The 104,075-nt window shown below is 73.2% G+C and carries 80 protein-coding genes, 1 tRNA gene and 3 pseudogenes (1 of these 84 running past the window's edge); 38 read left to right on the top strand and 46 right to left on the bottom strand.

Features of this window, described 5'->3' with window-relative positions; genetic code table 11:
- From K7787_RS06280 to uvrC, 10 genes are all read right to left on the bottom strand, one after another.
- Window positions 1-1,087: MFS transporter (locus K7787_RS06280; protein ID WP_223000718.1), on the bottom strand; the 1,087-nt coding region annotated here is incomplete at its 3' end.
- A 134-nt stretch (window positions 1,088-1,221) separates the two neighbouring features.
- Window positions 1,222-1,509, bottom strand: coding sequence for an RNA polymerase-binding protein RbpA (locus K7787_RS06275; protein WP_019984039.1), 288 nt, complete (start codon window positions 1,507-1,509; stop codon window positions 1,222-1,224).
- Between the two features lie 307 nt (window positions 1,510-1,816).
- Complete coding sequence (gene secG / locus K7787_RS06270; RefSeq protein ID WP_019984040.1) at window positions 1,817-2,047, bottom strand: preprotein translocase subunit SecG; 231 nt, start codon at window positions 2,045-2,047, stop codon at window positions 1,817-1,819.
- A 168-nt stretch (window positions 2,048-2,215) separates the two neighbouring features.
- Entirely contained in the window at window positions 2,216-2,992 is a 777-nt protein-coding gene (gene tpiA / locus K7787_RS06265; RefSeq protein WP_009187989.1) for a triose-phosphate isomerase, read from the bottom strand.
- A gap of 6 nt (window positions 2,993-2,998) precedes the next feature.
- On the bottom strand, window positions 2,999-4,210 hold the full coding sequence (locus K7787_RS06260; protein WP_019984042.1) for a phosphoglycerate kinase: 1,212 nt from the start codon (window positions 4,208-4,210) through the stop codon (window positions 2,999-3,001).
- A 233-nt stretch (window positions 4,211-4,443) separates the two neighbouring features.
- Window positions 4,444-5,451 (bottom strand): type I glyceraldehyde-3-phosphate dehydrogenase, encoded by a 1,008-nt coding sequence (gap, locus tag K7787_RS06255; RefSeq protein WP_009187991.1) that lies wholly within the window; start codon window positions 5,449-5,451, stop codon window positions 4,444-4,446.
- 957 nt (window positions 5,452-6,408) lie between these two features.
- A complete protein-coding gene (whiA, locus tag K7787_RS06250; protein WP_019984044.1) occupies window positions 6,409-7,398 on the bottom strand; it encodes a DNA-binding protein WhiA in 990 nt (329 codons plus the stop codon).
- Window positions 7,389-8,483, bottom strand: a complete 1,095-nt coding sequence (locus K7787_RS06245) for a gluconeogenesis factor YvcK family protein (RefSeq protein ID WP_043260664.1) — start codon at window positions 8,481-8,483, stop codon at window positions 7,389-7,391. Before K7787_RS06245 ends, whiA begins: the two co-directional genes overlap by 10 nt.
- Window positions 8,480-9,481: an RNase adapter RapZ gene (gene rapZ / locus K7787_RS06240; RefSeq protein WP_009187994.1), complete on the bottom strand. Its 1,002-nt coding sequence runs from the start codon at window positions 9,479-9,481 to the stop codon at window positions 8,480-8,482. The genes K7787_RS06245 and rapZ overlap by 4 nt, the downstream gene beginning before the upstream one ends.
- A 12-nt stretch (window positions 9,482-9,493) precedes the next feature.
- On the bottom strand, window positions 9,494-11,587 hold the full coding sequence (gene uvrC / locus K7787_RS06235; RefSeq protein ID WP_164389072.1) for an excinuclease ABC subunit UvrC: 2,094 nt from the start codon (window positions 11,585-11,587) through the stop codon (window positions 9,494-9,496).
- A gap of 372 nt (window positions 11,588-11,959) precedes the next feature.
- On the opposite strand from uvrC, the gene K7787_RS06230 reads away from it, so the two are divergent.
- Entirely contained in the window at window positions 11,960-12,907 is a 948-nt protein-coding gene (locus K7787_RS06230; protein WP_009187996.1) for a hypothetical protein, read from the top strand.
- A gap of 55 nt (window positions 12,908-12,962) precedes the next feature.
- On the opposite strand, the gene K7787_RS06225 is transcribed toward K7787_RS06230, so the two are convergent.
- The gene (locus K7787_RS06225; protein WP_009187997.1) at window positions 12,963-13,385 is read right to left on the bottom strand and encodes a Rieske (2Fe-2S) protein; all 423 of its coding nucleotides are present in this window, start codon (window positions 13,383-13,385) and stop codon (window positions 12,963-12,965) included.
- Window positions 13,386-13,630: 245 nt separating this feature from the next.
- On the opposite strand from K7787_RS06225, the gene K7787_RS06220 reads away from it, so the two are divergent.
- Window positions 13,631-14,542 (top strand): carbohydrate kinase family protein, encoded by a 912-nt coding sequence (locus tag K7787_RS06220; protein ID WP_223000716.1) that lies wholly within the window; start codon window positions 13,631-13,633, stop codon window positions 14,540-14,542.
- 197 nt (window positions 14,543-14,739) lie between these two features.
- Here the strand turns inward: K7787_RS06220 and uvrA are convergent, their stop codons facing one another.
- The gene (gene uvrA, locus K7787_RS06215; protein ID WP_223000715.1) at window positions 14,740-17,751 is read right to left on the bottom strand and encodes an excinuclease ABC subunit UvrA; all 3,012 of its coding nucleotides are present in this window, start codon (window positions 17,749-17,751) and stop codon (window positions 14,740-14,742) included.
- Between the two features lie 234 nt (window positions 17,752-17,985).
- Between uvrA and K7787_RS06210 the strand changes: the two genes are divergently transcribed.
- A complete protein-coding gene (locus K7787_RS06210; RefSeq protein ID WP_223000712.1) occupies window positions 17,986-18,675 on the top strand; it encodes a maleylpyruvate isomerase family mycothiol-dependent enzyme in 690 nt (229 codons plus the stop codon).
- Window positions 18,676-18,742: 67 nt separating this feature from the next.
- Complete coding sequence (locus K7787_RS06205; protein WP_164389067.1) at window positions 18,743-19,399, top strand: MBL fold metallo-hydrolase; 657 nt, start codon at window positions 18,743-18,745, stop codon at window positions 19,397-19,399.
- A 297-nt stretch (window positions 19,400-19,696) separates the two neighbouring features.
- On the opposite strand, the gene aroQ is transcribed toward K7787_RS06205, so the two are convergent.
- The 7 genes from aroQ to K7787_RS06170 form a co-directional block, all read right to left on the bottom strand.
- Complete coding sequence (gene aroQ / locus K7787_RS06200; protein WP_009188002.1) at window positions 19,697-20,170, bottom strand: type II 3-dehydroquinate dehydratase; 474 nt, start codon at window positions 20,168-20,170, stop codon at window positions 19,697-19,699.
- A gap of 134 nt (window positions 20,171-20,304) precedes the next feature.
- A complete protein-coding gene (locus K7787_RS06195) occupies window positions 20,305-21,405 on the bottom strand; it encodes a calcium:cation antiporter (RefSeq protein WP_223000711.1) in 1,101 nt (366 codons plus the stop codon).
- Window positions 21,406-21,586: 181 nt separating this feature from the next.
- Window positions 21,587-22,600, bottom strand: coding sequence for a TerC family protein (locus tag K7787_RS06190; protein WP_223000710.1), 1,014 nt, complete (start codon window positions 22,598-22,600; stop codon window positions 21,587-21,589).
- Between the two features lie 263 nt (window positions 22,601-22,863).
- Window positions 22,864-25,047: a TerD family protein gene (locus K7787_RS06185; RefSeq protein WP_223000709.1), complete on the bottom strand. Its 2,184-nt coding sequence runs from the start codon at window positions 25,045-25,047 to the stop codon at window positions 22,864-22,866.
- Between the two features lie 113 nt (window positions 25,048-25,160).
- Complete coding sequence (locus K7787_RS06180) at window positions 25,161-25,739, bottom strand: TerD family protein (RefSeq protein ID WP_223000708.1); 579 nt, start codon at window positions 25,737-25,739, stop codon at window positions 25,161-25,163.
- Between the two features lie 152 nt (window positions 25,740-25,891).
- Complete coding sequence (uvrB, locus tag K7787_RS06175) at window positions 25,892-28,048, bottom strand: excinuclease ABC subunit UvrB (protein ID WP_164391015.1); 2,157 nt, start codon at window positions 28,046-28,048, stop codon at window positions 25,892-25,894.
- A 40-nt stretch (window positions 28,049-28,088) separates the two neighbouring features.
- Window positions 28,089-29,084 carry an MHYT domain-containing protein gene (locus tag K7787_RS06170; protein WP_009188009.1) on the bottom strand — a complete coding sequence of 332 codons (996 nt, stop codon included), beginning with the start codon at window positions 29,082-29,084 and terminating at the stop codon, window positions 28,089-28,091.
- A 319-nt stretch (window positions 29,085-29,403) separates the two neighbouring features.
- Between K7787_RS06170 and K7787_RS06165 the strand changes: the two genes are divergently transcribed.
- Window positions 29,404-30,276, top strand: coding sequence for a glycerophosphodiester phosphodiesterase (locus tag K7787_RS06165; RefSeq protein ID WP_019984058.1), 873 nt, complete (start codon window positions 29,404-29,406; stop codon window positions 30,274-30,276).
- A gap of 70 nt (window positions 30,277-30,346) precedes the next feature.
- Entirely contained in the window at window positions 30,347-30,922 is a 576-nt protein-coding gene (locus K7787_RS06160; protein ID WP_223000707.1) for a methylated-DNA--[protein]-cysteine S-methyltransferase, read from the top strand.
- Between the two features lie 191 nt (window positions 30,923-31,113).
- On the opposite strand, the gene K7787_RS06155 is transcribed toward K7787_RS06160, so the two are convergent.
- A complete protein-coding gene (locus K7787_RS06155) occupies window positions 31,114-31,542 on the bottom strand; it encodes a VOC family protein (RefSeq protein WP_223000737.1) in 429 nt (142 codons plus the stop codon).
- Between the two features lie 114 nt (window positions 31,543-31,656).
- On the opposite strand from K7787_RS06155, the gene K7787_RS06150 reads away from it, so the two are divergent.
- Window positions 31,657-32,562 (top strand): pseudouridine-5'-phosphate glycosidase, encoded by a 906-nt coding sequence (locus K7787_RS06150; protein WP_223000706.1) that lies wholly within the window; start codon window positions 31,657-31,659, stop codon window positions 32,560-32,562.
- A 59-nt stretch (window positions 32,563-32,621) separates the two neighbouring features.
- The gene (locus K7787_RS06145; protein WP_308036291.1) at window positions 32,622-33,575 is read left to right on the top strand and encodes a carbohydrate kinase family protein; all 954 of its coding nucleotides are present in this window, start codon (window positions 32,622-32,624) and stop codon (window positions 33,573-33,575) included.
- Between the two features lie 6 nt (window positions 33,576-33,581).
- Here the strand turns inward: K7787_RS06145 and K7787_RS06140 are convergent, their stop codons facing one another.
- Window positions 33,582-34,217: a nucleoside/nucleotide kinase family protein gene (locus tag K7787_RS06140; protein WP_009188014.1), complete on the bottom strand. Its 636-nt coding sequence runs from the start codon at window positions 34,215-34,217 to the stop codon at window positions 33,582-33,584.
- A gap of 528 nt (window positions 34,218-34,745) precedes the next feature.
- Here K7787_RS06140 and K7787_RS06135 point away from each other — a divergent pair.
- Together K7787_RS06135 and K7787_RS06130 are read left to right on the top strand one after the other, a co-directional pair.
- Window positions 34,746-35,441, top strand: a complete 696-nt coding sequence (locus tag K7787_RS06135) for a DUF2293 domain-containing protein (RefSeq protein ID WP_223000705.1) — start codon at window positions 34,746-34,748, stop codon at window positions 35,439-35,441.
- A gap of 297 nt (window positions 35,442-35,738) precedes the next feature.
- Window positions 35,739-37,226, top strand: a complete 1,488-nt coding sequence (locus K7787_RS06130) for a glutamate synthase subunit beta (protein WP_223000704.1) — start codon at window positions 35,739-35,741, stop codon at window positions 37,224-37,226.
- A 72-nt stretch (window positions 37,227-37,298) separates the two neighbouring features.
- Here the strand turns inward: K7787_RS06130 and K7787_RS06125 are convergent, their stop codons facing one another.
- The 3 genes from K7787_RS06125 to K7787_RS06115 form a co-directional block, all read right to left on the bottom strand.
- Window positions 37,299-38,129 (bottom strand): SAM-dependent methyltransferase, encoded by an 831-nt coding sequence (locus K7787_RS06125; RefSeq protein WP_223000703.1) that lies wholly within the window; start codon window positions 38,127-38,129, stop codon window positions 37,299-37,301.
- Window positions 38,130-38,255: 126 nt separating this feature from the next.
- Window positions 38,256-38,531 carry a DUF397 domain-containing protein gene (locus K7787_RS06120; protein ID WP_009188017.1) on the bottom strand — a complete coding sequence of 92 codons (276 nt, stop codon included), beginning with the start codon at window positions 38,529-38,531 and terminating at the stop codon, window positions 38,256-38,258.
- Window positions 38,532-39,392, bottom strand: coding sequence for a Sco1979 family transcriptional regulator (locus K7787_RS06115; protein WP_009188018.1), 861 nt, complete (start codon window positions 39,390-39,392; stop codon window positions 38,532-38,534).
- A gap of 202 nt (window positions 39,393-39,594) precedes the next feature.
- Between K7787_RS06115 and K7787_RS31605 the strand changes: the two are divergent.
- The 3 genes and pseudogenes from K7787_RS31605 to K7787_RS06100 form a co-directional block, all read left to right on the top strand.
- Window positions 39,595-40,080: pseudogene (locus K7787_RS31605) on the top strand (ATP-binding protein); the annotation flags it as partial.
- 545 nt (window positions 40,081-40,625) lie between these two features.
- On the top strand, window positions 40,626-41,168 hold the full coding sequence (locus tag K7787_RS06105) for a hypothetical protein (protein WP_223000702.1): 543 nt from the start codon (window positions 40,626-40,628) through the stop codon (window positions 41,166-41,168).
- 238 nt (window positions 41,169-41,406) lie between these two features.
- Complete coding sequence (locus K7787_RS06100) at window positions 41,407-43,392, top strand: ABC transporter ATP-binding protein (protein ID WP_223000701.1); 1,986 nt, start codon at window positions 41,407-41,409, stop codon at window positions 43,390-43,392.
- 90 nt (window positions 43,393-43,482) lie between these two features.
- Here K7787_RS06100 and K7787_RS06095 read toward each other — a convergent pair whose 3' ends face one another.
- Window positions 43,483-43,668 (bottom strand): DUF8839 family protein, encoded by a 186-nt coding sequence (locus K7787_RS06095; protein ID WP_009188022.1) that lies wholly within the window; start codon window positions 43,666-43,668, stop codon window positions 43,483-43,485.
- Window positions 43,669-43,843: 175 nt separating this feature from the next.
- Window positions 43,844-44,542 (bottom strand): uracil-DNA glycosylase, encoded by a 699-nt coding sequence (locus K7787_RS06090; protein ID WP_043260673.1) that lies wholly within the window; start codon window positions 44,540-44,542, stop codon window positions 43,844-43,846.
- Between the two features lie 73 nt (window positions 44,543-44,615).
- Between K7787_RS06090 and K7787_RS06085 the strand changes: the two genes are divergently transcribed.
- Window positions 44,616-45,164, top strand: coding sequence for an RNA-binding S4 domain-containing protein (locus tag K7787_RS06085; RefSeq protein WP_223000700.1), 549 nt, complete (start codon window positions 44,616-44,618; stop codon window positions 45,162-45,164).
- A 358-nt stretch (window positions 45,165-45,522) separates the two neighbouring features.
- Here K7787_RS06085 and K7787_RS06080 read toward each other — a convergent pair whose 3' ends face one another.
- On the bottom strand, window positions 45,523-45,936 hold the full coding sequence (locus K7787_RS06080) for a DoxX family protein (RefSeq protein WP_223000699.1): 414 nt from the start codon (window positions 45,934-45,936) through the stop codon (window positions 45,523-45,525).
- Between the two features lie 66 nt (window positions 45,937-46,002).
- Complete coding sequence (locus K7787_RS06075; RefSeq protein WP_164393479.1) at window positions 46,003-46,695, bottom strand: class I SAM-dependent methyltransferase; 693 nt, start codon at window positions 46,693-46,695, stop codon at window positions 46,003-46,005.
- 113 nt (window positions 46,696-46,808) lie between these two features.
- Here K7787_RS06075 and K7787_RS06070 point away from each other — a divergent pair, with 113 nt between their 5' ends.
- Entirely contained in the window at window positions 46,809-47,075 is a 267-nt protein-coding gene (locus tag K7787_RS06070; protein ID WP_027758441.1) for a DUF6343 family protein, read from the top strand.
- A 40-nt stretch (window positions 47,076-47,115) separates the two neighbouring features.
- Here K7787_RS06070 and K7787_RS06065 read toward each other — a convergent pair whose 3' ends face one another.
- The 4 genes from K7787_RS06065 to rpsA all read right to left on the bottom strand — a co-directional run bounded on the left by K7787_RS06065 (window position 47,116) and on the right by rpsA (window position 50,937).
- Window positions 47,116-47,496 (bottom strand): tetratricopeptide repeat protein, encoded by a 381-nt coding sequence (locus tag K7787_RS06065; protein ID WP_009188028.1) that lies wholly within the window; start codon window positions 47,494-47,496, stop codon window positions 47,116-47,118.
- A gap of 69 nt (window positions 47,497-47,565) precedes the next feature.
- Window positions 47,566-48,168 carry a dephospho-CoA kinase gene (gene coaE / locus K7787_RS06060; RefSeq protein WP_223000698.1) on the bottom strand — a complete coding sequence of 201 codons (603 nt, stop codon included), beginning with the start codon at window positions 48,166-48,168 and terminating at the stop codon, window positions 47,566-47,568.
- A 137-nt stretch (window positions 48,169-48,305) separates the two neighbouring features.
- Window positions 48,306-49,244 (bottom strand): PAC2 family protein, encoded by a 939-nt coding sequence (locus tag K7787_RS06055; RefSeq protein ID WP_009188030.1) that lies wholly within the window; start codon window positions 49,242-49,244, stop codon window positions 48,306-48,308.
- Between the two features lie 202 nt (window positions 49,245-49,446).
- On the bottom strand, window positions 49,447-50,937 hold the full coding sequence (gene rpsA, locus K7787_RS06050; protein WP_009188031.1) for a 30S ribosomal protein S1: 1,491 nt from the start codon (window positions 50,935-50,937) through the stop codon (window positions 49,447-49,449).
- Between the two features lie 372 nt (window positions 50,938-51,309).
- Between rpsA and K7787_RS06045 the strand changes: the two genes are divergently transcribed.
- Window positions 51,310-52,128, top strand: a complete 819-nt coding sequence (locus K7787_RS06045) for a class I SAM-dependent methyltransferase (protein WP_043260674.1) — start codon at window positions 51,310-51,312, stop codon at window positions 52,126-52,128.
- Between the two features lie 115 nt (window positions 52,129-52,243).
- A complete protein-coding gene (locus K7787_RS06040) occupies window positions 52,244-54,955 on the top strand; it encodes an ATP-dependent RNA helicase (protein WP_223000697.1) in 2,712 nt (903 codons plus the stop codon).
- An 84-nt stretch (window positions 54,956-55,039) separates the two neighbouring features.
- Here the strand turns inward: K7787_RS06040 and K7787_RS06035 are convergent, their stop codons facing one another.
- Window positions 55,040-56,866: a lytic transglycosylase domain-containing protein gene (locus K7787_RS06035; RefSeq protein ID WP_223000696.1), complete on the bottom strand. Its 1,827-nt coding sequence runs from the start codon at window positions 56,864-56,866 to the stop codon at window positions 55,040-55,042.
- 283 nt (window positions 56,867-57,149) lie between these two features.
- Here K7787_RS06035 and K7787_RS06030 point away from each other — a divergent pair, with 283 nt between their 5' ends.
- Entirely contained in the window at window positions 57,150-58,061 is a 912-nt protein-coding gene (locus tag K7787_RS06030; protein ID WP_223000695.1) for a DUF4184 family protein, read from the top strand.
- Window positions 58,062-59,009: 948 nt separating this feature from the next.
- Here K7787_RS06030 and polA read toward each other — a convergent pair.
- Entirely contained in the window at window positions 59,010-61,736 is a 2,727-nt protein-coding gene (gene polA, locus K7787_RS06025; protein WP_043260677.1) for a DNA polymerase I, read from the bottom strand.
- A gap of 277 nt (window positions 61,737-62,013) precedes the next feature.
- On the opposite strand from polA, the gene K7787_RS06020 reads away from it, so the two are divergent.
- From K7787_RS06020 to K7787_RS05980, 9 genes are all read left to right on the top strand, one after another.
- A complete protein-coding gene (locus tag K7787_RS06020; protein WP_223000694.1) occupies window positions 62,014-64,293 on the top strand; it encodes an FdhF/YdeP family oxidoreductase in 2,280 nt (759 codons plus the stop codon).
- A 54-nt stretch (window positions 64,294-64,347) separates the two neighbouring features.
- Window positions 64,348-64,842 (top strand): hotdog fold thioesterase, encoded by a 495-nt coding sequence (locus K7787_RS06015; RefSeq protein WP_223000693.1) that lies wholly within the window; start codon window positions 64,348-64,350, stop codon window positions 64,840-64,842.
- Between the two features lie 314 nt (window positions 64,843-65,156).
- The gene (locus tag K7787_RS06010; RefSeq protein WP_247720575.1) at window positions 65,157-65,627 is read left to right on the top strand and encodes a hypothetical protein; all 471 of its coding nucleotides are present in this window, start codon (window positions 65,157-65,159) and stop codon (window positions 65,625-65,627) included.
- A 386-nt stretch (window positions 65,628-66,013) separates the two neighbouring features.
- Window positions 66,014-66,394: a hypothetical protein gene (locus K7787_RS06005; RefSeq protein WP_308036290.1), complete on the top strand. Its 381-nt coding sequence runs from the start codon at window positions 66,014-66,016 to the stop codon at window positions 66,392-66,394.
- Window positions 66,395-66,681: 287 nt separating this feature from the next.
- Window positions 66,682-67,917, top strand: a complete 1,236-nt coding sequence (locus tag K7787_RS06000; protein ID WP_009188039.1) for a branched-chain amino acid ABC transporter substrate-binding protein — start codon at window positions 66,682-66,684, stop codon at window positions 67,915-67,917.
- Window positions 67,918-68,029: 112 nt separating this feature from the next.
- On the top strand, window positions 68,030-68,962 hold the full coding sequence (locus K7787_RS05995; RefSeq protein WP_164391255.1) for a branched-chain amino acid ABC transporter permease: 933 nt from the start codon (window positions 68,030-68,032) through the stop codon (window positions 68,960-68,962).
- Between the two features lie 5 nt (window positions 68,963-68,967).
- Window positions 68,968-70,797 carry a branched-chain amino acid ABC transporter permease gene (locus K7787_RS05990; RefSeq protein ID WP_043260680.1) on the top strand — a complete coding sequence of 610 codons (1,830 nt, stop codon included), beginning with the start codon at window positions 68,968-68,970 and terminating at the stop codon, window positions 70,795-70,797.
- 5 nt (window positions 70,798-70,802) lie between these two features.
- Entirely contained in the window at window positions 70,803-71,921 is a 1,119-nt protein-coding gene (locus tag K7787_RS05985; RefSeq protein ID WP_223000691.1) for an ABC transporter ATP-binding protein, read from the top strand.
- Window positions 71,918-72,634 (top strand): ABC transporter ATP-binding protein, encoded by a 717-nt coding sequence (locus K7787_RS05980; protein ID WP_019984094.1) that lies wholly within the window; start codon window positions 71,918-71,920, stop codon window positions 72,632-72,634. Before K7787_RS05985 ends, K7787_RS05980 begins: the two co-directional genes overlap by 4 nt.
- 96 nt (window positions 72,635-72,730) lie before the next feature.
- On the opposite strand, the gene K7787_RS05975 is transcribed toward K7787_RS05980, so the two are convergent.
- Window positions 72,731-73,405 carry an ANTAR domain-containing response regulator gene (locus K7787_RS05975; protein ID WP_043260683.1) on the bottom strand — a complete coding sequence of 225 codons (675 nt, stop codon included), beginning with the start codon at window positions 73,403-73,405 and terminating at the stop codon, window positions 72,731-72,733.
- 107 nt (window positions 73,406-73,512) lie between these two features.
- Between K7787_RS05975 and K7787_RS05970 the strand changes: the two genes are divergently transcribed.
- Window positions 73,513-73,585 (top strand) — tRNA-Leu (locus tag K7787_RS05970).
- Window positions 73,586-73,687: 102 nt separating this feature from the next.
- Here the strand turns inward: K7787_RS05970 and pyk are convergent.
- Together pyk and K7787_RS05960 are read right to left on the bottom strand one after the other, a co-directional pair.
- Window positions 73,688-75,124 (bottom strand): pyruvate kinase, encoded by a 1,437-nt coding sequence (gene pyk, locus K7787_RS05965; protein ID WP_223000690.1) that lies wholly within the window; start codon window positions 75,122-75,124, stop codon window positions 73,688-73,690.
- A gap of 161 nt (window positions 75,125-75,285) precedes the next feature.
- Window positions 75,286-76,014, bottom strand: a complete 729-nt coding sequence (locus tag K7787_RS05960; protein ID WP_169436652.1) for an SIMPL domain-containing protein — start codon at window positions 76,012-76,014, stop codon at window positions 75,286-75,288.
- A 151-nt stretch (window positions 76,015-76,165) separates the two neighbouring features.
- On the opposite strand from K7787_RS05960, the gene K7787_RS05955 reads away from it, so the two are divergent.
- The gene (locus tag K7787_RS05955; protein ID WP_223000689.1) at window positions 76,166-77,986 is read left to right on the top strand and encodes a bifunctional metallophosphatase/5'-nucleotidase; all 1,821 of its coding nucleotides are present in this window, start codon (window positions 76,166-76,168) and stop codon (window positions 77,984-77,986) included.
- A gap of 78 nt (window positions 77,987-78,064) precedes the next feature.
- Here the strand turns inward: K7787_RS05955 and K7787_RS05950 are convergent, their stop codons facing one another.
- Together K7787_RS05950 and K7787_RS05945 are read right to left on the bottom strand one after the other, a co-directional pair.
- A complete protein-coding gene (locus tag K7787_RS05950) occupies window positions 78,065-79,642 on the bottom strand; it encodes a lysine N(6)-hydroxylase/L-ornithine N(5)-oxygenase family protein (RefSeq protein ID WP_247720574.1) in 1,578 nt (525 codons plus the stop codon).
- Window positions 79,639-81,024: a pyridoxal phosphate-dependent decarboxylase family protein gene (locus tag K7787_RS05945; protein WP_223000688.1), complete on the bottom strand. Its 1,386-nt coding sequence runs from the start codon at window positions 81,022-81,024 to the stop codon at window positions 79,639-79,641. Before K7787_RS05945 ends, K7787_RS05950 begins: the two co-directional genes overlap by 4 nt.
- Window positions 81,025-81,180: 156 nt before the next feature.
- Here K7787_RS05945 and K7787_RS05940 point away from each other — a divergent pair, with 156 nt between their 5' ends.
- On the top strand, window positions 81,181-81,732 hold the full coding sequence (locus K7787_RS05940) for a GNAT family N-acetyltransferase (protein WP_078624973.1): 552 nt from the start codon (window positions 81,181-81,183) through the stop codon (window positions 81,730-81,732).
- Window positions 81,733-81,989: 257 nt separating this feature from the next.
- Here K7787_RS05940 and pepN read toward each other — a convergent pair whose 3' ends face one another.
- Window positions 81,990-84,536, bottom strand: coding sequence for an aminopeptidase N (gene pepN / locus K7787_RS05935; RefSeq protein ID WP_223000687.1), 2,547 nt, complete (start codon window positions 84,534-84,536; stop codon window positions 81,990-81,992).
- A gap of 313 nt (window positions 84,537-84,849) precedes the next feature.
- Window positions 84,850-85,200, bottom strand: a complete 351-nt coding sequence (locus tag K7787_RS05930; protein WP_019984346.1) for a chorismate mutase — start codon at window positions 85,198-85,200, stop codon at window positions 84,850-84,852.
- A 104-nt stretch (window positions 85,201-85,304) separates the two neighbouring features.
- Here K7787_RS05930 and K7787_RS05925 point away from each other — a divergent pair, with 104 nt between their 5' ends.
- Complete coding sequence (locus K7787_RS05925) at window positions 85,305-86,228, top strand: hypothetical protein (RefSeq protein ID WP_009188049.1); 924 nt, start codon at window positions 85,305-85,307, stop codon at window positions 86,226-86,228.
- 93 nt (window positions 86,229-86,321) lie between these two features.
- Here the strand turns inward: K7787_RS05925 and K7787_RS05920 are convergent, their stop codons facing one another.
- The 4 genes from K7787_RS05920 to K7787_RS05905 form a co-directional block, all read right to left on the bottom strand.
- The gene (locus K7787_RS05920; RefSeq protein WP_223000686.1) at window positions 86,322-87,047 is read right to left on the bottom strand and encodes a vWA domain-containing protein; all 726 of its coding nucleotides are present in this window, start codon (window positions 87,045-87,047) and stop codon (window positions 86,322-86,324) included.
- Window positions 87,048-87,442: 395 nt separating this feature from the next.
- On the bottom strand, window positions 87,443-88,906 hold the full coding sequence (locus tag K7787_RS05915) for a glutamate synthase subunit beta (protein ID WP_164388884.1): 1,464 nt from the start codon (window positions 88,904-88,906) through the stop codon (window positions 87,443-87,445).
- Complete coding sequence (gene gltB / locus K7787_RS05910) at window positions 88,899-93,410, bottom strand: glutamate synthase large subunit (RefSeq protein ID WP_223000730.1); 4,512 nt, start codon at window positions 93,408-93,410, stop codon at window positions 88,899-88,901. The genes K7787_RS05915 and gltB overlap by 8 nt, the downstream gene beginning before the upstream one ends.
- A 479-nt stretch (window positions 93,411-93,889) precedes the next feature.
- Window positions 93,890-94,621, bottom strand: a complete 732-nt coding sequence (locus K7787_RS05905; protein WP_223000685.1) for a VIT1/CCC1 transporter family protein — start codon at window positions 94,619-94,621, stop codon at window positions 93,890-93,892.
- Window positions 94,622-94,903: 282 nt separating this feature from the next.
- Between K7787_RS05905 and K7787_RS05900 the strand changes: the two genes are divergently transcribed.
- The 7 genes and pseudogenes from K7787_RS05900 to K7787_RS05870 form a co-directional block, all read left to right on the top strand.
- Entirely contained in the window at window positions 94,904-96,046 is a 1,143-nt protein-coding gene (locus K7787_RS05900; protein WP_223000684.1) for an ADP-ribosylglycohydrolase family protein, read from the top strand.
- On the top strand, window positions 96,043-97,176 hold the full coding sequence (locus tag K7787_RS05895) for an ADP-ribosylglycohydrolase family protein (protein ID WP_223000683.1): 1,134 nt from the start codon (window positions 96,043-96,045) through the stop codon (window positions 97,174-97,176). Before K7787_RS05900 ends, K7787_RS05895 begins: the two co-directional genes overlap by 4 nt.
- A gap of 727 nt (window positions 97,177-97,903) precedes the next feature.
- Entirely contained in the window at window positions 97,904-99,127 is a 1,224-nt protein-coding gene (locus K7787_RS05890; protein WP_247720573.1) for an ADP-ribosylglycohydrolase family protein, read from the top strand.
- Window positions 99,115-100,653 (top strand): ADP-ribosylglycohydrolase family protein, encoded by a 1,539-nt coding sequence (locus K7787_RS05885; protein ID WP_223000682.1) that lies wholly within the window; start codon window positions 99,115-99,117, stop codon window positions 100,651-100,653. The genes K7787_RS05890 and K7787_RS05885 overlap by 13 nt, the downstream gene beginning before the upstream one ends.
- The gene (locus tag K7787_RS05880; protein WP_247720572.1) at window positions 100,650-101,981 is read left to right on the top strand and encodes a CaiB/BaiF CoA transferase family protein; all 1,332 of its coding nucleotides are present in this window, start codon (window positions 100,650-100,652) and stop codon (window positions 101,979-101,981) included. The genes K7787_RS05885 and K7787_RS05880 overlap by 4 nt, the downstream gene beginning before the upstream one ends.
- Window positions 101,978-102,331 (top strand): annotated as a pseudogene (locus tag K7787_RS05875) (aldolase/citrate lyase family protein); the annotation flags it as partial. The gene K7787_RS05880 and the pseudogene K7787_RS05875, both read left to right, overlap by 4 nt.
- 585 nt (window positions 102,332-102,916) lie before the next feature.
- Window positions 102,917-103,408, top strand: a pseudogene (locus K7787_RS05870) (aldolase/citrate lyase family protein); the annotation flags it as partial.
- A 108-nt stretch (window positions 103,409-103,516) separates the two neighbouring features.
- Here the strand turns inward: K7787_RS05870 and lgt are convergent.
- Window positions 103,517-104,075, bottom strand: the 3' portion of a protein-coding gene (lgt, locus tag K7787_RS05865) for a prolipoprotein diacylglyceryl transferase (protein ID WP_223000681.1). It continues 515 nt past the right edge of the window; only the last 559 of its 1,074 coding nucleotides appear in the window; its start codon lies off the right edge, out of view; the stop codon is at window positions 103,517-103,519.

Below are 104,075 nucleotides of genomic sequence, written 5' to 3'. Positions count from 1 at the left end.
GCGTCCGGAACGCCGCGCTCACCCGCCCCAGCATCCCCTCAGGGCTCCGCTCCTGCATCAGCGTCGTGGTGTTCACGTTCCACACCATCCCCATCACCCCGAACACCGCCATCGCCCCCACCAGCGCACCCAGTTCCCGCACCGACCCCATCACCACCAGCGCAGCGACCTGCACCACCCCCGCCACCAACACGGCCCGCACCCGCCCCAGCCGAGCCACCACCCGTCCGTTGACCGCTCCCCCGGCCAGGCTCCCCACCGTGTAGGCGGTCATCGCCGCCGCGTATCCCCCGGGCCCGGCGCCCAGCCAGCCCGTCACGAGCACCACCAGAGCGGCGATGAGCGCGCCCATCCCGACGTTGCACAGAGCGGTCGCGGCGCACAGCGCCCGCAGCGCCCGGTCCCGCCCGAGCACCCGCAGCCCCTCGCCTATCTCACCGCGCAGGGTGCTTCCGGACGGCCGCGGCGCCCGCTCGGGCGCGGCCGTCCGCAGCGAGGCCACCAGCGCCGCGGCCACCAGGAAGGTGACGGCGTCGGCGGCGAAGGGCGCGGCCACGCCGACGGCGAGCAGCAGGGGCACGGCCGGCCCGCCCAGCAGCCCGCCGGCGATGCGCTGACCGGTCATCAGCCGGGCGTTGGCGCCGCCGAGCGCCGCGCGGTCCACGAGGGCGGGCAGCAGAGCCGTCGCCGCGTTGTCGAAGAGGGTCTGGAGCGTGGTGAGCGCGAAGGCCAGACAGATCAGCAGGGCGATCGAGGCGTGGCCGAGGGCGACGGCGAGCGCGAAGCCGCCGACCAGCACCGCACGTACCGCGTCCACCGTCCACATGGCCCGCCGCTTGTCCACCCGGTCGGCGACGGCGCCGCCGAGCAGCCCGAACAGCAGCCAGGGCAGATAGCCGCACGCGGTGACCGAGACGATGAGCAGCGGCTCGTCGGTCAGCGAGGCGGCGAGCAGCGGCAGCGCCGCCGTGCGCAGCGCGTCGCCGAAGCTGGACAGCACCGCGGCGCCCCACAGCCGTCCGAACGCCCCGCCCCACGCGGGCCGCGCCCCGCTCTCGGCTGCCTGAGCCGCATCGACCGTCGCCACCGTCGCCCCCTCACGATTCACCCGATGCGCAAACCGTAGAGGGCACCACTGACAATCGGTCGGCGGCGCATGGCCGCCGGGGGCGGCAAGGGGTCCGGCGGTCTGCCCGGGGGCGTCCGGCCGGACGTCGACTTCTAGATCTCGCCGCGCAGTTTGGCGAGGGCCTCGGCGAGGATCGCCTCGCCGTCCGCGTCGCTGCGCCGCTCCCGTACGTACGCGAGGTGCGTCTTGTACGGCTCGGTGCGCGGCGGGTCCGGCGGGTTGTCCTGGTCCTGGCCGGCCGGGAATCCACAGCGCGGGCAGTCCCAGGTGTCCGGGACCTGCGCGTCGCTGGCGAAGCTCGGCTGGGTCTCGTGCCCGTTGGAGCACCAGAAGGAGATGCGCAGGCGCGGCGCGGACTCGCCGCGCTCGGCCTCGCCCATCGGCCCCGCACCGACCCGGCTTCCCCGGATCGCGTTGCCACTTGCCACGGTGTAACTCCCTGCGTGATGGTGCCGCGAAGCGAGACGGTGTTTCTCTTCGCTGCGAGCGCCTCAGTCTACGTAAGGCCCAACGCGCGTCCAGTGATTGGAGTTACCGCCCCCCACGCACAGACGCAAGCCCCATGATAGGCCGCGCTTTCGAGCGCGTACCGACCATGGGGCCTTACGTACGGAATGTGCGGTGTCCGCCGCGCCGTGACGGTCCGTTCGACGGCTGTTCGGCTGCGGCGGTCTGCGGTGCGGTGCGTCAGCCGTTCGACTTCATGAGGATGCCGAGCACGATGATGCACGCGAGCCACAGCAGGCCGATCACCACGGTGATGCGGTCGAGGTTGCGCTCGGCGACCGAGGAGCCGCCGACGGAGGACTGCATACCGCCACCGAACATGTCGGAGAGGCCGCCGCCCTTCCCCTTGTGCATCAGCACCAGCAGCATCAGCAGCAGGCTGAAGACGATCAGGGCGATCGAGAACCCCAAAACCACGGCTGGACCAACTTCCTCGGATTCGGATGGACGACGGGGGCCCGGCAGGTGTCACGCGGACCAGCCGCATGCCGACACGCTTGCCGCGCCCCCGCAAGGGTACGACGGATCGCCGCTACCGCATACTCACAGCTCGGACCGGCTTCCGGCGCACCGCCGCGCTCACTGGTCGCGGAACCGGACGATCTTGACGAACTCGTCGGCGTCCAGCGAGGCGCCGCCGACCAGGGCGCCGTCGATGTCGGCCTGCGCCATGATCTCGGCGACGTTGCCCGACTTCACGGAGCCGCCGTACTGGATGCGGACCTGGTCGGCCACCTCCTGCGAGTACAGCTCGGCGATCTTGCCGCGGATGGCGGCGCAGACCTCCTGGGCGTCCTCGGCGCCGCAGACCTTGCCGGTGCCGATGGCCCACACCGGCTCGTAGGCGATGACGACGGTCTCGGCCTGCTCGGCCGGGACGTCCTTCAGACCGCCCTCGACCTGGGCGAGGGTGTGGGAGACGTGGTTGCCCGCCTCGCGGACGTCCAGCTCCTCGCCGACGCACAGGATCGGGGTCAGGCCGTGCTTGAAGGCGGCCTTGACCTTGGCGTTGACGATCTCGTCGGTCTCGGCGTGGTACTGGCGGCGCTCGGAGTGGCCGACGGCGACGTAGGCGCACTTGAGCTTGGCCAGCATCGGGCCGGAGATCTCGCCGGTGTAGGCGCCGGAGTCGTGCTGCGAGATGTCCTGGGCGCCGTACTTGATCTTGAGCTTGTCGCCGTCGACCAGGGTCTGCACGGAGCGCAGGTCGGTGAAGGGCGGCAGGACGGCGACCTCGACGGCCTCGTAGTCCTTGTCGGCCAGGGCGAAGGCGAGCTTCTGGACGTGCGCGATGGCCTCGAGGTGGTTGAGGTTCATCTTCCAGTTGCCCGCCATCAGCGGCGTGCGGGTGGTCATTGAGGTTCAGTCCTCCAGTGCGGCGAGGCCGGGGAGCGTCTTGCCCTCGAGGTATTCGAGGGAGGCGCCGCCGCCGGTCGAGATGTGGCCGAATGCGGTCTCGTCGAAGCCAAGGGTGCGCACGGCCGCGGCGGAGTCGCCGCCGCCGACGACCGAGAAGCCGTCCGCGTCGACGAGCGCCTGGGCGACCGCCTTGGTGCCCTCGGCGTAGTCGGGGTGCTCGAAGACGCCCATCGGGCCGTTCCAGAACACGGTCGCGGCGTCGGCGAGCTTCGCGGCGTACAGCTCACGGGTCTTCGGGCCGATGTCCAGGCCCTCCTGGTCGGCGGGGATCTTGTCCGCGTCGACCACGGTGTGGTCGGTCGGCGCCTTGGTCTTCAGGTCCGGGAACTCCCGGGAGACCACGACGTCGACGGGGAGCACCAGCTCCACGCCCTGCTTCTCGGCGCGCTCCAGGTACTCCTTGACGGCCGGGACCTGGTCCTCCTGGAGGAGCGAGATGCCGACCTCGTAGCCCTTGGCCTTGAGGAAGGTGTAGGCCATGCCGCCGCCGATGAGCAGCCGGTCGGCCTTGCCGAGCAGCTGGTCGATGACGGCGAGCTTGTCGGAGACCTTGGCGCCGCCGAGGGCGACGACGTAGGGGCGCTTGACGTCCTCGGTGAGCTTCTTCAGGACGCCGACCTCGGTGGCGATGAGGTAGCCGGCGTAGTGCGGCAGGCGGGCCGGCAGGTCGTAGACCGAGGCGTGCTTGCGGTGCACCGCGCCGAAGCCGTCGCCGACGTAGACGTCCGCGAGGGCGGCGAGGGCGTCGGCGAACTCGCCGCGCTCGGTGTCGTCCTTGGACGTCTCGCCGGCGTTGAAGCGCAGGTTCTCGATGACCGCGACCTGGCCGGGCTCGAGGCCGTCCACGGCGCCGTGGGCGGCGGGGCCGACGGTGTCCTGGGCGAACGCCACGGGCGCGCCGAGGAGTTCGCCGAGGCGCTCGGCGGCGGGCAGCAGCGAGAAGGCGGGGTCCGGGGCGCCCTTGGGCCGGCCGAGGTGCGAGGCCACGACCACCTTGGCGCCCGCCTCGGCGAGGGCCTTGACGGTGGGCAGGACGGCGCGGATGCGGCCGTCGTCGGTGATGACACCGTCGGCCAGCGGGACGTTGAGGTCGGCGCGGACGAAGACCCGCTTGCCGTTCACGCCTTCGGAGAGAAGTTCGTCGATCGTCTTCATGGATGGGACTCCTGAGGAGGTGGCTCTTGATCGTACGAGGGCTGGTCGATCCGCACGCGCGCCGGGGTGGCGCACCGGGGGCGCGAAGGGCTCGCGTCCGGTGGCGCGTCGGCGTCGCGCGCCGGCGGCGGGCCGGGTGGTGGCCCGGCCCGCCGCACGCGCGTCAGGGCCCGGGCGGCGCTGGTGCGCGCGGCCCGAGCCCTGATCTCACATCGAGGTGCCTGCCCTGCCGGTCAGAGCTGGTTGCCGATGAAGACGGTGAGGTCGACGAGGCGGTTGGAGTAGCCCCACTCGTTGTCGTACCAGCCGATGACCTTCACGTTCTTGCCCTCCTGGACCATGGTCAGGGAGGAGTCGAAGGTGCAGGACGCCGGCGCGTTGACGATGTCGGAGGAGACGATCGGGTCCTCCGTGTACTCGAGGATGCCCTTGAGCTCGCCCTCGGCGGCCTTCTGGAAGGCGGCGTTGACCTCTTCCTTGGTGACCTCGCGGGACAGCTCGACGACCAGGTCGGTGACCGAGCCGGTGGGGACCGGGACGCGCATCGCGATGCCGTCCAGCTTGCCCTTGAGCTGCGGGAGCACCAGGGCGGTGGCCTTGGCGGCGCCGGTGGTGGTCGGGATGATGTTCTCGGCGGCGGCACGCGCGCGGCGCAGGTCCTTGTGCGGGAAGTCCAGGATGCGCTGGTCGTTCGTGTACGCGTGCACGGTGGTCATGAGACCCCGCACGATGCCGAAGTTCTCGTCGAGGACCTTCGCCATCGGCGCCACACAGTTGGTGGTGCAGGAGGCGTTGGAGATGACGTTGTCCTTGGCGGGGTCGTACTTGTCCTGGTTGACGCCCATCACGATGGTGACGTCCTCGCCCTTCGCCGGGGCGGAGATGATGACCTTCTTGGCGCCGCCGGCGATGTGCTTCTCGGCGTCTTCCTTCTTGGTGAAGATGCCGGTGGACTCGATCACGATGTCGACGCCCAGCTCGCCCCACGGGATGTCGGCGGGGTTGCGCTCGGAGAGGACCTTGATGGTCTTGCCGTCGACGGTGATGGTGTCCTCGGTGTGCGTGACCTCCTGCTTGAGGCGACCGAGGATGGTGTCGTACTTCAGCAGGTGAGCGGTTGTCGCGGTGTCACCCAGGTCGTTGACAGCCACGATCTCGATGTCTGCACCCTGCTCCAGCAGCGCGCGGAAGTAGTTACGACCGATGCGGCCAAAGCCGTTGATGCCTACGCGGATCGTCACGAACCGATCTCCTCGTTGGTACGCCGGCTGCGACACCGGCGAGCTGTATTGGGATGTCCCCGACCACCCCCGACCCTACCCCTCTGAGGCCCCCCGAGTGACATTCGGACGCCCCCGGAAAACCGGGGCGCTTCGTACCCGACAGTAGAGATGCGGGGCGCTCGCACGAGCATCCGATTCACTCCTTTTCGCTACGGATGTCGGTGGCGGGTTGACCGCATTGGTCACTCTTTCGTGAGCGTGTCGGCTCACATGAGAAGGGGGGGTTCGCGGCCGTCGTCGGGGCCGTCCGGCGGGCCGCCGACGGGGGTGCGCGGGCGGCCGGAACCGGGCGGTTCGGCGCGGTCCGCGACGGCCGTCCGGCCGCCTCCGAGGGCGGCCCGCCGACCCTCCGGTCCGCGCCAGGGGCCGGGTGCCCCGAACAGGACCGGAACACGCCTGACTGATCGAGAGCGGCGGCCGTACGCCGGTGGGCGGGGGCCGCGCGGGCAGCGGACGCAGGGCGTGTCGGCGGCGGGGCGCGACGGTGCGGCGGATGACGGGAAAGCACCCGTGCCGACCGCGGGCGAGTCCCTGGCCGATTCCGGCCGGAAGGTGACCGAGGGCCGTACCTCGGGCGCGGGCCGGTTCCTGGCCGCGGAGTGCCTGCGGCGGCTGAAGGGCAGGGGGGTGCGGGTGGGTCCTGGCCAGGCCGCATAACGCGGCGAGGCCTCTCCGGCGGGACCGGAGCGGCCTCGTGGAGGCTTGTGGGGGGCTTGTGGGGGGCTTGTGGGGGTGTCGGTTAGGCCCATGGGGCCACGCGCGTCGCCGTCGGGCCGCGACCGGATGCGGCGGAGGCGGCCACGGGGCCGACCCCGGTGCGCCGGCCCCGGCCGCAGCCCACGCGGCCGACCGCGTGGGCGCGGCCCCCGAGGACGCCCCCGGTGCCGCGCCCTACCGTGCGAGCCAAGAGCGGGCTCAGCCCGCCAGGTTGTCCGCCAGTTCCTCGGAGAGGTTCGCCTCGGTGCTCGGGATGCCGAGGTCGGCGGCGCGCTTGTCGGCCATGGCGAGCAGGCGGCGGATGCGGCCGGCGACGGCGTCCTTGGTCAGCGGCGGGTCGGCGAGCGCGCCCAGCTCCTCCAGGGAGGCCTGCTTGTGCTCCATGCGCAGCCGCCCGGCCGCCGCGAGGTGCTCGGGGACGTCGTCGCCGAGGATCTCCAGCGCCCGCTGCACACGCGCGCCGGCGGCGACCGCGGCGCGGGCCGAGCGGCGCAGGTTGGCGTCGTCGAAGTTGGCCAGCCGGTTCGCCGTGGCGCGCACCTCGCGGCGCATCCGCCGCTCCTCCCAGGCGAGCACCGACTCGTGCGCGCCGAGGCGGGTCAACAGGGCGCCGATGGCGTCACCGTCACGGACGACGACCCGGTCCACGCCGCGCACCTCGCGGGCCTTCGCCGCGATGGAGAGCCGGCGCGCGGCGCCCACCAGGGCGAGCGCGGCCTCCGGGCCGGGGCAGGTCACCTCCAGCGACGAGGAACGACCCGGCTCGGTGAGCGAGCCGTGCGCCAGGAACGCGCCGCGCCAGGCCGCCTCGGCGTCGCAGGTGGCCCCCGAGACCACCTGCGGGGGCAGCCCCCGGATCGGGCGTCCCCGGCCGTCGACGAGCCCCGTCTGACGGGCCAGCTGGTCGCCGCCGGCGACGACGCGCACGACGTAGCGCGAGCCGCGGCGCAGTCCGCCCGGGGCCATCACGATCAGTTCCGAGCTGTGCCCGAAGATCTCCAGGATGTCCCGCTTGAGGCGTCGGGCCGCCATCGCGGTGTCCAATTCCGCCTCGATCACGATGCGCCCGCTGACCAGGTGGAGGCCGCCGGCGAACCGCAGAATGGCGGAGACCTCCGCCTTCCTGCAGCAGGTCCGGGTGACGGGGAGCCGGGAGATCTCGTCCTTCACCGCTGCCGTCATCGCCATGGGCCGATCCTTCCATGCATCCGAAAAATACGGTCGTACGCGGCGGCCAGCAGCTCCGGGTCGTGCCGCGGAGTTCCGTCCCTCCGGGCCACCGGCGCCAGCTCGACCGCGGCGCCGAACCGCTTGGCGGCCTCGGTGAGGACTTCGCGGTCGGGCACGGCGGCCTCGTCGGCCAGCACCACGTCCAGGGCGAGTTTAGGGGCGTGTCGTCCCAAAACCTCCAAATGACGCTGCGGGGAGAAGCCGTCGGTTTCTCCCGGCTGCGGCGCGAGGTTCAGCGAGAGTACCCGGCGCGCCTTGGTCTCGGTGAGCGCGTCCAGCAGTTCGGGGACCAGCAGGTGCGGGATGACGGAGGAGAACCAGGAGCCGGGGCCGAGCACCACCCAGTCCGCGTCGAGGACCGCCTCGACGGCCTCGGGCACGGCGGGCGGGTCGTGCGGCACGAGGTGCACGGACTGCACCTCGCCCGGGGTGAGCGCGACGGTCGCCTGGCCGCGGACGGTGTCGACGTCGTCGGGCCGCTCCGGGTCGTGGCCCTTGACCAGGGCCTGGAGTTCCAGCGGCACGGCGGACATGGGCAGCACCCGCCCGTGCGCGCCGAGCAGCTTGCCGACCAGGTCCAGGGCCTGGACGTGGTCGCCGAGCTGCTCCCACAGGGCGACGATCAGCAGGTTGCCGACGGCGTGGTCGTGCAGGTCGCCCTGGGAGGTGAAGCGGTGCTGGATGACCCGGGCCCAGGTCTGGCCCCAGTCGTCGTCGCCGCACAGCGCGGCCAGCGCCTTGCGCAGGTCGCCGGGCGGCAGCACACCCAGTTCGTCGCGCAGCCGCCCGCTGGAGCCGCCGTCGTCGGCCACCGTGACGACGGCGGTGAGGTCGCCGGTGATCCGGCGCAGTGCGGCGAGCGAGGCGGACAAGCCCATGCCGCCCCCGAGGGCGACCACCTTGGGCTGTGCGCCCCGGCGGCGCGGGCGGGCGCCACGGGCCTCGATGGGCCGGGCCGCGCGGGCCTCGGCCGACTGGCGGGCCGCGCGCGACTCGGGCACCACCCGGCGCAGCCGGCTCAGCCGCGGAGAACGTCCGGTCACTCGCGCCCCATGTCCCGGTGGACGACGACGGTCTCCACGCCCTCGGCCGCGAGCCGTGCGGCGAGCTTCTCCGACATGGCCACCGAGCGGTGCTTGCCGCCCGTGCAGCCGATGGCGATGGTCACGTAGCGCTTGCCCTCGCGGCGGTAGCCGGCCGCGACGAGTCTCAGCAGTTCGGCGTAGCGGTCGAGGAACTCCTTGGCGCCGGGCTGGTTGAAGACGTAGGCGGCGACCTCCTCGTTGACGCCGGTGTAGGGGCGCAGTTCCGGGACCCAGTGCGGGTTGGGCAGGAACCGCATGTCCGCGACCAGGTCGGCGTCGACCGGGAGGCCGTACTTGAAGCCGAAGGACATCACCGTGGCCCGCAGTTCGGGCTCCTCCTCACCGGCGAACTGGGCGTCCATCTTGGCGCGCAGCTCGTGGACGTTGAGGCTGGAGGTGTCGATGACGAGGTCGGCGTCGCCGCGCAGTTCGCGCAGCAGTTCGCGTTCGGCGGCGATGCCGTCCACGATGCGGCCGTCGCCCTGGAGGGGGTGGGGCCGGCGCACCGACTCGAAGCGGCGCACGAGGGCGTCGTCGGAGGACTCCAGGAAGACGATGCGCCGGGTGACGTGCTTGGCCTCCAGGTCCGCCAGGGACTCGCGCAGGTTGTCGAAGAAGCGCCGGCCGCGCACGTCGACCACGACCGCGATCCGCGCGACGTTGCCCTGCGAACGGGCGCCGAGTTCCACCATGGTGGGAATCAGCGCGGGCGGCAGGTTGTCCACGACGAACCAGCCGAGGTCCTCCAGACACTTGGCCGCCGTGGACCGGCCGGCTCCCGACATGCCGGAGATGATCACCAGCTCGGGGATGGCCGCGTCGGGGAAGCCCGCCGTGTCGATGCCCTGACTCACCTGTGCTCCGTGTTCCGGGACCGCGGGCTGCCGCTGGTCCTCGCCTGTTGCGTCATGAGCCTGATCTCGCCCGCTCACGGGCCGGCTCTCGTGCTCGGTCATGTGCTGCCCCCGTCATTCGTCCGGGGCGCCCGTGGGCACGGGCTCTCCCGGGGCGTCCGGGGTCGTCCCGTACGCCGTGTCCTGCTCGTCTTCCATGATCTCTCCGGTCGCCGTGTTCACGGCGGGTGCGGCCGGGGCCGCCTGCGCGAGGGCGGCGGCGATCGTCTCGGCCGTCTTCAGGCCTATGCCGGGCACCTCGCGGATCTGGTCGATGGTGGCGGACCGCAGTCTCTTCACCGACCCGAAGTGCTTGATCAGCGCGCGTTTGCGGGTCTCGCCGAGGCCGGGGACCTCGTCGAGGGGGCCGGCCCGGAACCGCTTGGCCCGCTTGGTGCGCTGGTAGGTGATGGCGAAGCGGTGGGCCTCGTCGCGGATGCGCTGGAGCAGGTACAGCCCCTCGCTGGTGCGGGGCAGGACCACCGGGTCGTCGTCGCCGGGCAGCCACACCTCCTCCAGGCGCTTGGCCAGGCCGCAGACGGCTATGTCGTCGATGCCGAGTTCGTCCAGCGCCCGCTGCGCGGCGGCGACCTGCGGCTGTCCGCCGTCGACCACGACGAGCTGGGGCGGGTAGGCGAACCGCTTGGGCCGTCCGTCGTCCTCGGTGAGGGCGCCGTCGCCGAGGCCGGCGCCGGCGAGCGGCGAGCCGTCCGGGGCCAGGATCTCGCCGTCGGCGTCCTGACCGTTCTCGGCCCACTCGCCGGTCTTCTCCTTCTCGGCCAGGTAGCGCCGGAAGCGGCGGGTGATGACCTCGTGCATGGAGCGGACGTCGTCCTGGCCCTCGAAGCCCTTGATCTGAAAGCGGCGGTACTCGCTCTTGCGCTGCAGGCCGTCCTCGAAGACGACCATGGACGCCACCACGTCGTCGCCCTGGAGATGGGAGATGTCGTAGCACTCGATGCGCAGCGGGGCGCTGTCGAGGTCGAGGGCCTCGGCGATCTCCTCCAGGGCGCGCGAGCGGGTGGTCAGGTCGGAGGCGCGCTTGGTCTTGTGCAGGGCGAGCGCCTGCTGTGCGTTGCGCTGGACCGTCTCCATCAGGGCCTTCTTGTCGCCGCGCTGCGGGATGCGCAGCGAGACGCCGGAGCCGCGGCGCTCGGTGAGCCACTGCTGGACGGGTTCGACCGGGTCGGGCAGGGCCGGGACGAGGACCTCCTTGGGGACGGCGTCCCCGCTCTCCTCGCCGTAGAGCTGCTGGAGGGCGTGTTCGACGAGGGCGCCGGTGGTGACCTCCTCGACCTTGTCGGTGACCCAGCCGCGCTGGCCGCGCACGCGTCCGCCGCGCACGTGGAAGATCTGGACGGCGGCCTCCAGCTCGTCCTCGGCGACGGCGATGAGGTCGGCGTCGGTCGCGTCGGCGAGCACGACGGCGTTCTTCTCCATGGCCTTCTTCAGGGCGCCGATGTCGTCGCGCAGGCGGGCGGCCCGCTCGTACTCCATCTCCTCGGCGGCCTGCGTCATCCGCTCCTCCAGGCGGCGCAGGTAGGCGCCGGTGCGGCCGGCCATGAAGTCGCAGAACTCCTCCGCCAGCTCCCGGTGGTCCTCGGCGGAGATCCGGCCGACGCAGGGGGCGGAGCACTTGCCGATGTAGCCGAGCAGGCAGGGGCGGCCGGTGCGGGCGGCGTTCTTGAAGACGCCGGCCGAGCAGGTGCGCACCGGGAAGACGCGCAGCAGCAGGTCGACGGTGTCGCGGATGGCCCACGCGTGCCCGTACGGCCCGAAGTAGCGCACGCCCTTCTTCTTGTGGCCGCGCATGACCTGGACGCGGGGGAACTGCTCGTTCATCGTGACCGCGAGGTAGGGGTAGCTCTTGTCGTCGCGGTACTTGACGTTGAACCGGGGGTCGTACTCCTTGATCCAGGAGTACTCCAGCTGGAGGGCCTCGACCTCCGTGGACACCACGGTCCACTCCACGGACGCGGCGGTGGTGACCATGGTGCGGGTGCGCGGGTGCAGGCCGGCCAGGTCCTGGAAGTAGTTCGCCAGGCGCTGGCGCAGGCTCTTCGCCTTTCCGACGTAGATCACCCGGCGGTGTTCGTCGCGGAACCTGTAGACCCCGGGCGAGTCCGGGATGTCTCCCGGCTTGGGGCGGTAGCTGGAGGGGTCGGCCATGTCTCACACCCTACTGGCGGGGACCGACAGCGCGGCGAGCCTGTGGACAACCCGGGTCACGGCGCCACCGACGACCGTACTGGCGTGCGACTACCTGCTGTGACCAGCTCTCCTCGCCGGGTGAACGAGCGCGCCGGACGATGGGCGGCGCGGCCGGCCGCGGGGGTGCGGACTCGGCCAGGAGGGGGCCGCCGTCGGGTCGCAGGTGTTGTCGGGACTTGGTCAACACGCTTCAATGCGGGGGAAGTCGGGGCCGGGACGGCGCACGGACGCGAAGAAGCCCTCCGCCCACGCCGCACGCCGGCCGGCGATCCCGGCGCCCCGTGCGAACGGACCGGCCGCCCGCCCGCACCTTCACAGAGAGGCCCGTGCATGCCGTACGCCCCCCAGCAGGCGGACGTCGCCACACCGGAACTGGACTCGGCCCTGCGCGGCGGTCCCTTCCATGTGGCGCTGCGTGCCGCGATCGCCGCCCGCGGGCTGCCGTTGCAGCGTGTGCAGCACCATCTGACGCGCTACGGCGTCAAGGTCGGGGTCACCAGCCTGAGCTACTGGCAGCAGGGCGCCCGGCGCCCGCAGCGCCCGGAGTCGCTGCGGGCCGTGCGCGCCCTGGAGGAGATCCTGCGGCTGCCGGACGAGTCGCTGATCCGGCTGCTGGCCGAGACCGGGGAGCAGCCGGCCGGCCGGCGGGCCGCCGCCCGCTCCTACCGGTCCCTCGTCGAGGCGTCGGGCGTGCTGCGCGAGCTGCTGGCCGGGCTGGACGCCTCGCCCGACGACGAGCCGCAGACGCTCGGCCACTACGAGCGGGTGCGGGTCGGGGCGCGCCGGGAGCTGGCCGGGCGCGAGTCGGAGCACATCGTGCGCGCCCACCGCGACGGCGTGGACCGTTTCGTGGCGGTCCACCACGGCGATCCGGGGTGCGCGCCGGAGCGGATGGCCGTGCACGCGCTGGAGAACTGCCGTACCGGACGGGTGCGGTGGCACCACGAGACGGGGGTGCTCGTGGCCGAACTGCTCTTCGACACCCGGCTGCGGGCCGGGGAGACGTTCCTGTTCCGCTACGCCGTCGAGGACGGCACCGCCGGGGTGGCGCACGAGTACGTGCGGGGGTCCGGTTCGCCGGGCGGGCAGTACGCCCTCCAGGTGCGCTTCGCCGCCGGCGCCCTGCCGGTGCGCTGCCACCGGTTCACGCAGCAGTCGCCGGCGGCGCCGCGCGGCGGCCGCCAGGACCTGCCGGTGAGCGAACGGCACCGTTCGGTGCATCTGGTGGAGCCGCGGGTGCGGCCGGGCATGGTGGGGATCGGCTGGGACTGGGAGTGAGCGGTCCGCGCCGGTGGCGAGGGCGGCGTGACGCCGCCCGGGGACGGGCGGCGGATCAGGCGCCCGGGCCCGCGACGACCTTGCCGCCCTTGGCGTGCACCGGCAGCTCCTCCAGCGGCTGGGTGGCCGGGGACCGCACCACTTCGCCGGTGGTGGCGTCGAACTCGCTGCCGTGACAGGGACAGACCAGGGTGGTGTCCTGCAGCTTGTTGATCGCGCACCCCGCGTGCGTGCAGATCGAGCTGAACGCCTTCAGGGCGCCGTTCGCGTCCCTGCTGACGACCACGTTGTGGTCCCGGTACAGCTTGGCGCCGCCCTTGGGGATGTCGCTCTCGGCACCGAGGTCGACCGGGGCCGTCGGGGCCGAGGGGCCGGAACCGCCGCCCGGGCCGCAGGCGGCGAGTCCGAGCCCGGCGACGGGCGTCAGGGCCGCTCCTCGGATGATCGTACGGCGGCTCGCGGAGGGACGGCCGGTCATGTGGCGCTCCACTGGTCGGGCGGGGTTCGGGCACGCCGACGATACCCACCGCTCAGGACGCGCACGGGGGCCGGGGGGCCGGTGAGAGAGGGGCCGATGGTCCCTGTCTCCGCTGCCTGGGGGCGGCCCCCCTCGCCCCGCCGGGCCGGGTCGCCGTACCGTGCGAGTGCCCCCGCGCACGGCCGCCGCTCCGTCCGGCGCGCGTCGCGCGTCGCCCGCACAGCCCGAGGAAGGACGTCCCGCTCGTGATCGTCGTCGCCGGTGAGGCCCTGATCGACCTGGTTCCACAGGGCGCGGGCGCGCTCGCGGACCTCAAGCCGGCGCTCGGCGGCGGCCCCTACAACACGGCCGTCGCGCTCGGCCGGCTCGGCTCCCCCACGGCCTTCTGCTCCCGCGTCTCCGGCGACGCCTTCGGCGAGGCCCTGCTGGACGGGCTGCGGCGCGCCGGGGTGGACGTGTCCGGGGTGCAGCGCGGCGGCGAGCCGACCACGCTGGCCGTCGCGACGGTCGGGGCCGACGGCTCCGCCGCCTACTCGTTCTACGTCGAGGGCACTGCCGACCGGCTGTTCGAGGCGCCCGCGGAACTGCCTGCGGGCGTTCGTGCGATGTCCTTCGGCACCTGCTCGCTGGTGCTGGAGCCGGGTGCGAGCGCGTACGAGAAGCTGCTGCGGACCGCCGCCGCCGAGGGCGTGTTCACCGCGCTGGACCCGAACATCCGGGCCGGACTGATCCCGGACCCGGACGCCTACCGGGAACGCTTCCTCGGCTGGCTGCCCTCGGTGTCGCTGCTCAAGCTCTCCGCGGAGGACGCGCGGTGGCTGGGCGGCACGCCGCGCGAGTGGCTGGCGGCCGGGCCCTCGGCCGTCGTGATCACGCACGGCGGCGACGGACTGACCGCGTACACGGCGGACGGCGCGGAGTACCCCGTGCCGGGTGAGACGACCGAGGTCGTGGACACGATCGGCGCGGGCGACACGGTGAACGCGGCCCTGCTGCACGGACTGGCCGCCCTCGGCGCGCTGGACGCGGCGGCCCTCACCGGGCTGGGGAGCGCCGGCTGGACCCGGCTGCTGCGGTTCGCGGCCCGCGCGGCGGCGGTCACCTGTGCGCGGGCCGGCGCGGAACCGCCGTACGCCTCGGAGGTGGGCGAGCTGTAGTCCGTCCCGGGGACGGGCGGGCCGTGGCTTCCACGGGGTCCCGAGACGGGTGAGCCGTGGCTTCCCCGGGGCCCGGAAGACCGGTGAGCCGTGGCTTCGCGCGCCGTCCGTCGCGCGAAGCGGCGCCCCGCGGGAGTCCCACGGGGCGCCGGTCACGCGTGGCGAGGGCGTACGCCTGGGTCGTACGCCTCGCGGGGTCAGGCCTTGCGGGCCCGCGTCGTCTTCTTCGCGGGCGCCTTCTTGGCCGCCGTGCCGTCGGCCGTGCGGGCCGTGGCGGTCTTGCGGGTGGTCGCTGCCGCCGCCACCGCCTTCTTCGCGGCGGCCTTGCGCGGGGCCTTCACCGTCTTCACCGGCTCGGCGTCGCTGATCCGGTCGCCGAGGATGTCGCGCAGGAACTTGCCGGTGTGGCTGGCCGGCACCGCGGCGACCTGCTCGGGCGTGCCCTCGGCGACGACCAGACCGCCGCCCGCGCCGCCCTCCGGACCCATGTCGACGATCCAGTCGGCGGTCTTGATCACATCGAGGTTGTGCTCGATGACGATGACCGTGTTGCCCTTGTCGACCAGGCCGGACAAGACCTTCAGCAGCTTGCTGATGTCCTCGAAGTGCAGACCGGTGGTCGGCTCGTCCAGCACGTAGACCGTGCGCCCGGTGGAGCGGCGCTGCAGCTCGCTGGCGAGCTTCACGCGCTGCGCCTCACCGCCGGACAGGGTGGTCGCGGACTGACCGAGGCGGACGTAGCCCAGGCCGACGTCCTTGAGGGTCTTCAGGTGCCGGGCGATCGCCGGGACCGCCTCGAAGAAGTCGGTGGCCTCCTCGATGGGCATGTTCAGCACGTCGGCGATGGACTTGCCCTTGTAGTGGACCTCCAGGGTCTCCCGGTTGTACCGGGCGCCGTGGCAGACCTCGCACGGGACGTAGACGTCCGGGAGGAAGTTCATCTCGATCTTGATGGTGCCGTCGCCCGCGCAGTTCTCGCAGCGGCCGCCCTTGACGTTGAAGGAGAAGCGGCCGGGCTGGTAGCCGCGGACCTTCGCCTCGGTGGTCTCGGCGAACAGCTTGCGGATGTGGTCGAAGACGCCGGTGTACGTCGCCGGGTTGGACCGCGGGGTGCGGCCGATGGGCGACTGGTCGACGTGCACGACCTTGTCCACGAGGTCGTCGCCGTCCACGCGCGTGTGCCGCCCCGGCACGTTGCGCGCGCCGTTCAGCTCGCGGGCCAGGTGCGTGTACAGGATGTCGTTGACCAGGGTCGACTTCCCAGAACCGGACACGCCGGTGACGGCCGTGAAGACGCCGAGCGGGAAGGAGACGTCGATGTCCTGGAGGTTGTTCTCCCGGGCGCCGCGCACCGTGAGCTGCCGGGACGGGTCGAGCGGGCGCCGGACGTCGGGCAGCGGGATCGACTTCTTGCCCGAGAGGTACTGGCCGGTCTGCGACTCGGCGTTGGCCAGCAGTTCCTTGAGGGAGCCGCTGTGCACGACCTTGCCACCGTGCTCGCCGGCGCCGGGGCCGATGTCGACGACCCAGTCGGCGACCTTGATGGTGTCCTCGTCGTGCTCCACGACGATGAGCGTGTTGCCCATGTCGCGCAGCCGTACCAGGGTCTCGATCAGCCGGTGGTTGTCGCGCTGGTGCAGGCCGATGGACGGCTCGTCCAGCACGTACAGGACGCCGACGAGGCCGGAGCCGATCTGGGTGGCCAGGCGGATGCGCTGGGCCTCGCCGCCGGAGAGGGTGCCGGCCGCGCGGTTCAGCGACAGATAGTCGAGGCCCACGTCGACCAGGAAGCGCAGCCGCTCGTTGACCTCCTTGAGCACGCGCTCGGCGATCTTCTTGTCGCGGGCGGTCAGCTTCAGCTCGCCGAGGAAGTCGGCGCAGTCGCTGATCGACATGGCGGAGATCTCGGCGATGGACTTGCCCATCAGCGTGACCGCGAGGACGACGGGCTTGAGGCGGGTGCCCTCACAGGTGGGGCAGGGCACCTCGCGCATATAGCCCTCGAAGCGCTCGCGGCTGGCGTCGCTCTCGGCCTCGCTGTGCCGGCGCTTGACGAAGGGGACCGCGCCCTCGAACGGCGTGGTGTACACCCGCTCGCGCCCGTACCGGTTGCGGTAGCGGACCTCGATCTGGGTCTTGTGGCCGTACAGCAGGGCCTTCTTGGCGCGCTGGGGCAGGCCCGCGAAGGGGATGTCGGTGCGGAAGCCGAGCGCGTCGGCGAGGGCGCCGATCAGCCGGCTGAAGTAGTCCTTGGTGTGCCCGTGCGACCAGGGGTGGATCGCGCCCTCGTCGAGGGACTTGTCCTCGTCGGGGACGATCAGCTCCGGGTCGACCTCCATGCGCGTGCCGATGCCGGTGCACTCGGGGCAGGCGCCGAAGGGCGAGTTGAAGGAGAAGGAGCGGGGCTCCAGCTCCTCGAAGGACAGGTCGTCGTACGGGCAGTACAGGTGCTCGGAGAACATGCGCTCGCGCTCGGGATCGTCCTCGGGGAGGTCGACGAAGTCGAGCACGACCATGCCGCCGGACAGGCCGAGGGCGGTCTCGACGGAGTCGGTGAGGCGGCGCTTGGCCGAGTCCTTGACGGTGAGGCGGTCGACGACCACCTCGATGGTGTGCTTCTCCTGCTTCTTCAGCGTGGGCGGGCTGGACAGCTGGACGGTCTCGCCGTCCACGCGCGCGCGGGAGTAGCCCTTGGTCTGGAGGTCGGCGAACAGGTCCACGAACTCGCCCTTGCGCTCGCGCACCAGCGGCGAGAGCACCTGGAAGCGGCTGCCCTCGGGCAGCTCCAGGACCCGGTCGACGATGGCCTGCGGCGACTGGCGGGAGATCGGCCGGCCGCACTCGGGGCAGTGCGGCTTGCCGATGCGGGCGAACAGCAGCCGCAGGTAGTCGTAGACCTCGGTGATGGTGCCGACCGTCGAGCGCGGGTTGCGCGAGGTCGACTTCTGGTCGATGGAGACCGCCGGGGAGAGACCCTCGATGAAGTCGACGTCCGGCTTGTCCATCTGGCCGAGGAACTGCCGGGCGTAGGAGGAGAGCGACTCCACGTAGCGCCGCTGGCCCTCGGCGAAGATCGTGTCGAAGGCCAGGGAGGACTTGCCCGACCCGGACAGGCCCGTGAAGACGATGAGCGAGTCACGAGGCAGGTCGAGCGAGACGTTCTTCAGGTTGTGCTCGCGCGCGCCACGGACGATGAGACGGTCGGCCACGCCGGTCCGCACCTTTCTTGAGAGAAGTGACAGGGGCGGGGCCCCCGTGCTTCTTCAGACTAGGGGGAGCCACTGACAACGCCGGGAGGATTTCCCGGATGCGCCCGAGTACTCAACAATCCCCGGCTCTCCAGCATGCCCGACGCCGCACTCGACCATATAGCACGTGCATTCGATTTACGGCCGTGGACAGCCTCCTTCACCCGAAGGAGTGGCGCGGCTAGGGTCGGCGCCATGATTGATCACGCGCGCGACCTGGAGTCTGTACAACTCGCCACCGAGCGACTGCTGACCGCAGTCGGCGAACTGGACAACGCGGCTGTGACCGACCAGTCACGTCTGCCCGGCTGGACCCGCGGCCATGTCCTCGCCCACCTCGCCCGCAACGCGGACGCGCTCGTGAACGTCCTGGAGGGCCGCCCCATGTACGCCTCCGCCGGGGACCGGGACGCGGACATCGCGCGTGGCGCCCCGCGGCCCCTGGACGTCCAGCTCGCCGACCTGCGGGCGAGCGCGGACCGGTTCCGGGCGGCGGGCGCCGCGCCGGCCGACTGGTCGCGCACCGTCGAGCTGCGCAACGGCGTCACCGACTCCGCGTCCCGGGTGCCGTTCCGGCGCTGGGTGGAGGTGGAGCTGCACCATGTGGACCTCGGGATCGGCTACGAGCTGGAGGACCTTCCGGGGGAGTTCAAGGAACGGGAGATCGACTTCCTGGCCGAGCGGTTCGGCGGGCACAAGGACGTGCCGTCGACGGAGCTGCGGACCGAGGACGGCCGGATCCGGACCACCGGCGGCGGCGCCGAGGGCGGCCCGGTCGCGGTGGAGGGGACGGCCGCCGATCTGCTGGGCTGGCTCGCGGGCCGGCGCGACGGGTCCGGACTCGTCGTGAAGGGCGGCCCGCTGCCGTCCCTGCCGCCGCTGTAGCCCGCGAACGGCCCGTGGAGCCCGTGGGGCGGCCCCTGGAGGGGCCTGCGGCGATAGGCTGACGACCATGACGTACAGCGGAGAGGTGCGGGTCGGCGGCCCTGCGGACGTGCACGAGCTGAAGGACCTGATGATCACCAAGATCGCGGTCGGTCCGATGGACAACAACGCCTATCTGCTGCGCTGCCGGGCCACGGACGAGCAGCTGCTGATCGACGCGGCCGACGAGGCGCACACGCTGCTCGGCACGATCGGCGACGACGGCATCGCCTCGGTCGTCACCACCCACCGGCACGGCGACCACTGGCAGGCGCTGGCCGAGGTGGTGGCGGCCACCGGGGCGCGCACCTACGCGGGCCGCGCCGACGCCGAGGGCATCCCGGTGCCGACCGACGTCCTGGTGGACGACGGGGACACGATCCGGGTCGGACAGGTGGAACTCACCGCCCGCCATCTGGTCGGCCACACCCCCGGCTCGATCGCGCTCGTCTACGACGACCCGCACGGCCACCCGCACGTGTTCACCGGCGACTGCCTCTTCCCCGGCGGCGTCGGCAACACGCACAGGGACCCGAAGGCGTTCGCGAGCCTGATCCACGACGTCGAGACGAAGATCTTCGACGCCCTGCCGGACGAGACGTGGGTCTATCCCGGCCACGGCAACGACACCACGCTGGGCGCGGAGCGCCCGCACCTGCCGGAGTGGCACGCGCGCGGGTGGTGAGACGCGGAGGGTGAGGCCCGAGGGTTAGGCCCGAGGGTTAGGCCCGTGCGGGCGGGTGCGCGAGGTGCGGGGGCGCGGTCTGGAGGCGCGCGGTTCGGGGGGCGCGCGGTCCGGGGGCGTTCGCACACCCCGTGTGAGGATCCCGCACGCGCCGGTCGTACGCGTGCGCTCCCCGCTGCCCCGTCGGCGCGGTGAACTGAGGTCGGTCCGCGCGGGTCGACGGCTCCGCGCGGTACGAGTCCCGGGCCGCCGGTCTCATTCCCCGCCCTCGGCCGGCGGTCCCGGCCCGGCTCGTTCCTACGCGTCCGCCCGCGCCGCTCCGGCCAGTGCCGCCACCCGCTCCACCGCGAACGCGTACCCCTGCACCCCGCAGCCCGCGATGACGCCGTCGGCGCGCAGCGAGACGTAGGAATGGTGGCGGAAGGTCTCGCGCCGGTGGACGTTGGAGATGTGGACCTCCACGACGGGCAGGCCGTCGCAGGTGTTGAGGGCGTCCAGGATCGCCACGGAGGTGTGCGAGTAGGCGGCCGGGTTGATCACGATGCCGCAGTGGTTCAGCCGCGCCTCGTGGATCCAGTCGATCAGCTCGCCCTCGTGGTTGGACTGCCGGAAGTCCACCGTGCCGCCGTGCGCGGCCGCCGCCTCGGCGCACAGGGCCTCGATGTCCGCGAGCGTGTCGGAACCGTAGATCTCCGGCTGCCGCTGGCCGAGCAGGTTCAGGTTGGGGCCGTTGAGAATCATGATCGGGGCGCTGGCCAGGGTGCGGGGCACGGTTCCTCCATGTCCGTTCGGGCGTACGGCGGCCGCCGGGACCGCTGCTCGCACCCGGTCTATCACGGCGCACGGGCGGCCCCGCGGGCGCGGGAACGGCTGCGGGCGCGGGAGGGCCGGCGGGCGCGGGACGCTTACGGATTGATGGCCAGTTCCAGATAGGCCGCGAAGATCACCAGATGGACGCCGCCCTGGAGGGGGGTGGCGCGGCCCGGCACCACGGTCAGGGAGCCGACCACCACCGTGAGCAGGAGCAGCAGCATATGGGTGGAGCCGAGGCCGAGCACCAGCGGTCCGGGGAGCCATACCGAGGCCAGGGCGACGGCCGGGATGGTCAGGCCGATGCTGGCCATGGCGGAGCCCAGGGCGAGGTTGAGGCTGGTCTGCATCCGGTCGCGCCGGGCGGAGCGCAGCGCGGCGATGGTCTCGGGCAGCAGCACCAGCAGCGCGATGATCACACCGACCACGGCGTGGTGCAGTCCGGCCGCGGCCACCCCGGACTCGATCGTCGGCGAGACGGTCTTGGCGAGCCCGACGACGCCGACCAGGGCGATGCCGAGCAGTCCCAGACTGGTCCAGGCCGTGCGCGCCGAGGGACTCGCCGCGTGGTGGTCGGAGGTGATCACGTCTCCCTGCCGGGTGATCGGCAGGAAGTAGTCGCGGTGCCGCACGGTCAGGGTGGCCACGAACAGGCCGTAGAGGATCAGTGAGGACAGGGCCGCGAAGGTGAGCTGGACGCCGGAGAACTCGGGGCCCGGCTTGCTGGTCGTGAAGGTCGGCAGGACCAGGCTGAGGGTGGCCAGGGTCGCCACGGTGCCGAGTGCGGCGATGGTCCCCTCGGCGTTGAAGACGGCCGTGCCGTGCCGCATCGAGGCGACCAGGAGGCACAGCCCGATCACGCCGTTGCAGGTGATCATCACCGCCGCGAAGACCGTGTCCCTGGCCAGGGTGGCGCTCTTGTCGCCGCCGTCGGCCATCAGGGTCACGATCAGGGCGACCTCGATGACGGTGACGGCGACGGCGAGGACCAGGGAGCCGAAGGGTTCGCCGACCCGGTGGGCCACCACTTCGGCATGGTGCACGGCCGCCAGCACCGAGCCGGCCAGTACCGCGGTGACCAGGACGACGACCGCGACGGGCAGGCTGCGTCCCCAGGTGAGTGCCAGCAGGACGACCGCGAGTACCGGCACGGCGGTCGTCCACGCCCTCATGAGCGCCCTGAGCCGCGTGATCATGTTGCGATCGTCGCAGAGGGCCGGCGGGTTCGCATTCCGGCCGCCGCCCGGGGGCGGAGCCCCCGCGCCGTCGGGGCGCGGGGACCGGTGGCCGCCGGCCGCGGTGCGGGACGGCCCGTGGCCGGTGCGGGGCTGAGGCCCGTGGCCGGCCCGGGGAGGAAGCGAGAGCTTCTTCCGGCGGTCAGGCATCGACGCTCTCCTTCGTCGCGCTGTCGCCCCGGTCCTCCGCCACCTCCTCCGTCGCGGACTGCTTCCTGGTGGCCAGCAGGCTGGTGACCGTGGTGACGGCCAGGACCACGCAGATCACGCCGAGGGAGACGGCGGTGCTGATCTCCGGGACATGGACGCCGGACTCGTGCAGCGCGTGCAGCACCAGCTTGACGCCGATGAAGCCGAGGATCACCGACAGGCCGTACGACAGGTGGACCAGCTTCTTCAGCAGGCCGCCGATCAGGAAGTACAGCTGCCTGAGCCCCATCAGGGCGAAGGCGTTGGCGGTGAAGACGATGTACGGGTCCTGGGTCAGGCCGAAGATGGCGGGGATGGAGTCGAGGGCGAACAGCACGTCGGTGGTGCCGATCGCGAGCATGACCACCAGCATCGGGGTCATCACGCGCTTGCCGTTCTCCCGGATCCACAGCTTGGTGCCGTGGTACCGGTCGGCGACGCCGAAGCGGCGCTCGGCGGCCTTGAGCAGCTTGTTCTCCTCGAACTCCTCGCTCTCCGGGTCCGACCCACCGGTCCGGGCCTCCTGGATCAGCTTCCAGGCGGTCCATATCAGGAAGGCGCCGAAGAGGTAGAACACCCACGAGAAGTTCGCGAGGACGGCGGCTCCGGCGGCGATGAACGCGGCCCGCAGGACCAGGGCTATGAGGACGCCCACCAGCAGCACACGCTGCTGGTAGTGCGACGGCACCGCGAACTTCGCCATGATCAGGACGAAGACGAAGAGGTTGTCGACGCTGAGCGACTTCTCGGTGATGAAGCCGGCGAAGAACTCGCCGGCCGGCCGGCCGCCGGCGAAGACGAGCAGGCCGAGCCCGAAGAGTCCGGCCAGGGTGATCCAGACGACGGTCCAGATCCCGGCTTCCTTGAGGGACACGTCGTGGGGCTTGCGGCCGATGAAGAAGTCGACCGCGATCAGGGCGGCCAGGCCGACGATGGTCAGGACCCACAGGGTCGTCGAGACATCCATTGCGCCTCCGGCAGGTGCGTACGTCATGGCAGATGTGTCAGCGGCGTCGCTGCCGGAGGTCTCTTCCACCCGGAGTACGGGCCGGCGCCCCGGGATCCGGTGGGATCCGTATTGACGGGTGCGCCGCAGCAGATGGGAGTACTCCCCTCCGTACGGAAAACAGTACCCCAATCACCAAGGAATGGTAAAGAGGAAGGCAAAGAAAAGATCAAAGACGCAGTTCAGAGGCGTTTTACTTACCCTTGGTGTACGACTGCCCGCGGTCAGCGACCCAGGTCGCGGCGGCCGTCGGCGACCTGGGCGAGCACCTGCCGCAGCACCTGGCTGCCCTGCGGGACCCGGGGCGGCAGGTACGTCCACGCGTGTCCGACCCAGGGGTCGGCGAGGTGGTCGTCGGGGACCGGCGTCAGCCGCAGCAGCGAGCGCCACAGCGGGTCCAGCAGCGGGCCGTAGCCGCTGGCGTCCTCCCGGGCGGCGACCATCATCAGATGGACGCCGACGGACGGGCCCTCGTCCGCCAGATAGCGCAGCCGGGTCACCGCGCGGTCGTCGAAGCCGTGCGGGAAGTCGTTGACGATCAGCAACTGCTCGGAGGTGTCGTAGCCCGGCGGCAGCGCGTCGGACGCGCCGCCGCGCAGCGCCATCTGCACCAGGTCCACCCGCGAGGTCAGCCGGCTCAGGACGTCCTCGACGCCCGCCGCGCCGCGCGCGGGCGGCCCCGCGAGCACACCGGTGTCCACCAGCGGCGCGAGCGCCCGCGCCGCGGAGCCGGCCGGATCGATGACGTGCACGCCGAACTCGCCCGCCGGGTACACGGCGAGCAGCCGGGCGGCCAGCGACACGGCCGTCTCCATCGCCAGGTGGCGCGGGTCGGCCCCGTCGGCGGAGGCGTCGTCGAAGCCTCCGGAGCCGCCGCTGTCGATCCACAGGCCGCGCTCCAGCGGCAGCCGGAGCAGCATGGGGATGCGCAGGTCGGGGGCTTCCGGCAGGTGCAGATCGCCGAGGCGGGCGGCCATCGGGATCTCCATCGGCACCCGATAGCCGTGCCAGACCGGGTTGTCCCAGCCGGCGTAGGCCGGCGGCAGGGCGGGCTCCACCACCTCCGACTCGGCGGTCAGCTGGGCCAGGTCGCGGTCGAGGACCTCCCTGGCCCTCTCGACCAGCTCCGAGTGGCGGGCGCGGGCCGCCTCCCGTGCGGCGTCGCCCTGTCCCCCGATCCGGCTGCGCGGGTCGGACAGGGCCTCGTCCAGCTCCTTCTCCCTGCGCGAGTCGGCGAAGTCGACGGCGCTGCGGTACGCGGCCACGGTCCGCGCCAGGTCCTCGAACATGCCCCAGACCTGGTTGTAGAGCCGTTCGTCCATGGACCAGCCCGCCGCGTCACCGGCGACCGGATGCGCGGGCCCGCCGGGCGCGGCCGGCGGCGCGGCCTGCGGGGGCGGAGGCGGGGCGGTCGTCCGCCGCCGCGGGTGGTTGTAGTCGATCCCGCCCGTGGTGCCCGCCGGGCGGGTCTCGTCACCGGCCGCGCCGCCCGTGTCCGGCGCGGCCGGGCCGCCCGGGACGGCGGGCTGCGTGGATCCGTCCGCGGGGCGGGAAGGGTGCGGGGCGGTGCCGTCCGGGTGGAGCGGCTGCTGGGGCACTGTCGGGTGGGCCGCGCCGTCGGCGCCCTGGCCGTCGTACGGCGACCCGGGTCGGGCCGGTATCGCCGGAGCGCCCTGGGGTGCGGTCTGCGTCGGAGTGGCCGCCGGGGCGGTTCCCTCGGGCCGGGCCGGCTGCGGGGCCGTCGGCGCGGTGCGGGCCGTCTGCGGGGCCGCGGGGGCGGTCCGGTCGGAGGCGGCGGGCCGGGGCGACCGGCCGGGGTCCGCCGGCTGCGGCGGCGGGGCCGACACCGAGCGGGCCACGCCCCGGGCCACCGCCTCCTCGATGGTGCGCGCCAGCAGGTGCGCCTCGGCCAGGCCCTGATCGGTCAGGAGTTCGGCGAGGCCGCCGGCGTAGCCCTGGCCGACCGCGCGCACCTTCCAGGCGTCCCGCCTGCGGTACAGCTCCAGGGCGATCACGGCCGACTCGGCGTCCAGACCGGTGATGGTGTAGTCGGCGAGCGCGGCGCCGGACAGGCCGGTGACCGCGACGAAGGGCGCGGCGACCGCCCCGAACCGGGCCGGGGCGCCCGGGCCGCCGGGCAGGGCGAGCAGCACGTCGACGCGGTGCACGGTCTCGGGCAGCGCGGCCAGGTCGACGGCGAGCCGGTGCTCGGCGGCGGCCTGGCGGGACACTTCGAGTCCGGGCAGGGCGGGGGCGCCGGGATGGGCGACCCGGTCGGCGCCGCTCACCCTGCCGTTCTCCCCGACGACCGTCAGGGCGGCCACGACCGGCGTGCCGGCCGAGATCCGGACTTCGAGGCGGACCTCGGAGAGCGGGTGGTTCTGCCCCCGCACCAGCTCGGCCGTCATCGCCTTCTCCCCCTGTTGTGCTGTGCTGCTCGCGCTGTGCCGCGCCGTGTGGTGTGCCGTGCCGCTCGCCGCGGCGTCCTGCGAAGGTGCGTGTCTACTGCGAAGGTGCGTGTCTACAGGTGCGGCCAGATCGCCGGCATCAGGTCCTGGAAGGTGCGGCCGTTGGCCGGGACGCCGAGCGCCGTCATGGACCAGCCGGCCCCCGCGCGGTGCACCTTGGCCATCACCTGGGCGGTGTAGTCGCCGCCGCCGGCCAGGGTGTAGCGAGCCAGCTCCTGGCCGTTGGTCTCGTCCACCAGACGGCAGAAGGCGTTCTGCACCTCCTGGAAGGTCTGCCCCGTGAAGGAGTTCACGGTGAAGACGACCTGGTCGATGTGCACCGGGACCCGCTGGAGGTCGACGAGGATGGCCTCGTCGTCGCCGCCCTGGCCGACACCGCCGACCAGGTTGTCGCCGGTGTGGCGCACGGAGCCGTCGTCGCTCACCAGGTGGCGGAAGAAGACGACGTCGACCGGCTCCTTGCCGGCGAAGAGCACGGCGGAGGCGTCGAGGTCGATCTCCCGCGTACGCGAGCCGAACAGGCCCCGGCGCGGGGCCGCCTGCCAGCCGAGACCCATACGGACCGCACTCAGGCTGCCCCCGTCGTTCTTCTGCAGACTGATGGCCTGACCCTTGGTCAAGTTGACGGTCACGGCTGCTTCCCCTCTCGGACTACTCCCCGGTTGCCGCGAATTGAGCGGCTGACCAGCACCCTACGCAGAGGCCCGCACCGCGCCGCGGCCGGTCCGCACTTTGTGTCGGTCTTGCAACACAGCGCGTACCGGGGCGTGCCGGGGCCGCCGGCTCAGGCCAGGCCGGCCTCCCGCATCTGGCGCAGTTCCTTCTTCATCTCCGAGACCTCGTCGCGCAGCCGGGCCGCGACCTCGAACTGCAGCTCGGCCGCGGCGGCGCGCATCCGCTCGGTCATCTGCTCGATCTGCTCGGCGAGCTGGGCCGCGGGACGGTCGGTCGGCACGGTCTCCGCCGCCTTGCCCTTGGCGGACTTCCCGGCCTTGGCGCCCTTGCCGCCCTTGACCGTCTGGTCGCCGAGGGCGGGCACCGGAGCCTTGGCGCCCTTGCCGTCCTTGGTCTTGCGGTAGCCGGTGCCGAGCAGCTGCTCGGTGTCGACCTCCTCGCGGGCGATCTGCGCGACGATGTCGTTGATCTTCTTGCGCAGCGGCTGCGGGTCGATTCCGTGCGCCTTGTTGTAGGCGATCTGCTTCTCCCGGCGGCGGTTGGTCTCGTCGATGGCCTTCTCCATCGCCGGGGTGATCTTGTCGGCGTACATGTGGACCTGGCCGGAGACGTTGCGCGCCGCGCGGCCGATGGTCTGGATGAGCGAGGTACCCGAGCGCAGGAAGCCCTCCTTGTCGGCGTCGAGGATGGCCACCAGGGACACCTCGGGCAGGTCGAGGCCCTCGCGCAGCAGGTTGATGCCGACCAGGACGTCGTACTCGCCGGAGCGCAGTTCGCGCAGCAGCTCGATGCGGCGCAGGGTGTCGACGTCGCTGTGCAGGTAGCGCACCTGGATGCCCAGCTCCAGGAAGTAGTCCGTGAGGTCCTCGGCCATCTTCTTGGTGAGCGTGGTGACCAGGACGCGCTCGTCCTTCTCGGTGCGCGCGCGGATCTCGTGCACCAGGTCGTCGATCTGGCCCTCGGTGGGCTTGACGACGACCTCGGGGTCGACCAGGCCGGTGGGGCGGATGATCTGCTCGACCTGGCCGTCGGAGCGGGACAGCTCGTACTGGCCGGGGGTGGCGGACAGGTACACCGTCTGGCCGATGCGCTCCTGGAACTCCTCCCACTTCAGCGGGCGGTTGTCCAGGGCGGAGGGCAGCCGGAAGCCGTGCTCCACCAGGGTGCGCTTGCGGGAGGCGTCGCCCTCGTACATCGCGCCGATCTGGGGGACGGTGACGTGCGACTCGTCGATGACGAGCAGGAAGTCGTCCGGGAAGTAGTCGAGCAGGGTGTTGGGCGGGGTGCCGGGGGCGCGGTCGTCGAAGTGCATCGAGTAGTTCTCCACGCCGGAGCAGGTGCCGATCTGGCGGAGCATCTCGATGTCGTAGGTGGTGCGCATGCGCAGCCGCTGCGCCTCCAGCAGCTTGCCCTGCTTCTCCAGCTCGGTCAGCCGCTCGCCCAGCTCCTTCTCGATGCCGTTGACCGCGCGCTCCATGCGCTCGGGGCCGGCGACGTAGTGGGAGGCGGGGAAGACGTACAGCTGCTGGTCGTCGCTGATGATCTCGCCGGTGAGCGGGTGCAGGGTGGACAGCGCCTCGATCTCGTCGCCGAACATCTCGATCCGGACGGCCAGCTCCTCGTAGACCGGGAAGATCTCGATGGTGTCGCCGCGGACCCGGAAGGTGCCCCGGCTGAAGGCGAGGTCGTTGCGCGTGTACTGGATGTCGACGAAGCGGCGCAGCAGCTCGTCGCGGTCGACCTCGTCGCCGACGCGGAGGGGGACCATGCGGTCGACGTACTCCTGCGGCGTGCCCAGGCCGTAGATGCACGAGACGGAGGCGACCACGACGACGTCGCGGCGGGTGAGCAGCGAGTTGGTCGCGGAGTGGCGCAGCCGCTCGACCTCCTCGTTGATCGAGGAGTCCTTCTCGATGTAGGTGTCCGACTGCGGGACGTAGGCCTCGGGCTGGTAGTAGTCGTAGTACGAGACGAAGTACTCGACGGCGTTGTTGGGCAGCAGCTCGCGGAACTCGTTCGCCAGCTGGGCGGCGAGCGTCTTGTTCGGCGCCATCACGAGGGTCGGGCGCTGGAGCTTCTCGATCATCCACGCGGTGGTGGCGGACTTGCCGGTGCCGGTGGCGCCGAGCAGCACGACGTCCTTCTCGCCTGCCTGGATCCGCCGGGCGAGTTCGGCGATGGCCTGCGGCTGGTCGCCGCTGGGCTGGTAGGGGCTGACGACCTCGAAGGGCGCCACCGTGCGTTCGATCTGGGAAACGGGCCGCATGTCATCCACCGTACGACCCGCCACTGACAACGCGGGCCGATCAGGGGTTCCGCGAGGTCCGAGCGGTACGCGGGCCGCGCCGGGCCGGGGCGCGCGGGCCGGTGTCCGAGCGGCCCGCGGGGCGCGTGGGGGGCGCGGCGGGCGCCGGGTGCGCGAGGTGCGCGGACTGCACGGGCTGCGGGGGTTGCGCGGGCGGCGCGGGGCGGGCGGCCTGGGTGGCGCGGGACAGGTGGGTGGCGTGGGTGACGGGTTCGCGCGCGGGTACGCCCGGCTTGTGCTCGGCGGGGGTCCAGTCGCCCTTGCCCATGACCATCAGCGGGTCGAACAGCACGACGACGCCGGCCAGGAGCAGGAAGGAGAGCGGGCCGATCAGCATGGGGGCGAGCAGGGCGGCCGGGGACTCGCCGGCGACCGGGGCGCCGGCGGCGGAGTGCAGGTGGACGCTGAGGGCGGCCATGCCGGTGTAGTGCATGCCGCTGACGGCCAGGCCCATGACGCAGCTCGCGCCGACGCTCCACAGGAGCCCCCTGACCTGGCCCGCCGCCCACAGAGCCGCGGTCGCGGCGACGACGGCTATGACGACGGAGGCGGAGACGGTCCAGACGTTGTACTCGAACGTGCCGTCGAACTGCATCCCGGCCATGCCCAGGTAGTGCATGGAGGCGATGCCCAGACCGGTGATCGTGCCTCCGGTGAACAGCGCCGACCCGCGCGCGCCCCGGTAGCCGACGATGAAGATCCCCACGCCGACCATGACGATGGCGACGATCAGGCTCGCGTACGTGGTCGGGCGGTCGTAGTGGATCGGCGCGCCGTGGACCGTGAAGCCCGTCATGGCCACGAAGTGCATGGTCCAGATGCCCGAGCCGATCGCCGCCGAGGCGAGGGCGAGCCAGCCCGGCCGCCAGGAGTGGGCGACGAGCAGCGCGCGGGTGGTGCAGCGCAGGCCGAGGGCCCCGCCGAGGCAGGCCATGAGGTAGGCCACCAGCGGGGTGACGAGCCCGTAGCTGAATCCGTCGACCGTGCCGTCGTGCATGCGCGGCTGCCCTTCCGCCCTGTCGGGTCCCGGAACGTCCGGTACCTGGTGAAGTCGCCCCCGTCCACCGACCGCCCCCGCGGTCGGGGCAACCCGGGACCGCCTCCGCGGCCTGGGTTGACGCAGAGAGTATGACTGCCACCGGAATGGTCGAACGATTATCCGGCAAAGAATCACGACCCCGTCGCAGATGTGCGGCAGCGGTGAGCGGACCGCACACCTGCCCCCCGTTCCGGTGGTTCCGTCCCGCCCGGCCCGCGTCCGTGACCATGTGCTGCCACTCTGGTGCTGTCCGTGATCACTGAGGCGAGGAGTACCTATGCACGCGCGCGCTGTTGCCGCCACGACGGCCGCTCTGCTGGGGGCGATGGCGCTGTCGCCCGTCTCCGGGGCCCACGCGGCCGGAGCCGCGGTAAGGCCCGTGGTCGTCGCCCACCGGGGCGCCTGCGCCTACGCCCCGGAGAACACCCTGCCGGCCATCGACAAGGCGGCCGCGCTGGGCTTCTCCTGGATGGAGAACGACGTGCAGCGCACCAAGGACGGCCGGCTCGTCGTCCTGCACGACGACAGCCTGCGGCGCACCACGAACGTCGAGCAGGTGTTCCCGAACCGGTCGCCGTGGAAGGTCAAGGACTTCACGGCCGCCGAGATCGCCCGCCTGGACGCGGGCAGCTGGTTCTCCCCCGCCTACCGGAACACGCGCGTGCCGACGCTCGACCAGTACATGCGCCGGATCGAGCACAACCACGAGAAGCTGCTCCTGGAGATCAAGAATCCCGAGCTGTACCCGGGCATCGAGCAGCAGACCCTGGCGCTGCTGCGCAAGGACGGCTGGCTGGACCGCGGGCACCTGGCGGGCCGGCTGATCGTGCAGAGCTTCAGCGCGGACAGTGTGCGCACGGTGCACAGGCTGGCCCCCGCCGTCACGACCGCCTTCCTCGGCCGCCCGGCCGCGGCCGACCTGAGCCGGTACGCGGGCTTCACGGACATGATCAATCCGTCGTACGGCACGATCGGCTCCGGCTACGTGTCCGCCGTGCACAAGGTCACCGGGCCGCACGGCAGGCGGCTGAAGGTGTACGCGTGGACGGTGGACGACGCTGCCCACGCCCGGACCGTCGCCGGCTACGGCGTGGACGGCGTGATCACCGACCGGCCGGACGTGGTGCGGGAGGCGCTGAAGACCGCCTGACCTCACCCCCTGGTCCGGGCAGAACCGCAGGTCACAGCGCATTGTCAGTGGTGGGCCGTACGGTGCTCGCATGGACAAGCACGAGTGGGACGAGCAGCCGGCCGAGAGCGGCGGGCAGCAGGTCGTGTGGGCCGTGGCCGAAAGCGGGATCGGTCCCCTGCTGCTGGCGGCGACGGCCGACGGCCTGGTCAACGTCGTCTTCCACGCCACCGGCGGGGTGCGGGAGCGGGCGCTGGAGCGGCTGGCGTCCCGGCTGGGCGCCGAGCCGGTCGAGGCGCCCGGCTCCCCGGTGCTGGCGGAGGCGATACGCCAGCTGGAGGCGTACTTCGCGGGCGAGCGGCGGGACTTCGCGCTGCCCTTGGACTGGTCCTTGATATCGGGCTTCAACCGGCAGGTGCTGCGCGAGCTGGCGTCGGGCGTGCCCTACGGCACGGTCGTCGGGTACGGCGATCTGGCCCGGCGGGTCGGGCAGCCCCAGGCGGCTCAGGCGGTGGGCGTGGCGATGGGCGCCAACCCGCTGCCGCTGGTGGTGCCGTGCCACCGGGTGGTCGAGAGCGACGGGGGCATCGGCGGGTTCGGCGGCGGGCTGGAGACCAAGCGCACGCTGCTGGCGCTGGAGGGGGTCCTGCCCGAGCCGCTGTTCTGAGCGGGCCACGCCGCTTCGGCGTCGGGGCGTCGGCGTCGGGGCGTCGGCGTCGGGGCGTCGGCGTCGGGGCGGGAGCCGGCCACGGGTACGGGTCGCCCGCTCGGGCGGCGGCCGGCTCGTGGGGCGCCAGGTCGTCCGTCGGGTGCCCGTCGTTCACGGGGCTCCTGGTCGTCGTGAGCGTGAGTGGGCGCCTAGTCGTAGTGCCGGGCCTCGAACACGTTGCCGTCCGGGTCGCGGAAGTAGAAGCTGCGGCGGGCGTTGCCGCGGGCGCCCGAGGAGTCGTAGGAGAAGTCCGAGACGGGGACGTCGTGTTCCTGGAGGCGGGTGCGGAGCGCGTCGAAGGCCTGGGCGGGCAGGGACAGGCACACGTGGTTCACCGGGTGCCCGGCGCTGCCGGCCCCGCCGGGGAGCATGTTCATGCGCGGGGCCAGGTCGAGCGGGGCGAGGTCGAGGATCGTCTCCTCGTTAACGCGGACCGAGGGGAAGGAGACCTTGCCCGCGCCGAACTCCTCGACGCCGACCGGTTCCAGGCCGACCGCCCGTTCGTAGAAGCGGGCGGCGGCGACCGGGTCGCGCACCCACAGGACGACGTGGTCGAGACGCGTCGCGTTGTCGTTCATGCGGCTTTCGGTCATGTGTCCAGGCTGGTGCCGGTCGCGCCCCGGCCGCAAGGGTTTGGCCGGGGGCGCGGCCCGCCAGAGATGAGGGAGAGCCGACTGAGGGGAGGCAGGCACGTGCTGGTGGTGTCCGAAGAGGTGCGGGAGGCGCTCGCCGCGCGCCGTCCGGTGGTGGCCCTGGAGTCCACGATCATCGCCCATGGGCTGCCGCGCCCGCGCAACCTCCAGGTGGCGCTGGAGCTGGAGGACGCGGTACGCGAGGAGGGCGCCGTCCCGGCGACGATCGCCGTGCTGGACGGGCGGCCGCAGGTGGGGCTGGACAAGCGGCAGCTGGAGCGGGTCGCCAACGAGGACGGGATCCGCAAGCTGGGCCACCGCGACCTGCCGCTCGCCGTGGCGACGGGAGCCAGCGGGGCGACGACCGTGTCGGCGACGGCCCGGCTGGCCGCGCTGGCGGGCGTCCGCGTGTTCGCGACGGGCGGGCTCGGCGGGGTGCACCGGCAGTGGACGGAGACGCAGGACGAGTCCGCCGACCTGGGGCTGCTGGCGCGCACCCGGATCACGGTGGTGTGCGCGGGGGTGAAGTCGATCCTGGACGTGCCGGCCACCCTGGAGCGGCTGGAGACGCTGGGGGTCGCGGTGGCCGGGTACGGCACGGACCGCTTCCCCGGCTTCTATCTCAGCGACTCCGGCCATCCGGTGGACTGGACGCTGCGCACGCCCGAGGAGGTCGCCGAGGTCATGCGGGCGCAGAACGCGCTGCGCGGACCGGAGTCGGCGCTGATCGTCGCCAATCCGGTGCCGCGGGCGGAGCAGCTGGAGCCGGAGCTGCACGCGCGTGTGCTCGCCGACGCGCTGCACGCGTGCGAGGAGGAGGGCGTCACCGGGCAGGCGGTCACCCCGTTCCTGCTCGACCACCTGGTGCGGCACACGGACGGCGCGTCCCTGCGCGCCAACCTGGCCGCCGTGCGCGGCAACGTACGTCTGGCGGCGCGTGTCGCGGCGGCCTGGGCGCGCATGTGACGCCCGGCGGGGCGGGGCCCGGCGGGAGGCCGCCGGACGGCACAGAGGCGGCCAGTGGCGTGCGGGGCGGAGGGGCGCCGGGCGGCGGGCTGCTGGTGGTGGGGGACGTGGTGACGGACGTGGTCGCCCGCCATCGGGGGGCGCTCGCGACCGGTACGGACACCGCCGCCGAGATCCGGCTGGTGCCGGGCGGCGCAGGGGCCAACGTGGCCTGCTGGGCGGCCCATCGGGGGTGCCGGGACGTGCGGCTGCTGGGGCGGGTGGGCGCGGAGACGGCCGCCTGGCACGAACGGGAGCTGGTCGCCTCGGGGGTGCGGGCCCGGCTCGTGGTGGACGCCGAGGCGCCGACCGGGACGGTGGTGTGCCTGGTCGACGGGGCGGCCTCGGCGGAGCGCACGTTCCTCACGGACAGCGGGGCGTCGTTGCGGCTGGCGCCCGGGGACTGGTCGGACGCGTTGCTCGACGGGGTGGCCCGGCTGCATCTGTCGGGTTATCTGCTGTTCTCCGCGCCGGGTCGGGCGCTGGTGGCCGTGGCGGTCGCGTCGGCACGCGCGCGTGGAGTGCCGGTCAGTCTGGACCCCGCCTCGGCCGGGTTCCTGGCCGCGCTGGGGGCCGGGCGGTTCCTGGAGCTCGTCGAGGGGGTGGACGTGCTGCTGCCGAGCCGTGACGAGGCGTGTCTGCTGGCCGGGGTGACGGACCCGGCGGTCGCGGCGGCCGAGCTGAGTCGGCGCATACCGCTGGTGGTGGCCAAACAGGGCGCGGACGGCGCGCTGGTGGCCAGGGACGGAGCCGTGTGCGCCCGTGTGCCCGCCCTGGCCGTGGCGCCCCGGGACACCACGGGCGCCGGAGACGCCTTCACGGGGGCGTTCCTCGCCGCGCTGCTGGCCGGTGCGGGGCCCGAGGAGGCGGCGGAGGAGGGCTGCTCGGCGGGCGCGCTCGCGGTGGGACGGGTGGGCGGACGGCCGCCGCGGGACGCCTCCGGGAACACCTTCGAGGACGCCTTCGGGGGCTGAGGCGGTTCAGGCGGCGCGCCAGGCCGGGTGGCGCGGGTCGTCGGCGCGGACCAGTACGTCCGCCGTGCCGGCCGGGTCGGTCTCGGCCTCGTAGCGGGCGAAGGCGGGCAGCGTCCAGTGCTCCGCCTCGGGGGTGCGGCGGCGCAGGGCGGCCGGGGAGAGGAGGAGGTGGACGCTCAGGTCGAAGGGGAACCAGTGCCGCAGCAGCAGCGGGCCGTGCAGCAACAGCACTCCGCCGGGCGGCAGGGGGACGTAGGCGCTGCGGGTCGCGCGGTCCGTGACCGGGTCCCGCAGATCGGGCAGGACCCGCCCGTCACCGCCGGGTTCGAGCGGCCCGAACACCTCGCGCCACAGGGCGCCGGTGTCGAGCCAGCCGTCGTAGTACGAGTCCACGTCCCGGTGGCCGTGTTCGAACCGCAGGGACGCCGGGCGCAGGAAGGTCGCGGCGTCGACGACCAGCGACGGACGGCCCAGCGGGCGCAGGGCCTCGGCGACGCGCTCGGCCAGGTCGCCCGGGCGGGCGGCCGGGGCGCCGTCGAAGGCGACGCGCGGCCACGGGCTGCCGTCGGCCGGTTCCAGGTCGAGCAGCCGTTCGGCCAGCAGGTCGCCGAGCCGTTCCCAGGTGATCGCTTCGAGTCGCACACGGCCATGATGCGCCCGGCCGGAAGGGGGGCGTGGACGGGGGTGGAGCGGGGGCGCGTCCCTCTGGCGGCCACGCCTGGGAGACCCCGCTCCTGCGGCCGCACGAGCGGCGGGCGAGGCGGCGGGTGTGCGGCCGGGGCGAGGCAGAGGGGTGCGAGGCGAGGGCGCAGGCGCGCGGGGCGCGGCCACGCGGGTGCGCGCACCACGGGCGTCCTGGCATGGACGTGAACCCCTACGGACGCCTCGACCTCACGGGTGCGCGAGTGCGCGAGTGCGCGGGTGCGGGCGCGCCCCACGAGGAGGCACCGAGAAGCGGCGCCGGCCGGGGCGGGGACACCCAGCCGCCGTCGGCGACAGCCGGGCGGACGCGCGCCGGCGCGCACCGGCGTCCGCCCGGCCAGTCACCGGGGCGGGCGGTCACCGCGCGGGCGCGCGCCTCCGCGCCGAGGCGAGTGCGTGCGGCCGCAGCCGCGTGCACCGGGCCGGAGCGCGCGTGCGCGGGGCCGCGGTGGGGGGAATGAAACCCGCATGGCCCGCCTTCCCGCTCCCCCGTCCCGCCTCGGGCTCGTCGTCGTGCAGCCGTTGCGGGGCAAGCGCTGCGCCCGATGCCGCCGGGGTCCGCTGTCCCTGCTCGTCCTGGAGGAAGGCGTGCCCCGCTGCCTGGTCTGCGCCGATCTCGGGCATCTGGTGTTCCTGCCGCGCGGCGACACGGCGCTCACCCGGCGCTCGCGGGAGGAGAGCGTGCTGTCGGCGGTCGTCGTGCGGTTCAACCGGCGCAAGAGCCGGTACGAGCGGCAGGGCCTGCTCGTGGAGGAGGCGGCCCTCGCCCGGGCCGAGGCGCGGTGCCTGGCGGACGCCGAGGCGCGACGCCGCCGCCGGGCCCGTGACGCGCGGCGGCGGGCGGCTCAGGACGTACGGTTCGCACAGGCGTTCACGGCGGAGATCCTGCGGTCGTTCCCCCGGTGCCCGCCGGACCGGGCGGCGGACATCGCCGCCCATGCCTCGCTGCGCGGCAGCGGACGGGTCGGCCGCAGCGCGGCGGGCCGGGCGCTGTCCGAGAGCGCGGTCGCATGGGCGGTGCGGGCGTCCGTACGGCATCTGGACACGCCGTACGACCGGCTGCTGATGGACGGCGTGGTCCGGCCGGAGGCCCGGCGGCGGACGGCTGCGGAGGTCGAGTCCGTGCTCGCCTCGTGGCGCGGGCCGGGCCCGCCCGCCGACTGAGGCGGCCGCCCGGACCGCCGGCCGACGCCGTGCGGAACGGGCGCGACGGGGCGGAGCGAGGCGGCCCACAGACGGCAGAAGCCGTGCAGCGCGGCCGGGCAGCGGGAGCCGGGCGACGGGAGCAAGGCGGCAGAAGCCGGGCAGCGGGAGCCGGGCGACGGGAGCAAGGCGGCCCCGCACGGTGCCCGCCGCGTCGCGTCCCCTGCGCTCGCGGCCCGGCGGACGTATCGTGACCGGAAGAGTGCCGCCCGAGGACGCGCAGACGCACGCGAGTACGAGTACGCAAGGGGGACGGCCATGGCCGATCCCAAGGGCTTCCTGTCCACGCCCCGGCAGGAGTGGCCGCGCAGGCCGGTCGAGGAGCGGGTACGGGACTGGGACGAGGTGTATGTTCCCGGTGCGCTGCTGCCGATCATCAGCAAGCAGGCGGACCGCTGCATGGACTGCGGCGTCCCGTTCTGCCACCAGGCGTGTCCGCTCGGCAACCTGATCCCGGAGTGGAACGACCTGGTCTCGCGGGAGGACTGGCGGGCGGCGAGCGACCGGCTGCACGCCACGAACAACTTCCCCGAGTTCACCGGCCGGTTGTGCCCGGCGCCGTGCGAGGCGGGGTGTGTCCTCGCGATCAACCAGCCGGCCGTCACCATCAAGAACGTCGAGTGCGCCATCGCCGACCGGGCCTGGGAGGAGGGTTTCGCTCCGCCGCGCCCGCCGGACCGGCTGTCGGGCCGGACCGTCGCGGTGATCGGGTCCGGACCGACAGGACTCGCCGCGGCCCAGCAGCTGACCCGCGCGGGACACACGGTCGCCGTGTACGAGAAGGACGACCGGCTCGGCGGGCTGATGCGTTACGGCATCCCCGAGTTCAAGATGGAGAAGCGGCATCTGGAACGGCGGCTGGAGCAGATGCGGGCCGAGGGGACCAAGTTCCGCACCTCCACGGCGGTCGGGCGGGACATCGGGGCGGCCGAGCTGCGGGCCCGCCACGACGCCCTGGTGATCGCCACCGGGGCGACGGCCTGGCGTGAACTCGACATTCCCGGGCGCGAGTTGGCGGGCGTCCACCAGGCGATGGAGTATCTTCCGCTGGCCAACCGGGTGTGCGAGGGGGACCTCGAGGTCTCGCCGCTGTCCGCGGCCGGCCGGCACGTGGTCATCGTGGGCGGCGGCGACACCGGGGCCGACTGTCTGGGCACGGCGGTGCGCGAGGGCGCGGCGTCGGTGACCCAGCTCGACATCTACGCGCAGCCCGGCGCGGAGCGCGACGAGGACGCCGAGCCGTGGCCGACGTATCCGAAGGTCTACCGGCTCTCGGCGGCCCACCAGGAGGCCGGGGAGCTGCGGACGGCGCCCGCGGCCGACGCCGACGCGCGGCTGTTCGCGGCGTCGACGCTGCGCTTCACCGGGGACGAGGACGGGCACGTGCGCGAGCTGCACCTGGTGGAGGTGGACGCCGGACGGCGGCCGGTGCCGGGCACCGAGCGCACGCTGCCGGCCGATCTCGTGCTGCTCGCGCTCGGCTTCTCGGGGCCCGACCGGGGCGACGGCCTGATCGACCAGCTGGGGATCGACCTGGCGCCGCGCGGCACGATCGTCCGGGACCCGGACTTCGCGACGAACGTCCCCGGCGTGTTCGTCGCCGGGGACGCCGCGCGCGGGCAGTCGCTCATCGTGTGGGCGATCGCGGAGGGGCGGGCGGTGGCGGCGGCGGTCGACCGCCGTCTGACGGGCAGTTCACGCCTGCCGGCGCCGATCGGACCGTACGACCGGCCGATGACCGTCTGATCGGACCGCCCCTCTGCTCCCCTCGGCGACGAGGCCCCCTCGGTGACGAGGCCCCCCTCGGTGACAAGCCCCCTACCGCTTGAGGGCCACCGCTCCGTAGCCCGCCATGACGCCGTCGTCCTGGCCCGGTACCGGCTCGCCCAGTTCCGGGTGCCACCGGTGCAGCACCTCGACACCCGGTTCGACGAGTTCCAGGCCGTCGAAGAAGCGGGCGAACTCGGCGCGGGAGCGCAGCACCAGGGTGACGCCGGCCGCCTTGAGCATCTCGGTGGCCCGCGCCGACTCCTCCTCGGGGGTGAAGTCGGCGGTGGCGTGGGTCATCATCAGGTAGCTGCCGGACGGGAGTTCGGACAGCAGTCGCCGCACCAGTTCGTGCGCCCCGTCCTCGTCCGGGACGAAGTGGAGCAGCGCGATCAGGGACAGCGCCACGGGGCGGCTGAAGTCCAGGACCTCGCGCGCCCGTTCCACGATGACGGCCGGATCGCGCACATCGGCCTGGAGGTACTCGGTGACGCCCTCGGGCGTGCCGCGCAGCAGCGCCTCCGCGTGGGCCAGCACGATCGGGTCGTTGTCGCAGTAGACGACCCGGGCGTCGGGCACGACCTCCTGCGCCACCTGGTGCAGGTTGGGCTCGGTCGGTATGCCCGTGCCGATGTCGAGGAACTGCCGGACGCCCCTCCCGGCGAGATGGCGGGTGGCGCGGTGCATGAACGCGCGGTTCGCCCTGGCCACGATCGGCACGCGCGGGTTGATGGCCACCATCCGGCGGCCCATCTCCTCGTCGACCGGGTAGTTGTCCTTGCCTCCGAGGTACCAGTCGTACATGCGCGCGGGGTGGGGCTTGCTGGTGTCGATCCGGAACGACTCCCGGCCGGAGTCGAGGTCGGTGTCCTGCCCGGTCATACGGCACTCCGTAAGCGTGTGGGGGCGGAAAGGGAAGCAGAAGCAGCAGTGGTCGGAAGTGCAAGGTCAACGATCAAGTCAGTGCCAAGATTAGGAAGTTGAGCCAAGAAAAACAGTCACGGCGGGTCAGGAGAGGAGGAAATCGGCCTCCCCGGCTTTGGCGCCCTGGATGAAGGCGGTCATCTCGTCACTGGTGTAGATGAGCGCCGGTCCGTCCGGGTCGGTGGACTGGCGCACCGCTATCCGGCCGTCGGCCAGCTTCATCGCCTCCAGGCAGTTGCCTCCGTTGCCGCCGCTCCACGGCTTGTGCCAGCCCTCGCTGCCCAGGTCCCGGGCGGGCATGCCGTTGTAGATCCGCTGACCGCGGACACGCGGCCCGGACGGGGACGTCGTGCGATCCATTCACAACTCCTTGCGGAGATCCCGGAGGATCTCCTTCGTGCGATGTGCCGTAGCGGCCTGTGCCGCCATGCGGTCCATGACCTCGAGATGGGTCGCCACCTCGCTGCGCGCGTCCAGGTAGACGGCGCCGGTCAGGTACTCGCTGTAGACCATGTCCGGGAGTTCCGGCATGGCGAATCGGAACAGCACGAAGGGCCCGTACGTGCCGGGATGCGGCCCCGAGGAGAACGGGGCGACCTGCAGCGTCACGTTGGGCAGCTTCGTGGCTTCGAGCAGTTTGTCGATCTGGGCGCGCATCACCTCCGGGCCGCCGACCGGGCGGCGCAGCGCGGTCTCGTCGAGGACGACCCAGAAGCGGGGCGCGTCGGGGCGGGTGAGCAGTTCCTGACGCCGCATCCGCAGCGCGACATGGCGCTCGATGTCCTCGGGGCTGGTCTGGCCGACGGCGCCCGATTCCATCACCCCGCGCGCGTAGTCCTCGGTCTGGAGCAGACCGGGCACGAAGTGCGGCTCGTAGGACCGGATGAGCGAGGCGGCGCCCTCCAGGCTGACGTACATCGAGAACCAGCCCGGCAGGATGTCGTGGAACCGCTGCCACCAGCCGGGGCGGTTGGCGTCCTCCGCCAGCTGCACGAAGGCCTCGGCCTCGTCGTCGGGGACGCCGTACGCCTTCAGCAGCAGTTGCAGGTACGGGATCTTGAGGGCGACCTCGGCCATCTCCATACGGCGGATGGTGGCGGGTGCGACCCTGAGGACGCGGGCGGCCTCCTCGCGCTTGAGTCCCGCGCGTTCGCGCAGGTCGAGCAGGCGCCGGCCGAGCACGACCTGCCCGACGGTCGGCGCGGACCGCGGTTCGCTCACGCTCCACCTCCATCAAAGAGTCCCGACAGCCCTGCGGCGCCACTCGAAGATCCTTTCGAAGATCCGGGTGGATCCCCGCCGATCCGAACTGGCGCCGCGCGACGTGCTGTTGCGAGCAGTGTGCCACGGCGCCTCACCGCGTCATACAGCACTCTGCATTTTTCAGAGTGGCTCTTGCCAAGTGTTCGAGGCGGGGGCGATAGTGGCAAGCGTGATTCCGTCCCCGCCCTTAGGAACAGCCGCCGCCGCGGGCCTTCTCGACCTCGGCACCGGTACGGCGACGGGCCCCGACGGGGCCGCCGCCGAGCGCCGGTTCCGCTTCGAGCTGGCCGCGCATCCGGGTTCCCCGGCCCAGGCAAGACGCCTGACCAGGGCCCGGCTGACCGGCTGGTCGGTGGACGAGGACACCTGTGACACCGCGGCTCTGGTCGTCTCCGAACTGGTCACCAACGCCATCGTGCACACGGCCAGCAGGCGTGTCGTCTGCGAGCTGTCCGACGGCGCCGGCCTGGTGCGCATCGCGGTGCGCGACGAGGGCTGCGCGCCGGGCGAGCCGCACCCCTCCCCGCAGCGCCCGGAGGAGGAGCACGGCCGGGGACTGATGCTGGTCGAGGCCCTGTGCCACGCCTGGGGCACGCGCGAGCACGGCCCGGGACTCGTGGTGTGGGCGGAACTGCCGCGCACGGCCGCGGGGACGGTTCCTGCGGAAGCGGCTTCCGCGCAGGCGGCTTCTGCGCAGGCGGCTTCTGCGGACAGGGCCGCCGCGGGCACGGCTTCCGCCGAGGAGGCGGAGCCGGGCGATGCCCGGGGGCCCGCGTCCGCCGACGGCCGCGAGCCGGGGAATGCCGGCTCCCACCGGGCCATGTCCGACTCCGGCCGCGAAGCCGCCCACGGCCACGCCCGCGAAACCGAGCCGGGCGACGACCACGGACCCGGACTCGACCAGGGACGCGAGACCGGGACGCCACTCGACCAGGACTCCGGGGCCGGGACCGGCACGGCGCGTGCGGCCGGGACCGTGTCCGGCGTCGGCCGTCAGGCCGGGCCCGGGGACGACCGTGCGGGCCGTGCCGGCCGCGAGGCCCGGGACGATCTCGGCTGGGGCGCCCCCCGGCCCGTGCCGGACCGCCGCCCTCATCCGCACCCGCACCGGGACACCGAGGACTCCTCGCGGACCGGCCGTGCCGCACGGCACGGCGCACCGCACGCGACGACACACGGAACGGGGGCCGTATGGCTGTGAGCGGTGGCTCCGGCCCGGGACCGGTACTGAGCCTGGACACGCTCGTACGCCTGGGGCGCGAGACGCACACGCCCGGCGCGCCGGACGACCGTGCGCGACCCGGCGCCGCCGAGGCCGCCGAGGGCGTCGGCACGGGCGACGGAGCCGGGCGGACCAGGCCGTCCGGCGGGCTGCGCAGACTGCCGCTGCCGGCCGGCACGACGCTCCCCCTGGGCTGCGACGCCGTCGCCGTGCCCGCCCACCTCGGCCCCCCGCTGATGCCGCGACTGCCCCGCGTGGGCTGCGTCTACGCCGACGAGACGCACTGGTGGTGGATCGTCCCGGCCGACTCCGACTACGCCCTGCGCTGGCCCGACGCCGCGCACTACGCCACCGGCGCGGTGCTCCCGGACGCCCCGCACACGGACCGGCTGCCCACCCTGATCCACCGGCCGTCCGGCACGGTGCCCTACACCCCGCCGATCCCCCTCTATCTGGCCCTGTGCCGGGTGACGGGCACGACGCCGACCTGGTCCCGCCCGGTCAGCGCCTGAACGAAGGCCGGGCGGCGTCCGGCCCGCAGCCGGCCAGGGGCGTGCCGCGCGGTCCGTGAACGGCGCGGGCACGGCGGCACGCGCCGGCGCGTGACCCGTGCGGCACCCGAGCCGCACGGGCGCCGAGCGGCGAGCGGTCGTACGCGCCCGCGCGCTCCGGCCGCCCGGTCGCGCGCCCTGCCGTGCACGGCCCCGCCCCGCGATAGTGGCCTCCATTCACGATCGGGGGAGGCCATCGGTGGAGCTGAGGCGCGGGCGACGCGACGGTACGAGCACATCCGGGACACCCGCACCCGAGGTCTCCGAGTCCGAGCACCTGCTCTTCGGCGGCCCGCTGCGCTACGACACTGGCTGGAGCCAGCACAACGACGCCTTCCTGGAGCTGAACTTCCGGGGCATGGTGCGGCGGCTGCCGGGACTGCTGGCCGCCAGTTTCCGGCTGGCCCGGCAGGCCGACCGGCGGGCCACGAACACGGTGCTGGCCGCCGAGGCGGTCCGGGGCGTCGCACAGGCGGTCAGCCTGCTAGCGGTGAACAGCGTGCTCAGCCGGGTGATCGGCAGCGGCCCGCTGGAGGACCGGCTGCGCGGCGCGGTGCCCGCGCTGGCCGTCATGGCGGCGGTGACGCTGGTCGGCGCGCTGCTGCGGGCCGCGTCCACGCACGCCACCGGGCGGCTGGAGCCGAAGGTCGAACGCGTGGCGACCGAGCTGTACCTGGAGCGGGCGGCCGGGGTGGAGCTGGCCGCGATCGAGGACCACGCCTTCCACAAACTGCTGGACACGGCGCAGTACGGGGCCGCCTCCGCCCGCCGGATGATCATGTACGGCACGCGCGTGGTAAACGCGATGATCTCGCTGATCGCGGCGGCGGGCGTGCTGACCGTCCTGCACTGGGCGCTGCTGCCGCTGCTGGTGACGATGACCCTGCCGAGCGCGTGGAGCGCGCTGACCAACGCCCGGCGGCGCTACGAGTCCTTCCACGTCTGGGTGCAGCACGCGCGCGCGGGACACCTGCTCAGCGGTCTGCTCACCGAACCGGCGGCGGCCCCGGAGATCCGGGTGCACGGCGTGGGGCCCTTCCTGCTGCGCCACTACCGGCAGATGTCGGAGACCGCCGAGGCGGAACAGGCGCGGCTGGCCCGGCTGGCGGCGCGCACGGGCCTGTTCGCGGCGGGCTGGACGGGGCTGGCGACGGTGGCGACGTACGCGACGCTGGGCGGGCTGCTGCTGGCCGGAGCGATGGCGCTGTCCGTGGCCGGTACGGCGGTCATCGCGATCCGCACCGGTTCGGCGAGCCTGGACACGCTCGTCCTGGAAGTCAACCAGCTGCACGAGGAGGCCCTGTTCGTCGGCGATCTGCAGCGCCTGTACACCGAGGCGGCGAAACGAGCGATCCCGGCCGGCGGCAGACCGCTGCCGGAGGACCCGCGCGAGATCCGCTTCGAGCACGTCACCTTCGGCTACCCGAGCGAGTCGGCGGCGGCCCGCCCCGCCCTGGACGACGTGTCCCTGACGATCCCGCTGGGCCGGATCGTCGCTCTGGTGGGCGAGAACGGCTCCGGCAAGACCACGCTGGTGAAGCTGCTGGCCGGGCTCTACACCCCGGACCGGGGCCGCATCCTGTGGGACGGCGTGGACACGGCGGACGCGGACCGGCACGCGCTCGCGGAGCGGATCGCGATGGTGGCGCAGGACTTCAAGCGCTGGCCGTTCACCGCGCGGGTCAATGTGGCGGTGGGCCGGTCCTCGGCGCCGCTCACCGACCAGCGGGTGGCCGATGCGGTGGCGGACGCGGGCGCTCAGGAGGTGGTGGCGGATCTGCCGCGCGGCCTGGACACGCTGCTGGCGCGCAACTTCAGCGGCGGGCACGAGCTGTCCGGCGGCCAGTGGCAGCGGCTGGGCATCGCGCGGGCCGCCTACCGGCGCGGCCGCATCCTGATCGTGGACGAGCCGACGGCGGCGCTCGACGCCCGGGCCGAGCTGGAGGTGTTCGAGCGGATTCGGAAGCTGGCGGACAGCGGGCAGACGGTGGTGCTGATCACCCACCGGCTGGCGTCCGTGCGCCACGCCGATCTGGTGCACGTCCTCGACCAGGGCCGGCTGGTGGAGTCGGGGCCGCCGGAGGAGCTGCTGGCCGCTGGCGGTCTGTACGCGGAGCTGTACGCACTTCAGGCGGAGCAGTTCACGGCCAAGATCCCGGCCCCGGCCGCCCCGGAGGCGGGCTGACGGCGGACGCACCCGGAAGCGTCCCGGTGCCGGCACGCGCCGGGAGAGTCGTGTTCACGTCATCCTTGGGGCCGGTGCCGTCCACACCGCTCAGGCGCTCACGTCACCGCCGCCGTCGCCGCTGCGGACGACCACCAGGAAGGTGTCCGTCGCCAGGTCCATGACGACCTCGGCCGGCAGGCCCTCCAGACGCCGCGCATGCGCGAACTCCTCCGCCGGCCATGATCCGCGCGGACCACCGGCGGGAAAGCGCTCTAGCACCGTTCGCCCATTCACCCTGCACCTCCACGATGTCGTACTCGGAGATTTAAACGCCAAGCATGGGGTGAATGGATCGCTCGGTGACGCTACTGAGACGTACCCGACACGAGTTCCATGCCAAAAGTGCGTCCGACCTCACACTTCTGGCGTAGCCGATCACTTTCCGCTCCGTTTCGGAAACGTCTGGTGTTCACAGGAGGTCCGCCGTCCGGGCCGCCGCACCCAGGACCTCGCGGAGCATCTCGGCGGTGAGCCGCCCGGTGAAGGTGTTGCGCTGGCTGACATGGAAGCAGCCGAAGAGGTCGATGCCGTCGAGCGGGACGCGGGCGCCGTGGGCGAAGGCGGGGCGGGGGCGCGGCACCGTCCAGCCGGCCGCCGCGAACGCGGGCAGCGCGGCCTGCCAGCCGAAGGCGCCGAGGACGACGACCGACCGGAGGGTGGGGCGCAGCAGGTGCAGTTCCTGGACCAGCCAGGAGCGGCAGGTGTCCCGTTCGCCGGGGGTCGGCTTGTTGGCGGGCGGGGCGCAGTGCACGGGCGAGGTGATCCGCACCCCGTGCAGTTCCAGTCCGTCGTCGGCGGACACCGCCGTGGGCTGCGAGGCGAGCCCCAGGTCGTACAGCGCCCGGTAGAGGACGTCGCCGGAGCGGTCGCCGGTGAACATGCGGCCGGTGCGGTTGGCCCCGTGCGCGGCCGGCGCCAGGCCCACGATCAGCAGCCGGGCGTCCGGAGGGCCGAACCCCGGCACCGGCCGGCCCCAGTACGTCCAGTCGGCGAACGCGGCCCGCTTGGTGCGGGCCACCTCCTCCCGCCACTCCACCAGGCGCGGGCAGGCCCGGCACTCGCTGATCCGCCCGTCGAGCGCGGCGAGACTGCCGCTGTCCGTGTCCATAGCCCTGCCCCTGCCCATGGCTCCACCGTAAATTCGTACGGCGCGCGCGGCTCGGGCGGCTAAGGTCGGAGCCATGGCTTCCGAGGACGACATGGACCGTGGGCAGGACGGGGGCGGGGAGGGTTCCGCCGCACCGTCCTCGACCGCCGTGGACCCCAAGGTCGCCGCCGCCGTCGCCGCCGCGGAGGCGGCCGGTCCGGCGAGCGGTGAGAGCGTGCGGATCGACAGCTGGATCTGGGCCGTCCGCCTGGTCAAGACGCGCTCCGTCGGCGCCACCGCCTGCCGGGGCGGCCACGTCCGGGTGAACGGCGAGCGGGTCAAGCCCGCCCACTCCGTCCGCGTCGGCGACGAGGTGCGGCTGCGGGGCGCCGAGGGGCGCGAGCGAATCGTCGTCGTCACCCGGCTGATCCGCAAGCGCGTCGGCGCTCCCGTGGCCGTGCAGTGCTACATCGACAACTCCCCGCCGCCCCCGCCCCGCGAGGCCGTGGCGCCCGTCGCCGTCCGCGACCGGGGCGCCGGCCGCCCCACCAAGCGGGACCGCCGGGAGCTGGAGCGTCTGCGCGACATGGGCGGCCTCGACGGCCCGAGCGGCCCCTCTGGCCGCCCGCGGAACAGCCGCTGACGCTTCCCCAGCTTCGGCCGGGCAAGCCGTCCACGTTCCGGCCCTCCACCGGGCGAGCCGTCCGCCGCTCCGGGCTTCCGCCGGGCGGGCCGTCTTCCCAGCCTCCGCCGGGCGGGCCGCCTGGTATCCCGGGCTTCCGGCGGGCGAGCCCTCTTCCCGGCTTCCGCCGGGCCGGCCGTCCACCTTCCGGGGCCTCCGCCCGACGAGCCGCCCACCGCCCCGGCTTCTTCCGGGCGAGCCGCCCGCCATCCCGGGCCTCCGCCAGGCGAGCCGTCTTCCCGGGTTCCGCCGGGCGTCCCACCGTGGGCCTCTTCCGCCGGTGGGCCGTCCCCGCCGGTGCGTGGCTGCGGCGAGCTGGTCATGCGCGGCGCAGCAGCAGGCGCAGCAGTTCCTTGTTGTGCTCGCGGCGGGTCCAGGCGATGAGGGCGAGGGGGACGATCAGGCCGAGCGGGGTCGCCGCGTTCTCCCCGTCGAAGACGGTGAGCTGGACGACGAACGCCCCGACCATCAGCGCGCCCAGCGCCAGCGCCGCCACCGACTGGAGCACCGGGATCAGCAGGGCCACGGCCCCGGCCAGCTCCAGCGCGCCGATGGTGTACATGCCCGCGCTGCTCCAGCCCATCCGGTCGAAGGACTCCACCGCCGAGGGGTGCGCGATGAGCTTGGGCAGCGCGCTCGCCAGGCCGTAGAACAGGGCCAGCGCCACCTGGACGACGCGCAGGACGCGCAGTGCGGCGGACGGAGCGACGGTGGAAGCGGCGGTCTCGGACATGGGGTCCTCCGGGGAGCGGTGTGTCGTCGTGCTGTCGCAGAGGTGGACCGGCCCGCACCGCGAAACTCATCGCACGGGCACCGCCCGCACCCAGGTCCCGTCGTCGGTCAGACATCTGTCGAGCCGCAGTCCCGCCTCCGCCAGCGCCTCCTCGAACTGCCGCGGGCTCAGCGGCCGGGAGAGGAACGTATGAGTCCAGACGGCGTCCGGGAACTCGTACTCCGCGCGGACCGAGTTCACTCCGTCGCCGACCGGCTCGGCCGACAGGATCCGCACTGTGCACCCCGCGGAGTCCAGCCGTTCGCGCGGCAGGTTCGTGTGGTAGTCCGCGCCCTCCCGCTGGATCAGCACACAGCCGTCCTCGGCGACATGCCGTGCGCAGGCGCGCAGCAGACCGCGTCGCACCTCCGGGTCGCCCGCGTGCACGAGGAACGACGCGAGCATGACGACGTCGAAGGTCTCCCCCAGCTCCAGGTCCTCGATCGGGCCGCATATGGTCCGCGCGCCCCGCACCCGCTCCAGCATCTCCGGTGACTCGTCCACCGCCGTGACGGTGAAGCCGCGCTCCAGCAGCGGGTGGGTCACGCGGCCCACGCCGCAGCCCAGTTCCAGGATGTGCGCGCCCGCCGGCACGGCCGCGGCGATGACGTCCGGCTCGTCCCGCACACTCATGCGGCTGTACAGCTCGACCGCACAGCCGTCCGGTGTGATCGGCCCCGGTCCCGTGCCCTGATATCCCTGACGCCTCTTCAGTTCCATGTCCGGAGAACGGCCCGCGCCCGGACGCCCGTTCCCGTCTCGCACACCTTCACCCGTACGAGTGAGCGAGGGCCGCCCGAGGAGTACGTTGCAGAGAGGAGTGGTGAGTGGCGATGCGTACCGGCAGTGAGCCGACGACCGCGCGCAGTGCTCTGCGGGCGCGGTTGTGGCTGAGTGTGTGGGGCCTGGTCTGGGCGATGTTCGGCACGGCCGCGTTCACGCTGGTGGGGCGGCCCGGGTGGGCGGCGGCCTGCGGTGTGCTGTGGCTGGTGATCGCGGTCGACTTCACGCTGATCGTCCGGCATCTGCGGCAGGGCCCGCACTACCAGCCGGGCCGCGACGTCCCGCCGTACCGGCCGCCCGATCACCGACGCCCGTAAAGCCGAGGCCGTGGCCGTGCACAGGCGGGCCGACGGCGGGTCAGGTGTCGAAGCGGGCGCGCTGGAGGTACTCCGGGTTCGGGTCCAGCGCCGCGGCCAGCCGGAAGTGCCGTTTGGCCTGGTCGGGGCGGCCCTGGCGTTCGTAGGTGCGGCCGAGCGCGAAGTGGGCGTACGCGTTGTCCGGCTCGCGCTCCAGGACGACGGCGAACTCCAGCTCGGCGGGTCGGAGCTGCGCCGCGGCGAAGAAGGCACGCGCGCGCAGCAGCCGGGCCGCCGTGTTCTCCGGGTGCGCGGCGATGACCCGGTCGAGCAGCTTCACCGCGCCCCGCGGGTCCCGCGCGGCGAGCAGTTGCTCGGCGGCACGGAAGTCGATGACATGCGTTTCCGGAGTACGTCCGGTCGAACCGCTGGTGTCGGGCACAGCAAAGTCCTTCCCTCGCTGCGAGGGTTCAACGCCCCGTCCCGCCACCGCTATTCCGGGCGGCGGCGGTCAGGCGGAACGCGCCCGCCGCACGAGGTCGTCCCAGACCTGGTCCACCCTCTGGCGCAGCTCCTCCAGCGGTACGTCGTTGTCGATGACCACGTCGGCGATCTCCCGGCGCTTCTCGCGCGTCGCCTGCGCGGCCATGCGGGCGCGGGCGTCCTCCTCGGTCATGCCGCGCAGCCGTACGAGGCGGTCGAGCTGGGTCTCGGGGGCGGCGTCGACCACGATCACCAGGTCGTACAGCGGGGCGAGGCCGTTCTCGGCCAGGAGCGGGACGTCGTGGACGACGACGGCGTCCTCGGCGGCGGACTTCTCCAGCTCGCGCGAGCGGGCCCCGACCAGCGGGTGCACGATCGAGTTCAGCACGGCCAGCTTGTCCGGGTCGGCGAAGACGATCGAGCCCAGCTTGGGCCGGTCCAGGCTGCCGTCCCCGGCGAGCACGTCCGGCCCGAAGGCCTCGACGACCGCCGCCAGGCCGGACGTGCCCGGGGCGACGACCTCGCGTGCGATACGGTCGGCGTCGATCAGTACGGCCCCGTGCTCCACGAGCAGCCGCGACACCTCGCTCTTACCGGCTCCGATGCCCCCGGTCAGGCCCACGGACAGCATGACCGCGCCTCCACCTCATCACCCCCGCCGGCGCGGGGAGAACTTGCCAGCCCCGGTAGACCCGGTCAGCCCCGCCGGGTCACCCCCGGCGACAGCGGGGGAACTCCTGGGACGCGGCCGGTCGGGAGTCTATCGGATCAGTTGTCGCCCTCCCGCTCGGCGAGGAACTTCTCGAACTCGCGCCCGATCTCGTCCGCGGAGGGGATCTCGACGGGTTCGGCGAGCATGTTGCCCCGGGTCTCGGCGCCCGCCGCCGCGTCGTACTGGTGCTCGAGGCCCTGGACGAGGGCGGTGAGTTCCTCGTCGCCCTCCCGGATCTGCCGCTCGATCTCGGTCTGGGTGCGGTGGGCGTCGTTGCGCAGGGCGTGGGCGAGGCTCGGCAGGACCAGGCCGGTGGCCGAGGTGATGGCCTCCAGGACGGTCAGCGCCGCGTCGGGGTAGGCGGAGCGGGCGATGTAGTGCGGCACGTGCGCGGCGACGCCCAGGACGTCGTGGCCGGCCTCCATCAGCCGGTACTCCAGCAGCGCCTCGACGCTGCCCGGCACCTGCGCCTCCTCGAAGGGGCTGCGGTGGCCGGGGACCAGTTCGCTGCGGTTGCCGTGCGGGGTCAGGCCCACCGGGCGGGTGTGCGGGACGCCCATGGGGATGCCGTGGAAGTTCACCGACAGGCGCACGCCGAGCCGCTCCACGATCTGCCGCACGGCGGCCGTGAACCGCTCCCACTCCACGTCCGGCTCGGGGCCGGACAGCAGCAGGAAGGGCGCGCCGGTGGCGTCCTGGACGAGGCGCACCTCGATGGTGGGTTCCTCGTAGTCGGTCCAGCGGTCGCGCTTGAAGGTCAGCAGCGGGCGGCGCGCCCGGTAGTCGACGAGCCGGTCGTGGTCGAACCGCGCCACGACCTGGTGGGGAAGCGAGTCGAGCAGTCCGTCGACGATCTGGTCGCCGGTCTCGCCCGCGTCGATGTATCCGTCGAAGTGGTAGAGCATGACCAGGCCGGCCGACTCCTGGGCGAGCGCCATGTCGACGACTGCCAGGCCCTTCGGCTCCCATGCGTACAAACCCTGCGGATCAAGCACTGTGACCGCCCCTCCTCGTATTCGTAGGTTCACAACGAGGAACGAGACGCGGGCATTCCCCTCCCGGGAGGGTTCACTCGGGGAAACGCCCGGGGGCCGGGCGGGCTCCCGCGCGGCGGCCCGTGGCGCACAACGGCCGCGGCCCGCACCCCGATGGGGTGCGGGCCGTGGTCATCGGCTGCTAGTGCCTAGCGGCGAGCGCTCAGCTCTGGCCGCCGGCCAGCTTCTCGCGCAGCGCGGCGAGCGCCTCGTCCGAAGCCAGCGCGCCGGAGGTGTCGCCGCCCTCGGAGGAGTACGAACCGCCGGACGCGGCCGGAGCGGCGGCCTCGCCACCCTCGGCAGCGGCCTGGGCGTCCGCCTCGCGGGACTTGATGACCTGCGCCTGGTGCTGCTCGAAGCGAGCCTGCGCCTCGGCGTACTGGCGCTCCCACTCCTCGCGCTGCTTCTCGTAGCCCTCGAGCCAGTCGTTGGTCTCGGGGTCGAAGCCCTCGGGGTAGATGTAGTTGCCCTGGTCGTCGTAGGACGCGGCCATGCCGTACAGGGTCGGGTCGAACTCGACCGCCGTCGGGTCGGCACCGAAGGACTCGTTGGCCTGCTTCAGCGAGAGGCTGATGCGACGGCGCTCGAGGTCGATGTCGATGACCTTGACGAAGATCTCGTCGTTGACCTGGACGACCTGCTCCGGGATCTCCACGTGGCGCTCGGCCAGCTCGGAGATGTGGACCAGACCCTCGATGCCCTCGTCCACGCGGACGAACGCACCGAACGGAACCAGCTTCGTGACCTTGCCGGGCACGACCTGGCCGATCTGGTGGGTGCGGGCAAACTGCTGCCACGGGTCTTCCTGGGTCGCCTTCAGCGACAGGGAGACGCGCTCGCGGTCCATGTCGACGTCCAGGACCTCGACCGTGACCTCCTGGCCGACCTCGACGACCTCGGAGGGGTGGTCGATGTGCTTCCAGGACAGCTCGGAGACGTGGACCAGACCGTCGACGCCACCCAGGTCCACGAAGGCGCCGAAGTTGACGATCGAGGAGACGACGCCGGAACGGACCTGACCCTTCTGGAGGGTCGTGAGGAACGTCTGGCGGACCTCGGACTGGGTCTGCTCCAGCCAGGCACGGCGGGACAGGACCACGTTGTTGCGGTTCTTGTCCAGCTCGATGATCTTCGCCTCGAGCTCCTTGCCCACGTAGGGCTGGAGGTCGCGGACGCGGCGCATCTCGACCAGGGAGGCCGGGAGGAAGCCGCGGAGGCCGATGTCGAGGATGAGACCACCCTTGACGACCTCGATGACGGTACCGGTGACGATCCCGTCCTCTTCCTTGATCTTCTCGATGGTGCCCCAGGCACGCTCGTACTGGGCGCGCTTCTTCGAGAGGATCAGGCGGCCTTCCTTGTCCTCCTTCTGGAGAACAAGGGCCTCGATCTCGTCACCGACGGCGACGACCTCGTTGGGGTCGACGTCGTGCTTGATCGAGAGCTCGCGGCTCGGGATAACGCCTTCGGTCTTGTAACCGATGTCGAGCAGGACCTCGTCCCGGTCGACCTTCACGATGACGCCGTCGACGATGTCGCCGTCGTTGAAGTACTTGATCGTCTCGTCGATCGCGGCGAGGAAGGCTTCCTCGTTACCGATGTCGTTGACCGCTACCTGCGGAGTGGTGGCGGTGGTCTCGGTGCTGCTCGTCATGTGGGAAAGGGCTCCGGTACGGACATTGAAGTCGTAGGTACTGCTTGCGCCAGGAGCCCGTTTCGCTCTGCAGAAGCCGGACAGCCAAAGAAGCACCACACAAAACCGCTGGTGGCGCCTCGAAAACCGAGGGGACATACAACAGACGCGAGCGCAGCCTGCTACGTCTGAGGAGCGCAGGCTCGCAGCGCAACTTGTAGCATACGGGGGCAGCCGGACAGGGTCAATGCGCGAAGCCGCACACGCGGGGCGGTTCGCCGCATATCCGGCGCAGAACCTTCCTCCCGAGGCCGTGCCGACGCCAGGACACCCCTTTCCGACGGCGCGCCCTGGGGGCGGGTTGGACGGAAGAGTACGACGAGGGAGCCGATCATCCAAGAGCCAGAGCCGTTCGAAACCTCCGAACCGGAGGCCACCCGCCGCGCGGCCGGCGTCACGGAGAGCGTCCGGGCCAACCGGGGCTGGTGGGACCGCAACGCCGACGAGTACCAGGTCGAACACGGCACGTTCCTCGGCGACGACCGTTTCGTGTGGTGCCCCGAGGGGCTGGACGAGGTGGAGGCGGAGCTGCTGGGCCCGCCGGAGGAGCTGAAGGGCCGGGACGTCCTGGAGATCGGCGCCGGCGCGGCGCAGTGCTCGCGCTGGCTGGCCGCGCAGGGCGCGCGCCCGGTGGCGCTGGACCTCTCGCACCGCCAGCTCCAGCACGCGCTGCGGATCGGCGGACCGTTTCCGCTGGTGTGCGCGGACGCGGCGGCGCTGCCGTTCGCGGACGGCTCCTTCGACCTGGCGTGCTCGGCGTACGGGGCGCTGCCCTTCGTCGCCGATCCGCGGCTGGTGCTGCGCGAGGTGCGCCGGGTGCTGCGGCCGGGCGGGCGGTTCGTCTTCTCGGTCACGCATCCCATCCGGTGGGCCTTCCCGGACGAGCCGGGCCCGGAGGGGCTGTCGGTGTCCTCTTCCTACTTCGACCGCACGCCGTACGTGGAGCAGGACGAGGAGGGCCTGGCCGTCTACGTCGAGCACCACCGCACGCTGGGCGACCGGATCCGCGACGTGGTGACCTCCGGTTTCCGGCTGGTGGACCTGGTCGAGCCGGAGTGGCCCGACTGGAACACCTCGGAGTGGGGCGGCTGGTCGCCGCTGCGCGGGCATCTGATCCCGGGCACGGCGATCTTCGTGTGCGAGCGGGACTGAGACCGCGCAGGACGAGCGGGACTGAGAACCCATAGGTGACGCGCGGGACTGAGAACTCATAGGTACTGAGAACTCATAGGGCAAGTGACGTCCGCCGGCGTACGACACTGGGGACGTGATCCGTTACGACGCTCTGGAGACGCTGCCCGTACGCGGCGCCCTGCCCGCGCTGGACGCCGCGCTGGAGGGGCACGGCACCGCCGTGCTCGTCGCACCGCCCGGCACCGGCAAGACGACGCTGGTGCCGCTGGCCCTGGCCGGGCTGCTGGGCGAGAGACCGGCACGGCGGGTGGTGGTGGCCGAGCCGCGGCGGATCGCGGCGCGGGCCGCCGCCCGGCGGATGGCGTGGCTGCTGGGCGAGAAGCCCGGCGGGAGCGTCGGCCACACGGTGCGCGGGGAGCGGGTCGTCGGGCGGGACACACGCGTGGAGGTCGTCACGACCGGTGTGCTGCTCCAGCGGCTCCAGCGCGACCAGGAGCTGTCCGGGGTGGACGCGGTGGTGCTGGACGAGTGCCACGAGCGGCATCTGGACGCGGACACCGCGGCGGCGTTCCTGTGGGACGTGCGCGAGACGCTGCGGCCGGAGCTGCGGCTGGTGGCCGCGTCGGCGACCACGGACGCGCAGGGCTGGGCGCGGCTGCTGGGCGGGGCGCCGGTGGTCGAGGCGGAGGGCGTGTCGCATCCGGTGGAGGTGGTGTGGGCGCCGCCCGCGCGCCCGGTGCGGCCGCCGCACGGACTGCGGGTGGACCCAGCTCTGCTGGCGCACGTGGCGGCGGTGGTGCGGCGGGCGCTGGCCGAGCGGACCGGGGACGTGCTGTGTTTCCTGCCGGGCGTCGGCGAGATCGCCCGGGTGGCCGGTCAGCTCGGCCACCTCGGCGAGGTGGACGTGCTCCAGGTGCACGGGCGTGCGCCGGCGGAGGTGCAGGAGGCGGTGCTCGCGCCGGGGCGGCGCCGCCGGGTGGTGCTGGCCACCTCCGTGGCGGAGTCGTCGCTGACGGTCCCCGGGGTGCGGGTGGTGGTCGACTCGGGGCTGGCGCGGGAGCCGCGGGTGGACCACGCGCGCGGGCTGAGCGCGCTGACGACCGTACGGGCGTCGCAGGCGGCCGGGCGGCAGCGGGCGGGGCGCGCGGGCCGTGAGGCGCCTGGGGCGGTGTACCGGTGCTGGGCGGAGGCGGAGGACGGGCGGCTGCCGCGGTTCCCCGCACCGGAGATCAAGGTGGCGGATCTGACCGCGTTCGCCTTGCAGGCGGCCTGCTGGGGCGATCCGGACGCCTCCGGGCTGGCGCTGCTGGACCCGCCGCCGGGCGGGGCGATGGCGGCGGCGCGGGACGTGCTGACCGCGGTCGGCGCGGTGGACTCCGCCGGGCGCGCCACCGAGCGGGGGATGCGGCTGGCGCGGCTGGGCGTGCATCCGCGGCTGGGGCGGGCGCTGCTGGACGCCTCCGGCGCGGGGGGCGGGGAGCGGGTCGCGGAGGTCGTCGCGCTGCTGAGCGAAGAGGCGCCGCGGGAGTACGGCGACGATCTCGCCGGGGCGGTGCGGGCCGCTCGCCGCGGGGGCGACGCGTACGCCTCACGGTGGCGGTCGGAGGTGCGGCGGCTGCGGGGTGCGGTGTCAGCAGCGTCGGGAGTCGCCCACTCACCCGCCCGTGACTCCGGTGCCGGGGTGACCGCGGGGGCGGGAGGCATAGAGGCGGGAGGAGGCGTGGGTCCGGCTACGCCGGCACCACGCCCCCCGGCCACCACCCTGCCCGGCACTGCACGGCCCGGCACCGCACGGCCGGATTCCGCTGTCGTCCCGACGGCCACAAGCACGGACTCTCCGCGCGTCGTGCCTGACCAGGGCGGACGGGGTTCGGACGAATGGGTCGCCGGGGTCGTGGGGGCGCTGGCGTTTCCCGAGCGCGTGGCCCGGTGGGACGGGGGGTCCTACGTGATGGCCTCCGGGACCCGGGCCGAACCCGCCGAGGGGTCGGCGCTGCGGGGCGTGCCCTGGATCGTGGTCGCCGTGGCCGATCGGCCGCTCGGCAGGGCGCACGCGCGGGTGCGGCTCGCCGCCGCGATCGACGAGGACATCGCCCGTTTCGCGGCCGGGGCGCTGTACGAGGAGCGGACGGAGGTCCACTGGTCCGGCGGGGACGTCGTCGCGCGGCGGGTCGAACGGCTCGGCGCGGTGGAGCTGACGGCGCGCCCCCTCGCCGACCCCGACCCCGCCCTCGTCCGCGCGGCGCTCCTCGACGGGCTGCGGCAGGAGGGCCTCGGGCTGCTGCGCTGGTCGGCGGAGGCCGAGGTGCTCAGACAGCGGCTGGCGTTCCTGCACCGGAGGCTCGGTGCGCCCTGGCCGGACGTCGGCGACGACGCGCTGCACGCACGCGTGGCGGAGTGGCTGGAGCCGGAGCTGAGCCGGGCCCGGCGGCGGGCGGACCTGGCGCGCATCGACGCCGGGCAGGCGCTGGCCCGGCTGCTGCCCTGGGCGTCGGGTGAGGCGGCCCGGCTGGACGAACTCGCCCCGGAGCGCATCACCGTCCCCAGCGGGTCCAGGGTCCGCGTCGACTACACCGACCCCGAGCAGCCCGTGCTCGCGGTGAAACTGCAGGAGATGTTCGGGCTGGACCGGTCGCCGGTCCTCGCCGGGACGCCGGTGCTCGTGCACCTGCTCTCCCCCGCGGGCCGGCCCGCCGCCGTCACCGCCGACCTCGCCTCCTTCTGGCGGGACGGCTACAAGGGCGTACGGGCGGAGTTGCGCGGCCGGTATCCGAAGCATCCCTGGCCCGAGGACCCGGCCGCCGCCGAGCCCACCCGGCACACCAACGCGCGGCTCAGACGCTGAGGGCGCGCCGACCGGGCACGCGGACGGCGAGGGGCGCCCGCCGTGGCGGAGGGCGCCCCCGGGTTCAGGTCCGTGCCGCGCGGATCACGAAGACGTCGAGGAACCGGTCGCCGACGGGCTCGGGGCGGTCGACGGGTCAGTGCCCGTGTCGGGGCTCTGGCTCTCGCCCTGGCTGGGGCTGGGGCTCGGCGAGGCGTCTGCGGGTGCGACCTTGAGTTCGACGGTCAGGGTCGCGCCGCCGGCGGTGGTCACGCGGAGCAGGAACGTGCCGGTGGTGTCGTCGGCGTACAGCTTGGGCAGCTTCAGCAGGCCCTTCGCGTCCGTGTGCAGGTCCGTCAGGGTGCGCACCGGCTTGCCGTCGGCGTCCTTGAAGTAGGGGCCCTTGGTGTTCTCGGTGGCGTCGTCGGCGGACTTGATCAAGGTGGCGGTGGCCGCGACCTTGTCGGCGACGGCGCCCTTGTAGGTGGCCTTCACCTCGACCTGGTCGGCGAACTCGCCGCCGGGGACGCAGGTGAGCGGGGTGTCGCCGGTGCGGGCGAGGGCGTCGGCAGCGCGCTCGGTGACGGTGGCCGTGTAGTCGAGGCCCGGCGTCGTGCGGCCGACGACCAGGGCGCGGACGGTGAAGGCGCCGGTCTTCTCGCCCGCCTGGAGCGCGGGCGCGACGGCGACGCCGGAGTCGTCGGTGACGACCGTGGCGACCTTCTCGCCGCCGGTGAAGGCGGCGTCGGTGTCGCCGGTGATCACGAACCGGACCCTGACCTTGGCGACGGACTTGCCGGTCTTCGTCTCGGCGCGGGCGCTGATCTTCTGCGTGAACGCGTCGCCCGCCATGGCGGTGAGCTTGGGCGTGCCCACGTCCTCGAGGTGGTCCACGATGTCGGTGCGGCTGGGCGGCGGGGTCGGCTTCGACGACGGGGGCGGGGTCGGGGACGTGCTCGTCCCGCCGCCGGGCTTGCCCGGGGTGCTCGGCTTCCCGGTACCGCCCGGGGTGCTCGGCCTGTCCGTGGCGGGGACCGACGGGGACGACGGCCGGGGGGTCGTCGTACCGGAGGTGCCGGGTGTGCCGCCCGCGCCGGGGCGCTCGGACGGGACGGTGCCGGTGCCGTCGGGGATGGAGTGGGTGCCCCGGCGGTAGTACTCCATCCAGGACAGGACGGTGTTCAGGTAGTCCTGGGAGGCGTTGTAGCTGAGGATCGCGCTGCGCAGGTCGCGGGCGTCGGACAGGTCCCAGCCGAACCGGCACAGGTAGTGGCCGGTGGCGAGGGCCGCGTCGTAGACGTTGTTGGGGTCCTTCTTGCCGTCGCCGTTGCCGTCCCGGCCCGCCCACTTCCAGGTGGAGGGGATGAACTGCATGGGACCGACCGCGCGGTCGTAGGTGCTGTCCCCGTCGTAGGCGCCGTGGTCGGTGTCGCTGATGTGGGCGAAGCCGACGCCGTTGAGGGCCGGGCCGAGGATCGGGGTGATCGTCGTGCCGTCGGCGGTGACGCGGCCGCCGCCCGCGTGGCCGGACTCCACCTTGCCGATGGCGGCGAGCAGTTGCCAGGGCAGGTTGCAGCCCGGCTTGGCGGTGCGGAGTTCGGCCTCCGCCTTCTTGTAGGCGGCGAGCACGGTGGCGGGTATGCCGGCCTCGGAGGGCGTGTCGGTGACCGGGACGCCGACGGCGGTGCTGGGCGCGGGGCTGGGGCTGTTGAGCGGGGGAAGCGCCGTGTAGTAGTGCGAGTTGCCCGTCGCGGTGTCACCGGCCGGGGGCTGCTGGTCGGGGGTGGGCGTCGCGCCGGCGGTGGTCGGTCTTCCCTGGTCCTCGACCGTCACGCCGGGGGCCTCGGAAGCGGAGAGCGCCGCGACGGCCACCGCGGCCACGGCCGTGGTGGCCGCCCCCTTGTAGAGCCTCCTGCCGAAATGCGCCGCCATGGAGTGAACCCCTCCCGTGGACGCCGAGCGTCCGTCCGTGCCTGCCTGTTCGCCCTGTTGTGACGGTTGACCCGCGGTACTGGTTGCCCTCGTGGAGCGTTTTGGGTGGACGACCCAGGTGACCCTACGACAACTTCCTTTCCGAGGGGACCGGTTGGCGCCCGGTTTTCACCGATTGGCCACTTGCTGTTGCGCGGGGTGCGGTGATCGCGGGTCCCGCATACTGGGCGGCACCGATCGACGGGCCGCCGGGGCCGGTCATATCGCCTGCCTGGGAGACGTGTTGCCGTTCACCTTGAGTCATGCGGCGGCCGTGCTGCCGGCGGTGCGCGGGGACGGCACCGGGCGGGGCCGGCTGACGCCCGCGCTGCTCGTCGCGGGTTCCTTCGCGCCGGACATGACCTATTACGCGGCGAGTGTCGTACCCGGGGCGATGGAGTTCGGCACGGTGACGCACTCCTTCGCCGGGGTCTTCACGGTGGACGTGCTGACCGCCTGGGTGCTGGTGGCGGCGTGGCTGCTGGTGCGCGAGCCGCTGGTGGCGCTGTTGCCGCCCGCCCGCCAGGGGCGCTGGGCGGCGCTGACGCGGTGCGGGGCGCCCCGCGCGCGCGTGCGGCCCGCCTCGCTGATGTGGTGGTACGTCTCGGCGGCGCTGGGCGCGCTGACGCATGTGGTGTGGGACGCGTTCACGCACTTCGACCGGTGGGGGATGCGGGTGTTCCCGGTGCTGGGCCGGCCGCTGGCGGGCGCGCCGCTGTACTGGTACCTCCAGTACGGCGGCTCGGCGGTCGCGGCGGTGGTGATCGTCGCGTTCGTGGTGCGCGTGCTGCGGCGGACGCCGGCGGGCGAGCCGCGCGGGGTGCCCGTCCTGTCGTCGCGGGGCCGGTGGCGGGCCGCGGCCGTGATCGGCGGCTGCGCGGGCGCGGGGGCGGTGCGGCGGGTGGCGCTGTGGTGGGGCGGGCGCGGGCCGTCGGCGGATGTGCGTGACCTGGTGCCGGTGCTGTGCTTCGGCGCGGGCTCCGGGCTGGTGGTGGGGCTGCTGGCCTACGCCGCCGGGGTCAGGGTGTGGCGTCCGGCCGTCCGGGTCCGCGACGGGGGCGGTGCGGGTGCCGCGGGGGACGGTCCGGACGCGGCCGGCGTTGCGGCGGGCCGCTCGGCCGGTCCGCGGCCGGAGGCGCCGCGACGAAGACCGTGACGGTGCGCACGGGGCCGGGTCTCGGCAGGCGGGCGAGGAACAGGGCGACGTAGCCGCGGGTCAGGTCCGCCCACAGGCGCCAGGGCAGCGGCTCGCGGGGCGCGAGGCGACGGCGCAGGCCGCTCGCGGTGCGGCGCAGGGGGGCCGCGAGGTCGGTGGGGACGCGGGCGGTGCTTGCACCGGCCGCGAGGGCCGGGACCGGCGGGAGCGGCGCGGCGGGGGCCGCGCCGACGGTTGTCTGGGATACCGCCGGCCGGTGGTTGAGCATGCGTATACCCATGCCCGCATCCTGTCGGCCCGTCCTGCGGCCTGCGTCTCTGCGGGGGCCACGTGAGTGACGGCCCGCCCGGGCCGCAGGCCCCGGAAACGACCCGCCGGCCTTGGGAGGACGGGGCTGTCGGGCCTTGGCGGGGCGGGGCAGGTGAGGGCGGGAGGAGTGCGGGCGCGGCGGATGCCGGGCCGGGGGGACGACCGGCCCGGCCGGGGCGCGGTGCCCGCCGGGGCGCGGTGCCCGCCGGGGCGCGGTGCCCGCCGGGGCGCGGTGCCCGCCGGGCGTCGGCGGGGAGCCGCACGCCCGGCGGGGGTGCCTCCGCCCATCAGAAGCGGGGGCCGCGCGCCCGGCGGGGGATGCCCTCCGCCCGTCAGCTCGGGCCCCCTTGAAGAAACAAGCCGTCCGTCCGGACGGGAGCGCGCGCCGGCACCGGCCCGCCGTGCTGCACCCCCGCTGCCGAAGGCCGCCTGGCCCGGCCCGGCCGGGCGGCCGGTGGCCCGGGGCGGCCGGGCGGCCGGTGGCCCGGGGCGGCCGGGCGGCCGGTGGCCCGGGGCGGCCGGGCGGCCGGTGGCCCGGGGGCGGCCGGTGGCCCGGGGTGGCCGCCGACCCCGGGGCGTCGGCGGGGTGCCTGGCGTCGTCGCCCGGCGGCCCAGGCGCCCCGCTCCCCTTCGTCGTGGCTAGTGCGCTGCCGACTCCCAGTCCGGGCCCACTCCGACCGAGACGTCCAGCGGTGCGCGGAGCTGGACCGCGCCGGACATCTCGCGGCGGACGATCTCCTCCGTCGCCGCACGCTCGCCCGGGGCGATCTCCAGGACGATTTCGTCGTGGACCTGCAGGAGCATGCGGGACTTGAGGTCGGCCTCGCGCAGCGCCCGGTCCACGTTCAGCATGGCGATCTTGACGATGTCCGCCGCCGTGCCCTGGATCGGCGCGTTCAGCGCCATCCGCTCGGCCGCCTCGCGGCGCTGGCGGTTGTCGCTGTTGAGGTCGGGCAGATAGCGGCGGCGGCCGAACAGCGTGGCCGTGTAGCCCGTGGCGCGCGCCTCGTCGACCGCGCGGCGCAGATAGTCGCGTACGCCGCCGAACCGCTCGAAGTAGGCGTCCATCAGCGCGCGGGCCTCGGCCGCCTCGATGTTCAGCTGCTGGGACAGGCCGAAGGCCGACAGCCCGTACGCCAGGCCGTACGACATCGCCTTGATCTTGCGGCGCATCTCCGCGTCCACCGCGGACCGGTCGACGCCGAAGACCTGCGAGGCGGCCGTGGTGTGCAGGTCCTCGCCGGAGGTGAACGCCTCGATCAGACCCGCGTCCTCGGACAGGTGGGCCATCACCCGCAGCTCGATCTGGCTGTAGTCGGCGGTCATCAGCGACTCGAAGCCCTCGCCCACCACGAAGCCGCGGCGGATGGCCCGGCCCTCGTCGGTGCGGACCGGGATGTTCTGGAGGTTCGGGTCGGTGGAGGACAGTCGGCCGGTCGCGGCGACGGTCTGGTTGAACGTGGTGTGGATCCGGCCGTCCGCCGCGATCGTCTTGATCAGGCCCTCGACGGTGACGCGGAGCTTGGCCTGCTCGCGGTGGCGGAGCATGATCACCGGCAGCTCGTTGTCCGTCTGGGCGGCGAGCCAGGCCAGGGCGTCGGCGTCGGTGGTGTAGCCGGTCTTGGTCTTCTTGGTCTTCGGCAGGGCCAGCTCGCCGAAGAGGACCTCCTGGAGCTGCTTGGGCGAGCCGAGGTTGAACTCGTGCCCCGCCGCCGCGTGCGCCTCCTTCACGGCCTGCTGCACCGCGCCGGCGAACATCTGCTCCATGGCTTCGAGGTGCGCCCGGTCGGCGGCGATGCCGTGCCGCTCCATGCGGGCCAGCAGCGCGGAGGTGGGCAGCTCCATGTCGCGCAGCAGATCGGCCGCGCCGACCTCTTCGAGACGGCCCTCGAACACCTCGCCGAGGTCGAGGATCGAGCGGGCCTGGATCATCAGCATCTCGGCCTCGGCGGCCTCGTCCGCGCCGAAGGCGAGCTGGCCGTCGGCCGCGGCGGCGGGCGCCAGCTCGCGGTGCAGGTACTCCAGGGACAGCGCGTCCAGCGCGAAGGAGCGGCGGCCCGGCTTGACCAGGTAGGCGGCGAGCGCGGTGTCCATGCGGACGCCGTCGACGCTCCAGCCGTGCTCGGCGAGGACCCGCATCGCGCCCTTGGCGTCGTGGAACACCTTGGGGCGGTCCGCGTCGGCCAGCCACGCCGCGAACGCGGTCTCGTCCGTCTCGTCCAGCTGCGCGGGGTCGAACCAGGCCGCGCTGCCGTCGGCGGCGGCGAGCGCCACCTCGGCGACCGAGCCCGCGCCGAGCGCCCAGGCGTCGACCGTGGCCACGCCCAGCGTCCCGGCGCCGTGCTCGGCCAGCCAGGGGGCCAGCTCGCCGGTGCCGAGGACCGTGCCGTCCAGCTCCACGCCGTCCGCCGCGATCGGGGTGGCCTCGGCCTCCTCGGCGCCCGGGTCGACGGCGAAGAGCCGCTCGCGCAGCGAGGGGTTGCGGATCTCCAGGGAGTCCAGGAGCGTGGCGACGGCCTTGCGGTCGTACGCCGTCCTGGCGAGGTCGGCGACCGTCCTGGGCAGCTCGACGTTCCGCTCCAGCTCCGTGAGGCGGCGGTTGAGCTTGACGGACTCCAGGTGGTCGCGGAGGTTCTGCCCGGCCTTGCCCTTGACCTCGTCGGCACGCTCGACCAGCTCGGCGAAGGAGCCGAACTGGTTGATCCACTTCGCGGCGGTCTTCTCGCCGACGCCGGGGATGCCGGGCAGGTTGTCGGACGGGTCGCCGCGCAGCGCCGCGAAGTCCGGGTACTGCGCCGGTGTCAACCCGTACTTCTCGACGACCTTCTCCGGGGTGTACCGGGTCAGCTCGGAGACGCCCTTGGTGGGGTACAGCACCGTGGTGTGCTCGGAGACCAGCTGGAAGGAGTCGCGGTCGCCGGTGACGATCAGCACCTCGAAGCCCTCGGCCTCGGCCCGGGTGGCGAGGGTGGCGATGATGTCGTCGGCCTCGAAGCCCTCGACGGCGAAGCGCTCGGCGTGCATGGCGTCCAGCAGCTCACCGATCAGCTGGACCTGGCCCTTGAACTCGTCGGGCGTCTTGGAGCGGTTCGCCTTGTACTCCGTGAACTCCTCCGAGCGCCAGGTCTTGCGGGACACGTCGAACGCGACCGCGAAGTGCGTGGGCTCCTCGTCACGCAGCGTGTTGGCCAGCATCGACGCGAAGCCGTAGATCGCGTTCGTCGGCTGGCCCGTCGCGGTGGTGAAGTTCTCCGCGGGCAGCGCGAAGAACGCGCGGTAGGCCAGCGAGTGCCCGTCCATGAGCATCAGCCGGGGACGGGTACCGCCGGAGGTCTTGTCGGTCTTCTTCGATGCTGTCTCTGCCACGTCCCCGATCCTGCCACGGACCACTGACAGCCGTGACGCACCCGCTCCCGGGCCCGGCCGCCCGCCGCCGGCCGGCGGGCGGGGACGGCGCGCGCCCGCGGACCGGCCGCGCTCCGCGCTCCCCCGCCCCGCAAGCTAAGGTCCCGCTCCCTCCGCCGCCCGGCCCGCGGCGTTGTCGGTGGTGCGTGGGAGGATCGGAGGACTCCTGGCGGACGGGCCGCCGGAGGACACCACACGCGCGGCACGCACCGTGTGCGCCGTCGAAGGGGAGGGTGCGATGGCCACGAAACCGCCCAAGGGCGATCCGGTCCAGGACGCGCCGCAGGTCGCCGAGCCCCAGCACGCGGCGGCGGGGCTCCCGGCCATCGGGCACACCCTGCGCATCGCCCAGCGGCAGATGGGGGTGCGCCGCACCGCGCTGACCCTGCTGCGGGTCAACCAGAAGGACGGCTTCGACTGCCCGGGCTGCGCCTGGCCCGAGCCCGAGCACCGGCACACGGCGGAGTTCTGCGAGAACGGCGCGAAGGCGGTCGCCGAGGAGGCCACCCTGCGCCGGGTCACCCCGGAGTTCTTCGCCGCGCACTCCGTGGCCGACCTGGCGGGCCGCAGCGGCTACTGGCTCGGCCAGCAGGGGCGGCTCACCCACCCCATGTACCTGCCCGAGGGCGCCGATCACTACGAGCCGGTGACCTGGGAGCGCGCCTTCGACATCGTCGCCGAGGAGATCGCCGCCCTCGCCTCCCCCGACGAGGCCGTCTTCTACACCTCGGGCCGCACCAGCAACGAGGCCGCGTTCCTCTACCAGCTGTTCGCCCGCGAGCTGGGCACCAACAACCTGCCCGACTGCTCCAACATGTGCCACGAGTCCTCCGGCTCGGCGCTGTCGGAGACGATCGGCGTCGGCAAGGGCAGCGTCCTGCTGGACGACCTCCACCAGGCCGACCTGATCATCGTCGCCGGCCAGAACCCGGGCACCAACCACCCCCGTATGCTCTCCGCCCTGGAGAAGGCCAAGGCGAACGGCGCGCGGATCATCAGCGTCAACCCGCTGCCCGAGGCGGGCCTGGAGCGCTTCAAGAACCCGCAGACCCCCAAGGGACTTGCGGCCGGCGCCGCGCTCACGGACCTGTTCCTGCAGATCCGCATCGGCGGCGACCAGGCCCTCTTCCGCCTCCTCAACAAGCTGATCCTCGACACCGAGGGCGCCGTCGACGAACTGTTCGTGCGCGAGCACACCCACGGCTTCGAGGAGTTCGCCGCGGCCGCCCGCGCCGCCGACTGGGACGAGACGCTGCGGGCGACCGGCCTCACGCGCGCGGAGATCGACCGGGCCTTCGAGATGGTCCTCGCCTCCCGGCGCACGATCGTGTGCTGGGCGATGGGCCTGACCCAGCACAAGCACTCCGTGCCCACCATCCGCGAGGTCGTCAACTTCCTGCTGCTGCGCGGCAACATCGGCCGTACGGGCGCGGGCGTGTGCCCGGTGCGCGGCCACTCCAACGTGCAGGGCGACCGCACGATGGGCATCTTCGAACGCCCCGCGCCGGCCTTCCTGGACGCGCTGGAGAAGGAGTTCGGCTTCGCGCCGCCGCGCGAGCACGGCTACGACGTGGTCCGGGCGATCCGCGCCCTGCGCGACGGCGAGGCCAAGGTGTTCTTCGCGATGGGCGGCAACTTCGTCTCCGCCTCCCCCGACACCGACGTCACCGAGGCCGCCATGCGCCGGGCCCGGCTGACCGTGCACGTGTCGACCAAGCTCAACCGCTCGCACGTCGTCACCGGCGCGCGCGCCCTGATCCTGCCCACCCTCGGCCGCACCGAGCGCGATGTGCAGGCCGGCGGCGAGCAGTTCGTCACCGTCGAGGACTCCATGGGCATGGTGCACGCCTCGCGCGGCCGTCTGGAGCCCGCGAGCCCCCGCCTGCTGTCCGAGCCGGCCATCGTGGCCCGGCTGGCCCGCCGGGTGCTCGGCGCGGACAGCGTGGTGCCGTGGGAGGAGTTCGAGCGGGACTACGCCGCGATCCGCGACCGGATCGCCCGCGTCGTGCCCGGCTTCGAGGACTTCAACGCGCGCGTGGCCCGCCCCGGCGGCTTCGCGCTGCCGCACGCCCCGCGCGACGAGCGCCGCTTCCCCACGGCCACCGGCAAGGCCAACTTCACCGCCGCGCCCGTCGAGTACCCCGAGCTGCCCGAGGGCCGGCTGCTGCTGCAGACGCTGCGCTCGCACGACCAGTACAACACCACGATCTACGGCCTCGACGACCGCTACCGGGGCATCCGGGGCGGCCGGCGGGTGGTCCTGGTCAACCCCGAGGACGCGCGGGCGCTCGGGCTGGCCGACGGGTCGTACGTCGATCTCGTCGGCGAGTGGACGGACGGGGTGGAGCGGCGCGCCCCCGGCTTCCGGGTGGTGCACTATCCGACGGCCCGGGGCTGCGCGGCGTCGTACTACCCGGAGACGAACGTCCTGGTGCCGCTGGACGCCACCGCGGACACCAGCAACACCCCGGCCAGCAAGTCCGTCGTGGTGCGTCTGGAACAATCGGCCACTGACTGAGCGCTCGCTCAGTCGCACAGTGGCCGATCGACGACGACGGACGGAGCCGGTTCCATGGGCGAGCAGCACGACGTGAAGTTCCCGCAAGAGGTCATCGACGAGTACGCCGCGCTCGGCGTCGATCTGCCCGCCCTGTTCTCCGCCGGGCACCTCGGCACGCGGATGGGCGTCCAGATCTCGGAGGCGTCCGCCGAGCGCGTCGTCGCCACGATGCCGGTGGAGGGCAACACCCAGCCCTACGGACTGCTGCACGGCGGGGCCTCCGCCGTGCTGGCGGAGACGCTCGGCTCGGTCGGCGCGATGCTGCACGGCGGCAGTTCGAAGATCGCCGTGGGCGTCGATCTGAACTGCACCCATCACCGGGGGGTGCGCTCCGGCCTGGTGACGGGGGTGGCCACTCCGGTGCACCGGGGGCGCTCGACGGCGACGTACGAGATCGTGATCAGTGACGAGCAGGGCCGCCGGGTGTGCACTGCGCGGCTGACGTGTCTGCTGCGGGACGCGAACCCGGGCGACGCGGCTCAGGTGCCGGCGCCTGCGGCGGACTGAGCCTGGTCCCTCCGGCCGCGAAGTGCCCTTGCGGGCGGCGGTGCGATGGGGTGCGGCAGGTGCCCGGCGTGGACGGCAGTGGACGTCACTCGGGCAGGCACCGGAGTTCAGGGGCCGTGCCCACTCCCCCCAAGCTCTTGAAGAGCAGGGGAGCCCCATCGCCCTGCGGAACGCCTGTCCGAAGCGGCACGGGCCGCCGGGGCGGGGCGAGCGCCTGCCTGCGGCGGGCGCGGGGGCGGGCGCTCCGGCGGGCGGCTGACGCCGTGGCTGTCCGTTTCGTTGCCCGGGGGCCCTGTACGGCCTAGCTTCATCGCATGGGGACGCGTGGAGGCCCGCGGTTCCGGGCGGTGGTGCTCGGGAGCCGGCTCGCGCCGGTGCTTCTGGCGGGCGTGCTGTCGGGCGTGCTGTCGGCCGGCTGCGCCGGAACGGCGGCCACCGGACCCAGCCGCGCCCCGTCCCCGACACCACCCGCGCACCCGGCCTCGGGCCGCTCCCCGGCCCCGCCCTCGCCGTCACCTCGGGTGACATCCCCCGCGGAGCTGTGCGCCCGAGCCGTCGGGTACTGGGCGCGGAAGGTGCTGGACGACGACACCTACGGCGACTACCAGTCGATGGGGCTGTCCAACACGCAGTACGAGATCCTGCGCCGGGTCGTGGCCGCCGCCCGCCCGGTCCGGCAGCGTCAAGGGACGGACACCGCACAGCACTTGATCGACCGCCAGGCGCGTACGGACTGCGCAGAGCGGTACCGCGACGGCGCTTCCGGCAAGGGGCCCTGGCAGTGAGCGGCATCGGCCCCGTCGAGCCCGGCGAGGGCACCCGCGCACGGCACACCGGTCCGCCCGAAGACCCGTACGCCCCCTACGACTCGGCCACTCCTGACGACCAGTGCGCCCCGCGGGACCCGCACAGCGCGCACCACGCGCGCCACCCCCTCGCGCCCGCCCCGCCGTTCCGGCACCGCTCCCCCGCCGCACGCCTCCACGCACGCCTGCGTGCACGCCCGCGCGGACTCCTCCGCACCCGCCCCGGTGGCCGCCCCCGCCGGACGCTCCTCACCGCCGCCGTACTCGCCGCCCTCCTGACCTGCGGCGGTCTCCTGTACGCCGCCCGGGAGCAGCGACCCCCGCACCCCGCGCCGCCGTTGCCCGCGCCGCCGTACCCCTCGCAGGTGGTCGACGTCTCCTATCTGGACCCGGCGGCCACACCGCCCGGCGCACCGCCGGGCAGCTTCAGTTTCGCGCTGCTGGTGAGCGTGGAATCCGGGCCTCCGGTCACCGTGACCGCGTTGGACCAGCCGTATGCGGGACTTTCGCTGACCTCCGCGCCCCGCCCGCCTTTCCGGACGGCGGCGGGCACCGCACGCAAGATCGTCATCACCATGCATGTCATGGAATGCGGGAAAGTTCCGGAGAATGCCGGACTCCCTTTCCTGGATGTAACACTGCGTAATATTCGCGCAATGGAGGTCCAGAGTTTCATCCTGGGGTCACGCTATGCGCACGCCCTCTCGGAGGCGCTGCAGGTCGCCTGCGGCAACGTTTCCCGGTAATCACCAAAACACCTTACACACCTGAACGCAGCCGGGCGCGTCCTGCGGGTTCTCAGAATGCGGACGGGGCGAATCGGCCTGAATTCCGCTGTTCCACCCGCCGAGTACCGCTCTGCAATACGTCGTGTCATAACAAGAACGTCACAGCATTGGTCAGACTCTCCTCCCGGTTCCCCAGGCCCGCCTAGAGTCACCGCCAGTCACCGCACGGTCGGAAAATCTCTTCGGGCCGGCGCTCGACTCGGCCCCTTCCAGGGGGGAGGGCCGTGCAAGGGAAAGGACTGACCGTGCGTCAACGTTCGCTCATCGCCATCACCGCCGCGCTGGCTGCGGGAGCACTCACCCTCACCGCCTGTGGCTCCCGGGACGGGGACAAGGACTCCGGCTCCGGTGACGGCGGCGGCGGAACCACCGTCACCATCGGCGTCGACGCCCCGCTGACCGGAGACCTGTCCGCCCTCGGCCTCGGCATCAAGAACTCCGCCGACCTCGCCGTCAAGACCGCGAACAAGAAAAACTACGTCAAGGGCGTCACCTTCAAACTCGAGGCCCGTGACGACCAGGCCCAGCCTTCTTCCGGCCAGCAGAACGCCGTCACCTTCGTTTCCGACAAGAGCGTTCTCGGTGTCGTCGGCCCGCTGAACTCCTCCGTCGCCGAATCGATGCAGAAGGTCTTCGACGACGCGAAACTGGTCGAGGTCTCCCCGGCCAACACCGGCCCGTCCCTCACCCAGGGCCCCGACTGGCGCACCAAGAAGGTCCGCCAGCACCCGTCGTACTTCCGTACCGCGACCACGGACGCCATCCAGGGCCCGTTCGCCGCCCAGTACGTCTACAACGACGCCAAGAAGAAGAAGGTCTTCGTCATCGACGACAAGAAGACCTACGGCGCGGGCCTGGCCGGCACCTTCACCGAGGAGTTCAAGAAGCTCGGCGGCCAGGTCGTCGGCACCGAGCACATCAACCCGGACACCAAGGACTTCTCCGCGGTCGCCACCAAGGTGAAGAACTCCGGCGCCGACGTCGTCTACTACGGCGGCGAGTACCCGCAGGCCGGCCCGCTCAGCAAGCAGATCAAGGCCGCCGGCGCCAAGATCCCGCTGGTCGGCGGCGACGGCATCAACGACGCCACCTACGCCAAGCTGGCCGGCCCGTCCGCCGCCGGCGACCTCGCCACCTCCGTCGGCGCCCCGGTCGAGAAGCTCGACTCCGCCAAGCAGTTCGTGTCCGACTACAAGGCGGCCGGCTACAAGGAGGAGTACGCGGCCTACGGCGGCTACTCCTACGACTCCGCCTGGGCCATCATCGAGGCCGTCAAGAAGGTCGTCGACGACAACGGCGGCAAGCTCCCCGACGACGCCCGCGCCAAGGTCACCGAGGCCATGGCCAAGGTCTCCTTCGACGGTGTGACCGGCAAGGTCTCCTTCGACGAGTTCGGTGACGCGACCAACAAGCAGCTCACCGTCTACAAGGTCGACAACGGCGCCTTCGTGCCCGTGAAGTCGGGCACCTTCACCGGCTGACCCACACCCACACCGCTCAACAGCCGCGCGGGGCGTCGTTCCACTGGCGCCCCGCGCGGACTCACATCACGGTCACATCCGTCGAACGTCCGAAAGTCTCGGAGGACATGCGGTGAACGAACTGCCGCAGCAGCTGGTCAACGGCCTGCTACTGGGATCCATGTACGGGCTGGTCGCCATTGGCTACACGATGGTCTACGGCATCGTCCAGCTCATCAACTTCGCCCACGGCGAGATATTCATGACCGGCGCCTTCGGCGCCCTCACGGTCTACGTCTACATCCTGCCCGACGGCACCTCCATGTGGCTCGCGCTGCCCTGCATGCTCATCGGCGCGATCATCGTCGCCGTCCTGGTCGCCATCGGGGCGGAACGGTTCGCCTACCGGCCCCTGCGCTCCGCCCCCCGCCTCGCCCCCCTGATCACCGCCATCGGCCTCTCCCTCGCCCTGCAGCAGGCCGTATGGGCGTGGTACCCCGAAGCCAAGTCCGCCCGGCCCTTCCCGCAGATCCCCGGCGGCCCCTTCCACATCGGCAACGTCACCATCCAGACCGGTGATGTCTTCCTGCTGCTGGCCGCCCCCATCAGCATGGCCGTCCTCGGCTACTTCGTCATGAAGACCCGCACCGGACGCGGCATGCAGGCCACCGCCCAGGACCCCGACACCGCCAAGCTGATGGGCGTCAACACCGACCGCATCATCGTGGTCGCCTTCGCCCTCGGCGCCGCCTTCGCCGCCGTCGGCGGCCTCGCCGACGGCCTCAAGTACGGCCAGATCGACTTCAAGATGGGCTTCATCCTCGGCCTCAAGGCGTTCACCGCGGCAGTCCTCGGCGGCATCGGCAACATCTACGGCGCCATGATCGGCGGCCTCGTCCTCGGCGTCGCCGAGACCCTCGCCACCGCCTACATCGCCGACATCCCCGGCATGGACAAGTTCGGCAGCAACACCTGGGCCGACGTCTGGGCCTTCGTACTCCTCATTCTCGTGCTCCTCTTCAGGCCCCAGGGCCTGCTCGGCGAGCGCGTCGCGGACAGGGCGTGACACCGATGACCACACAGACCACCGCACCCGAGACCCCCAGCGCCCCCACCACCGGCGCACCCGCCACCGGCCTGATCGCCCTCCCCGAGCACATCGGCCGCGCCCTCGCCGCCGGCGGCGCCGTCCTCACCATCGTCGCCACCTTCCTCGCCTGGACCTGGACCGCCGAATTCCCCGGCGACCTCACCGTCTACGGCTACCCGGGCGGCCTCCAGGTCCTCGTCCTCGTCGGCGGCGCCCTCACCACCCTGTTCGCCCTCGCCTCCTACGGCGTCAAGGGCCTCGGCTGGCTCACCCCCGGCAGCGCCGACGCCGCGATCAAACTCGCCGCGCTCGCCACCTTCGCCACCGCCTGGTACACCGTCATCGCCATCAGCGCCGAACTCGGCGGCGTCGTCAACCTCGAACCCGGCGGCTACCTCGTCGCCGTCACCACCCTCGCCACCCTCGTCGGCGCCCTCGCCCTGCCCTTCCGGCGCCCCGAACCCGACCCCATCGACCCCGACAGCACCGGCTGGGAACACTTCCGGCACCGCCTCGCCCACGCCTGGGACACCACCAAGGCCGTCTTCGCCGCCGACGCCCCGCGCCCGGCGCGCACCCTGCCGTCCTACGCCGAGATCCTCATCATCGTCGCCATGATGGCGCTCGGCCTGACCGTCTTCACCTACGGCATCGGCACCCCCTACGACGAACTCTTCGTCGGCTTCCTGATCATGGCCGGCTTCGGCTTCGCCGCCCTCAACAAGGCCGGCCTCATCGCCCACGCCTCCCAGATCGCCGCCCGCCACCAGAACATCTCCGTCTGCGGCGCCTTCATCGCCGCCGCCCTCTTCCCCTTCACCCAGACCGACGACCAGTACGCCACCCTCGGCGTCTACATCCTCATCTTCGCCACCGTCGCCCTCGGCCTGAACATCGTCGTCGGCCTCGCCGGACTCCTCGACCTCGGCTACGTCGCCTTCCTCGGCGTCGGCGCCTACGCCGCCGCCCTCGTCTCCGGCTCCCCCAACTCCCCCTTCGACGTGCACTTCCCCTTCTGGGCGGCCGTCCTCGTCGGCGGCGCGGCCTCCCTCGTCTTCGGCGTCCTCATCGGCGCCCCCACCCTGCGCCTGCGCGGCGACTACCTCGCCATCGTCACCCTCGGCTTCGGAGAGATCTTCCGCATCACCGTCAACAACCTCGACGGCACCTCCGGACCCGACCTGACCAACGGCTCCAACGGCATCGCCTCCATCCCCAACCTCGACGTCCTCGGCTTCGACTTCGGCGCCCAGCACGACATCGGCGGCTTCACCATCGGCCGCTTCGCCAACTACTTCTTCCTGATGCTCATCATCACCGCCGTCGTCGTCCTCGTCTTCCGGCGCAGCGGCAACTCCCGCATCGGCCGCGCCTGGGTCGCCATCCGCGAGGACGAGACCGCCGCCCTCGCCATGGGCATCAACGGCTTCCGCGTCAAGCTCATCGCCTTCGCCGTCGGCGCCTCCCTCGCCGGCCTCGCCGGCACCGTCCAGGCCCACGTCACCTACACCGTCACCCCCGAGCAGTACCTCTTCGCCGGCGCCGTCCCGCCCAACTCCGCCTTCCTCCTCGCCGCCGTCGTCCTCGGCGGCATGGGCACCATCGCCGGCCCCCTCATCGGCGCCGCACTGCTCTTCCTCATCCCCAACAAGCTCCAGTTCCTCGGCGACTACCAGCTCTTCGCCTTCGGACTCGCCCTCATCCTGCTCATGCGCTTCCGCCCCGAGGGCATCGTCCCCAACCGGCGCCGCCAACTGGAATTCCACGAAGAGGCCGACGCGCCCGCGGTCCTCGGCAAGACAGGGGCCTGACCACCATGACCACCGACACCACCACCCAGGACACCGCACCGGGCGCCACCGCCCCCGGCACCACCGTCCTCGACGCACGCGGCGTCACCATGCGCTTCGGCGGCCTCACCGCCGTACGCGGCGTCGACCTCACCGTGGGCGCCGGCGAGATCGTCGGACTCATCGGCCCCAACGGCGCCGGCAAGACCACCTTCTTCAACTGCCTCACCGGCCTCTACGTCCCCACCGAGGGCGAAGTCCGCTACAAGGGCCACGTCCTGCCGCCCAAGTCCTTCAAGGTCACCGCGGCCGGCATCGCCCGCACCTTCCAGAACATCCGCCTCTTCGCCAACATGACGGTCCTCGAGAACGTCCTCGTCGGCCGCCACACCCGCACCAAGGAAGGCTTCTGGTCCGCCGTCCTGCGCGGCCCCGGCTTCCACAAGGCCGAAGCGGCCTCCCGCAAGCGCGCCATGGAACTCCTCGACTTCGTCGGCCTCGCCGACAAGGCCGACCACCTCGCCCGCAACCTCCCCTACGGCGAACAGCGCAAACTGGAGATCGCCCGCGCCCTCGCCAGCGAACCCGGACTGCTGCTCCTGGACGAGCCCACCGCCGGCATGAACCCCCAGGAGACCCGCGCCACCGAGGAACTGGTCTTCGCCATCCGGGACATGGGCATCGCCATCCTCGTCATCGAGCACGACATGCGGTTCATCTTCAACCTCTGCGACCGCGTCGCCGTCCTCGTCCAGGGCGAGAAGCTCATCGAGGGCGACAGCGCCACCGTCCAGGGCGACGAACGCGTCATCGCCGCCTACCTCGGCGAACCCTTCGAAGGAGACCCCGGCGCGGAAGAGGCCGCCGAGGTCGAACAGGCCGAGGCCCACGCGGCCGGCACCCGCGCCGAGACCGCCACCACGGCCGGCGCCGGCACGGCCACCGCCGCCGAGCACGCCGGCGCCACCGACGACGCGACGGACGCCGAACCCGCCGCGGCGGACGCCGGCACCGCGACGGCGGGCAGCGCCACCACGGCCGACGCCGACACCACCGCGGCCGACGCCGACAGCACCACCGACACCGCCGCGGACACCGGCGCCACCCGGGACGACACCACGCCCGGCAAGGAGAACGACCGATGACCACACTGCTCGAAGTCGAGGACCTGCGCGTCGCCTACGGCAAGATCGAGGCCGTCAAGGGCATCTCCTTCAAGGTCGAGGCCGGCCAGGTCGTCACCCTCATCGGCACCAACGGCGCCGGCAAGACCACCACCCTGCGCACCCTCTCCGGCCTCCTCAAGCCGGTCGGCGGACAGATCAAGTTCAACGGCAAGTCCCTCAAGAAGGTCCCCGCCCACCAGATCGTCTCCCTCGGCCTCGCCCACTCCCCCGAGGGGCGGCACATCTTCCCCCGCATGACGATCGAGGACAACCTCCGCCTCGGCGCCTTCCTCCGCAAGGACAGAAGCGCCATCGAGAAGGACATCCAGCGCGCCTACGACCTCTTCCCCATCCTCGGGGAACGCCGCAAGCAGGCCGCCGGCACCCTCTCCGGCGGCGAACAGCAGATGCTCGCCATGGGCCGCGCCCTCATGTCCCAGCCCAAACTGCTCATGCTCGACGAGCCCTCCATGGGCCTCTCCCCGATCATGATGCAGAAGATCATGGCGACCATCGCCGAACTCAAGTCCCAGGGCACCACCATCCTGCTCGTCGAGCAGAACGCCCAGGCCGCGCTCTCCCTGGCCGACCAGGGCCACGTCATGGAGGTCGGCAGCATCGTCCTGTCCGGCACCGGACGCGACCTCCTGCACGACGAGTCGGTCCGCAAGGCCTACCTCGGCGAGGACTGAGCACACACCCGCCGGACCGGCACACGACGAGGCCCGCACCCCCGCCCGGGGGTGCGGGCCTCGTCGGCACACGTGTGAGGCAGGCCCACGGGACTCCTACTCGGACTTCTCCGACTTCGCGCCCTTGGCCGCCTTCTTCTCCTCGCTGTCCTGGATGACCGCCTCCGCCACCTGCTGCATCGACATACGGCGGTCCATCGACGTCTTCTGGATCCAGCGGAACGCCGCCGGCTCCGACAGCCCGTACTCCGTCTGCAGCACCGACTTCGCCCGGTCCACCAGCTTGCGCGTCTCCAGCCGCTGGGTGAGGTCCGCGACCTCCTTCTCCAGCTCCTTCAGCTCCGTGAACCGCGAGACGGCCATCTCGATCGCCGGCACCACGTCGCTCTTGCTGAACGGCTTCACCAGATACGCCATCGCACCCGCGTCCCGCGCCCGCTCCACCAGGTCACGCTGCGAGAACGCGGTCAGCATCAGCACCGGCGCGATGCTCTCCTCGGCGATCTTCTCCGCCGCGGAGATGCCGTCGAGCTTCGGCATCTTCACATCCAGGATCACCAGATCCGGGCGGTGCTCACGCGCCAGCTCCACCGCCCGCTCACCGTCCCCGGCCTCACCGACGACGGAGTACCCCTCCTCCTCCAGCATCTCTTTGAGATCCAGCCGGATCAGCGCCTCGTCCTCCGCGATGACGACACGGGTCGTCAACGGAGGCACATGCGACTTGTCGTCTTCGGACACGTCCAGGGGCTGGGGCGACTCGGCGGTCACGGGGGCGCTCCTTGTTCCGGGGGAGGCAGATACTGCTCCCAAGAGCCTACCTAGCTGCGGTAAGGTGGGGGCACGGCGGGTGACCGTCGATCTTCGTTTCGAAGGGCGCCCCGGTAGCCCAGCGGTAGAGGCAATGGTCTCAAACACCATCCAGCGTCGGTTCGAATCCGACCCGGGGTACTTTTCCATAGTTCCCAAGGTCACACCTGAAGCGGATGTCCACGTTGTCGTGAACATCCGCTTCTTCTCGCGCACCGACGCGATCACTCCCCCGCGCGCCGCCTACCGCGGGCTGTCGTCCTCGCCGATGTGGTGGACTCGGACCAGGTTCGTGGAGCCCGGGACTCCGGGTGGGGAGCCTGCTGTGATCACTACCGCGTCGCCCTTCTCGCAGCGGCCGTAGCGCAGCAGGAGTTCGTCGACCTGGTCGACCATCGCGTCGGTGGAGTCCACCTCGGGGCCGAGGAACGTCTCGACGCCCCAGGTCATGCTCAGCTGGGAGCGGGTGGCCGGTTCGGGGGTGAAGGCCAGGAGCGGGATGGGCGAGCGGTAGCGGGAGAGGCGGCGGGCGGTGTCGCCGGACTGGGTGAAGGCGACGAGGAACTTCGCGCCGAGGAAGTCGCCGATCTCGGCGGCGGCGCGGGCGACCGCGCCGCCCTGGGTGCGGGGTTTGCCGCGTTCGGTGAGCGGGGGCAGGCCGCCCGCGAGGAGGGTCTCCTCGGCCGCGGCGACGATCTTCGCCATGGTGCGGACGGTCTCGACGGGGTGGTTGCCGATGCTGGTCTCACCGGAGAGCATCACGGCGTCGGCGCCGTCGATGACCGCGTTGGCGACGTCGCTGGCCTCGGCGCGGGTGGGGCGGGCGTTGTCGATCATGGAGTCGAGCATCTGGGTGGCGACGATCACCGGTTTGGCGTTGCGCTTGGCGAGTTTGACGGCGCGCTTTTGGACGATGGGGACCTGTTCGAGGGGCATTTCGACGCCGAGGTCGCCGCGGGCGATCATGATGCCGTCGAAGGCGGCGACGATGTCCTCGACGGCTTCGACGGCCTGGGGTTTCTCGATCTTGGCGATGACGGGGAGGCGGCGGCCCTCGTCGTCCATGATGCGGTGGACGTCGAGGATGTCGCGTGCGCCGCGGACGAAGGACAGGGCGATGACGTCGAAGCCGGTGTGCAGGGCCCAGCGGAGGTCGTCCTCGTCCTTCTTGGAGAGGGCGGGGACGGAGACGGCGACGGCGGGGAGGTTGAGGCCCTTGTGGTCGGAGACCATGCCGCCCTCCCTGACCCTGGTGCGGACGCGGGGGCCGTCGATGCCGGTGACTTCGAGGACGACCTTGCCGTCGTCGACGAGGATGCGGTCGCCGGGGGTGACGTCGTCGGCGAGGCCGGCGTAGGTGGTGCCGCAGATGTGGCGGTCGCCCTGGACGCCTTCTTCGACGGTGATGGTGAAAATGTCGCCGCGTTCGAGGAGGACGGGGCCTTCGTGGAAGCGGTCGAGGCGGATCTTGGGGCCCTGAAGGTCGGCGAGGATGCCGACGCTGCGGCCGGTCTCGTCGGCGGCGCGGCGTACGTGCCGGTAGCGCTCCTCGTGCTCGGCGTGGGTGCCGTGGCTGAGGTTGAGGCGGGCGACGTCCATTCCGGCGTCGACGAGGGCCTTGATCCGGTCGTAGGTGTCGGTGGCGGGCCCCAGGGTGCAGACGATCTTTGCTCGGCGCATGGTGTGAGCCTAGGCCTTACCGGTGGGTAGCGATTTGGTGTGAGGTGACTGTCCAACGTCCTTTGAGTGAAGGGGTGTTGACAATCGACGGGGTGTGCGGGAGGGCACTCGTGCGGGTGTTGCGGGCCTCCTTCCGTGACGTCGGGGCGGTTCTGACGTGATTACAGTTTGGGCGGTTTCATGGTGAATCGCGCGTTGAGTTGCGCGTACACGTGCTGCCGTTCGGGTTCGAGGTCGAGCGGGGGCGCCTCGTCGGGTGCGGCGGCGCCGTAGCCGGCCATGGAGCGCATGCGCATGCCGGGGGCGGGCGGGAGGGGCTGGGGGCCTTCGGCGCCGATGTCGGCGATCTCGACGAGGGCGTCGAGGGTGGTGCCGAGTGCTTCGGCGTACTCCCTGGCGCGCTGGACGGCTTCGCGTACGGCCTGCTGGCGGGCGTGGCGGCGGGTGGGCGAGTCGGGGCGCAGTTCCCACCAGGGGCCGTCCACCCGGGTGAGGTCGAGGTCGGCCAGTCGGGTGGTGAGTTCGCCGAGGGCGGTGAAGTCGGTGAGGTGGGCGGTGAGGCGGACGGCGCCGTGGTAGGTGCGGATGCGTTCGCCGCGGCCGTGGCGGGTGAGTTCGGGGGTGATGGACAGGGCGCCGGTCTCGATGCGTTCGACGGCCTGGCCGTAGGACTTGACGAGGTCGAGGACGGCGTTGTTGCGGCGGGTGAGGTCGTCGAGGGCGGAGCGGCGGTCCTTGCCGCGGGCGCTGACGGTGATGCCGATGCGGGCGATCTCGGGGTCGACTTCGAGGTGGGCCTCGCCGCGTACGGCGATGCGGGGGGCGTCGGCGGTGCCGTAGGGCAGGGCGGGGCCGGTGGGTTCGGTTCGCTCTTGCGGGTGAAGGGTCATACGTCCCACTGTGTCACCGGTGGCGGGTTTCCGGGGGTGGCTGGTCATCAGATCGCAACCTGTGGGGGGTGTTGCGCGTCGGCATGGCCCGGTCAGAATCTACGCGCGTCCATCTACGCGCGTCGTTGATCTTTCCCGAGGAGAACCAGACATGGCGTTGAACCGCCGGAAGTTCCTGAAGAAGTCGGCCGTGACCGGGGCGGGGGTGGCGCTGACGGGTGCTGCGGCGGCTCCGGCGGCGCAGGCGGCCGAGTCGGCGAAGGGGGCGGCGCACCATCCGGGCAAGCACCCGAAGCGGTACGCGCTGACCGTGCTCGGCACGACCGACCTGCACGGTCATGTCTTCAACTGGGACTATTTCAAGGACGCGGAGTACGCGGACGCGGCGGGCAACGCGCAGGGTCTGGCGCGGATCTCGACGCTGGTGAACGAGCTGCGGCGGGAGCGGGGGCGGGAGAACACGCTGCTGCTGGACGCGGGTGACACGATCCAGGGCACTCCGCTGACGTACTACTACGCGAAGGTGGACCCGATCACCGCCAAGGGCGGTCCGGTGCATCCGATGGCGCAGGCGATGAACGCGATCGGGTACGACGCGGCGGCGCTGGGCAACCACGAGTTCAACTACGGCATCGAGACGCTGCGCAAGTTCGAGCAGCAGTGCGACTTCCCGTTGCTGGGGGCGAACGCGCTGGACGCGAAGACGCAGCGGCCGGCGTTCGCGCCGTATTTCATCAAGAAGTTCCAGGTGCACGGTGGTCCGCCGGTGAAGGTGGCGGTGCTGGGGCTGACGAACCCGGGTATCGCGATCTGGGACAAGGCGTATGTGCAGGGGAAGTTGACGTTCCCTGGGCTGGAGGAGCAGGCGGCGAAGTGGGTGCCGAAGCTGCGTTCGATGGGTGCGGACGTGGTGATCGTGTCGGCGCACTCGGGTACGTCGGGCACTTCCTCCTACGGTGACCAGTTGCCGTATGTGGAGGACGCGGCGGCGAACGTGGCGCGGCAGGTGCCGGGGATCGACGCGATTCTGGTGGGTCACGCGCATCTGGAGATCCCGGAGCTGAAGGTCGTCAACGAGAAGTCGGGCAGGACGGTCGTGCTGTCGGAGCCGCTGTGTTACGCGGAGCGGCTGTCGGTCTTCGACATCGACCTGGTGTTCGACAAGGGGCGCTGGCATGTGGAGTCGGTCGCGGCCTCGCTGCGCGACTCCCGTACGGTCGCGGACGACCCGCGGATCACCCGGCTGCTGAAGGACGAGCACGCGAAGGTCGTCCAGTACGTCAACCAGGTCGTCGGCCAGGCGACCGAGACCCTGACGACGGTGGACGCCCGCTACAAGGACGCGCCGATCATCGACCTGATCACCAAGGTGCAGGAGGACGTGGTGAAGGCGGCGCTGGCCGGCACCGAGTACGCCGCGCTGCCGGTGATCGCGCAGGCGTCGCCGTTCTCGCGGACGTCGCAGATCTCCGCCGGCGATGTGACGATCCGGGATCTGTCGAGCCTGTACGTGTACGACAACACGCTGGTCGCGAAGTTGATGACGGGTGCGCAGGTGCGGGCGTACCTGGAGTACTCGGCGGAGTACTTCGTGCAGACGGCGGCGGGCGCGGCCGTGGACGTGGAGAAGCTGACGAACGCCAACAACCGCCCGGACTACAACTACGACTACGTGTCGGGGCTGACGTACGACATCGACATCGCGCAGCCGGCCGGTTCGCGGATCAAGAACCTGGCGTTCGGCGGTGCGGCGCTGGACGACGCGCAGCAGTTCGTGCTGGCGGTGAACAACTACCGGGCCAACGGCGGCGGTGCGTTCCCGTTCGTGGCGTCGGCCAAGGAGCTGTGGTCGGAGTCGACGGAGATCCGGACGCGGATCGCGGAGTGGGTGACGGCGAAGGGTGTGCTGGACCCGAAGGAGTTCGCCTCGGTGGACTGGCGGCTGACGCGGGACGGTACGCCGGTGTTCTAGGCAGGCGGTACGGGTCCCGGCGGCGGCGCGGGTGTGTCGCGGCCGCGCCGGGTCCTGTGGCGGGTGTGCGGGGCGGCCTCAGATTCCGTCCGCCAGCGGGGTGAGCGCCCTGTGCCGGCGGGTTCGCGGGTTCTGGGGCCGCTGCTGTTCGCGCAGGCCGAAGGTGGTGAAGGCGGTGCGGTCGGGCAGCGGGTAGGTGTCCTTGCCGGTGACGGTGTTGAGGATGGTGGCGCTGCGCCAGGCGGCGAGGCCGAGGTCGGGGGTGCCGACGCCGTGGGTGTGCAGTTCCGCGTTCTGGACGTGGACGTGGCAGCCGGCTGCGGCGACGGCGGGGTCGAGGACGAGTCGGTAGCGCTCGTCGACGCGGGGCCGGCCGCGGCTGTCGTGGCGCAGGTGGGGGGCGAGGCCGTCCAGGAGCGGGCTGAGGGGGCGGCGGCGGTGGCCGGTGGCGAGGACGACGGCGTCGGTGGCGAGGCGGGTGCGGATGCCCTGCTGGGTGTGTTCGAGGTGGAGTTCGATCGAGTGCGGGGGGCGGCGCTCGGCGGCGTGGACGCGGACGCCGGGGGTGAGGACGGTGTCGGGCCAGCCGCCGTGCAGGGTGCGCCGGTACAGCTCGTCGTGGATGGCGGCGAGGGTGTCGGCGTCGATGGCCTTGTGGAGCTGCCACTGGGCGGGGACGAGGCGGTCGCGGACGGGTTCGGGCAGGGCGTGGAAGTAGCGGGTGTAGTCGGGGGTGAAGTGTTCCAGGCCGAGTTTGGAGTACTCCATGGGGGCGAAGGCCTCGGTGCGGCCGATCCAGGTGAGGCGTTCCCGGCTGGCGGGGCGGTGGCGGAGCAGGTCGAGGAAGATCTCGGCGCCGGACTGTCCGGAGCCGACGACGGTGATGTGGCCGGCGGCGAGGAGGGTGTCGCGGTGGTCGAGGTAGTCGGCGGCGTGGACGACGGGGGCGGCGCCGGGTGTGCCGGGGGTGGTGAGGAGGGGGCGCAGGGGGGCGGGGACGTGGGGTTCGGTGCCGATGCCGAGGACGACGTGGCGGGTGTGGGTGCGGCCGAGGGCCTCGGCTTCGCCGTCGGCGTCGAGCTGGGTGAAGTCGACTTCGAAGAGGCGGTGTCCGGGGTGCCAGCGGACGGCGTCGACCTGGTGGCCGAAGTGGAGTGCGGGGAGCTGGTCGCAGACCCAGCGGCAGTAGGCGTCGTACTCGGCGCGCTGGAGGTGGAGGCGTTCGGCGAAGTAGAAGGGGTAGAGCCGGTCGTGGGCGCGGAGGTAGTTGAGGAAGGACCAGTTGCTGGTGGGGTCGGCGAGGCTGACGAGGTCGGCGAGGAAGGGGACTTGGACGCGGGCGCCGTCGATGAGCAGGCCGGGGTGCCAGTGGAAGCGGGGGCGTTGTTCGTAGAAGGCGGTGGACAGGCCGGTGAGGGGGTGGGCGAGGGCGGCCAGGGAGAGGTTGAAGGGGCCGATGCCGATGCCGACCAGGTCGCGGGGGGCGGCGGGGGTGTGCCGGGGCGGGCGGTCGGTGCGGGGGCGGTCCTCGCGGGGGTGGCTCGGGCGGGGGCGCCCGACGAGACCGGGGGCCGGGCGGTCGGGGGCGGGGCGGTCGGGGTGGCCGGGGTGACCGGAGTGGGGGCGGTCGGGGCGGCTCGGGTCGGGGTGGTTCATCCGTGGGTGGTTCCTTCCACCAGTTTCAGCAGGGCGGCCAGGTCGTCGGGCCGGGTGTCGGGGTTGAGGAGGGTGGCCTTGAGCCAGAGCCGGTCGTCCAGGCGGGCGCGGCCGAGGACGGCGCGGCCGTCGGTGAGCAGCCCGCGGCGTACGGCGGCGACGGCGTCGTCGGTAGCGCCCTCGGGCCGGAACAGGACCGTGCTGATGACGGGCCGGTCGTACAGCTCGAAGCCGGGGTGCGCGTGGATCAGGTCGGCGAACTCGCGTGCGCGTGCGCAGACTTGGTCGACGAGGGCGCCGAGGCCGCGGCGGCCGAGGGTCTTGAGGGTGACGGCGGTCTTGAGGATGTCGGGGCGGCGGGTGGTGCGCAGGGAGCGGCCGAGGAGGTCGGGGAGGCCGGCTTCGGTGTCGTCGTCGGCGTTGAGGTAGTCGGCGTGCTGGTGGAGGACGTCGAGGTCGCGGGGGCGGCGGACGGCGAGGAGTCCGGCGGCGATCGGCTGCCAGCCGAGTTTGTGCAGGTCGAGGGTGACGGTGTGGGCGGCTTCGAGGCCGGTGAGCCGGTCGCGGTGGCGGTCGCTGAACAGGAGGCCGCCGCCGTGGGCGGCGTCGATGTGCAGTCGGGCGCCGTGGGCGGCGCACAGTCCGGCGATCTCGGGCAGGGGGTCGATGAGGCCGGCGTCGGTGGTGCCGGCGGTGGCGGCGACGAGGAGGGAGCCGCGGGGGCCGCCGACGTCGGTGAGGGCGCGGTGCAGGGCGGCGAGGTCGATGGTGCCGGCGGGGGCGGGGACGACGACGGGTTCGGGCAGGCCGAGCAGCCAGGCGGCGCGGGGCAGGGAGTGGTGGGCGTTGGCGCCGTGGACGAGGCGGATGCCGCCGCCGTGGGACTCGCGGGCCAGCAGCAGGGCGAGGTGGTTGGACTCGGTGCCGCCGGTGGTGACGACGGCGTCGGCGAGGCCGGCGAGGTGGGCGAGTTCGCGGGTGACGAGGGCTTCGAGTTCGGAGGCGGCGGGGGCCTGGTCCCAGGAGTCGAGGGACGGGTTGAGCACGGTGGCGGCGAGGTCGGCGGCGGCGGCCACGGCGAGCGGCGGGCAGTGCAGATGGGCGGTGCACAGCGGGTCGGCGGGGTCGGCGGCGCCTTCGGCGAGGGCGTGGACGAGGACGCGCAGGGCCTCGGGGTCGCCGTGTTCGGGCAGGACGTCGCCGAGGGCGTCGCGCAGCCGGGCGGCGACGGCTTCGGGGCCGCCCGCGGGCAGGGGTCCGCCGCGGGCGCGCCGTCCGGTGTCGAGGGCGCCGAGCACGGTGTCGAGCAACGGCCGCAGGGCGCCGGGGCCTTCGGAGCCGGAGGCGAGGGCCCGCGGGTCGGGCGGGGGCGGAGTGCTCATGGGCTGTCCTCCGGGGCGCGGGGGCAGGGATCTCCAGCTTGGCGGCCCGCGGTCCGACGCGCCCGGGAAGCCCGGTGATCGCGACCCGAAAGGGGGTACTTCCTTGCGGGTGAGAGGTGTTGGGACCGCGGAGGGGATGCGGCTAGCGTCGGGTGGATGGATGACGCTGTGCTGATCGATGTGCCCGGTGAGCGGGTGGTGGTGCGTGCGCCCGGTGAGCGGGACGAGGGGCCGTTGCTGACGCTGTTCGAGGAGTGCGAGGACTGGTTCGTGGCAGCGACGGGGCTGCCGTCGGGGCCGGGCGATGTGCAGAGCCTGTTCTACTCGCTGCCCGAGGGCGTGGACCCGGACGCCAAGTCGCTGTGGGTGGTGGAGCGGGACGGGGTGGTGACGGGCCTGGTGGACGTGGTGCGCGACCATCCGGAGCCGGGCTCGGTGGCGGTGGGGCTGTTCCTGCTGGCCCCTTGGGCGCGGGGCCGGGGGCTGGGCCGGGCGGTGGCCGAGGCGCTGCTGGCGCGCGCGGAGGGGGTGACGCGGGTGACGGCGACCGTGCCGTCCGGCTGGCGGCCGGGTGAACGGTTCGCCGAACGGCTCGGTTTCACACTGGAGGAGGCCACGGCGCCGACCGCACAGGTCGGCAACCGCCGCACGGGCCCGCGCGAACCGTCGCTGCGGCGGGCGGAGTTGCGGGTCGCCCCACGGGGGTGAGGCGAGGCGGCGCGGGTGGGGCGGCGGGGCGAGGCGGCGCGGGTAGGGCGGCGGGGCGAGGCGGCGCGGGTAGGGCGGCGGGGCGAGGCGGCGCGGGTAGGGCGGCGGGGCGAGGCGGCGCGGGTAGGGCGGCGGGCCGCCCGGCCCCAGGCCTCCCGGCCCCCCTGCCCGCGAACGCCCCACTGGCCCCTGCCGGGCTCCCGCTCCCGCGCGGCCCCCACCGGCCGTACGCCGAACCAGCCCCCGGACCGCGCCGGTTACGCCTCCCGCACCCGCAGCGCCCGCGCCAGGTCGTCGAGTTGGTCGACCAGGGTGCGGCGCAGGGCCGGGACCGGGTCGCCGTCGCGCAGGCAGGCCTCGCCGAGGGCGAGGTGCGCGGCGTCGACGGCGTGGGCGGGGAAGGCGAAGCGGCCGGCGGCGCGGGCGATGGCGGGACCGCGGCGGGCGGCGACGGCGAGCACGTCCTCGTAGTAGCGCGGCACGTACTCCCGTACCAGCTCGGCCTGTTCGGGCTGCCAGAAGCCCTGCGCGGTCGCGGTGAACAGGTAGTTGGACAGGTCGTCGCCGGCGAACATGGCCGCCCAGGCGGCGCGTTTGGCCTCCGGGTCGGGCAGGGCGGCGCGGCAGCGGGCGGCGCCCTCCTGGCCGCCGGCGGACGGGTCGCGTTCCAGTTCGGCGGCGATGGCGGCTTCGTCGGTGGCGCCGAGGACGGCGAGCCGGGCGAGGACGCGCCAGCGCAGTTCGGGGTCGAGTTCGGGCCCGCCGGGGACCATGCCGTCGGCGAGCCAGGCGGCGATGGTGTCGGGGTGGGCGGCGGCGTCCACGAACTGGCGTACGGCGATGAGCCGCAGGCCGGGGTTGTCGCCGTCCTCGGTGCGGCGCAGCAGGTCGCGGGCGAGGGCGGTGAGCGTGGTGAGCGCGGCGGGGCGGTCGTCGGGGTGCAGGTACCGGTCGGCGATCTGCGCGCCGGCGAAGGCGAGAACGCCTTGCACGAGGGCGAGGTCGGTCTCCTCGGGCAGGTGGGCGGCGGCGGTCGCCAGGTAGTCGGCGGGGGCGAGGTCGCCGTCGCGGACCATGTCGCGCAGGCTGTTCCAGACGACGGCGCGGGTGAGCGCGTCGGGGATGCCGGACAGTCCGCGCAGGGCGGTGTCCAGGGAGGTCTCGTCCAGGCGGATCTTGGCGTAGGTGAGGTCGAGGTCGTTGGGCACGACCAGGGCGGGGCGGATGCCGGGCCGGGGTTCGGGGGTGCCGCCCTCGGGGACGTCGATGTCGTAGCGCTCGCGCAGGGTGAGGGTGCGGCCGTCGGAGAGGTCGCGGTCGTAGACGCCGACGGTGACGCGGTGCGGGCGGGCGCCGGCGCGGTCGAGGGCGCAGGTCCACTGGCCGGGGCGGGCGTCGGTGGCGGCGGTGAGGGTGTCGACGCCGGTGGTGCGCAGCCAGGCCTCGGCCCAGGCGGGTACGTCGCGGTCGGTGGCGGAGGCGAGGGAGTCGATGAAGTCGGCGAGGGCGGCGTTGCCGAACCGGTAGCGCTCGAAGTGGGTGTTGATGCCGGCGAGGAAGTCCTTCTCGCCGAGCCAGGCGACGAGCTGGCGCAGGGCGGAGGCGCCCTTGGCGTAGGAGATGCCGTCGAAGTTGAGGAGGGCGGCGGCGGTGTCGTCGACGGCCTCGGGGGCGACGGGGTGGGTGGAGGGGCGCTGGTCGGCGTCGTAGCCCCAGGCCTTGCGGGAGACGCCGAACTCGGTCCAGGCGCCGGTGAAGCGGGTGGCTTCGGCGGTGATCTGGTAGCCCATGTACTCGGCGAAGGACTCGTTGAGCCAGATGTCGTCCCACCACTTGAGGGTGACGAGGTCGCCGAACCACATGTGGGCCATCTCGTGGGCGATGACGACGGCCCGCGTCTGGCGTTCGGTGTCGGTGACGGCGGAGCGGTAGACGAACTCGTCGCGGAAGGTGACCAGTCCGGGGTTCTCCATGGCGCCGGCGTTGAACTCGGGGACGAAGGCCTGGTCGTAGGAGTCGAAGGGGTAGGGCTCGGCGAACTTCTCGTGGTAGCGGTCGAAGCAGGCGCGGGTGAGGTCGAGGATCTCGTCGGCGTCGGCGTCGAGGTGGGGGGCGAGCGAGCGGCGGCAGTGGATGCCGAAGGGCAGGCCGCGGTGCTCGGTGCGCACGGAGTGCCAGGGGCCGGCGGCGACGGCGACGAGGTAGGTGGAGATGCGGGGGGTGGTGGCGGCCGTCCAGACGCCGTCGCCGGTGTGCTCGGTGACACCGTTGGCGAGGACGGTCCACTCCTCGGGGGCCTTGACGGTGAGGTCGAAGACGGCCTTGAGGTCGGGCTGGTCGAAGGCGGCGAAGACGCGCTGGACGTCGTCCAGGAAGAGCTGGGTGTAGACGTAGGTCTCGCCGTCGGCGGGGTCGGTGAAGCGGTGCATGCCCTCGCCGGTGCGGGAGTAGCGCATGCGGGCGTCGACGCGCAGTTCGTGCTCGCCGGGGGCGAGGTGCGTCAGGGGCAGCCGGTTGCCGTCGAGGGCGGCGGGGTCGAGGGGCTGTCCGTCGAGGGTGGCGGAGCGCAGCTCGGCGGGCTTCAGCTCGACGAAGGTGTCCGCCGTGGCCCCCGCGCCCGCCGTGTCCTGGCCCGTGCCGGTGCCGGTGCCGGTGCCGGTGCGTACGGTGAACCGGATGACGGTACGGGAGTCGAAGGTGTCGTCCCCGACGGTCAGGTCGAGGTCGACGGTGTAGCGGTGGACGTCGAGGAGCTGGGCACGGGTCTGCGCTTCGTCGCGCGTCAGTACGGACATGGACGCCATGCTGCCTGATGCCCCCGGCGGGGCACGAGGGGGTTCCGGAGCCGGACCGGACGACCGGCGGCCGCCCCGCGCGCCGGACGCCCCCGCCGCACTCCACGCGGACCGCCGACCGCGCCGACCGCGCCGCCGTGTGCGGCGCGGGAGCGGCGCGTGGGCGCCGGGGCGGGGCCAGCGGGCGCGGCGGCCTGGTGGGCGCTGTGCGCCGGGCGTCCGGAGACCGGGCCGGGCCGCCGGAGACGGGCCGGGCTCCCGGAGACGGGCCGGGCCCCGGAGACGGTCCCGGCGCCGGGCCGGGCGGCCGGAGGACGCCCGCTCAGCCCGCCGCGGGCGAGTCCGCGGCCGCCGGGCCCTCCGCGATCCGCTCGTGGTGCCTGATCACCTCGGCGATGATGAAGTTCAGGAACTTCTCCGCGAACGCCGGGTCCAGCTTGGCGTCCTCGGCGAGGCCGCGCAGGCGGGCGATCTGGCGGGCCTCGCGGGCGGGGTCGGCGGGCGGCAGCTGGTGGGCGGCCTTGAGGTGCCCGACCTGCTGGGTGGCCTTGAACCGCTCGGCGAGCATGTGGACGACGGCCGCGTCGATGTTGTCGATGCTGTCGCGCAGCCGGGACAGTTCCGCGCGGACGGCGGGGTCGACGTCACCGGTACCGGTGTTGCTGGTGGTCATGGTGGGCAACTCTACGGGGCTCCGCCAGGCGGCCGGCGCGCACGATCACGCCCGGCCTCCGCCTATGGTGGAAAGGAGTTCAGGCCGTCCGAGGGGGTGTGGACGTGGCGGACGACGGGCCGGTCGAGCGCGGCTATCCGCATCTGGAGACGGTGCGCGCCGCGATCACGGCGCTCTACCGACGGCTGTCGTACGTCACCGTCCGAACGTTCGCGACCAGTGTGGCCCCGGTCGACGTGGCGTTCTGCGACACCGACGACCTGCACCTCGGCGCGCAGCGGGTGGCGCGGGAGCTGGTGCGGCACTACGGGCTGCCGGACGCCCGGCTGATCGTCGGCTTCCGGGAGATGCGGCACGCGGCGAACGTGGAGCTGACGGCGGGCCCGGAGTACTTCGTCGAGCTGAACGACCGCTTCCGCACCCACCGCCGGGACATCGGCGCGGCCCTCGCGCACGAGGTGACGCACGTCTACCTGCACCGTCTGGACCTGTCCTTCCCCGGCACCCGGGACAACGAGATCCTCACCGACACGGCGGCGGCGTACCTGGGGGCGGGCTGGCTGCTGCTGGACGCGTTCCGGCAGGACGGCGTCTCCTCGCAGAAGCTCGGCTATCTCACCCCGGAGGAGTTCGGGTACGTGGTGGCCAAGCGGGCGCTGGTCTTCGGCGAGGACCCGTCGACCTGGTTCACCAGCCCGCAGGGCTACGAGGCGTACGTCGAGGGGATGAACCGCGCCCGCCGGGACGCGCGGCAGCCGCCGCTGACGGCGGCCGGCTGGTCGGGCCGCCGCCGCTACGCCCGCGACCGCCGCCACGCCCAGGACCACGGTCACGCCCAGGACCACGGTCACGGGGCCGAGTGGACTCCGTCGCCGACGGCCCCGTACTCGTTCACCTCCGGCGGCCCGGAGCCGCTGCGGGTGTCGTTCCCGTGCCCGACCTGCCACCAGCGGATCAGGGTGCCGGTCCGGGGCCGGGTCAGGGCGCGGTGCGGGCTGTGCCGGACGGTGCTGGAGTGCGACACGTAGCGGCGCGGAAGGACACACGGGCACACGAAGGGACACGCGGGCTCGCACAGGGACGCAGGGGGACGCGCGGAGGTCCGGAGGGACGCGCAGGTCTCAGGCCGGTCCGACGATCCCCCGTTCCCGCGCGGCCGCCAGCCACTGCGGGAACTCGCCCAGGAGCCGGTCGTACAGCTCGGCGTCGGACATCCGGCGCGGGTCGGGGCCGGCGGGGAAGAAGCCGGCGTTGTCCACCACCCGCTTGCCGGGCACGTCCAGTTCGTCGAGCCTGCGCAGGAAGTCGAACTGGCGGCTGCGCGGGTTGCCGAAGCCGATGAACTGCCAGAACAGCGGCAGCTTCGCGGCCTTGCAGAGGTAGCGTTCCGCGGCGGGCCTGCTCGTCGGGGCGCCGTCCGTCTGGAAGACGACGAGGGCCGGGTCCGTCGCGCGGCTGTCGAGGTAGTGGTCGATGACGGCGTCCATGGCGAGGTGGTAGTTGGTCCGGCCCATGTGGCCGAGTCCGGCCGCGATCCGTTCGACACGGCCCTGGTGGTCGTCGAGGGCGATCTCGGTGACGGCGTCGACGTCCGTGGAGAAGAAGACCACCGGCACCTGGCCGTCGTCGTCCAGGTGCGCCGCCAGGCCCAGCACCCGGTCGGCGAGCGCCTGCACGCTGCCGTTCCTGAAGTACGGCCGCATCGAGCCGGAGTGATCGACCACGAGGTAGACGGCGGCCCGCTGCCCGGCCAGGCCGTGCTCGGCGAGCGAGGCGCCCGCGCTCTTGTAGAGGCTGACCAGCGCGGGCGCGGTCGAGGCCACCTTGCTCAGGCTGATCGCCGCCACTCGGACTCCTTCGGCGCGGTGTGCGCGGCGGACCGGCTCGGCGGCGATGTGCCGCGCGCCGTCCTGTCGTGACGGCAGCGCGAACGGGCGTGACGTCGAGGCAGGGCGCGCGGTCGCCGCCGGTGCGTGCCGGGCGCCGCTGATCGGGACGAGGGACACACCGTACCGGAACCGCGCTCCCCGAACTCGCCTTCGCCCGAAGGGGGTTGGGCGTCATCGACGCGAAGGGCCCTGGACAGACCCGCCCTCGTCTCCCCGGCCGGACCCCGGACATGCGTCGGCGCCTGCCCGGGGTCCGGTCGGGGACGGTGGGCAGGCGCCGGCGGGTCGGCCGAGGGGGAACCCCTCGGGCCGGCCCGCCCGTACGTCGTTGTACGGGACGTGTTGTGTCGCCGTCAGACCATCAGCGCGCGGTCCGTCGGGCGGATCGGGGCCGGCAGGTCGCTGGCGCCCGTGAGGTAGCGGTCGGCGCCGCGGGCGGCGGAGCGGCCCTCGGCGATCGCCCACACGATGAGCGACTGGCCGCGGCCGGCGTCGCCGGCGACGAACACGCCGGGCACGTTGGTCTGGAAGTCGGCGTCGCGGGCGATGTTACCGCGTTCGTCGAGTTCCAGGCCGAACTGCTCGACCAGGCCGTTGACGCGGTCGGTGCCGGTGAAGCCCATGGCGAGGGTGACGAGCTGGGCGGGGATCTTGCGCTCGGTGCCCGGCTTCGGGGTGAGCTTGCCGTCGACGAACTCGACCTCGGTCAGGTGCAGCCACTGGACGTTGCCGTCGGCGTCGCCCTCGAAGTGGGTGGTGGAGACGGAGTAGACCCGCTCGCCGCCCTCCTCGTGCGCGGAGGTGACCTTGTAGAGCATGGGGAAGGTCGGCCACGGCTGGGAGAGCGGGTTCCGCTCCTCGCCCGGCCGGGGCATGATCTCCAGCTGGGTCACCGAGGCCGCGCCCTGGCGGTGGGCGGTGCCCACGCAGTCGGCGCCGGTGTCGCCGCCGCCGATGACGACGACGTGCTTGCCCTCGGCGGAGATCGGCGGGCTGACGTAGTCGCCCTCCTGGACCTTGTTGGCCAGCGGCAGGTACTCCATGGCCTGGTAGACGCCCTTGAGTTCGCGGCCGGGCACCGGCAGGTCGCGGGCGGTGGTGGCGCCGGCGGCGATGACGACGGCGTCGTAGCGCTTCTTCAGGTCGGTGGCCGAGATGTCGCGGCCGACCTCGACGCCGGTGCGGAAGCGGGTGCCCTCCGCGCGCATCTGCTCGATGCGGCGGTTGATGTGCCGCTTCTCCATCTTGAACTCGGGGATGCCGTAGCGCAGCAGGCCGCCGATGCGGTCGGCGCGCTCGTAGACGGCGACGGTGTGGCCGGCCCGGGTGAGCTGCTGGGCGGCGGCCAGGCCCGCGGGGCCCGAGCCGATGACGGCGACGGTCTTGCCGGACAGCCGCTCGGGGATCTGCGGGGCGACGTCGCCGGTCTCCCACGCCTTGTCGATGATCGAGACCTCGACGTTCTTGATGGTGACCGGCTGCTGGTTGATGCCGAGCACGCACGCCGACTCGCACGGGGCGGGGCACAGCCGCCCGGTGAACTCCGGGAAGTTGTTGGTGGCGTGCAGGCGCTCGGAGGCGGCGGCCCAGTCCTCGCGGTAGGCGTAGTCGTTCCACTCGGGGATGAGGTTGCCGAGCGGACAGCCGTTGTGGCAGAACGGGATGCCGCAGTCCATGCACCGGCTGGCCTGCTTGCTGATGATCGGCAGCAGCGAGCCGGGGACGTAGACCTCGTTCCAGTCCTTGACGCGCTCGGTGACGGGGCGGGTCTTGGCGACCTCGCGGCCGTGGTTGAGGAAGCCCTTCGGGTCAGCCATTGATCGCCGCCTCCATCATCTTCTCGGTGATCTCGGTCTCGGAGAGACCGGCTCGCTCGGCGGCGTCCTTGGCGGCGAGCACTGCCTTGTATGTGCTGGGGATGATCTTGCTGAAGCGCTCGGCGGCGGCGTCCCAGTCGGCGAGCAGCTTCTGCGCGACGGTGGAGCCGGTCTCCTCCTGGTGGCGGCGCACCACCTCGTGCAGCCACTGCTTGTCCGTCTCGTCCAGCGCCTCGATCGCGCCGAGGTTGCCGGAGTTGACGTTGTCGCGGTCCAGGTCGATGACGTAGGCGATGCCGCCGGACATGCCGGCCGCGAAGTTGCGTCCGGTCTCGCCGAGGACGACGGCGCGGCCTCCGGTCATGTACTCGCAGCCGTGGTCGCCCACGCCCTCGGAGACGACCGTGGCGCCGGAGTTGCGGACGCAGAAGCGTTCGCCGGTGCGGCCGCGCAGGAACAGCTCGCCGCCGGTGGCGCCGTAGGCGATGGTGTTGCCGGCGATGGTGGAGTACTCGGCGAGGTGGTCGGCGCCGCGGTCCGGGCGGACGACGATCCGGCCGCCGGACAGGCCCTTGCCGACGTAGTCGTTGGCGTCGCCCTCCAGGCGCAGCGTGACGCCGCGCGGCACGAACGCGCCGAAGGACTGGCCGGCCGAGCCGGTGAAGGTGATGTCGATGGTGTCGTCGGGCAGGCCCGCGCCGCCGAACTTCTTCGTCACCTCGTGGCCGAGCATGGTGCCGACCGTGCGGTTGATGTTGCGGATGGCGACCTGGGCGCGCACCGGCTGGGCGTCGGTGGCGGAGTCGGCGTTCAGGGCGTCGGCGGCGAGCTTGATCAGCTCGTTGTCGAGGGCCTTCTCCAGGCCGTGGTCCTGGGCGACGATGCGGTGGCGCACCGCGCCCTCGGGCAGGTCGGGGACGTGGAACAGCGGTTCCAGGTCCAGGCCCTGCGCCTTCCAGTGGTCGACCGCGCGGGTCACGTCGAGGGCCTCGGCGTGGCCGACGGCCTCCTCGATGGAGCGGAAGCCCAGCTCGGCGAGGATCTCGCGGACCTCTTCGGCGATGAAGGTGAAGAAGTTGACGACGTGCTCGGCCTTGCCGGCGTAGCGCTCGCGCAGCACCGGGTTCTGGGTGGCGATGCCGACCGGGCAGGTGTCCAGGTGGCACACGCGCATCATGACGCAGCCGGACACGACGAGCGGGGCGGTGGCGAAGCCGAACTCCTCGGCGCCGAGCAGCGCGGCGATGACCACGTCGCGGCCGGTCTTCAGCTGGCCGTCGGTCTGCACGACGATGCGGTCGCGCAGGCCGTTGAGCAGCAGGGTCTGCTGGGTCTCGGCGAGGCCCAGCTCCCAGGGGCCGCCCGCGTGCTTGAGGGAGGTGAGCGGGGAGGCGCCGGTGCCGCCGTCGTGACCGGAGATGAGCACGACGTCCGCGTGGGCCTTGGACACGCCGGCCGCGACCGTGCCGACGCCGACCTCGGAGACCAGCTTCACGTGGATGCGGGCGGCCGGGTTGGCGTTCTTGAGGTCGTGGATCAGCTGGGCCAGGTCCTCGATGGAGTAGATGTCGTGGTGCGGCGGCGGGGAGATGAGCCCCACGCCCGGCGTGGAGTGCCGGGTCCTGGCCACCCACGGGTACACCTTGTGGCCGGGCAGCTGGCCGCCCTCGCCGGGCTTGGCGCCCTGGGCCATCTTGATCTGGATGTCGTCGGCGTTGACCAGGTACTCGCTGGTGACGCCGAAGCGGCCGGAGGCGACCTGCTTGATCGCCGAGCGGCGCGCCGGGTCGTACAGGCGGTCCGGGTCCTCGCCGCCCTCGCCGGTGTTCGACTTGCCGCCGAGCTGGTTCATGGCGATGGCGAGGGTCTCGTGCGCCTCCTTGGAGATGGAGCCGTACGACATGGCGCCGGTGGAGAAGCGCTTGACGATCTCGGAGACCGGCTCGACCTCGTCGACGGAGATCGGCGCGCGGTCGGACTTGAAGCCGAACAGGCCGCGCAGCGTCATCAGGCGCTCGGACTGCTCGTTCACCCGGGAGGTGTACTTCTTGAAGATGTCGTAGCGGCCGGAGCGCGTGGAGTGCTGGAGGCGGAAGACCGTCTCCGGGTCGAACAGGTGCGGTTCGCCCTCGCGGCGCCACTGGTACTCGCCGCCGATGTCGAGGGCGCGGTGCGCGGGGGCGATGCCGGAGGCGGGGTAGGCCTTGGCGTGGCGGGCGGCGACCTCCTTGGCGATGACGTCGATGCCGACGCCGCCGATCTTGGTGGCGGTGCCGTTGAAGTACTTCTCCACGAAGGACTCGTCCAGGCCGACGGCCTCGAAGACCTGGGCGCCGCGGTAGGAGGCGACGGTGGAGATGCCCATCTTGGACATGACCTTCAGGACGCCCTTGCCGAGGGCGTAGATCAGGTTGCGGATGGCCTGCTCGGACTCGATGCCGGGCAGGAAGGTGCCGGCGCGGACCAGGTCCTCGACGGACTCCATCGCGAGGTACGGGTTGACGGCGGCGGCGCCGTAGCCGATGAGCAGGGCGACGTGGTGGACCTCGCGGACGTCGCCGGCCTCGACCAGCAGGCCCACGTGGGTGCGCTTCTTGGTGCGGATGAGGTGGTGGTGGACGGCCGCGGTGAGCAGCAGCGACGGGATCGGCGCGTGCTCGGCGTCGGAGTGCCGGTCGGACAGGACGATCAGGCGGGCGCCGTTGCCGATGGCGGCGTCGGCCTCCGCGCAGATCTCCTCGATGCGGGCGGCCAGCGCCTCGCCGCCGCCGGAGACCCGGTAGAGGCCGGAGAGGGTGGCGGCCTTGAAGCCGGGCATGTCGCCGTCGGCGTTGATGTGGATGAGCTTGGCCAGCTCGTCGTTGTCGATCACCGGGAAGGGCAGGAGGACGCTGCGACAGGAGGCCGCGGTGGGCTCCAGCAGGTTGCCCTGCGGGCCGAGCGAGCTGCGCAGCGAGGTGACCAGTTCCTCGCGGATGGCGTCCAGCGGCGGGTTGGTGACCTGCGCGAAGAGCTGGGTGAAGTAGTCGAAGAGCAGGCGCGGGCGCTCGGAGAGGGCGGCGATGGGCGAGTCGGTGCCCATGGAGCCGATGGGCTCGGCGCCGGCCTTGGCCATCGGGGCGAGGATGACGCGCAGCTCTTCCTCGGTGTAGCCGAAGGTCTGCTGGCGGCGGGTGACCGAGGCGTGGGTGTGGACGATGTGCTCGCGCTCGGGCAGGTCGGACAGCTCGATCTCGCCGGCTTCCAGCCAGTCGGCGTAGGGCTGCTCGGCGGCGAGCTGCGCCTTGATCTCGTCGTCCTCGATGATGCGGTGCTCGGCGGTGTCCACGAGGAACATGCGGCCGGGCTGGAGGCGGCCCTTGCGGACGACCCTGGCGGGGTCGATGTCGAGGACGCCGACCTCGGAGCCGAGGACGACGAGGCCGTCGTCGGTGACCCAGTAGCGGCCGGGGCGCAGGCCGTTGCGGTCGAGGACGGCGCCGACCTGGGTGCCGTCGGTGAAGGTGACGCAGGCGGGGCCGTCCCAGGGCTCCATCATCGTGGAGTGGAACTGGTAGAAGGCGCGCCGGGCCGGGTCCATGGAGGCGTGGTTCTCCCAGGCCTCCGGGATCATCATCAGCACCGAGTGGGGCAGCGAGCGGCCGCCGAGGTGGAGCAGTTCCAGGACCTCGTCGAAGGAGGCGGAGTCGGAGGCGTCGGGGGTGCAGATCGGGAAGATCCGCTCCAGCTTGTCCTTGCCGCCGAACAGCTCGGAGGCGAGCTGCGACTCGCGGGCCACCATCCAGTTGCGGTTGCCCTTGACGGTGTTGATCTCGCCGTTGTGGGCGACGAACCGGTAGGGGTGGGCGAGCGGCCAGCTCGGGAAGGTGTTGGTGGAGAAGCGGGAGTGGACGAGCGCGATGGCCGAGGCGAAGCGGCGGTCGGACAGGTCCGGGAAGAACGGCTCCAGCTGGCCGGTGGTGAGCATGCCCTTGTAGACGAGGGTGCGGGCCGACAGCGAGGGGAAGTAGACGCCCGCCTCGCGCTCGGCGCGCTTGCGCAGCACGAACGCCCTGCGGTCCAGGGCGATGCCCTCGCTCGCGCCGTCGGTGACGAACAGCTGGCGGAAGACCGGCATGGTGGAGCGGGCGGTGGCGCCGAGCAGTTCGGGGGCGACCGGGACCTCGCGCCAGCCGAGGACCGTGAGGTTCTCCTCGGCGGCGATCGTCTCGATGCGCGAGACCGCGTCCTCGGTGCCCTCCCCGGGCAGGAAGGCGATGCCGACCGCGTAGCCGCCGGCGGCGGGCAGTTCGAATCCGGCCACCTCGCGCAGGAACGCGTCGGGCACCTGGGAGAGGATGCCCGCGCCGTCGCCGGAGTCGGGCTCGGAGCCGGTGGCGCCGCGGTGCTCGAGGTTGCGCAGCACGGTGAGCGCCTGCTCGACCAGCGCGTGGCTCGCCTCGCCGGTGAGGGTGGCCACGAAGCCGACGCCGCAGGCGTCGTGCTCGTTGCGGGGGTCGTACATACCCTGCGCAGCAGGGCGAGCATCCATGAACGACCAGTTCTGGCCGTTCTCGGAGTGCTGGGACGGCTGGCGCGGCGTACGCATCGGCTCTCCCGTCGTCGTCATCTGGCATGTGCTGGTGCCGAGGGACGACGTTGGCCCTCTGCGTAAGTGCGAAATTTCGTGCAGGTTACATGATGGAACGGTTCTCGGGAACCGGATACTCCGTTCCAACATGCGGACACCGAAGGGGGGTCGGCGGCGGGGGTTCCGCTTCCGGCGGCGCTGGTTTCAGGGGGCGGGCCGGCGACGACGAGATCGGTCGGATCGGGGTCGGTCGAGGCCCGGGGGCGGGGTGGGCGGCGTGGTCGCCCGCCTCCGCGAGGGTGCGCGGCAGGCGTCATTGCCCGCAGCGCTTACGGCTCATGCCCGGTGGCACGTCAGTCGAAACCAGCCGGTAACGGGTACTTATACGGTCCGACGCATAGGTACCAGTCGGCTCATCCTACGGCCGTTCCGAACAGGCTACCGAGGGCGTACGTCACACCGGCGGCGGCACCACCCAGGACAAGCTGGCGCAAACCGCTGTACCACCAGGTGCGCGCGGTCACCTTGGCCACCACCGCGCCGCAGGCGAACAGCCCGATCAGGGCGAGCAGCACGGCCGGCCACAGCACGGTGGCGCCGAGCAGATAGGGCAGCACCGGCAGCAGGGCGCCGAGCGCGAACGAGCCGAACGACGAGACGGCGGCCACCAGCGGGGAGGGCAGGTCGCCCGGGTCGACGCCCAGTTCCTCGCGGGCGTGTATCTCCAGGGCCTGCTCGGGATCCTTGGACAGCTGCCGGGCGACCTCGCGGGCCAGGTCGGGCTCCACGCCCCGCGCCGCGTACAGTGCGGCCAGCTCGGCCTCCTCGTCCTGCGGGTGCTTGCGCAGCTCGCGCCGCTCGACGGCCAGCTCGGCCTCGACCAGCTCGCGCTGGGAGGCGACGGAGGTGTACTCGCCGGCGGCCATGGAGAAGGCGCCGGCGGCGAGGCCGGCGAGTCCGGTCAGGACGATGGTGTGCTGGCTGACCGCGCCGCCCGCGACGCCGGTCATCAGGGCGAGGTTGGAGACCAGGCCGTCCATCGCGCCGAAGACCGCCGGGCGCAGCCAGCCGCCGTTCACATCGCGGTGCGTGTGGTTGTCGCGGTGCGCCTCGTGGAGCGGCGCTTCGGTGTCGAGGATGGCCACAGGTTCCCCCAGAGTGCTTAGGCAAGGCTTTTGGACTGGTTCTACTTTTCGACAACACTCAATCTACGCCCGCGATTCCCCGCCCGCCAGCAAGGAAAGGCTCGTCTAACCTGCGCTTTTGCCGGGCGATGCTCATCCGAGACGGTATGCGCACAGATGTCGTACGGGTGATGCTGGGGGCCGCGAGGCTGCGTCGGCCGCCGCACCGGGGACACCTTCCGCAAGGGGCTCCGCCAAGGGTTCCGCGCCCGCCCGCCGGCGCCCCGGAGAGGAGAGCCCGCGATGGCATCGAGCGCCGGCGTCCCCGCGGCCCGCCTCCGCGACCGGGCGCGCGGCGCGCTGCTCGGCCTCGCCGTCGGGGACGCCCTCGGGGCGCCCGCCGAGAACCTGAAGCCCTCCGAGATCCGCGCCCGCTGGGGCCGCATCACCGGCTACGTCGCCGAGCGCCCGGCCGGCACCGACGACACCGAGTACGCCCTCTTCTCCGGCCTGCTGCTCGCCCGGCACGGCTCCGCCCTCACCCCCGCCCATGTCGAGGCCGCCTGGCACGAGCACATCGCCGACCGCGCCGAGGGCCCCTTCCGCGGCGCCGGCTTCAGCGAGCGCGGCACCCTGGAGAACCTCCGCCGGGGACTTGCCGCCCCCGTCTCCGCCCAGCACCGGCACGCCTGGAGCGACGGCCTGGCCATGCGGGCGGCGCCCTTCGGGGTGTTCGCCGCCGGACGCCCCGCCGAGGCGGCCCGCCTGGTCGCCATCGACGGCTCGGTCAGCCACGAGGGCGAGGGCATCCACGGCGGGCGGGCGGTGGCCGCCGGGGTCGCGGCGGCCATGGCGGGCGCCGCGCCGGTCGCGGTCGTCGCCGCCGCGCTCGCCGTCGTCCCCGACGACTCCTGGACCGCCCGCACCCTGCGCCGGGCCACGGCCGCCGCCCGCCGCGGCGAACGCGCGGTGCGCTCCGCCGTCGTCATCGGCGGCTACCCCTGGGCCGACCTCGCCCCGGAGGCGGTCGCCCTGGCGTTCGGCGCCTACGCCGCCGCCGACGGCGACTTCCGCGCCGCCGTCCTCACCGCGGTCAACATGGGCCGCGACGCCGACACCACGGCCGCCGTAGCGGGCGCGCTGGCCGGTGCGACGCGGGGCGTGGCCGCCGTCCCCGAGGAATGGGCGGCCGCCATCGGCCCGGCCCGCGGCAGCTGCCTGCCCTCGATGGCCGGCCGGCACGTACTGGACGTGGCGGACCTGCTGCTGACCGCGGCGGAGACCGAACGCCGCGCGGCGGGGGAACCCCGCGTGGAGGTCGTACGGCCCGTCGCCGACGCGCGCGCCGACGTCGCACGGCCCGGACCCGGTGGCGTACGGTCCGACGCCCCCGCCGACTACGTCCTCACCGCCGACGCCGCCGACGAGGGCGAGGCGGGCGCGTGAGCGGGCCGCGGCGGATCGAGGGACTGCTGCTGGGCCTCGCCGCCGGGGACGCCGCCGGCTGGCCCGCCGCCCGGCACCGGGCCGCGCGGATGCCCGAGTGGACCCGCCGCCTCACCCGCGAGCTGGACACCTTCGCCGAGCAGAACGCGACCACCACCCTGCCCGTCCCCACCGCCCTCAACCAGCCCCCCGGGCCGCTGCGCCTCGGCCCCTCCGACGACGCCGAGTGGGCGGCGTTCGCGGCCGAGGCCGTGCTGCGGGCCGGCGACGACGACGCGCTCGGCGACCTCAGCCGGGACCGCCGGGTACGGGCCGCGATCGACCTCACCTGGAACACGGTGGCCGCCGAGGTCGCGGCGGCGGCCGACCGCGCGCCCGAGATCGAGTCCGCGGTGCTGCCGCTGCGCGCCCGCATCTCCGTGCGGGCCGGTCTCGGCAACCTCGCCACCGGGCTGCGCCCGCCCGCCACCGGCCACGACAACCCCCACTACTTCGACGACGCGGCCTGCGTACGGGCCTGCGCCCTGGCCGTCGCCCACCCGGGCGATCCGCGCCGCGCCGCCGAACTCGCCGAGTTCGACGCCCGCTACACCCAGGACGGCGACGGCGTGCACGGCGCCCGGGCGATGGCGGCGGCGCTCGCGCTGGCCCTGACCGGGGCCGAGGTCGAGCACTGCGTCACCGCCGCGCTGGCCGAGCTGCCCGCGCAGACGGAGATCGGCCGCAACGCCCGGCACGCCCTCGCCCTCGCCCTCGCCGGCGAGGGCGAGAGCGAGAGCGCGTTCGCGCTGGTGCCGCTGCTGGAGCACCAGATCGTCGACCACGTCTACAGCTACGGGGTGGCCGCCGCCGAGACCGTCCCGGTCGCCCTCGCCCTGGCCGTCGCCGCGGGCGGCCGGATCGCCCACGCGCTGCCCGCCGCGGCCTGCCTGTCCCGCCTCGCCGACTCCGCCCCGGCCCTGGCGGGCGCGCTGACCGGCGCGCTGGGCGGCGGCGAGGCGGTCCCGGCCTCCTGGCGGGAGGCCTGCCGCACCCTGTCCGGCTGCGTACTCCCCCGGCTCACCGGTACCGACCTGGTGGAACTCGCCGGACTCCTGGAAGCCGCGCGACCCGCCCCACCGGGAGGATGATTCGGGCATGACCACTGAAAAGGGAGAAGAAGACCGGGGGGTCGACAGCGCTACGGAGCCGCCCGCGGCCAGCACGCGCGGCACCGTTCCGTCCGGGGGCGGCCCGCGCGGGGCTGCTGCACACGGGGCCGGTCCGTCCGGGGACGGTCCGGCCGGGGCCGGGGTGCGCGGCGCCGGTCCGGCCGAGGCGGGGATGCGCGGTGACGGTGCGTCGGGTGCCGGGCCGTGCGGGGCCGCCCCAGCCGGAGCCGGTCCCTGCGGGGGCGGTCCGCTCGGGGGCGAACCGACCCGGAACGGTCCGCGTCAGGCCGGCCCGGCCCGGGCCGCCGCACCGCACGGTCCCGGACCCCGCGAAGCCGGACCCCACGCGGCCAATCCCCGCGAAGCCGGTCCTCCCGGTGCCGGACCGGTCTGGGTCGCCTCCCGTGAGGACGGTCCGTTCGGGGCCGGGCCGCGTGGCGTCGATCCGTCCCGCGCCGGGCTGCACGGGGGCGGCCCGACCGGGGCCGGTCTCCCCGGGGACGGTCCGCGCATGGCCGGAGCGGCCTGGGCCACGCCCCGCGACGACGGGCCAGCCGGAGGCGGGGGGCGCGGTGGCGGTCCGTCGGGTGCCGGGCCGTGCGGGGCCGCCCCAGCCGGGGCCGGGATGCGCGGTGGCGGTGCGGCCGAGGCGGGGATGGGCGGTGGCGATCCGGCCGGGGCCGGTCCCTCCGGGGACGGTCCGCGCATGGCCGGAGCGGCCTGGGCCACGCCCCGCGACGGCGGCCCGGACGGGGCCGAGGGACGCGGGGAGCGGGCGGGTGGTCCCGGGCTGGGCGAGCGGATCAGCGGGGCGCTCGTCGGCGCCGCCGTCGGGGACGCGCTCGGCGGGCCCGTCGAGGGCTACTCCCCCGACCAGATCCTCCAGCGCCACGGCGGCCGGGTGTCCGGCGTCGTCGGCCCCTGGAACGGCGACGACTGGCGCACCGCCCGCCCGATCGCGCCGTACCACAAGGGCGACGGCCACGTCACCGACGACACCCTGATGACCCACGCGCTGGTACGCGTCTACGCCCGGGTCCGCGACCACCTCGACGCCTACGCGATCGCCGACCATCTCGTCCCCGACCTGATGACCGAGCCGCGCTGGATCCCCGAGCTGGAGGCGGAGGCGCTGCCCCTGCAGCGGATCTTCCTGGCGGAGAAGTGGCTGGTGGCCCGGCTGCACTACGGCCACGTCGACCCGCGCGAGGCCGGCACCGGCAACATCGTCAACTGCGGCGCCGCGATGTACATGGCCCCCGTCGGCCTGGTCAACGCGGCCAACCCGCAGGCCGCGTACGCCGAGGCGCTGGACATCGCGGGCGCCCACCAGTCGTCGTACGGACGCGAGGCGGCGGGCGTGCTGGCGGCCGCCGTGGCCGCGGCCTGCACTCCGGGCGCCACCCCCGACTCGGTCGTGACGACGTGCCTGGCGCTGGCGAAGGACGGCACCCGCGCCGCCATCGAGGCGGTGTGCGACGTGGCCCGCGACCACACCCACTTCGAGTCGGCGCTCGGTCCGCTGCGGGCGGCCGTCGCCCCGTACGACACCGTCGGCCCCGACTACCGCGCCCCCTCGCTGGGCGCCCGCCGCCCCTCCCGGCTGCACGCGATCGAGGAACTGCCCGTCGCGCTCGGCATGCTGACGGTGGCGCGCGGCGACTTCCGGCACGCCGTGCTCGGCGCGGTGAACTACGGCCGCGACTGCGACTCCATCGCGACCATGGCCGGCGCCCTGGCGGGCGCGCTCGGCTCGCCGGTCCCCGAGGCATGGGCGAAGACGGTGGCCGAGGCCAGCCGGCTGGACCTGTGGGAGCCGGCCCGCACCCTGGCCGACGTGGCCCGGGAAGTCTTCGAGAAGGACGTACGACGCCGGCGCGCCCATGAGCGGGCGTTCGCCGGGATGGGAGGCCCGGAATGCTCCGACTGACCTGGGTCCAGCCGGAGGACCTGCTCGGCCACGAACTGCGCCAGGCGGCGCAGGACGGCCGCGAGCCGAAGGCGGTGGCCGCGCGATGGCGGGCGGCCGGCGGCCCCGAGGCCCCGGCCCGTGCCGGCGCCTCGCCGGAGCCGGCCTCCCGCTATCTGCGCCTGCTGGCCGAGGACCTCCTGGACGAACTCGCCGAACTGCCGAGCAGTCTGGCGGACGCGGAACCCACGGACCTGGCCGCGATCAAGGCGCTGTGCCCCAACTGGCCTACGGCGCCCGGCACTTCGGTTACCGTGGTGCACGCCACCCCCGCCGGGTCCGGCACGCCGACGCCCACCGCGTCCGGCGCCCTCGCACCCACCGAGTCCGGCGCCACCGCACCCGCCGAGTCCGGCGCCACCGTGCCCACCACGTCCGCCGCGCTCGGCGCCACCACGTCCGCCGTTCCGCACCTCCCGGACCCGGCCCCGGACCCCGACCGGCTGGAGGCCGCCTGGCTGGGGCGGGCCGTGGGGTGTCTGCTCGGCAAGCCGGTGGAGAAGCTCCCCCTCGACGGCATCCGCCAGCTCGCCCGCGCCACCGGCAACTGGCCGCTGACCACCTGGTTCACCGCCCGGGGCGTCCCCGACGACCTGGCCGCCAGGTACCCCTGGAACCGCCGGTCCGCGGCCACCTCGCTCGCCGAGAACATCGACGGGATGCCCGAGGACGACGACCTCGACTACCCGCTGCTCAACCTGCTCCTGCTGCAGCGCCACGGCAAGGGCTTCACCACCGCCGACGTGGCCCGGCTGTGGCTGGACGAACTCCCCGCCGGCCGCGCCTTCACCGCCGAGCGCGTCGCCTACCGCAACCTCCTCCTCGGCATCGAACCACCGCGCACCGCCCGCCACCGCAATCCGTTCCGCGAGTGGATCGGCGCCCTGATCCGCGCCGACGTGCACGGCTGGACCAACCCCGGCGACCCAGCGGCGGCCGCCGAGCAGGCGCACCGGGACGCCGCCCTCACCCACACCGCGAACGGCGTCCACGCGGCCATGTTCGCCGCCGCCGTCATCGCGGCCGCGACGAGCGGCGCCCATGACGTGCACGCCTGTCTGGCCACCGGGCTGACCGTCGTGCCGCCCGGCTCCCGGCTCGCCCGCGCGGTCCGGCACGCCATCGAACTGGCCGCCGTCCACGAGGACTTCGACACCGTCGTGGACGAGCTGCACGTCGCCCACTCCGCCACCTACCACTGGGTGCACGCGGTGCCCAACACTGCCCTGATCGCCGCCGCGCTCACCCACGCGAACGGCGACTTCACCGGCTCGGTCTGCCGGGCGGTGTCCGGCGGCTGGGACACCGACTCCAACGGCGCCACCGCCGGGTCGGTCGCCGGGGCGCTGGCCGGCTCCCCGGCCGCGCTGCCCGAGCGCTGGACGGCCCCGCTGAAGAACCGGCTGGCCACGTCCATCGGCGACTTCGACGGCAGCGGCTTCGACGCCCTGGCCCGCCTCACCCATCGGGAGGCGTCCCGCCGATGACGCCGACGCCGCACCCGACCGGCACACCCGACCCGAACACCGGCCCGGACACCGGCACCCGCCCGAATTCCGGCCCCGGCCCGCACACCGGCCCCGAGCAGGGCCTCGGCCCCGGCCCGTACCCCTCGTCCGGCGCCCGCCCCGTCCCGCCCCTGGCCGGTCTGCGCGTCCTGGACCTCGCCACCCTGTTCGCCGGGCCGATCGCCGCCATGCTGCTCGGCGACTTCGGCGCCGAGGTCGTCAAGGTGGAGCATCCCGTCAAGCCCGATCCGGCCCGCGGCCACGGCCCGTCGAAGAACGGCGTCGGCCTGTGGTGGAAGCTGCTGGGCCGCAACAAGCGCGCCATCACCCTGGACCTGTCCAAGCCGGGCGGCCGCGCGACCCTGCTGCGGCTGGCCGCCGGCGCGGACGTGATCGTGGAGAACTTCCGCCCCGGCACCCTGGAGAGATGGGAACTGGGCTGGCCCGAGCTGTCGGCGGCCAACCCGCGCCTGGTCCTGGCCCGGGTCACCGGCTTCGGCCAGTTCGGCCCGTACGCGACCCGGCCCGGCTTCGGCACCCTGGCCGAGGCGATGAGCGGCTTCGCCGCGATCACCGGCGAACCGGACGCGCCGCCCGTGCTCCCGCCGTTCGGGCTCGCCGACTCCATCGCGGGCCTGGCCACGGCGTACGCGGTGCTGACCGCGCTGGCGGCCCGGGAGCGCACCGGCGAGGGCCAGATCGTGGACATGGCGATCATCGAACCGATCCTGACCGTCCTCGGCCCGCAGCCCCTGTGGTACGACCAGCTCGGCTACGTCCAGCCGCGCACCGGCAACCGCACCCAGAACAACGCCCCGCGCAACACCTACCGCACCTCGGACGGCACCTGGGTCGCCGTCTCCACCTCGGCGCAGTCGGTGGCCGAACGCGTGATGCGCCTGGTGGGCCGCCCCGAGCTGATCGAGCAGCCGTGGTTCGCGACCGGCGCGGAGCGGGCGGCGCACGCGGACGTGCTGGACGAGGCGGTCGGCGGCTGGATCGCCCGGCACACCCGCACCGAGGTGATGGCCGCCTTCGAGAAGGCCGAGGCGGCGATCGCCCCGATCCAGGACGTCCGGGACGTGATGGCCGACCCGCAGTACCAGGCCCTCGGCACCCTGGCCACGCTGTACGACCCGGAGCTGGGGCGGCTGCGGATGCAGAACGTCCTGTTCCGGCTGTCGGCGACCCCCGGCGCGATCCGCTGGGCGGGCCGGCCGCACGGCGCGGACACGGACGCGGTGCTGACCGAGCTGGGCCTCACCCCGGACGAGGTGGCCGCGCTACGGGCGGAGGGCGCCCTGTGACGCCCGCCGTCCCGTTCCCGCTGACCTGGCTCTACGCGCCCGGCGACCGCCCGCACGTGGTCGCCAAGGCCCTGGCCTCGGGCGCCGACGTGGTGGTGATCGACCTGGAGGACGCGGTCGCCCCGGACCGCAAGGAGTACGCCCGCGCCGCCACCGCCGAACTGCTCACCGAGCCGCCGCCCGTCCCGGTCCACGTCCGGGTCAACGCCCTCGACGGGCCGCTGGCCGCGGCGGACCTGGCGGCGGTGGCCCCCCAGCCGGGCCTGGCCGGACTGCGGCTGCCGAAGGTGACGTCGGCGGAGCAGATCGTACGGGTCGCCCGCCGGACGGAGGCGGCGGGCCGCCCGCCCCACGCCCCCTCCCGCGCGGAGACCCCGCCGCCCGGCCCCCACCAGGGCTGCGCCTGGGACACACCGCGAGGTCACGATCCCCATGGGGCCTTCCAGGGCCACGGTTCCGGGGCCCCGCAGGGCTACGGCCCCGAAACCGCCCGGGGCCATGGCTCCGGAACGCCACCGGACCACTCCCCCGGGCCGTCGCAGGACTACGGCCCTGGGGTCTCATCGGGCCGCGGCCCCGGGATGTCTCCGGGCCACGGCCCCGAGGCTCCGCAGGGCCACCGCTGCGGGACTTCGCCGAGTCACGGCCCCGGGCCTTCGTGGGGCCACGGCTTCCCCGGGCCGCAGGACCACGGCACCGGACTCTCGCAGGGCTGTGCCACCTGCCTCCCGCACGATCACGGTCCCGCGATACCGCCGGGCGACGGCCCACCGCCCTGGCCGGGCACGCCCCTGCCGGGCGGGGGCACGGTCCTCCCACCGGGCGGCAGCGCGCTCTCCCCGCCCGGCGACGGCTCCGGCCTCCGGCCGGGCGGCGGCGCGGCGACGGCACGCGCACCAGGACGGACCCCCGGGCCGGAAGCGTCGGCCGACGCCCCCGGTCCCCCGCTCTACGCCCTCCTGGAGAACGCCCTCGCCATCGAGCACGCCTACGCCATCGCCTCCGCGCACCCCTCGCTGCGGGGCGTCTCGATCGGCGAGGCGGATCTGCGGGCCGATCTCGGGGTGCGGCGGGACGCCGGGCTGGACTGGTGCCGGGCCCGGGTGGTCGTCGCCGCCCGCGCGGCCGGTCTCGCCCCGCCCGCCCAGTCCGTGCACCCGGACATCCGGGACCTGGAGGGGCTGGCGGCCTCCTGCGCCCGGGGCCGCGCCCTGGGGTTCCTCGGCCGTGCGGCCATCCACCCCCGCCAGCTGCCGATCATCGAACGCGCCTATCTGCCGACCGACCGCGAACTGGAGGAGGCCGAGACGATCATCAAGGCGGCCACCACCGACCGGGGCGCCCAGGCCCTCAGCGACGGCCGCTTCATCGACGCGGCGGTGGTCGCGGCGGCCCGCCGCACCCTGGCCCTGGCCCGCAGGTACTGACCGCGCCGCACCACGCGGCGCCCGCCGCACACGACGAGGGCGCCCCCGGAATCCGGGGGCGCCCTCGGCTGCCTACGATCCTGCGACGACCGGCCCTGCGACCGTCCGTCAGCCCTGCTTGGCCGACCCCGCGCCGTCCTTCAGACCGACGCCGTCCTTGACGCCGACGCCGTCCTTCAGCTCGGCCCCGTCCTCGGGATCGGCGGCCTCCGGGTCGGCGCTCTCGGCCTCCGCGGCCGGCGTCGCGGCGTCCTCGCCCTTCGAGGCGCCGTCGCTCGTACCGCCCGGCCCGGCGTCGCCCTCGGCGTCGGTGCGTGCGTCGGTGCCCGCCTCGGTGCCGGTCGTCTCACCGGCGGCGTCCGTGGCGGCGCCCGGCTCGACCTCGGTCTCCCGGCCCGGCCGCTTCTTCGAGGACACCCAGATGTAGGCCACCGCGAGGAGGAAGACGATCAGCGCGGTCCAGTCGTTCAGCCGGAGGCCGAGGATGTGGTGGGCGTCGTCCACGCGCATGTACTCGATCCAGCCGCGGCCCACACAGTACGCGGCGACGTAGAGCGCGAACGCCCGGCCGTGTCCGAGCTTGAAGCGGCGGTCTGCCCAGATGACCAGCAGGCCGACGCCGACGCACCACAGCGACTCGTACAGGAACGTCGGGTGGTAGTACCCG

Origin of the sequence: Streptomyces sennicomposti, from assembly GCF_019890635.1 — a bacterium.
GTDB lineage: Bacteria > Actinomycetota > Actinomycetes > Streptomycetales > Streptomycetaceae > Streptomyces > Streptomyces sennicomposti.
This window is presented reverse-complemented; position numbering and strand designations above follow the sequence as displayed.

Excerpts from the sequence above, each read along its gene's own strand:
- K7787_RS06275 (WP_019984039.1), bottom strand. The coding sequence starts at position 1,509 with ATGGGCGAGGCCGAGCGCGGCGAGTCCGCGCCGCGCCTGCGCATCTCC.
- tpiA (WP_009187989.1), bottom strand. The coding sequence starts at position 2,992 with ATGACCACCCGCACGCCGCTGATGGCGGGCAACTGGAAGATGAACCTC.
- K7787_RS06260 (WP_019984042.1), bottom strand. The coding sequence starts at position 4,210 with ATGAAGACGATCGACGAACTTCTCTCCGAAGGCGTGAACGGCAAGCGG.
- whiA (WP_019984044.1), bottom strand. The coding sequence starts at position 7,398 with ATGGCGATGACGGCAGCGGTGAAGGACGAGATCTCCCGGCTCCCCGTC.
- rapZ (WP_009187994.1), bottom strand. The coding sequence starts at position 9,481 with ATGACCGAGCACGAGAGCCGGCCCGTGAGCGGGCGAGATCAGGCTCAT.
- uvrC (WP_164389072.1), bottom strand. The coding sequence starts at position 11,587 with ATGGCCGACCCCTCCAGCTACCGCCCCAAGCCGGGAGACATCCCGGAC.
- K7787_RS06230 (WP_009187996.1), top strand. The coding sequence starts at position 11,960 with ATGCCGTACGCCCCCCAGCAGGCGGACGTCGCCACACCGGAACTGGAC.
- K7787_RS06225 (WP_009187997.1), bottom strand. The coding sequence starts at position 13,385 with ATGACCGGCCGTCCCTCCGCGAGCCGCCGTACGATCATCCGAGGAGCG.
- K7787_RS06210 (WP_223000712.1), top strand. The coding sequence starts at position 17,986 with ATGATTGATCACGCGCGCGACCTGGAGTCTGTACAACTCGCCACCGAG.
- K7787_RS06205 (WP_164389067.1), top strand. The coding sequence starts at position 18,743 with ATGACGTACAGCGGAGAGGTGCGGGTCGGCGGCCCTGCGGACGTGCAC.
- K7787_RS06195 (WP_223000711.1), bottom strand. The coding sequence starts at position 21,405 with ATGATCACGCGGCTCAGGGCGCTCATGAGGGCGTGGACGACCGCCGTG.
- K7787_RS06190 (WP_223000710.1), bottom strand. The coding sequence starts at position 22,600 with ATGGATGTCTCGACGACCCTGTGGGTCCTGACCATCGTCGGCCTGGCC.
- K7787_RS06185 (WP_223000709.1), bottom strand. The coding sequence starts at position 25,047 with ATGACGGCCGAGCTGGTGCGGGGGCAGAACCACCCGCTCTCCGAGGTC.
- uvrB (WP_164391015.1), bottom strand. The coding sequence starts at position 28,048 with ATGCGGCCCGTTTCCCAGATCGAACGCACGGTGGCGCCCTTCGAGGTC.
- K7787_RS06170 (WP_009188009.1), bottom strand. The coding sequence starts at position 29,084 with ATGCACGACGGCACGGTCGACGGATTCAGCTACGGGCTCGTCACCCCG.
- K7787_RS06165 (WP_019984058.1), top strand. The coding sequence starts at position 29,404 with ATGCACGCGCGCGCTGTTGCCGCCACGACGGCCGCTCTGCTGGGGGCG.
- K7787_RS06160 (WP_223000707.1), top strand. The coding sequence starts at position 30,347 with ATGGACAAGCACGAGTGGGACGAGCAGCCGGCCGAGAGCGGCGGGCAG.
- K7787_RS06155 (WP_223000737.1), bottom strand. The coding sequence starts at position 31,542 with ATGAACGACAACGCGACGCGTCTCGACCACGTCGTCCTGTGGGTGCGC.
- K7787_RS06135 (WP_223000705.1), top strand. The coding sequence starts at position 34,746 with ATGGCCCGCCTTCCCGCTCCCCCGTCCCGCCTCGGGCTCGTCGTCGTG.
- K7787_RS06130 (WP_223000704.1), top strand. The coding sequence starts at position 35,739 with ATGGCCGATCCCAAGGGCTTCCTGTCCACGCCCCGGCAGGAGTGGCCG.
- K7787_RS06125 (WP_223000703.1), bottom strand. The coding sequence starts at position 38,129 with ATGACCGGGCAGGACACCGACCTCGACTCCGGCCGGGAGTCGTTCCGG.
- K7787_RS06120 (WP_009188017.1), bottom strand. The coding sequence starts at position 38,531 with ATGGATCGCACGACGTCCCCGTCCGGGCCGCGTGTCCGCGGTCAGCGG.
- K7787_RS06105 (WP_223000702.1), top strand. The coding sequence starts at position 40,626 with ATGGCTGTGAGCGGTGGCTCCGGCCCGGGACCGGTACTGAGCCTGGAC.
- K7787_RS06090 (WP_043260673.1), bottom strand. The coding sequence starts at position 44,542 with ATGGACACGGACAGCGGCAGTCTCGCCGCGCTCGACGGGCGGATCAGC.
- K7787_RS06085 (WP_223000700.1), top strand. The coding sequence starts at position 44,616 with ATGGCTTCCGAGGACGACATGGACCGTGGGCAGGACGGGGGCGGGGAG.
- K7787_RS06080 (WP_223000699.1), bottom strand. The coding sequence starts at position 45,936 with ATGTCCGAGACCGCCGCTTCCACCGTCGCTCCGTCCGCCGCACTGCGC.
- K7787_RS06075 (WP_164393479.1), bottom strand. The coding sequence starts at position 46,695 with ATGGAACTGAAGAGGCGTCAGGGATATCAGGGCACGGGACCGGGGCCG.
- K7787_RS06070 (WP_027758441.1), top strand. The coding sequence starts at position 46,809 with ATGCGTACCGGCAGTGAGCCGACGACCGCGCGCAGTGCTCTGCGGGCG.
- coaE (WP_223000698.1), bottom strand. The coding sequence starts at position 48,168 with ATGCTGTCCGTGGGCCTGACCGGGGGCATCGGAGCCGGTAAGAGCGAG.
- rpsA (WP_009188031.1), bottom strand. The coding sequence starts at position 50,937 with ATGACGAGCAGCACCGAGACCACCGCCACCACTCCGCAGGTAGCGGTC.
- K7787_RS06035 (WP_223000696.1), bottom strand. The coding sequence starts at position 56,866 with ATGGCGGCGCATTTCGGCAGGAGGCTCTACAAGGGGGCGGCCACCACG.
- K7787_RS06020 (WP_223000694.1), top strand. The coding sequence starts at position 62,014 with ATGGCCACGAAACCGCCCAAGGGCGATCCGGTCCAGGACGCGCCGCAG.
- K7787_RS06015 (WP_223000693.1), top strand. The coding sequence starts at position 64,348 with ATGGGCGAGCAGCACGACGTGAAGTTCCCGCAAGAGGTCATCGACGAG.
- K7787_RS06010 (WP_247720575.1), top strand. The coding sequence starts at position 65,157 with ATGGGGACGCGTGGAGGCCCGCGGTTCCGGGCGGTGGTGCTCGGGAGC.
- K7787_RS05990 (WP_043260680.1), top strand. The coding sequence starts at position 68,968 with ATGACCACACAGACCACCGCACCCGAGACCCCCAGCGCCCCCACCACC.
- K7787_RS05985 (WP_223000691.1), top strand. The coding sequence starts at position 70,803 with ATGACCACCGACACCACCACCCAGGACACCGCACCGGGCGCCACCGCC.
- K7787_RS05980 (WP_019984094.1), top strand. The coding sequence starts at position 71,918 with ATGACCACACTGCTCGAAGTCGAGGACCTGCGCGTCGCCTACGGCAAG.
- pyk (WP_223000690.1), bottom strand. The coding sequence starts at position 75,124 with ATGCGCCGAGCAAAGATCGTCTGCACCCTGGGGCCCGCCACCGACACC.
- K7787_RS05960 (WP_169436652.1), bottom strand. The coding sequence starts at position 76,014 with ATGACCCTTCACCCGCAAGAGCGAACCGAACCCACCGGCCCCGCCCTG.
- K7787_RS05955 (WP_223000689.1), top strand. The coding sequence starts at position 76,166 with ATGGCGTTGAACCGCCGGAAGTTCCTGAAGAAGTCGGCCGTGACCGGG.
- K7787_RS05950 (WP_247720574.1), bottom strand. The coding sequence starts at position 79,642 with ATGAACCACCCCGACCCGAGCCGCCCCGACCGCCCCCACTCCGGTCAC.
- K7787_RS05945 (WP_223000688.1), bottom strand. The coding sequence starts at position 81,024 with ATGAGCACTCCGCCCCCGCCCGACCCGCGGGCCCTCGCCTCCGGCTCC.
- K7787_RS05940 (WP_078624973.1), top strand. The coding sequence starts at position 81,181 with ATGGATGACGCTGTGCTGATCGATGTGCCCGGTGAGCGGGTGGTGGTG.
- pepN (WP_223000687.1), bottom strand. The coding sequence starts at position 84,536 with ATGGCGTCCATGTCCGTACTGACGCGCGACGAAGCGCAGACCCGTGCC.
- K7787_RS05930 (WP_019984346.1), bottom strand. The coding sequence starts at position 85,200 with ATGACCACCAGCAACACCGGTACCGGTGACGTCGACCCCGCCGTCCGC.
- K7787_RS05915 (WP_164388884.1), bottom strand. The coding sequence starts at position 88,906 with ATGGCTGACCCGAAGGGCTTCCTCAACCACGGCCGCGAGGTCGCCAAG.
- gltB (WP_223000730.1), bottom strand. The coding sequence starts at position 93,410 with ATGTACGACCCCCGCAACGAGCACGACGCCTGCGGCGTCGGCTTCGTG.
- K7787_RS05900 (WP_223000684.1), top strand. The coding sequence starts at position 94,904 with ATGGCATCGAGCGCCGGCGTCCCCGCGGCCCGCCTCCGCGACCGGGCG.
- K7787_RS05890 (WP_247720573.1), top strand. The coding sequence starts at position 97,904 with ATGGCCGGAGCGGCCTGGGCCACGCCCCGCGACGGCGGCCCGGACGGG.
- K7787_RS05885 (WP_223000682.1), top strand. The coding sequence starts at position 99,115 with ATGCTCCGACTGACCTGGGTCCAGCCGGAGGACCTGCTCGGCCACGAA.
- K7787_RS05880 (WP_247720572.1), top strand. The coding sequence starts at position 100,650 with ATGACGCCGACGCCGCACCCGACCGGCACACCCGACCCGAACACCGGC.